We start from the raw sequence: 115,343 nt of genomic DNA on the forward strand, positions 1-115,343 counted from the left end.
GTTGAAGAAATTACCATTCAGTTTACAGATGGGATAAATAAAAAGCAACCCACTTCCGGCTTAATGGATGAAAAAGAAGAACTGTATTCCATTTTATGGAAAGACTATTTCAAAAGCGCTAACATTGTAGCCCGAAAAAACACCAAACTGCACCTACAACATGTACCAAAAAGATATTGGAAATATTTAACCGAAAAGCAATTGAGTTAACATCTCATTAACATAAAAAGCTTTAAATTGCAGCATGAAATTAAGTGTGCTGGTTTTATTTACCGCCCTTGCGGTTGGCCTATCCATCGGGATGGTAAACTTCTATTTCCAACACAGCTGGTACTATCTTGCCATCTCATTCGGAGTATCTTTTTTAAGTAGCTTTTTGGTTTTTTACTACCTGCTCGAAAAGTACATCTACACTAAAATTAAGCTGATATACAAGTTAATACACAACTTGAAATTGGGAAAGGATTTAAAGGATGCACTTGGAGAATATGTAAGTTCAGATCCTATTAATGATGTGGAGCATGAAGTAAAGGAATGGGCAGGTGCAAAGAAAAAGGAAATAGACTTGCTTAAAAAACAAGAACAATTTAGAAGAGAATTTCTGTCTAATGTTTCGCACGAATTTAAGACGCCACTTTTTGCCATTCAAGGCTACATAGAAACGCTGCAAGATTGTATGGTAGATGATCCGGAAATGGCCGTAAAGTTTTTAAAGAAAGCCGAAAGCAACGTAGAGCGTTTAAGTTATTTAATAAACGATTTAGACGCCATAGCCAAACTCGAAACGGGTGAAGCACCCATAAATTATCAAAAGTTTGACTTTGTTTCTTTAGCCAAAGAAGTAATGGATAATTTAGAAGACAGAGCCAAAGCCAAAAACATTAAACTTTTTTTTAAGGATAAGTACACCGCAGTAACCGCAGTAATGGCCGATCGGGAAAAGATTAGGCAGGTACTGATTAATTTGATGGTGAACAGCATTAAGTATGGCATTGATGGTGGCGAAACGGCAATTAAAATTTTCGAGCTTCACGATCAGTTTCTGGTTGAGGTTACCGATAACGGAATTGGCATTGAAGAAAAGCATTTGTTTAGATTATTTGAACGTTTTTACCGTATTGATAACCATCGTGCACGAGAAGTTGGGGGCACGGGTTTGGGCTTAGCCATTGTGAAGCACATTTTAGAGGCCCATGAACAAACCATTTCGGTAAGGAGCACGCCAGGCATCGGAACCACCTTTGCATTTACTTTACAAAAAGGCGGATAGTATTCACGGAGCAAAGAAAACGTCGTTAAAACCAATATTCAGGCTCAAATCTTGGCAATTTCCTAAAACGCTCCTGCCAAGCTGACACTTAAAATTTTATTTTACGCTATAAATGTTTAAAATTTTGACAGTACAGGTGCAAATTTGTCTAGCAAAACTACTTGGCATAAAAAGTGTTAATTGTATGCTTAGTTAAAAAACTCAAATCAAAATAAAAAATAATAAAAGTTATGGCGTTAAACCTAAAACCAATTGCTGGCAGTTCGAACAGAGTAATTGTTGAACCAGCTGCGGCAGAAGAAAAAACTGCATCAGGTTTGTATATCCCTGATACTGCTAAAGAAAAACCATCCAAAGGAACTGTAGTTTCTGTTTCTGAAGAAGATTCTGAAGGTAAAAAAGCTACTGTAAAAGTTGGTGATGTTGTTATTTATGGTAAATACGGTGGTACCGAATTCCCTTATGAAGGTAAAGACTACTTAATTATGCGTGAAACTGATATTTACGCTGTAGTTGGGTAATCAAAAAATGAGTGAAGGATTGATGGGTTTAATGATAGATTAATCCACCATCCAAGTTAAATCATTCTATCATACAATCATTCAAAATTATAAAAACAAATGTCAAAACAAGTAAAATACAATGTAGAAGCACGCGACGCCTTAAAACGCGGTGTTGATATTCTTGCAAATGCAGTTAAAGTAACATTAGGTCCGAAAGGCCGTAACGTAATTATCGATAAAAAATTCGGTTCGCCAGCCATTACTAAAGATGGTGTAACGGTTGCCAAAGAAATCGAATTGAAAGATGCGGTTGAAAACATGGGCGCCCAAATGGTTAAAGAAGTGGCTTCAAAAACAGCAGACATTGCTGGTGATGGAACAACTACTGCTACAGTTTTAGCTCAGGCAATCATTACTACAGGTATTAAAAACGTTGCTGCTGGTGCAAATCCAATGGATTTAAAACGCGGTATCGATAAAGCAGTTTTAGCTGTTGTAGAAAATTTAAAATCTCAGTCGCAAGCGGTTGGTGATGACAACAACAAAATCAAACAAGTTGCTTCTATCTCAGCAAACAATGATGAGGTAATTGGTTCTTTAATTGCTGAGGCCATGAGCAAAGTTGGTAAAGATGGTGTAATTACTGTTGAGGAAGCAAAAGGTACTGAAACTGAAGTTAAAACAGTTGAAGGTATGCAATTTGACAGAGGTTATTTATCTCCATATTTTGTGACCAATGCAGATAAAATGGAAGCTGAATTAGAAAATCCTTACATTTTAATCTACGACAAAAAAATCAGCAACATGAAAGAATTGCTGCCGGTTTTAGAAAAAACTGTTCAAACAGGTAAACCATTGGTAATCATTTCAGAAGATTTAGATGGTGAAGCTTTAGCTACATTAGTAGTGAACAAAATCCGCGGTTCGTTAAAAGTTGTTGCTGTTAAAGCTCCAGGTTTTGGCGATAGAAGAAAAGCAATGTTAGAAGACATCGCAATTTTAACTGGTGGTATTGTAGTTTCAGAAGAAAGAGGTTACAAATTAGAAAATGCTGATTTAACGTACTTAGGCTCTGCTGAGAAAGTTGTTGTTGATAAAGACAATACAACTGTTATTAACGGTGCTGGTAACTCTGATGATATTAAATCTCGCGTTAGCCAAATCAAATCTCAAATCGAAACCACTACTTCTGATTACGATAAAGAAAAATTACAAGAGCGTTTAGCTAAATTGGCTGGCGGTGTTGCAGTTCTTTACGTAGGTGCAGCGAGTGAAGTTGAAATGAAAGAGAAAAAAGACCGTGTTGATGATGCTTTACATGCAACTCGTGCAGCTGTAGAAGAAGGTATTGTTGCAGGTGGTGGTGTTGCTTTCATCCGTGCGGTTGAAGCATTAGCTAACTTGAAAGGTGTTAATGAAGACGAAAATACGGGTATTCAAATTATTCGTCGTGCAATTGAAGAGCCTTTACGTCAAATCTGCGAAAATGCAGGTATCGAAGGTTCTATTGTAGTTCAAAAAGTAAAAGAAGGTACAGCCGATTTCGGTTATAATGCTCGTACTGATGTTTACGAAAACTTAATTGGTGCCGGTGTTATCGATCCAACCAAAGTAAGTCGTGTAGCCTTAGAAAACGCAGCATCTATTGCAGCGATGTTATTAACAACTGAAGTTGTATTGGCAGACGAGCCTGAAGAAGCTGGTGCTGGCGCTCATCCTCCAATGGGTGGCGGTGGTATGGGTGGTATGATGTAATTCACGCCCAACTGTCTCACGCGAAATACTTTCGTGTAATAATATTGCCCTCAAGCTTAAAAGCTTGGGGGTTTTTTTATGCCTAAAAACCTTAATTTTTGGCTTTTTAGACTTTTGACAACGTTTTTTTTATTCTATTCGTGTAAATATTTCACATTGTAAGCAAAAAATTACGTCCTTTGAATTAAATATTTAAAGATCATTTAACTACATCCACCTAATTAAGTGCTCTCTCAGAACGTTACATCGTAACGGCTTCTGATTCTTAAAAAGGTTTAGCCTTTAAATATTTCCCTAGTGTTTAGCTTTATGAAGACCAGTTGTAGAAGGAAGTGGCATTGTGTTGCCCTGCTTGTTGGGGTATTGTTTTTTACCTCATCGTGTTTCGCTCAATTAAACATCACCAATGTTGATGCAGGACCATATACGCCTGGCAGTACGATAGCAGCCTTATTCAACATTGATCCCGCAACCTGCATCAGCCAAGGAAACACCTTTCAGCTTTATTTATCAGACGCAAACGGTAACTTTGCAACAGAAACCCAGATTGGCACTTATACGAGTTTTTATAGCACATACGTTAACGGTACCATTCCAAATGGTACGCCCCCCGGGACGGGCTATCGACTCAGAATAAAATCAACCACCCCTGCAATGGTCAGCTCAACTTCTGTACCATTTGAAATTAAAGCTGGAGCAGCCGTTTCCGCAAACATATCATCATCCCCATTGTTAAAGAGTACCGATCCAGAAACGTTTGGAACCTGTATTCCTGCTGCCAATAAAGATTTCTTTTTCAACGATTTATCTACGGCCGGAAGTACCGTTACCGCCTCCATTATCGACGAAATTAATGGTGGCACAGTAGGAAATTTAAATTTTGCATCTGGAGTGCCTTCGTTCCGAGCGCAATTGGCTCATTACACCATTTTTACTAAAGCCCTTAGGCCAGACGGAACAGTGGGTACAAAGGCCTATTTAATTGTGAACAATCCCGTTGTAACTGCTTTTGCCACAAGTGGAAATAACATTGTTTGTTTACCAGCAGGGTTTTTAGAATTCACCGTTACCACTTCTGGAACAGGTGGCATACAAAATAATTTTCCTGGCGATATTTATAAGATTAATTGGGGCGATAACACAACTTCTACATTTACTTTATGCGACATTCTAACCAATTCGGATAAGGTAAGGCACCTATACACTAAATCATCTTGCGGAATAAACTCTACAGGCAGTAGCGGGACAATTTATAATGTTTTCGATGTGGTGGTAAGTGTAAACAATAGCTTCTGTGGCGACATTGGAACTGCGGTTTCTACAACAGCGAAAGTTGTGGTTAAGCCGGTTAACTCATTTACATTTGGAACACCTGGATGTAAAGCAACTGATATCACTTTTGTAAATACATCTGTTGTTGGGGAAAATCCTAATACAAATACGCCTGGCTGTACGCCAAATAATGTAACCTATAATTGGTTTGTAGATGGCGTAATTGTGAAAGCAAATCAACCGCGTTCTTATAATTTGGTTTATAATTTCCCTACACGTGGCCCACATATTATTCGATTGGAATCCAACAGCAATGGAGCGTGTAATGCAGATCCTGTTGAAATGCCAATCTGTATTCAGGATCCACCTCAACCTGCCTTTACCTTGCCTTCTCATACCGTTTGCGCACCTGGAACCTTAAAAGCAACAGACACGTCGATTATTGATCCAATTTGCAGCGGAACCAACATTTATAATTGGACAGTTAGCCCTGCAGTTACATTCGCGAATGGTACCACAGCAGCAAGCAAAGAACCCGAATTTAATTTTACGGTTCCGGGCGATTATGTAATTACACTAAGCATTTCCTCGGCGTCTTGCGGAAATATTGTATCTGCTCCTCAAACAGTGGTAGTAAACACAAATCCAACAGCTGTACTTTCACCAGATATAGTATTGTGTAACTTAGCCACCTACGATTTCAATCCGACTACAACTGGCCCAACCAAAACAACAATTACAGGAAGTGCACCTGGAGCACTAAACCCCTATTTATGGACAATTACGGGCGGCAGCTTCACCTTTACGGGTGGAACAAGCGCTACTTCGCAATATCCATCCATAAAATTTAACGATTATGTTGAATACACCATAACCGTTACCCATACCAATAATTGCGGCACAGCTACGGCAACGCAAAAACTTAATTTTATTACCGCTCCGGTGGTAAATGCCGGACCAGATCAAACCACTTGTTTTATTGGGGCAAACTTTGCCTTAAATGGGGCAATAACCGGTACCATCATCAGCCAAAGTTGGGTGGGTGGAGCAGGAACATTCAATCCAGATAGAAACGCATTAAATGCAACTTACACTCCAACAGCAGCAGAAAAAGCCGCTGGAAGCGTAAATTTAATTCTTCGAGCCATAACCGGTTTAACCGGTACTTGCGCCCAAGTTGATGATGAAGTTGTATTAACTATCGCACCAAACGTTACCATTAACAGCTCTGCAACAAAAACAATCTGTACAGGAACGTCGGTAAACTATACGCCAACCAGCAATCCAACAGGTGCAACTTATACTTGGACTGCAACCGGTTCTGCTGCCGCAGCTGGTTTCACCGCCTCTGGTTCTGGATCAATAAATGATATTTTAACCAACAGTGATTTATCCGCCGATGCTACTGTAACTTACATAATTACTCCCCGCCTGAATAATTGCGATGGAGTTCCTTTTACATTAGTTGTTACCATAAAAGCACAAAGCGTGGGTGGCACAACCAGTGGCGACGCTGCTGTTTGTAGTGGCGGAAACGGAGGCAACATAAGCTTAAGCGGACAGATTGGGAGCATTGTTAGATGGGAAAGATCTGTTGATAATGGTGTGAGCTGGCTTCCAATTGCTTCTACAGCAAATCCATTTGTTTTCTCAAACTTAACAGTAACTACGCAGTTTAGAGCGGTTGTATCTAACGGAATTTGTGCAGAAGCCAATTCGTCAATTACCACAATTACGGTTAATCCAGGCACAACCACTTCAAATGCAGGAGCAAACCAAAGTTTGTGTAGTGGCAACCAAGTTACCTTGAACGGAAATAACCCTGCGCCCTATACTGGAATTTGGACCCTAGTATCGGGCCAAACCAGCGTTACCATTACCGACCCAACGCTATACAATACTACGGTTACCGGTTTAGTGCCAGGAGAAAATTACACGTTTAGATGGACAATATCTGGTTTTGCAACGTGCCCAAGCACATTTGCTGAAACTACAGTTACCTATTATGCAAGTTTAGTAAACACGGTAACAGCAGCGCTTACAACCGTATGCTCGGGTTCTAACACTGCGATAGTGGGCAATACCCCAACTGGCGGAAACGGAACCTATAATTTTCAATGGCAAAGTAGTCCAGATGGGACATCTTGGACGGATATTAATGGCCAAACAGGGAAAGATTTGAGTGTTACCATCACCACATCAACTTTTTACAGACGCATTGTAAACAGTAGTACCTGCACCTCCAACAGCAATGTTATCCAAATTCAAACGGTAGCTGGCATTGCCAACAATACAGTTTCTGCCAATCAAAGCATTTGTGCTGGAGATTTGGCTAGTCCTTTAACGGGTTTAACTCCCACTGGAGGAAGTGGCACTTACACCTACCAATGGCAATCGAGCTTAGACAACGGTGTAACCTGGCTTGACGTTATCGGTGCAACAGGAATTAACTTTGCTCCTCCCCAACCAACTACAACCATTTTATACCGCCGATTGGTATCTAGTGGTGCTTGTTCAAACAATGTGAGCAATCAGGTAAAAATCACCGTTAATCCGGTGGCTAAAGCAGAAATCACCTTTCTAACAGATAAGGGTTGTACGCCATTTATTTTGACGCCTGCAAATGTTAAGGCAACACCATACCCTGATCGAAACAACACTTATACTTGGTTTGCAGATAATGGTCAAATCGGAACAGGAATCACCTTTCCGGGCTACACCATTGTTGGCGATAATAAAACCGTGGTAATCAAATTGGTTGTAACCAGTAGCTTAGGCTGTATCGGCGCGGAAACCAGCCACGCATTTTCAACACAACAAAGCATCACAGCAAGTTACACACAATCTGCAACACAAGGCTGTGGCCCTTTAAGCGTAAACTTCACCAATACTTCTAACTCATTAACGGGCTCTACATTTAAATGGGATTTTGGTAACGGAACCACCTCAAATTTAGCACAGCCTCCTGCAGTGGTTTATCAGGCAGATCCAACCGGAAAGGACATAACATATACGGTTGTTTTAACCGCTACTACGCCATGTGGGGCTACAACGCAAACCTCAACAGTATTTGTTCAAGGCAAGGCAGTTTCAATTTTCAGTCCGGATAAAACGGCCGGATGCTCCCCGTTATCGGTTAATTTTAGCAATACATCTCCAGTGAGTTCGGGGACAACATATACCTTTGATTTTAATGACGGTTCGCCGCTTCTAACCACTACAGATAGAAGTACTGTGAGCCATACATTTACCACCTTGGTTGTTCGTGATTATGTAATTACCATGACGGCAGAAAATAGCTGTGGGAAAAGCACATCAAGCTATACTCTAAGGGTTTCGCCGAATGATATCACACCAGAAATGGTGGTAAATGCAAATGAGCTGCAAGGCTGTGCACCACTAACTGTGAATTTTTACAACAATACAAAAGGAGCAAGTCGTTTCGTTTACGATTTTGGCGACGGTACAGGTGCACAAGTAACCAACTCAGCTCCAGAAGTGGTTCAACATGTATTTACTAAAGGCGGTGTTTATACCGTAACTTTATACGCTACCAATAATTGTTCGAGCGCACAAACTACCGAAACGATAACTGTACTGGAGCAACCAACCGTAGGTTTTACATCAGATAGAACAATTGGCTGCGACGGAACACTAGTAAAATTTAAGAACACGAGCACCAATGCAATAGGGTATTTATGGGATTTTGGAGATGGCACTACTTCAGCAGAATTTGAACCGCAACATACCTACAATGGTTCTGGTAAAAATTATACGGTTACATTAACATCAACCAACAGTTTAGGTTGTAAAAATAGCGTAACGGTACAAAACTACATCAACATAGTTGCGCCTCCCCAAGCATTTTTTAGCATTAACCCTGGTAATGAAACTTCCATTCCAAATTATACCTTTAACTTTAAAGATACCAGTTTGGGTGCGGTTAGTTGGGAATGGAATTTTGGCGACGGATCGGTTTCTACGCTGCAAAATCCAAACCACACCTACGCAGAAGAAGGTGTTTATAATGTTACACTGAAAATTATCAGTAAAGAGGGTTGTACCGCAAATACCTTCCAATCGGTAAGAATTATTGGGGTTCCTGGATATTTGAATCTTCCTAATTCATTTATGCCCGCAAGTGCAAAAAATGAGCTTCGTACGTTCAAGGCCAAAGGTAGAGGTATGCAGGAATGGCGCATGATGGTTTTTAATAAGTGGGGCGAAATGCTTTGGGAAACAACCAAACTTGATGATGGAGGCCCGCAAGAGGGTTGGGATGGAACATACAACGGCCAACCACAGCCTCAAGGCGTTTATTATTGGAGAATAGAAGTAAAATTTATCAACGGAAGCGACTGGAAAGGAATGACATACGATTCTTCTCCACCGAGAAAAACAGGCTTAATATATTTAATTAGATGATGATGAGGAGGATGAAGCTATTGATGCTTGTGTTGATTATGCCCTTAATTTCTTTAGGGCAAGACCACATATTTTCGCAATTTTACAATGCACCAATTTACTTAAACCCTGCATTAACTGGACAGTTTGAAGGGGATATTCGGTTTAATGCCTTGTACAGAAATCAATGGAGCGGTTTGGCTAGCGACTTTTCATACATGAGTGCTTCTGCCGATTTAAACCTTCATAAAATTAATAGTGGCTTGGGCTTAATTTTTAACCGAAGTAGTGAAGGAACAGCTTATCTAACAAAAAACAATGTTGCTGTAAGTTATTCTTATATCATCGGGGGTGATGATTTCACATTATCCTTTGGTTTGCAAGGCGGCATCACCAACCAAAAACTAGATTGGAGCAAACTCGTGTTTGGCGATCAGATCGACCTCAATCAAGGCTATATTCCAGGGAGTGTTTCCGGTGCTGAAAGACCAAGCGTTGACAGTCGCTTCTATTTTGATGCAAATGCGGGCGCCAACTTGGTTTATGGTAAATTTATGTTAGGTGCAGGAATGCATCACCTTAATCGTCCAGACGAATCATTGAGTGGTTTTCAATCTAAGCTGCCAATCCGAATTTCAGGGAATTTAAGCTACAAGCTTTCTTTAATTCCAGATCAATACGATCGAGATGGCACCTATCTCATCCCTTCTGTTGTGGTTTACAAGCAGCAGAATGTAATGTCGTACAGTTTTGGCACGCAGTTTAAATACGCAGGCATTAATGCTGGAATTTGGTTCCGCAATGATGGAAATTCAAACGGCAACGATGCAGTGGTGTTTTCGGTTATCTTCGATATTTTTAACCGTAGAACCAATGGCGAAAAGTTTAGATTGGGAATAAGCCATGATGCCACGACCTCAAAATTAAATTACACCAATACCAGTGGATCTACCGAAATCGGAATAGGCTATGAGAAATATTTTCCAAATAGTTCAAACGGTGGAAGGGCAAATGGGTTAAGATGTTACGATTTTTATTAATTTGGCATAGTTAAATCCATGTCGAAATGAACCATCTCTTAGAAAGCAGTCATTTTTTAACCCAAAGCGAAGTCAATAAATTTCTCCTAGCCACGCTATTATGTGGCCTAATTGGTGCCGAACGTGAGTATAGAAGTAAATCAGCAGGCCTAAAAACCATGATGATGATTGGTTTGGGATCTACCCTGTTTACCATCCTCTCTATAAAAATAGGTGCAACGAGCCAAGATAGAATTGCCTCAAATATTGTTACAGGAATTGGTTTTTTAGGTGCAGGTGTAATTTTTAAAGAAGAAAACAGAGTAAAGGGTTTAACCACAGCCTGCATCATTTGGATAGTTGCTGCAATCGGAATGGCAATTGGCTCAGGCTTTTATGAACAAGCCATTGGTGTTACCGCGGTGGTGCTTTTGGCCTTGATAATTTTTCCTTTTTTAGAAGAAATAGGAGATCGCCGCTTTACCAAACGCGTTTATAGGATTGTGAAAAAACAACATACACAAGGCGATTTAGAAAGCTATGAAGAAGTTTTTAAAGAAAGTAAACTCAAACCGCAACGCGGCAAGCATCAGCTGGTCAATAACATCATCACCGGAAATTGGGTAGCAACAGGCACCCCAAAAAATCATCAAAAATTTGTGGAGCGGATGTTAAAGGATAAAGAAATTATTGAGTTTGATTTTTAAAAGACCCAAACAAATCAACCCGCTGTTTTTGCAGAGCTAGCTTACGCTCATCCACAACCATTGTGTCAGAAAATCTGTCGTGCAATGGCGTGGATGGAATTCCAAGTGCTACAATAGCATCCAATGGTATCATTCTCAATAGGTTTCTGGTAAATGTTTTTTGAAAACTAAGGTCGCTACCATCAATGTTTACAGCTTTGGTTTTGGTAATTAATTTACCAAAAGATTTGCCGTTTAACATAAATTCGGTAAAGGCCATCATCACGCCATAAAAGAGGATACCAATAACACGGTCTGTAATTCCATCATCAATTGCATCAATGAGTGTTGGATCAATGAGTGCTATTACAAATCCCAAACAAAATATCAAGGCGTAGATATAAATGGTGTCGATAACATGGTTAACAAACCGTAAACTTGCCGATGCGCGGCAATAGCGGTAATCAATCTCTTGGTAGGGTGCAGATGTTAAATTCATTATGGAGCGTTTAATACATAAACTAAGATAAATATATATTTCACATGAAAAAATTAACATATGAAATCCTAAAACAATCTTAGCTTTGTATAACTCACTTACTTCATGATTAAAGAACAGATTTCGGTTTTCGATATTTTTAAAATAGGCATTGGGCCATCAAGTTCACATACGCTTGGCCCGTGGAGAGCCGCTCAACAATTTACCGCATCACTTCAAGAAAAAAATCTTTTAGCTGAGGTAGAGATGGTTAAAATATTGCTCTATGGCTCTCTGGCTAAAACAGGCAAAGGCCATGGAACGGACGTGGCTATTCTTTTAGGCTTAACGGGTGCAGATCCTGTAACCTTTGATGTTGACGCAGTAACCCCAACTTTTGAAGGCATACAAGAGCATAAGAAACTAAATCTTGCTGGGCAATTGATTATAGATTTCGATTACCAAAACGACTTGCTTTTTCTGTTTTCAGAAAGTTTGCCCTTTCACCCAAACGCAGTAACCTTTCAAGCCTTTCTAAAAAGTGGTAAAGCTATCTCAGAAACCTATTACTCCATTGGTGGCGGTTTTGTTGTTAAAGAGGGTGAAGATAACAGCCAGAAAATTCAGGTCGACTTACCATTTCCAGTAGAAAAAGCAAAAGAACTTTTACATTGGTGCCTATCAACCGGGTTAAAAGTGAGTGAAATTGTTTTAGAAAATGAAACAGCTTGGCGACCAGAGTCGGTTACCAAAGCAGGTATTCTTCAACATTTTGCTGTAATGCGAGATTGTATTTATCGTGGCTGCCATACCACGGGTTTTTTACCTGGTGGACTAGATGTTGCAAGAAGAGCGTTTCCACTAAACAAACGTTTGATTGGTAAAAGCGAATATCAGGACTATAACTCTTGGGTCGATGCCATTAGAAATGGCGGAAACGGTTTCAATTATATTTTAGATTGGGTGAGCTGCTTTGCACTTGCGGTTAATGAAGAAAATGCTTCATTCGGACGGGTTGTAACGGCCCCAACAAATGGTGCCGCGGGTGTAATTCCAGCCGTTTTGCAATACTTTATCACTTTTTGCGATGGCTATTCTGACGAGAAGATTATTCAGTTTATTGCCTGTGCATCAGAAGTTGGAAGTATTTTCAAGAAGGGGGCAACCATTTCTGCTGCTATGGGCGGTTGTCAAGCCGAGATTGGGGTTTCATCTGCTATGGCTGCTGCTGCCTTAACCGAGTGTTTAGGTGGCTCTCAGCGTCAGGTTTTAATGGCTGCAGAAATCGCTATGGAACATCACTTGGGCTTAACCTGCGATCCGATTGGTGGCTTAGTGCAAATTCCTTGTATCGAGCGCAATACAATGGGCGCAATTAAGGCCATCACCGCAAGTCAGTTGGCTTTGCAAAGTAATCCCGATAAAGCTAAGGTTAGCTTAGATGCAGTGGTGAATACCATGTGGGAAACCGCTTTAGATATGAATGCGAAATACAAAGAAACTTCTGATGGTGGCTTGGCAACCAACATTCCAATTAGTTTACCCGAGTGTTAATTGAATGTGCGTTCGGTTTAAAGCCCTAAAAGAACAAATTAAAGCCAATCAATTTCCATTAAAATACAGAAATCATTCATCAGGACGAGGTAAATTTTAAAATACTTTTAACTTTCGCTGGCTTGGTTCGTGCATTCAGCAATGCGATTATGACCGCATAAATAAACACAACCGCTATATTTTTTGGAAATTAAAGCAACTAACTTTTGGCAGCCTTCAGCCCTGCTTTACATTTCAAGTCCGCGCTCGTGCCTCGCTTGCGGGCTTTACATTGCAATCAGGTTTACTAACCGAGATTTGTGCAAATAGCTTCGCTGACTTGGTTTGGGCATTCAACAATGCGATTATGACCGCGTAAATGAACACAACTGCTATATTTTTAGGAAACGAAAGCAACTAACTTTTGGCAGCCTTCAGCCCTGCTTTACATTTCAAGTCCGCGCTCGTGCCTCGCTTGCGGGCTTTACATTGCAATCAGGTTTACTAACCGAGATTTGTGCAAGTAGGTACCTTCCCTAACCATTTCCAATAGATGAGGATTACTCAAATTGTAGGGTTTCGAGCTAAAACAATCCAGAATAAGTTAAAAGGAGCCACCATAGGCCAGTGGTAATAAAAGACAGTAAAATACCTATTCCTACCACCAAATTGGAAACTTTTGGATTCAAATTGTATTGGTCTGCAACAACCCCCGCCGTTAGTAGCGTTGGCATAGCCATTTCAAAAATTGATATTTTGGTAATCATCCCATTCATCCCTAAAAGCAAGCCGATTACTAAAATGGAAAGCGGAGCTAAAATGAGTTTATAGAGTAAAGCAATGCTCAAATGCTTAATTTCACTAAACCAGCCCCCAAATTTTAATTGCAAGCCAATAGAAAACAGTGCTAGAGGTCCTACCGTTCCGGCCAACTTATCAAATAGCACATCCAAAGCAGATAAATCAACGTATCGAGGTAAAATTAGCGCTAAAATACATCCAATTAGTGGCGGGAAGGTAAGCACTTTTTTAAGTACAAGTTTCGGACTTAGCTTTTGCTGTTGCGAAGAACGAATTGCAACAACAATCCCGATGGTTGAAAGCAAAGCAAAAGTAATTTGATCGCAAATGATGGCAATAGCCAGCTCTTTTTCGCTGAAATAGGCAATAATTAAGGGGAAACCAATAAATGATGTATTGCTTAATGACGATACCAACTTCAGCCCGCCAGATGTTGCTCGACTAATTTGATTTATTCTCGAATAAATAGTAATAAACAACCAACCCAACAACCAAACCCCTATTGGCGCGAATGCAGGGAAAAGTAAATCTTTTGTCCAAGTAATGTGCGGAAGATATTTAAACGAAACGGCTGGAAGAGCCACGTAAATTATCCAAGCGTTAATGCCTTTGTGCGCATCTTTAGGTAAGGTTTTGCTTTTACGAAATAGAATACCGACAAGGATGCATAAACCAATTAAAACAAAATTTGCCATTAAATGCAACAAAATTAGTGATAAAAAGAAATGCCAATAAGAATAAACCTATTGGCGCTTAAGAAGTTAACTTGTTGGTTTGGGTTTTTTCTTATGCCAAACCTTTTTCTTGCCCTTGTTTTGATGAGGTCTCTTTTCCTCTACGTGCGAAATTTCCATCGCAGCAACATGCTCTGGTAAAGCCATCTTCGGAACTTCCTTTTCAATCAGTTTCTCAATGTTATCGAACTTGCGTTTATCTCTTCCGTTTATCAACGTAATGGCCGTTCCTTTTGTTGATGCTCTGGCCGTTCTTCCTATTCGGTGAACGTAATCTGCAGGGTCTCCTGGAACGTCATAATTAATAACCAAATCTACCCCCTCCACATCAATACCACGAGACAAAACATCAGTCCCGATAATAATGGGTAACCTTTTGTTCTTAAATGCAAGTAAAATATCTTCACGCTCTTTCTGTCCCAAATCAGAATGAAAAGCATCTGCTTTAATGCCTAATCCTTTAAAAGTTTTATACAATGCTTTAACCTTTTCTTTGGTAGAGGCAAAAATGATTGCACTTTTGTAAGTACCATCCTTAAAAATATCTGTTAGTAAAGCCTGTTTTTGCTGATCGTGAATGATATATGCCTGTTGATTGATGCCCTCGGCAGGTTTAGCAATAGATATCGTAATTTGCTGTGGCTCGTTTAAAATTTTACCTGCCATTGCCCTAATTTTAGGCGCCATTGTAGCCGAAAATAATAGTGTTTGACGTTTTTTTGGCAGATAACTAATGATCCGAATAATATCATCATAAAATCCCATGTCAAGCATTCGATCTGCTTCATCTAAAATTAAATGCTGCAAATGCTCAAGCTTTAAAACGCCAGATGATAAATGGGCCATTAAGCGACCAGGTGTGGCAATGATTACATCAACCCCGTCACGCATCGAACGTTTCTGTTGTTCGTAAGCAATACCATCGCCCCCGCCATAAACTGCCAGCGAGCTTATATTGGTAAAATAGGCAAGTGCTTCAACCTGTAAATCAATTTGTTGAGCAAGCTCGCGAGTTGGAGCTAAAATTAATGTATTGTTGTGCCGATCTTTCGCCCTCATAATTTTGTCCATTACAGGCAAAAGGTAGCTGGCTGTTTTTCCGGTTCCAGTTTGCGCACAAGCAATAAGGTCGTGATTATCTAAAATTACCGGAATGGCTTGTTCTTGTATCGGAGTAGCGCTTTTATATCCCATGGCCATTAAGCCTTCGTATAAGTCGGGATTAAAATTAAAGTCGTTAAAATTCAATCTGTTATGTTTATATATTTTAACAAAAGTACCTTAAAATACGGCGAATAGCAAACCGCAATTAAAACTTGCTTGGCTAGGCGCTTGTTAAACCCAACTTCTGTATGGTTTAAAGTAGGTTGTAAGGTGTTTCGTATCTTAGATAAACATGGTATAGGTTAAATCTTCCTGTGTTGTTCATGCTGTATTTCCTTAGCGAAATCTTGACACAAGCTAGAAACCATGATGCTTTTAGATTTATTTCTACTTAAGAAACCTATGAACATCTGAGGCAAAGGGCAATAGAAACTCTAGGCAATCAATCCCTCTTCCGCGTATTCTGTGCTTCTGAGGGCAGAAGCTCAGTATAGCTGCTTTTAATTATTCTTTGCTGCGGTGGCCCCACCCACCACATCTATTCCTAAATTCTTCTTTAAATTTAACACGCTCCTCCTCATTCATACTCTGCCATTTGGTCCTCATCTCCATCGCTCTTTCTCTAAAACGATTTTTTCCTCCACCACCTTTATTAAAATTACCAAAAAGCAATCTGCATAAAACCAAAAGCCCCAGCGCTTGCCAAAAGTTTAATGTACCAGCATGCGTAATATCGGGCAAAATCCAGTTCCACAAATACATTACAATAAAACCTAGTGCCGTAGCTATTAAAGCTACAACAGGTAAAAAGAAAATGAATTTTTTACCTTTACTAAACTTTCTGTTCATCATTTCCTGCTAAATTAATAGTTAATAAATTCTTGATATAAATTTTGTAAACGATTGCGCAAATGTTTCACCGCGTAACCCTTTCTTGATATGAGCGTTTTGATATTTTCGCCTGTTTCATTCGCAATGTCCTGTAAAGTTCTATCTTCCAACTCATTCTGAACAAACACATAGCGCTGATTTTCAGGCAATTCACTTAAAGATAAAAATAACTGATCCCAGAAAAGCTTTTTTAAACTCTCCTCCTCTGGCGAAAAAGATTCGGACAGTAGAATCTCCCTAAAATTAAGTTCACCTTCCTCATCCTGATAACTTAAATCTTCAATAAGTACATCCCTTTGCTTCCGATATTTATCTGTAATCTTGTTTCGTGCCACCCTGTACAGCCATCCACTAATCTGTTCAATGGTACCTGCTTCTGGCTGATTGCTCAATTGAAACCACACATCTTGCAAAATATCTTCCGCATCCTCATCCGTATTCACCCGCCCACGAATGAAACTAAATAATCGTTTACCATAATTGGCAACCGTAGAGATTATATTTTGGGGTTCGTTTGTCGGCACTAATTTTTGCTTGCTAAATCACTAAACGGATGAAACTTAATAATACCTTAAATTTTCTTCATTTTTTAAAATAGATGATTATGCCTCACCAATGGAGTAAACGTTTAGTTTTTTGGAAAAGAAAGCAAGGCATCTGTTGCAGAAAGTAGCAGAGTTGCGGCTAAATCGGATTATGGATTACGCTCGAAGAGCAATAAAATGCGAAGTTATTTCAAAGCTGCTGTTGGATTAGTTCCCTGATCAACCACTAGCTTACTGTTCCCCTTTAAATCAGAAACATATATTTTATTTTGTGTGAATGGCGCTTTTGTACCGCTATAAAAAATCCGATCATCGGCAGTTACAAAAACATAAGGAACATTCATGCCCTCTGGAGAAATCCGTTCAATTTTTTTGCTGGTTAAATCCAATAAATAAACGGCTTCGCTTGGCCCGGTTAAACCGTGCAGTACATCCTTATTTCCCGCAGTAAAAATAATTTTTTGTTGATCTTTTGTGTAAAAGAATCGATTATGGCTTGCAATGGTAAAATCTTTACCCAACAAGCTTAAAATTGGTTTCGTATCAATCAATTTTCCAGCAACATCAAAAGTGTATAAATTAACTAAATCTTGTGCAACAATTTCCTTTTCATTTTTCCATGTTGGGCTGTAAACATGAGTTTTCGAAGCACTATCCAACACCAAATAGCCTGTGTTATCGCTTTTAATTACTGCAATTTTCCAAACGTTTTTGCCGTTAATCACAGTAAAAGCAATCGAACCGCCATTCGGTGACCAAACCGCCTGATCATAATGATCACTATTAACCTTCAATTGCGATTGGCTTTTATTTTCCATATCAGCAACCCAAATGCCTGTGTGTTCGGCCGTATCCTTTACTGTGTAAGCCAGTTTGCTTCCATCTGGCGAAATGGCCGGATTGGTTGCGCCACCAAATGAGATTTGTTTCATGGTATCGATACTGGTCGCCACGATTTTGTTTCCATCCTGATACGCTAAAGCAAAATCTTTATTGCTCAACGAAATGGTATCCAAAATTGCTTTGGAATTTTCTGCGTCAGATTTTTGGTTACCACACCCAGCCATCACTAAAAGGCAAAGAATTGAAATGGAAAGGATTTTAATGCTAATCTTGGTCATACACAATTTTACAAATACTTTTTAAACAAAAAAGATTCAGGTGCTTTACAAACCTGAATCTTTTCTTTTTATGATTTTAATAAGACTTAACTCTTCTTCTTATCTGCATACCCGAATACTTTTTGTAACAAGGTAGAGCTTCTGGAGTTTAAGTTTCCTCTAATTTTCAGTTCCTCCTTAGCTATTTCCAAAAACAAACCATCAATTGCTTTCTGTGTAACATACTCGGTTAGGTTGGTATTTACAGGCTTCACCAAGGGCAAACGATTGTATTGTGAGGTTAAATCGCTGTAGTATTTCGTGGCATTTACCTTATTCAAACTGGTTGTTACTATCGGACTAAATTTCTGCATCAACTGCGAGGTAGTTACCCTTTTAAAATAGCTGGTTGCTGCATCGTTATTGCCTAGGAGAATATTGGTTGCATCCGTTAAAGTCATTTGTTTAATCGCCGATATAAATATGGGTTTAGCCTCAGTTGCAGCATCTTCAGCCGCACGGTTTAAACTTACGATAACATTATCGCAAAGTTTATTTAAGCCAATGCCCCGTAACGTCCTTTCTACTTTTTGAGCTTCGGGCGGAATCAAAATTTTGACGGCTAAATTACCTAAAAAACCATCTTTTGCAGATAAACGATCTGCACCAGCAGACACTCCAATTTGCAGCGCTTCCTTAATGCCCTGGCCTATCTCAAAGGTAGTAGGTGTGCCTGTAGCGTTCGCATTTGCTGACTTTTCGGTCACTTTCTTAAAAATATCGCTAAGCTTTATCTGTGCTTTAACATTTAAGTTTGTAAGTAATATTAATGCTAGGGATGCAGATAGAATATTAATTTTCTTCATTCATTATGAGTTTATCTTTTATGCTTAACAAATCCTTTGCCATTAGTTTGGCCGATTTTACTAAACTTAAAAATTCCGAACGGTAACCTTCTTTATCTTTGCCTTTTGCATTGTCTGCTAAAGCGATTACCTGTTCAAAGGTAGCATTTTGTTTGAATGAAGACTTCCTTAAAAGCATCCCAAATTCGGCAACGGCAGCAGCAAACCTGAAGTTGTCGCTTGTTGCGTTAAAGCCCAAGGCATTATCTTGCACACCTTTAACCAATAACTTACTTTTATTGCCTGTTGGTTCTTTGTAACGAAGCTTAACCGTTAATATTTCTTGGGTTTCTATTGAATTTATTTTGGTGGTTTTCTGATATTTAAGATCATCTACTGAACCAGATAAGTCATCTTTTACGCCAACAGGAATAATCTCGTACAATGCGGTAACGGTATGGCCAGAGCCAATCTCACCAGCATCCTTTTTATCATCGTTAAAATCTTCTTTATTTAATAACCGATTTTCATATCCAATTAACCGGTAAGATTGCACCTTGGCAGGGTTAAACTCAATTTGCAATTTAACGTCTTTAGCTACCGTAAATAAGGTGCCCCCAAACTCATTAACCAATACTTTTCTGGCTTCTGTTAAGTTATCGATATAAGCGTAATTACCATTTCCCTTATCCGCAAGAATTTCCATCTTACTATCTTTATAGTTACCCATACCATAACCCAAAACCGTTAAGAAAATACCGCTTTTTCTTTTGTCTTCAATCAAGGTTTGCATATCTGCATCACTATTTGCTCCAACGTTAAAATCACCGTCTGTTGCCAAAATAACGCGATTGTTTCCCCCTTTAACAAAGTTTTCGCTGGCAATTTTATAGGCAAGCTCAATGCCTTGCCCGCCTGCGGTAGAGCCGCCCGCACTCAGTCTATCCAAGGCATCTTTAATTTTATTTTTTTCATCTCCACTGGTGGCTGGTAAAACAACGCCCGAACTTCCTGCATAAACCACAATGGCAACTTTGTCTTTCGATCTTAATTGATCAGTTAAAAGCTTGAACGAAGAAACCAGCAAAGGCAATTTATTTGGATCGCTCATAGAACCAGAAACATCTATCAAGAAAACTAAATTAGATGCGGGTAAATTAACGGTTGGGATGGTTTTTGCCTGTAAGCCAATTCGAACCAATTGATGTTGATTGTTCCACGGGGCTGGTGCAATTTCAGTAACGATATTTACAGGATCGGCACTGTTGGGTTGCTCGTAATTATAATCAAAGTAATTGATCATTTCTTCAATTCGAACCGCATCTGCTGGTGGCAAGTTACCGCCATTTATAAACCTTCTGATGTTGGTATAAGATGCCGCATCTACATCTATCGAAAAGGTAGAAAGCGGATCGTTAGTGGCCTTGTGAAAGGTGTTTTCGTTGATTTTGGAATAACTTTCATTGTTATTAATGTACGCCCCCGTAGACTCTTTCAATTTCTCTACCGAAACCCCAGGCACCTTTCCCGATAAACCTACAAAATCATAAACTTCCCTAGCTGCTGCCGTTGTTGAAACCTTTTTTTGCGCTTGATAGCCCATCACAACAATCTCAGAAAGCGGTTGTGAAGCTTGTATTAAACGAATAGAGATTTTGTTCGCTTTGCCTATTTTAACCTGTTGATTGATGTAACCGATGTAAGATACGCTTAGTTCAGTGTCTTTATCCGTTACGCTAATGCTAAACTCTCCTTTTGTGTTGGTTGCAACAACACGCTTACTATTATTGGTTGCTATTGCTGCACCGGGCAGCCCTATGTTCCCATCGGTAACAACGCCCGTGATGATTCGGGTTGAAGTTGGTTTGAAACTTACCAATACAATTAATGCAACTAAGGAGAGAAGTAACTTTTTCATAATGTTTAATTTTAAAGGATGATGTACTTACTCTTGCTTTTCCATATCGATACTCGAAAATATTTTTTATACTTGGAAGATATTTGTCTTAGCTACCCCATTTTTTGAAGTTTATAAAAAACACAGCTGGAAATAACCAGAAAGAAGATGCCGAACTTATTGCCGAGTTTAAAAACACCGGCGATTTAGATGCATTGGGTACGCTTTACAACAAATACATGCATTTGGTTTTTGGAGTGTGCCTCAATTATTTTAAAGATGAAGAGCTAAGCAAGGACGCCGTAATGCAGATTTTTGAAGAGCTGGTTACAAAGCTAAGAGTACATGAGGTTCAAAATTTTAAGAGTTGGCTACATGTATTAACCAGAAACCATTGTTTAATGGCTTTAAGAAAATCTGCGAAGCAAAACAACGTTTCTATAGACGATACTTTTGTGGAAAACAGCGAATTTGTGCATCTAGATATAGACAACACAAAGGAAACACAGCTTACCATTATGGAAAAGTGCATGGAAACATTGCCTGAAGAACAGCGGAAAAGTGTAGATTTATTTTATTTACAAGAAAAATGCTACAAAGAAGTGGCCGATATTACCGGTTACGACATGCTTAAAGTTAAAAGCTACATCCAAAATGGTAAGCGAAACCTGAAGATTTGTATAGAGAAAAACAGTAGTGAATAAAGATTGGTTAGATATTGATGTTCTGGAAGATTACCTAGATGGTAAGCTTGATACCAAAGCAATGCACCTTGTTGAGCGCCAGGCTTTGGAAGATCCTTTTGTGGCAGAAGCTTTGGAAGGATTGCGCCAATCGCCTAAAAGAAAACACCACCTTTCCATTCTCCAAAAACAATTGCATCAGCGCATTGCCAGCCAGCCCATCAAAAAGAAGATGTGGGGCATTACCACGCAAAGGCTAAGCATTGCAGCTACCGCTGCGGTTGCTTTTATAGCCGTAAGTATTTTGTTTTTTATGCGGGAAACCAATCGTAAAAATGCAGAAATCGCACAGCGAAAGGCAAAGGGCGTTATCGTAAATTTAGATACCAACACTGCAATTGCATCGGTCAAGCCTGTGTTGGTAGATACCGCTTCCAAAGTAAATGTAAATCCTTCTGCTTTGATTGATCAGGCCGTTACCAAAGCTAAAAATGGAGACTTCGCCAAAAACACAAAAACCATTCCGCATTCAAACCGAGCAGAAATTCAAGGCAGTGCATATGAATTTAATAGATCAGCGGCATCCGAAAGTGTGAAAACTGAGGTTGCAGCTATTGTTATGCAAAAAGTAGAGGCAGCCCCAATAGCTACATTCTCAACTCCAGAAAAAGAAAATAAAATAATTAACGGTAGAGTGGTTTCTGCATTGGATGGACAACCCTTGCCAGGTGCAAGTATTCGCGTTGCGGGATTAAACAAAGCGGTTACTGCCGATAAAGATGGATTTTTTAGCCTTAGCATTGATAGCACGAAAGCAAAAGATGTATCTGTTAGTTACTTAGGCTATGAAAATGCGATTGCATCAATTGATAGTCAGAAAAATTTAAAAATTGCCCTTAAAGAAGATCAAAACGCTTTGAATGAGGTTGTTGTAACCACTACTGCAATTGCTAAAAATAAAGCTGTGGCTTCTGCCCCAAATAATGCATCAAATAAGATTGTGTACAGCGGTAACGTGGTTTCGCAAGATGGGTTACCTGTTAAGGGCGCTATCGTGAAGGTGGATGGAAGTAAAGCCGTAACAACGACGGATGCTAAAGGAGCGTTCTTCCTACCCGTGGATAGCAATTTTAAGAATAAGGATATTTTGGTAAAGGCAAACGGCTACAGTGATGTTGCACTATCGGCAGCTTCAGATCCAAATCGAATTAGAATGGCCTTAACCGGTGATAAATCCATTAATGAAATGGCGGCAATACTTGGCTCAAACGGGCGGAAAAAAGAAAACATAGCCGCACCAAAAATTGTACTCAGGGCCGTGGAAAACCTTGATGGAAAATCTGTTATAGAAGCAACAAAGCCAATTCCGGTATCTACAGTAAATTATGAGCAGTATTTAGAAAATAACAATAAACTCATAAACCCGAAAGGCCCCGCGCGCTATGTTAAAATCAGCTTCAAGGTTAAAAAGAATGGACGGCCAACGGATTTTAAAATTGTAAAAAGCTTAAGTAAAGCCGCTGATGCGGAAGCAAAAAGATTGATCGAAAATGGCCCAGACTGGGTCTTACCAAAAAAAGGAACTGATCGGGTTGAAATGAACGTTAAGTTTTAACAATAGCGTTTAGCCTTTTAGGAATTGAACATTAATTTCCATGTACAAATTACCCAAATTTACGACTGAAAATCAAGATGAGATTCTTGATTTTATGCAAAAAAATCCATTTGTAACCTTGGTTGGCTTTGATGGCGAATTTCCTGTAGCTACACAAGTACCTGTTGAAACCAGACTTTATGGTAATACTATAAAAATTATTGGGCATATTATGACCAATACGGATCATTGTAAAGCTTTTGAGCAAAATCCGAATGCCTTGGTAATATTCACTGGTGCACATGCTTACATCAGTGCATCTGTTTACGAGGAGCCCGCAGCCGCATCAACCTGGAATTATAAAACGGTACAAGCGAAGGGATTGATGAGGTTTTTATCTGCTGAAGAAACGCTTCAAGTTGTGAAAGATTTGACAGACCAATATGAAAACCCACACACCAGCCCTGCAGCCTTTAAAAAAATGGACGATGAGTACATTCAAAAGCATTTGAAGGCTATTAAAGGATTCGAAATTTTGGTTTCTAAATTCGATCATGTATTCAAACTAAGCCAAAACCATTCGATTAAAAACCAGGAAAGCATTATCGCAAATTTAGAGCAAACTGATGATGTGTTGGCACAACAAGTAGCCGAAGAAATGAGGCGCAACTTAAGCAAAGCATCATTTTAAAGACCTGGCTTGCTGTGAACCCAACCTAGCAGCACTGCCCTTGAATACCTAAGCCAGATGGGAGGAGAAGCCGCTATTTTCATAGCGCTTGGAGGTAGCGGGACAGAACCAAACCCAAGAATTATTGCTATTACTTTCCAAACCCTTTAAACGAAAAAAGACTAAAGCAATTTTGCCTTAGTCTTCTGAGTATATTGAACGAATTTTGTTTTTATTTGAAATAGTAAATGGCTGCATAAATGATTGCCGCCAAGGTTGCAGAAACTGGAATGGTTAAAATCCACGCCCAGATTAAGTTAATGGTTACACCCCAACGTACCGCAGATACACTTTTCACCACACCTACACCAACTATTGAACCTGTTATTGTATGCGTAGTTGATACTGGGATACCGAAATGCTCGGTGATGCCTAAAGTTATGGCACCTGCACCTTCAGCTGCTACGCCTTCTAATGCCGTTACTTTGGTGATTTTTGAACCCATTGTTTTTACAATTTTCCAACCACCACTCATGGTACCTAAAGAAATTGCAGAATAACATGATACAGGAACCCACCAAGGCATGGCTTCGAAATTTGGAATTACTTTGGCTGCAATTAATGCGGTTGCAATAATGCCCATTACTTTTTGTGCATCATTACCACCATGAAAGAAACTTAATGCGGCTGATGAGATTAGCTGTAATCTTTTAAACCATTTCTCTGCTGTAGATGGCTTGGCGTTACGACAAATATTGATGATGATTAGGGTTAGCACCACAGAGATGACTAAACCGATTATCGGCGCAAGCACAATAAATGAAATGATTTTAATTACATAGCCCATATTTACAGCGTCTAGCGGACTAGCACCTGTAATTAATGCATAAGTCATTCCGGCGCCTGCAAAACCACCAATTAAGGTATGCGATGAGCTGGAAGGGATTCCATACCACCATGTTAAGAGGTTCCAAATAATTGCGGCAATTAAACCGGCAAGTATAACTTCTAAGGTAATGTAATGCTCTATAACTGTTTTGGCTACCGTGTTAGCCACTTTATGATCGGTAAAATAGAAATAGGCTGCAAAATTAAAAAGAGCAGCCCACAAAACCGCTTGAAAAGGCGTAAGTACTTTTGTAGAAACAACCGTTGCAATCGAATTAGCGGCATCGTGAAAGCCGTTAATGTAATCGAAAGCAATGGCCAGAATTACAACAACAACCAATAAGGTAGTTACCATGTTTGTATTTTATTAAGCGTTTTTAACAAGGATAGTTTCGAGCACATTGGCAACATCTTCACATTTATCTGTTGCTTTTTCTATCGTTTGTAAAACCTCTTTATGTTTAATTAATTCAATAGCATTTGTTTCATATTCGAACAAACGGGCCACCGCTAAAGTGAAAACGTAATCTGCTTGATTTTCGCCACTGTTTATGCGAATACAGGCATCGGCAATTACGCGGATGTTTTTGAAACTGCGCAATTCTTTAATGGCTTTATCGATATCGGTACACATTTCTACTAAAAGCTCGGCAATTTTAACAATTGGCTCGCTGATTTCGTTCATGTTGTACATTTGCATGCGGTTTGCAGTACCATAAATATAATCGGCAACATCATCAACCGCTGTAGCAAGTTGGTGAATGTCTTCCCTATCAAATGGTGTAATAAAATTTCTACTCAACTCAAGAAAAATAGAGTGAGTGATGTCGTCTCCAACATGTTCTAAGCGCTCAATTTCTTTGAAAATAGTTTTTCTGCTCTCTGGATCGCCTGTGCTAACCATTTCTAAAAGGGTTTCAGAGATTTTTAATGCATTGCTACCGGCTTGCTCAAACAGGGGATGAAACTTTTTATCTTGCGGGGTAAAGAACTTAAAAATATTGTTCATGTTAATTTTTAATATGTTGCAAAGCTACAAGCCCAATGTTAAGTTAATGTTAAGTTCTAAATTATATTAAGTGTTTACCGCAGTTTAGCGTATTTCTGCTTCCTTTTTATGTTATTGGTAATGAAGGATTAAGATTGGAGGAATTGGGAAGATCTATTGGAATTCAAAGATGATGATTTGAAATACAATATCAATTAAAATTTACATCATAAAAAAAGCTTTCCCTTTTGAGGAAAGCTTTTAAAATGCTAATGATTATAAACTATTTCTTAGTTGTATCTGTTGCTGCTGGTTTTGCAGGAGCTGCATTATTTAAGCCGCTTCCAATTGGAGATGGAGAAGGTGTTTTATCTAAACGCTCTTGAATAGTTGAGCTACCGCCAACTGCAGTTGCGCCACCGCTAGTTTTAGCAACTGTAGTGATAGACAACGTTAAAACAACAATCGCTGCCAATAAAACCCACGATCCTTTTTCCAAAACATCGCCTGTGCGTTGTACACCAAACATATTACTACCGCCACCGCCAGCGGCTAAACCACCACCTTTAGGGTTTTGTACTAACACAAATAAGCCTAAGGCTACACAAACAACAATTAATAAAATGATTAAAAAGGTTATCATGGTAATATTATATTTTAAAATTTCTTTTCTATAGATTGGATAAGGTCGGCAAAGTAACGGCTTTTTTCTGGATATTTCAAACTTAATTTTTTATAAGTGTCTATCGCTTTGTGGTAAAGCATTTGTTCTATATAAATTTTGGCCAAGGTTTCTGAAACAAGGTCGTAGTGATCTTCGGCGCTCTTTTTAGCCTTGTTCTCAGTATCAATCTGCTCTGGCTTTGGCGGTTTTATTGTCGGATCTTCTTTTAAAAACTTCTCGATAATTTCTGCACCCTTTGCATCTTTAACATCTGTTGATGGATATTCTGCCAAATGATCGGCAACCTCGAAAGGTGTTTGGATGTGAAAAATGTGCTCTACGTACTGTTGCTGAAACTCTGCTCGCTCTTGATTTTGTTTCTGCTGCTGTTTTACTACACCAGGTTTTGGCTGAGCATAGGGTTGAAAAATCTGCTCATGCTCTTTACGGGTTTTGGCCAGCCACCACAAAAATGTGTAGGGTAATTGATCGTCGTCGTATTTAGAAACAAAGTTTACTTCTGGCTCATCAGGGGTTACGGTTTCAATATGTGGCGCTTCAGGCACGACATCTGTACTCAACTTTTGCTCAAAAGCAAAAAAATCGGTGCTTGATACCCGCTCGATAAATGTATCATCATCGGCAGGCAAATCCAATAAATGGCTATCTATGCCTGGTAGGTTATTGGGCGTTTCTATATTTACAGGCTGAGTAATTGAATGTACTGGATGTTCATCAGGCTCACCAATTTCATCAAAGATATCTTGTTCGTCTTGGGTGCTTTCTGCATCAATTTCAGCAAAGCTATCAGATTCGTGTTCCTCAAGTTGTGCTGCTTCAGCATCTTTTTCATCACCAACTTTTACCGCTTGTAAAATCTTTTGCAAAACATTTCCATTACTGTATAAAACGGCTTTGGGCGCAAATGCAGCATCGGCTTTTGCCAGCAGCAAATGAATGGGTTGTGCGTACGGATACCGCTTTAGCATTTCCTGCAACATGGGGATATGTGCCGCCTCAACCTTTCCAGGTTGTGCAAGTAAATCTGCCAAGAGCATGTTGTTATCCATTATTGAGGTTTGCTGCTAAGTTAAAAATGTTTCGGCTCTTTTAAAGGCTCAATTGGTGTTTTAGTTTGTAAAAATTTAGGTCAAAAAAGCGATTTACCACTGCGCAAAAGCACGGTTAAAAACATCTTCAGTTAATTGCTTATTAATGTTTTCTATGGCTCCTGGTAAAAGCGATTGAATTGAGCCTCCGTTTAATGGAAAATCGAAATATCTGGTAAAGCTTTCCTCAAAGCTATTTTTAGCATTTAAGGTATTGGTAAATTTTACCGCCACCGTTATGGTTAATCGGTTGGCGCCTGCTGTTGGCGTAGCGCTCGATTGTAAAGCCACGGGTTTAATATCATAGCCCGTAATGCGGCCTTCAAAAATAGCTTGGCCATCGTTGGGTGTTATGCTCAATCTGGTTTGATTTCGAATTCTCGTTTTTACGGCTTCTGTAAACTGATTGCTTAGCGTTGGGATCACCAATGGAGCATTGTTTTCAAATACCCTTACCGTTACCGTTTTCATTTCTGGAGGGATAGATGCGCCACCAAAAGAATAGGCACAAGAACTCATTATGGCTATAAGTAAATATCCAATTAGTTTCCTCATAAATTTAGCTCTTTAATTTTCCTATACAGTGTACGTTCAGATATCCCCAACTCTTGAGCTGCAAACTTACGCTTGCCTTTATGCTTTTTAAGGGCTTTCTTAATTAAGTCTGATTCCTTATCCACAAGCGACAAAGATTCTTCTACTTCCTCTGCATCGTGCGCAAAATAATCAGCATTGTTGTTGCCGTTAATGTTGTTGGTAGGTGTTGGTTGCTGAATGGTGAAAGCGTGTTCTTGCCCCGATGGCAATTCTACATCTCTATACAGTTGATTGATATACTGTGGATTATCTGCCAAAACAGTTGCGGTATTACCGCCATGTTGAATAATTTCGGCCACCAATTTTTTAAGCTCAACCATATCCTTTTTCATATCGAAAAGAACTTTATACAAAATATCTCTTTCTGTAAAATCTTCTTTAGAATTGGAGCTGATTGTCATCGGTAAATTACTACCGGCTTCATTCGGGATGTAGTTTAAAATTGCTGGCCCAGTAACATTCCGATCTTTTTCTAAAACACAAATCTGCTCTGCAATATTTTTTAACTGCCGCACGTTTCCCGGCCAACTGTAATTGGTTAGAATTTGTACCGCCTCAGGTTCTAAATGCAAAGCAGGGCTTCGGTATTTATCGCTAAAATCTGCCGAAAATTTTCTAAATAAAAGGTAAATATCTTCTTTACGTTCGTGCAGAGCAGGAATACGCAAGGGAACGGTGTTTAATCTGTAATATAAATCTTCTCGAAACTTTCCGTTTTTTACCCGATTGTAAACATCAACGTTAGTTGCAGCAATGATTCTTACATCTGTTTTCTGCACTTTGGAAGAGCCCACACGTAAATATTCTCCACTTTCTAAAATTCTTAATAAGCGGGCCTGGGTACCGAGTGGTAGTTCGGCAACCTCATCTAAAAAAATCGTTCCGCCGTTGGCTACTTCGAAATATCCTTTACGTGCTTCATGCGCACCTGTAAACGAACCCTTTTCGTGACCGAACAATTCTGAATCTATTGTGCCTTCTGGAATTGCCCCACAGTTTACCGCAATAAATGCACCGTGCTTGCGGGCGCTCATTTGATGGATGATTTGAGAAAATACCTCTTTACCGCTTCCGCTTTCGCCAGTAATTAAAACCGACATATCTGTGGGTGCAACTTGGCTGGCAATATCTATGGCACGATTAAGTAAAGGCGAGTTGCCTATAATTCCGAACCGCTGCTTTATATTTTGTGTATCCATTCTTTAGATTTGAGTATTGAAATTTCGGATAGGGGCCTTAACCATTTACCTACAATCCTTAGACTGATTAAACTATTCTTCCAATCAGCGTTGCTGAAGTACATTTCTCGATTAATACATTAGCATAATCACCAGGTTTATAACCTTCAATTGCAGGGAAAATAGCCATTGCTCCACTATCTCCTCTTCCGCAATAATCTTGATCTGATTTTTTTGATGTACCCTCAATTAACACCCTTACTGTTTTTCCAACCCATTCTTGTAAACGCAATAAAGAGTGTGCTTGTTGTTTCGCTAAAATTTCTGCCAGCCTGCGTTTTTTAACGTCTTCAGGAATATCATCAGCCAATTTACGGGCGGCTAAAGTTCCTGGTCTTTCTGAATAGGTGAAATTATAGGCAAAATCATATTCTACATAATCCATCATACTCAACGTATCCTGATGCTCTGCTTCCGTTTCGGTACAAAAGCCAGCAATAATATCGGTAGAGATTGCGCAACCCGGAATAATTTTTTTAATGGCATCAATACGGTTGATGTACCATTCTCTAGTGTATGTTCTGTTCATTAACTCCAAAATCCGAGTATTTCCAGATTGAACAGGTAAGTGTATGTAGTTACAGATGTTATCGTACTTGGCAATGGTGTACAAAACTTCGTCAGTAATGTCTTTTGGATGCGACGTAGAAAAACGCACCCTCAAATCTGGACTTACCAAAGCCGTTTGCTCCAAAAGCTGAGCGAAATTTACGGTTTCCAATCCATCTTCCGATGTCCAAGTGTATGAATCGACGTTTTGACCCAAAAGTGTTACCTCTCTATAACCTGCTTCAAATAAAGCTTTTGCTTCGGCAACAATTGAATGTGCATCTCTGCTTCTCTCGCGGCCACGCGTAAATGGAACCACACAAAACGAACACATATTGTTGCAACCACGTGTAATCGAAATAAATGCGGTAATGCCATTGCTATTTAAACGCACAGGACTAATATCTGCGTAGGTCTCTTCACGAGATAAAAGCACATTCACGGCTTTATGTCCACTTTCTACTTGCTCTATTAAGTTGGGCAAATCTCGGTAAGCATCTGGCCCAACCACCACATCAACCAAGCGTTCTTCTTCTAAAAATTTAGACTTTAATCGTTCTGCCATGCAACCCAAAACACCAACAATTAATTTCGGATTGCGACGTTTTTCTACGCCAAATTGCGATAAGCGATTCCGAACGCGAGTTTCGGCATTCTCGCGAATGGAACAGGTATTGATAAAAATCACATCTGCTTGATGGTAATCGCCAGTGGTTTCAAAACCGGTTTCCGAAAGTATTGATGCCACAATTTCGCTATCCGCAAAATTCATGGCGCAACCATAACTTTCAATATATAATTTACGTGCATCAGCTTTTACGGGTTGGTCTAAAATTAGCGCCTCACCTTGCCTAGCTTCATCGTGCGTCTTATCCTGTACTTGTAAATCAATCATTATTAAAAAAGATTTTGGGATTGCAAAAATACATAAATTAAATTAAAAATGACAATTTGACATGTTTAGTTGTAATGTTTACAAAGTGATTATTTATGCGAAACCAATTGCAACGTGGCAAATTTGCCAAACAGGCACCTTCCAAATTATGGTGGGAAAAACTCCTGTATTTTGTAGTTCTGTTCCGGCGTAGGCCAAGGCAATACTAATTTGCTGAAGCACAGGAAACAATCAATTTGGAAAAGTTCTCCATTGGCAGTTTCAATAAGCAATCAGATTGTAGTTTCATCGAAAACCTTTTGGCTAACAATATGTTCTACTCTGATATACAAAAGTTATGGTTGCTCAAAAAAGTAAGAAAATTTGGATTTGGATTGGAAGCATATTGGGCGTTCTGATTTTGATTTTAGCCTTTGGCGCCATGTTCTTAAGTGCCAGATGGAAACCCCTGCTAACCGAAAAAATTAAAGAAGGTGTGTATAATGGATCTCACCATTTATATAAAATCGATTTCAAAAGCATCAACTTAAACTTAATAACCGGAAGTTTAGCCCTTCGCGATGTAACCCTTATCCCTGATACATCAGTTTTTGATTCTCTTAACAAAATAAAACTCGCTCCTGCACACACCTTCGAAATCAAATTAAAAAAATTACAAGTTAACGGGGTTGGCATATTAACGGCCTATTTTAAAAAGAAAGCAGAGGTAAAGGCCATCATTTTGGACAAGCCTTCCATAAACATGATTTTCAATAAGGTTGCAAAAAAGGTTGATACGGTTAAAGCTGAAAAAACTTTGTATCAGCAGATTTCAAATACCTTTAAATCGTTACACGTTAAATCCATTCAAATTGTTGATGCCGATTTTGATTACATTAACAAAAGCCTCGCTAAAAAAACCAAAAAATCAATTAAACATCTGGATATTAATGTGAAAGACTTTCTTCTGGATTCCTTATCGCAAAACGATACCAGCCGCATTTACTACACCAAAGATGTTTCATTTCAGGTTGCTGGCTACAAGGCCCTAACCGAAGACAAAATGTACACCATGAAGCTGGATACACTTAGTGGTTCATTGGCATCTAAAAAAATAATCGCAAGAGGATTCAAACTCATCCCGATGTATGCTGAATTGGCTTTCGCAAGAAAATACACGGCTCAAAAAGACAGATATAACTTAGCTTTCGATAAAATAGAGTTTAATGGTGTTGATTTTCTGGCATTAAACACCGATGAGAAACTGCATGCTAAATCTTTGGTTATCGGGCCAGCAAGTGTTGAAGTTTTTATGAGCAGGGAATCGCTACCCCCTGCCGGCTTAGACAAAGCTCGAAATTTCCCTCATGTGGCGTTAAAAAGGCTAAACTTTCCAATTCGTATTGATACGGTTAGGATTAAAAATTTAGATTTAAAATACTCAGAGTACAATCCAGCGAGTAAAAAAATTGGGTCTGTTAATTTTAAATCGTTGGGTGGAAGCATTATAAACGTAACCAACGATAGCGCTAGATTAGTCAACAACAGCCATGCGGTAGCGAATTTGAATACGCTGTTGATGGGTTCTGGCAAATTAAGCTTAATCATCGACTTTAACTTAACAGATCAAAATGGCGCTTTTAGCTACAGTGGAAGCATGGGCAATTTTGATTTAAGAAAGCTTAATTCTTTATCTGCTCCACTGGGCCTAATTGAAATAGAAAGCGGAAACATTCAAAAAATAAATTTCAAAGCCACCGGAAATACAAAAACTGCTGCTGGTTCTATGAATATGTTGTACAGCAATTTGAAGGTTAAACTCCTTTCAGACAACATTGATGGACAAGGTACAAAAGAAAAAGGCTTGTTGTCTTTCTTAGCCAACAGCATTTTAGTGAAGGATGAAAATCCATCAAAAGGTGAAGCACCGAGAAGCGCAACCATGACCAATACCCGAATTGCCTCGGCCTCTTTCTTCAATTTAATGTGGAAAACAGTTTTTGTTGGTATTAAAGATATTGTTGGCGTTGGAATAGTTCCAACAAAAGACCCTATTAAACAACAAAAAAAGGTAGCGAAGAAAATCCGTGAGCAAAAAAGAATAGACCGGAAAGCGGCTAGAAAGGCTAGACGAGCGCAAGACTAATTGGAATGAAATTTCCATTCATTTTTTTTGAAATAATTTTATAAATGTATATTGCTGGTTGAAAATAGCCTTATCGTTGATGCCAGAAACAAAAAAACATCGTTACAAATTATTAAAGTGGGTCCTTGGCATAGTTTTATTTGTTTTTATTCTGTTGGCCAGCACGGCCTGGTTCTTGAATGTAAAATCAAGACCAATACTTACAGATAGGATTAAAAGCTTACTTTACAAAAGTACCGATAGCTTATACACCATCAGTTTTACAAAGGTTACCACCAATATTTTAACGGGAAATGCTACCCTACAAAACGTGGTCATTGCGCCAGACACCAATCGTTACAAAGAATTAATTCTTTTAAAAAGGGCACCCAACAACCTGTATTCTGTTTCTTTAAAAAAATTAGTGGTTAAGCATTTTCATCCATTGATTTTGTACAGAGCCCATAAGCTAGAAATTGAAGAGGTTTTATTCGACAAACCAGAGGTGTTGATGGTGAACAAGCAATTTACATTTAATGAAAATCGCCCACCAAGACCAATCAAATCTCCTTACGATATCATTTCAAAAAACCTGGCTTCCTTTAATATTCAATCTATTTTATTCAGGGATGCAAGCTTCAAATACATCAACAAAAATGTGGCAAAGCCCGAAGTTTTTTCCATTGATGATTTGAATATCGGCTTAACCGATTTACTTGTGGATTCCACTTCTGCCGACGACCCAACCCGTTTTTACCTACTCAAAGATGTTGTCATCAACCTAAAAGATTATTCTTACCCAACCCCAGATAAACTTTACCACATCAATTTAAATCAATTGGATTTTAGAGCATCTACAGGGAAACTGCGGGTAAAGAAATTTGCGCTTCAGCCTCTATATGATGAAATGAAATTTGGCCGTGTTGCGGGTTATGCAAAAGACCGTTTTGATATACAAATGAGCGACATTTCGCTAAGTGGAATCGATCTCCCGCTTTACATTAGCAAGCAGGAAGTTTGGGCAAAAGACATGGCCATAGCCAACGGCTACGTTTCCGTTTTTAACAATAACGAACTTCCTCAAAGAGAAAAAGAAAACAAAATTGGCCGATTTCCACATCAGCTTTTACAAGCATTGGGAATTCGTGTTTTAATACAAAAAATCAACCTTAAGGATATTGACATTGTTTATTCGCTTTTTGACAAACAAAGCCAGCAAAGAGGTCGTTTGTCTTTTGAAAACACCTCTGGCACCATCAGCAACGCGACCAATGTTGAGAAAATTAAGGCGATAAATCCATTGATGAACGCCAACTTAACTACCTACCTTATGGGTCAGGGTAAACTTGATTTGAATTTTGATTTCGATTTAACGGCAAAAAATGGTGCATTTTCATACAAGGGTGTGCTTCAAAACTTTAATGCCAGAGTGCTCAATCAAATCACCAAGCCATTAGGCATGGTTAGAATTAACAGAGGAAATGTTGATAAACTTTCATTCGATTTTAAGGCAAATGATTTAGGTGCCAAGGGGAAATTAAACTTTGCTTATTTCGATTTATCGGTTGCATTAATGAAGAACGACCCAGAAAAAGACCATTTGGTGAAACGGGGTTTGCTTTCTTTTTTGGCTAACGCATTGCTCATAAAATCTGAGAATCCAGGCCCTGATGGCAAATTAGTAACCGCTAATGTAAATTATGAGCGACCTGCCAATACATCATTTTTCAGTTTAATCTGGAAGAGCCTTTTTGTGGGCATAAAACACAGCATTGGGATAACAGAAGAGAAGCAAAGCGAGATGCGCAATCATATTGCAAAATTTAAAGCCATGCAGGAAAGTCATCGATTGCGCAAACTTAAAAGATTGGAACGTAGGCACCAAAGGGAAGTGAAGGAAAAAAACGAAAGGCGCTAACATTGGCAACCTTTTGATATATTTATATTTTAAAACCAAAACATAAAAATTATGATTATCGCACTCATTATCGCCGTATTACTGATCATCGGAGTTTTGTACTACAATTCAATAATTGGGAAGAAGAATCAGGTAACCAATGCATTTTCAGCCATTGATGTAATGCTTAAAAAACGCTTTGATTTAATTCCCAACCTTGTTGAAGTAGTAAAACAATATACCAATTACGAATCTGGTACACTATCCAAAATTGTAGAGCTTCGTACGAAATTAGGCGCTGGAAACATTAGTGACGCTGAAAAAGCATCATTGGATAGCCAACTTAGCACAAGTGTTAAGGGGCTTATGGTTAATGTAGAAAATTACCCGGATTTAAAGGCTAATACAAATTTCATTAACCTACAAACCACTTGGACAGAAAGCGAAGAACAAATTGCCGCAGCAAGAAGAACCTATAATGCTGCAGTTACCGATTACAACAACGCCATTATGATGTTTCCCGGAAGCGTTTTTGCCGGAATGTTGGGCTACCAGCAAATTTCAGTTTTGGCAACCGCCGAAGAGGAGCGTAAAAATATAAGTGCGAAAGACCTTTTTAACAGTTAATGAACCCAACGATTGATGGAAATGCTGCCTTGCAAAATGTACTGGCATCATTAGAAATTAAAAGAAAGAAAATCGCCTCCACTCAAAAAAAAGGCTACACTTTTCTGGGGATTGGTATTGCGTTGGGGGTTTTAGGCACATTGATTGGATTTATTGTGCCGTCGATAATTGTGGGCTTAGTGCCGGCAATATTCGGTGGGGTAACACTATACCAAATCAACGATGAATATCGAGCTTATAAAGATGCTTTCAAACAGGATGTAATTGGCACGGCTTTAAGAAATTTAGATGCGAGCTTGAGTATAAACCCTCATGCAGGGATTTACGATGCTGAATTCGTAAGTTCACAGTTGTTTCAAACCGATCCTGATCGCTATGCCACAGAGGACTTAGTAGTAGGTAAGGCAGGTAAAACTGGGTTTTATTTTGCGGAAGTGCACGCGGAATATAAAACAGAAGTATCAACCAAAAATGGAACCCGAACCGAATGGCATGATATCTTTAAGGGAATTATTTTTGTTGCCGATTTTAACAAAAACTTTAATGGAATAACCATCGTAAGACCAAAAAACTTTGGAAGTTCTATAGGTGCTTGGTTTTCTAAAAACTTATTTTCTATTGGTGACAATGATGTTGTACAGCTTGAGAACACAGCCTTTTGCAATGAATTTATAACCTATTCAAACGACCAGGTAGAAGCGCGGTACATCCTCACACCGGCCCTAATGGAGCGGATTTTGGAGCTCAATGGCCAATCGCAGGAAACCATAACCCTGTCGTTTACAGATTCTAAGATGTACATTGCTTTCCCTTTACATCGAGACTATTTTGAAGCGCCTGTTTTTAAAACGCTTTTAAATCCAAACTTATTAAATGATGATATTTCTACAATCAATTTTCTGTATGGAATTATTCAAGAGCTTGATTTGAATACCAGAATTTGGGGCAAAAATTAATTGAGGTATTTTCTTACAATTTCTTCTAAAGCAGCAATATCAAAAGGTTTTGAAAGGTAACTATCTGCTCCGGCTTCATTGGCTAAAGAAGAAATATCATTATTTGCTGAAAAATAAATAACGGGTATGTGTTTTAAATCTGGATGGTTTTTAAGCGCCCTCGTGGCCTGAATGCCGCCCAAATCGGGTAACCAGTTATCCATAAAAATTAAATCTGGCATGTACTCGGCAACTTGCGCTTCAATGTTGTTTGCGCTTTCTGATGTTTTAATTTCGTATCCTGCATCCTCTAAAATAAAGGTGCATAAATCAAGGATGTCCTTATTATCATCAAAAACAAATACTTTCTTTGTAACCATCATAATCTATCTCCAGAAAGGCAATCTTATTGTTTAATTAAATTATTAATAAATTCTGCCATTTCGGTGGCGTGTAAAACGTAATCTGTTTTTACCCTATTAACGGCTTGCTGTGGCATATACGGCATAATTGCAGTTGAAGGATTTTGTATAACCACTTTACCCCCAAAATTGTTTACAAATTTTAGGCCATTTACGCCATCTGCGTTAGAGCCAGACAACAATATGCAAACCAACTGCTCTTTATATACCTCTGCCGCCGATTGAAATGTGACATCAATAGAAGGCCTTGAATAGTTAACTTTTTCCGAATAATCTAGAGAAAAAGTCTTATTGCCTTCAATTAATAAATGATAATCTGCAGGTGCAATGTACACATTACCAGCTTGTAATGCAGCTTTTTCTTCTGCCTCACTTACGGTTAATCCTGTTCTGCTTTGGAGCAAGTCAATTAGTAAGCTTTCGTTATTGGCTTTTCGATGAATAACCAGAACTACAGGGAAATCTATGTTAGCACTTAATGCAGGAAAGATTTCCAACAGAACATCTAAACTGCCAGCGGAGCCACCAATAACCAAGGCGATATCGGCTTTAGGCGTTAAAGTTTCCGCCATATTTTTTCGGTTTTAACTCGTTTGTATTCCTTAGCTTTTGGCCAAAACTCTAAACTTTCTTTACTGCCCAAGGCAATGTAGCCGAGTTTTTCGATGCTGTTATCAAATAGGTTGAAGACTTTATGTTGCAAATCCTTATCAAAATAGATCAGCACGTTTCTGCACAAAATTAACTGGAATTCGTTAAATGAATGGTCAGACACCAAATTGTGTGTAGAAAATATCATTTTCGAATTTAAAGATTCGTCGAATTTTGCAAGGGTATAATTGGCGGTGTAATAACTTGAAAAATCTTTAATGCCTCCAGAATTTACATAATTTTCTGAATACTGTTTTAAGTAGTTAAGCGGAAACATGCCTTTTTTTGCCTTTTCCAGTACGGAAGGGTTAATATCTGTTGCGTAGATTAATGATTTTGTTAATAGATTAAGCTCTTTCAAAACGATGGCTAAAGAGTAAGCTTCCTCTCCGGTAGAGCAACCTGCTACCCAAATTCTGATGAAAGGGTAAGTGCCCAAAACTGGTAAAACATCATTTCTAAGTGCTTTGTAAAAGCTTGGATCGCGAAACATCTCGGTAACGTTTACCGTAATTTCTTCCAGAAAACGCTTGAAATATTGCTTATCGCTTTTTATCGTGTACCTAAACTCAGCAAAACTTACAAAATTATCTATGGCGTACAAGCGTGTAATTCTCCGTTTAATAGATGCGTGCGAATATTCCAGAAAGTCGTATCCGTGAGCTTCTAAAACATCGTTTAACAGAATCTCTACTTGTTCGTTATCAATCGCATCACTTATCACTTCTAATTAGTAAAATTTTCTATTTGTATTAACAATTCATCCACATTTATCGGTTTTGATACATATCCGGATGCGCCCGCTGATAGGCAGCGCTCCTTATCACCCACCATGGCTTGTGCGGTTACCGCCAAAACCGGAATATTTTGCATTCTAGCAGATTTCTTCATTACTGAAATAGCTTGATAGCCATCTAAATCTGGCATCATCATATCCATTAAAACGATAGCAACATGATCGTTTTCTTCCATAATGGAGAAACCCTCCTGTGCGCTCGATGCAGAAACGCAATCAAAACCTTTGGCCTTTAAAACAGCTTTTAAGGCAAAAATGTTTCGGTTGTCATCATCAATTATGAGGATTAATTTTTTAGGCATATTTTTTAAAAAAGAGGTTAAGAATTGTGATGATTTTCGTAAAGCCAAACCCGTAAAAGCGAAATAAGTTGATCCATATCCACAGGCTTGCTAATATAATCTGATGCGCCCGCAGCAATACATTTCTCTCTATCGCCCATCATGGCTTTTGCGGTTACGGCCAAAATTGGCAAATTTCTATATTTAAAGTCCTGACGGATTGCAGTTGTGGTTTCGTAGCCATCAAGCTCTGGCATCATCATATCCATCAAAACCACATCCACATTCGCATTTTCACCCAATAATTTTAAGGCTTCCTTGCCATCAGTTGCAGCTAAAACCTTCATTTGATGTTGCTCCAAAACTTTGGTTAAAGAGAAAATGTTTCGAACATCATCATCTGCCACCAATACCGTTTTGCCTTTTAAAACATCCTGTAACTCAGAAAAGTGCTTTGGCGTTTTATTTTTTTCTTTGCTTTTTTCCTCTACCAGATGAAGAAATAAACCCGCCTCGTCTAATATTCGCTGATAAGAATGCGCTGTTTTTACAACGATAGAATCGGCATACTGCTTAATTCTGTTTTCTTCTCCTTTTGATAAACTCTTACCTGTGAAAATAATAATTGGCAAGTTTTCTAAACCTGGCGTTTTCTTCACCACTTCCAGCGTTTCATAAGCATGCTTATCTGGAATGCCCATATCTAAAATTACGCAGTTGATATCTGGTTTATTGAGTGCCGAAACGCCTTGACTTACCTGATTAACAACTTCGGTTTGGATGTTGAAATTGCTTAAAAAATAACTTAGAGCCTTGGCATGTTGCTCGTTTTCTTCAACAATCAGCACCTTTTTAGGGTGGCGACTTAACGCATGTTCTAGCTTGTGAAATATTTCTTGCATGTGCTCGAAAGCAAAAGGCTTATTGATAAAATCAACCGCTCCTTTTAGCAAACTTTCTTTCTTTACCTGCAACGACGACATGATATGCACAGGAATTGGACGCGTTTCAGGATTGGATTTTAATTCCTCCATTACCTGCCATCCATCTTTTATGGGTAGTTGAATATCAAGCAAAATAGCTACTGGTTTGTAGGCCTTTGCCATCTCAATGCCAACATCACCACGAACAGCAACTAGGCCTTTGTAATTTCTTTTGCGGGTAAAATCGAGCAGGGTTTTGGCAAAAGGGGTATCATCTTCAACAATCAAAATTACTTTATCGTTTTCTTGAATATTGTCGCGGTCATCCTCAATTTCTTGTGGGATATTGGAAACCGTTAAGTTGCTTACTTTTTTAACTGGTGTTTCGGGTACAGCAACCTCCGCAGGTTTTTCCCAAGGAATGGTGCCTTCAAAACCTTTATTTGTATCAATTGGAAGGGTTAAGGTAAATATACTACCCTCTCCTTCTTTACTTTTTAAATCGATGTAACCGCCTAAAAGTTTAGCGAGTTCTCTACTGATGGATAAGCCTAAGCCTGTACCGCCAAATTTACGCCTAGTTGATCCATCTGCCTGCTGGAATGCCTCAAACACCATACCTTGTTTTTCGGGTGCGATACCTACACCGGTATCGGTTACTTTAAAAATGATGGCATTTAACTTTTCATTTTTAACAATATTTAAAACAACAGAACCTTTGCTGGTAAATTTAATTGCGTTAGATAAAAGGTTCTTCAATATCTGCTCTAAGCGCATTTTATCGGTATTGAAAAATTCTGGCACATCGCTGGTTTTGTCGATAACCAATTGCAAGTTCTTATCTTTTGCCAAAGGATTAAACAAGGAGCGCATATTGTTGATGATTTCATCAACCTTGATGTTGGCCTGATCGAGCTCCATTTTGCCTGCCTCAATTTTAGAGAGATCCAAGATTTCGTCGATTAAGCTTAACAAACCTTGGCCAGAGCTCTGAATTACTTGCGCATATTCTTGATGTTCTTTTTCAATCTCCTCGTTTTCTGCCATCAATCTGGATAGTAATAAGATTGAATTTAAAGGTGTTCTCAGCTCGTGAGACATGTTGGCCAGAAATTCTGATTTATATTTCGTGCTCAGTTCTAAGGCTTCGGCCTTTTGCTGAATTTCGGCATTGCGCTCTTCAATGAGCTCATTTTTTTCTTCTAAGAGACTGCTTCTTTCTTCAAGTTCTTGATTACTTTGAAGCAATTCTTCTTGTTGAACGCGCAGTTCTTCTTCTGAGGCTTGAAGCTTTTGAGATTGGGCTTCTAGCTCAGCATTCATCCCTTCCAGTTCATTGTGCTGAACCTGCAATTCTTCTGATTGAGCCTGAGTTTCTTCCAACAGTTGTTGTAACTTTTGTCTGTTTTGAGCACCCAGTAACGCTGTTCCAACATCACTCAAAACCAGGTTTAAAAAATGCAATTGTAGGTCGGAAAAGCGGTTAATAGTACCCAACTCCAAGCCACCGATTGACATTCCGTTCCTTATAATTGGCAACACCAGCAACTGAGCGGGTGTAATGTTTCCTGTAGCGTAACTTACCGTGATCTCGCCTTGCGGAACATCCTCTAATAGAATTGATTTGCCTGACTTTACGGCCTGACCAATTAAGCCTTGCCCCAGCTCAATAACATTAGCAAGCTTTTGTTTATGCAATGCATATTGTCCCTTTAAATGAAGATAGCCGTCATCTTTAAACAAATAAATCGCACCAACTTGGCTTTTTGTATAAGCAACCAAAAATTCGATAATATCATCAGCCAAATGGAAAACATCTTTTTCGCCAACCATCTTTACATTCAAATTGGCAACACCTGTTTGCAACCATTCATTTTCTGCAAGTGTATCGAATGATTTTTTGAGCGAAAACGACATCGTATTTAGCGACTCGGATAGCTCGCCAATATCATCTTTAGATTGTTCATCTAATTTAACGCCGTAATTACCATTAGAAATTTGATAAGCGATTTCTTTAATGGCAGCAATGCGTTTTTCCATCTCCAGCTTCTTATCTTCAATTTCTTTTTGAAGTTTAACACGCTCATCAAAATCGACAGAAACCTTTCTATAAAAAAACAGGGTAATTAAAATCGCCAAAATTGCTGCGATTAAAATGAGCATCGGTGTATAGGAAGTTAACTTATTAAGTTCAATGGTTCTTACGTCCAACAATCTTCTTTCTTCTTTAACCATTCTGTTAACGGTTGCTCTGGCCTGATCCATATAGGTTTTGCCTTGGAACAATACAGTTGGATCTACCCTGCCACCTAAAGATTTTATCTCTATAGTTGACTTTATGATGTCTAATCTCCGGGTAAGAATGTTTCTAAGCTCAGCAATGGCTTTTTGTTGTGCAGGATTATCTTTTGTACTCGCTTCGATATCCGCTATGGCTTTTAAAGCTCTATCCGAAGCGCCATTATAGGGTTCTAAAAAAATTTTATTCCCCGTTAAAAGGTAGCCTCTTTGACCAGTTTCTGCGTCTTTTAGTGTAGAAATAACACCCTCCACATTCAAGATAATCTCATCACTGTGTTTAACAAGTTCAGTACTTTTAATGAGGTTGCTTATGCTTACGTATGAGGCAAGTGAACTGATAAAAAGAATAATTAGCGATAAGCCTAAGCCTAAGCGTAAATTATTTTTAAGAGTTGTTTTCATGTGTTAGGAAGTATTTTGTTGTGAGATGACGGGAAATTTTGATGGGCTAATTTTCGATAGCGATCATGTTTTCTTCTGTAATTGGAATTATGAAATAAAATTCTGAACCTTCGTTAAGTACACTATTTACACCTATTGTGCCCCCGTGTCTTTTAATAATTTCTGAGCAGATATACAAGCCAATACCCAAGCCATTAAAGCGGTTGCTACTTTCTTCTACTCTGTAAAATTTTTCGAATATTTTTTGTTGTTGTTCAGTATCTATTCCAATTCCAAAATCTTTAACGGCTAGGTACAGTTTACCGTCTTTTATGTTGATGGTAACATTTACTTGGTTGGTTCCTGGTGCATATTTTATTGCATTGGTAATAAAATTGATGACCACTTGCTCGAGGCGGATTTCATCTCCAAAAACCATTTCTTCTGTTTTACCGAGTTTGGTGATTTTGAAGTCGGGAAAATTTTGTTGTAGCATTTCTATGGCATTATTAACCATATTATCTGCACAAAAGGATTGCATGTTAAATTTGAGCTTTCCGCTTTCGATTTTGGAGATGTCGAGTAAATCGACAATTAAATCGTTTAATTTTTCAAGCTGGATGCTAGCCTTGTTTAAATGGTTTTGGGCTGTAACCTTATCATCCTTATTAATGCTTCGCTGAAGCAACTGTATGTATCCCTTAACGCTGGTTAGTGGAGTTTTCAATTCGTGGCTCGCAATGCTGATAAATTCATCCTTTTTATGTTCGGCCTGCTTTCGAAACTCAATTTCTTCTAATAACTTTTCTTGAACTTCGTTTAGCTTTCTGCTTTGGTCATAAATGCGATAGAAGGTTTTTATTTTGAGCAAGAGCACATTAATATCAACAGGCTTAGTGATATAATCTAAGCCCCCGCTTAAGTAACCCTTGGTAATAAATTTGAGTTCGGTATTTACCGCCGATAAAAAAATGATGGCGGTATCTTTTGCTTTACTAAATCCGGAAATGGCTTCTGCAACTTCAAAACCGTCCATTTCTGGCATTTGAACATCAAGAATAATCAGTACGTAGTTATTTTTGAGTACCTTTTTTAGCGCTTCTTCACCAGATGATGCGGTATCAACCTCAAAATTATGTGCTTGGAGTACTTTGGATAAAGAGATTAGGTTTTCAGGCCTATCATCAACTATAAGGATCATGTTTGATAAAACAAATAAGGAGCCGGGATAATTATGTTTGGTACGGAGAAAAATTCTCCTTAACTGTGAACAAACAACAGATGGTTAAAAAAGTTTTAATTTTTACAAATTATTTGAATTAAAGGTGTCGCCTTGCTTAATGTCGCCAGTTTCAAAACCCTTTTTAAACCAATACATTCGCTGCTGGGAAGTTCCATGGGTGAAAGAATCTGGCTGAACATCTCCTGTGGCTTGTTTTTGCAACTTATCATCGCCAATGGCATTTGCTGCGGTTAATGCTTCTTCAATATCGCCTTCATCTAATTTAAAATCTTTTAAGTTTTGCGCATTATGCGCCCAAAGTCCGGCAAAAAAATCGGCTTGAAGCTCCAATTTTACCGATAATCGGTTGTATTCTTTCTCGCTAACCTGCCCGCGTGCCTGATCTAATTTTTCTGAAATGCCCAATAGATTTTGTACATGATGACCCACTTCATGAGCGATTACATAGGCTTGAGCAAAATCCCCTGCGGCGCCAAAACGATTTTTTAATTCATCGTAAAACGACAAATCAATATATACCTTTTGATCTCCAGGACAGTAAAAAGGACCCACGTTAGCGCTGGCATTACCGCAAGCCGTTTGGACAGCTTCTCTAAACAATCTAAGTTTAGGGTATTCGTATTGCTTACCCATTGCTTTGAATTCCTGATCCCAAACTTGTTCTGTGGATTCTAAAACGCCTGAAACAAATTGAGCTTGCGGATCGTTTTGCGGTACCCCCTGCTTAACTTCGGTATTATCCGTTGCCGGGATTTGGCCAACCAATCCACTTAAATCTTTACCAAAAAACAAACCTAAAACGATAACAATCAAGCCAATACCACCGCCAAGAACAGTTTTACCACCGCCCCCGCTTCTGCCGTCTTCTACATTATTACTTCCTTTACCAAACCACTGCATGCTTATATATTTTTTTTAATGAATAACCATCGTCATTGAAAATTGTTAGACTAAAGTATAAATTATTTTTCTGTATTATCGTAGTTTTATTCTTTTGGGTTGTAGCCGTTCAAAATCAAAAGCCCCAAGTTTATACTTGAGGCCTTCGCTATGTTTTTGCATTATGCTAAAACTAAATATTAAAAAAGGCAATTGCCTTTGCAATCCTCGCCTTAGTTTCTTCTACTCCTATTAAAATAGCAATATCAAAAACGCCTGGACCAAACTTTCCACCAACCAACATCACTCTAAATGGAAGCATTAATTCCCCAGGTTTAAATCCTTTTTCTTCGGCCAATGCTTTAAAATTTAACTCTGCGGATGCAGCATCTCTTAAATCAAGATTTTCGGCATAGGTTTCAAAAAACGAGGCCTTCTCTGCCGTCCATTTTGGTTTTACAGAGGCTGCGTCATATTCGGTAGGGGCAGCAAAGAAATATCCACTCTGCGCTACAAAATCTGGCAATAACGTGCAACGATCTTTAATTAAATCAATTATGGTATTCAAAAAAGCATCATCTTGCACTTCAATCGCTGCTTTTTTCAATTCCGCTTTAACTGCGGGAGCCAATCGCTCAACCGTTTGCACTTTTAACCACTCGTGGTTATACCATTTGGCCTTTTCGAAATCGAATTTTGCACCTGCCTTGCTGATTCTGTCAATATCGAATTTTGCCTCCAATTCTGCCAAATTAAAAAGTTCTTGGTCGGTACCATCATTCCATCCCAATAAAGCTAACATATTGATGAAGGCTTCGGGCAAAAATCCCATTTCTTTAAAGCCTTTTGTAACATCCCCTGTTTTTGGATCCGTCCAGTTCATGGCATACACGGGGAAACCTAGTCGGTCGCCATCGCGTTTGCTTAATTTTCCATGCCCATCTGGTTTTAAAATGAGTGGCAAATGCGCCCATTGTGGCATATCGGCTTCCCAACCTAAATATTTCCACAGTAGAATATGAATTGGAGCCGACGGCAACCACTCCTCACCTCTAAAGGCATGACTAATTTCCATCGCCTTATCATCAACCACCACCGCTAAATGATAGGTTGGCATCCCGTCTGCCTTTAGCAATACTTTATCATCAACCTGTGCTGTTTCAAAGCTCACATCACCACGAATTAAATCGTCGAAATGGACGATTTCATCTTCAGGAATTTTGATTCGAATTACATGGGGTGTTTTTGCGGCTAAAAGATCCTCAACCTCGCTAATGGTTAGCGTTAACGAATTGCGCATTTGCATGCGGGTTGCTTGCCCATATTGAAAGTTTGGAATCTCTTTTCGTTTCGCATCTAATTCTTCTGGGGTATCAAAAGCATAATAGGCGTAGCCATCGCTAATGAGTTGCTCGGCGAACTTTCTATAACTTGCTTTGCGCTCGCTTTGACGATATGGGCCATAATTGCCTGGCTGTGCTGGGCTTTCATCGGGTGTAATGCCACACCAATTTAAACAATCTACTATATATTCTTCTGCACCTTCAACAAAGCGGTTTTGATCGGTATCTTCAACACGTAAAACGAAAGTTCCATTGTTTTTCTTTGCAAACAAATAATTAAACAACGCGGTACGAACACCGCCCAAATGCAGGCCACCAGTTGGACTTGGGGCAAATCTTACTCTAACTTTTTTATTCATAATTGGGTTGATGGGCGATTGACGTTTGTTTTTTCCGGTCTTAACGTTTTAACCAAGCGTCGATCGCAAAACGGTACAAAGATATAGTTTTCATCTGTTTTATCGTGTTTTGAACCAAGATGTAGGGCTCATACAATTAAAAATATTGATTGTTAGTTTTGCAGAAAAGAATAATGGTTTTGTGTTTTTTTCGTTTTGTTATTGTATTTTGCCTATTCAAAGCATGAATCCGTACGAAAAGAAACGCCGCTGGAAATTTTTCCTCCTCATTTTCGCCATCCTAATTGGCATTGCCTCAGTATTTTACACCGATTCTTTTGTTAAGAAAATGGAGCGAGAGGAAGCCAACCAATTTCAACTTTGGGTTAAAATACAAGAGCGTTCGATGTTCTTAATGGATAACGACAACTTCACAGAAATTGTAGAGAGTGTGCGAAAAAACACCAAAACACCTGTAATTGTGGTAGATTCTTCTGAACACATCACAACTTACTTTGGATTGGATTCTAATAAAACCAATTATGCTACAGATACAAAACTGGTTTACGATAGCCTTTATTTTGTTCATCAACTTGGTAAAATGAAAGCCCAGCACCGGCCTTTGGACATGAATATTTTGGGAACAAACTATAAGGCCTATTACAAAGACTCTTTTATCCTCACCCAATTGCGCTATTTCCCATACATACAAATGATGGTGATTTTTCTTTTCTTGCTTACCGCCTATGCTGCATTTAGCTCATCAAGAAGGGCAGAGCAAGACCATGTTTGGGTGGGCTTGGCAAAAGAAACTGCCCACCAGTTGGGTACACCAATTTCATCGTTAATGGCTTGGACAGAGCTGATGAAATCTAAATTCGATGCCGAGGATGACCCCTTAATTGCGGAGATGGAGAACGACATTAAACGGCTCGAAATTATTACCGATCGTTTCTCTAAAATTGGTTCAAAACCTATCTTAGAAGATCATACAGTTTATATCGTCATCAGCAATTTTGTTGATTATTTTAAAGTAAGAACGTCAGATAAAGTAAAGTTCAGCATCACCGGAGACGATCAGGTAAGGGCCATGCTCAACATCCCTTTGTTTGATTGGGTGATTGAAAATTTATTGAAAAACGCAGCAAATGCCATAGAAAATGAAGGTTCTATCGCCATCAACATTATCGAAAATTTGGCAAAGGAGCAAGTGTTTATCGATGTAACAGATAGCGGCAAGGGCATTCCAAGATCGAAATTTGATGCCGTTTTTCAACCCGGCTACACCACCAGAAAACGTGGATGGGGTTTAGGCTTATCTTTAACCAAAAGGATTGTTGAAAACTACCACAGCGGAGAAATTTTTGTTAAAGACTCTGAACTGGGTAAGGGTACAACCTTCAGAATAATATTAAAAAGTAGTTTAACATATGAACCGACCACAGCCTAACGATTATCCAACTTGGGGCGAAACCTACATCAGTAAAGTTGATGGAGATATTTTGGAGATTTTAGAAGAACAGGTTTTAAGTATTCCTGCATTGTTCCAATCAAACAAACAAAAAGAAAATTTTGCTTATGCAGAAGGCAAATGGACACTAAAGGAAATGCTAGGCCACATCATCGATTGCGAAAGAATTTTTGTGTATCGCATGACTTGCTTTGCCAGAAATGAACAACAACACCTGCCTGGTTTTGAAGAAGATGATTACGTTACCAATGCTCATTTTCATGAACGCAATTATGAAGATATGATTGAAGAGTTTGCCACCCTGCGTAAAGCGAACCTTTACTTTTTCAAAAGCCTAAACGCAGAGGAGTTAGAAAGAAAAGGCGTGGCATCATCAAGAGAAATTACGGTAAAATCAATTTTATACATTGCAGCAGGTCATATCATACACCATGTTGGAGTGCTAAAAGAGCGTTATGAAGTGGTTTAAAAATTTTACTGTAGATGAGCTCAACAATCGGCCAAAAAACCATTTAGGCGCTTTGCTTGATATTAGGTTTACCGAGATTGGTCAGGATTACATCGTCGGAACCATGCCCGTTGATGAAAGAACCCATCAACCCGCTGGAATTTTACATGGCGGCGCATCTGTTGTGCTGGCCGAAACCTTGGGCAGTATAGCCTCTTATATGTGTATCGATCCTGAAAAATATGTTGCGGTAGGTTTAGAAGTTAACGCCAATCATTTACGCCCAGTTAAAAGCGGCTTAGTTAAAGGGGTTTGTAAGCCCTTACATGTAGGCGCAAAAACACAGGTTTGGGAAATTAAAATTTATGATGAACGTGGAAAAATGAATTGCATTAGTAGGCTTACCGTTGCCATAATTAACAACCCTAACCCCATACTCGCTACTTAATATTGCTACTTGACACTAACACCCGCTATTCATAAGCTTATTAGCCTTTGGAGATTATCCAAAGGGGACGTTGTGTGGCCTCAAGTACCACCAAACTAGAGAGCAGATTTGTATTGAACCGCATAAGAAAATACTGTTTCAGCAAAGTAGCAATTTCCATCAAAAAAAGTTAAAAGCCAACATGTGTAGCCTATACCATTAACCTCGCGGGCCAAATTTATTTTGAACCACCGATGTAGCCAGAGACCAGCAAAGCAGGAATGATTAGTCGCTAAAATCTCGTAGAAGTGTGCGTTTCTGCATTTAGCTATTGATATAAATTTCTTGAAATTCTTGCACAAAAGGCCATGGTACGTGTCTCCACGTACCATCAAGCTTAAAATGATTTCGAAAGTTGTTATGCCCTATACTCCGTTGTTATTGCCTTCTTTTCAATTAAGAATGAGGTTATTAAACCTAAACCACCAAAAATTCCGACAAATCCAAAATAAATGGCCACTGCTTGGCTTTCTTCTCCGTGTGTTAAATCGCCACCGAAAACACCTCTAACCGTAAATAATGCCACCAATAAGCCCAAGCCAATACCAACCATCAAGAGCCCGAATTTTAAGCTCAAATATGGCCTCGGTACCGCAGCGCGGTTTAGTCTAGGGTCAATCCCTCTTTCAATCATTGCCATTTTCTCTTTGTTTGATAAGTATCTGATTCCAAATACCATCGCGAATGCTCCTAAGAACATAGATATGGGTACGAATACACCTTCCATAATTATAATTTTTTAATGTTAATTTTTAAATGAACTGTTTTCTGAGTGTTATGACAACATGCTTTTTAATCAGGTTACATCGAACAGAGAAAATAATCAATAAATAATAAGCGGTTTTCAAATCGCCCAAAAAAAACTTCTCTACCTTTGTGTTATGAACTGGATTATATTAATCATAGCAGGCTTTTTTGAAGTTGGCTTTACAACATGCTTAAAACTTTCAAATAATTTTACAAACGTAAAATGGAGCATAGGTTTTTTAATTTCCATTACATTAAGTTTTATTTTACTTAATAAGGCCTCTCAAACTTTACCTATGGGCACCGCTTATGCCGTATGGACGGGTATTGGAGCCGTTGGTACAGTAATCATCGGCATTGTGTACTTCAACGAACCGGCAACCTTTTGGAGAATTTTTTTCATTTGCACTTTAATAGGCTCTATTGCTGGATTAAAGTTTTTTGCCTCGCATTAATAAAACTCTTTTTTTTGGAGCGCAAAACCTGTGTAAGAAACAAAATCGGTTCCCGTGTTTTGCTTTTACGCTTCGGGCATCGTGCCTCTGCCCTGCAGGGTAACGCTTCACCCGGGGCTATAGGGCAGGCTCCGTTTCATTTTTTGAGGCTATGGAACTCAAAACCTTGATCTTAAACCAGATTGCAGTGAAAAGCCCGCAAGCGAGGCACGAGCGCGGGCTTGCAACGGAAAGCGGGGCTGCAGGCCGCCAAAATGGGCTGTCCATTCATTTTCAAAAACGTTGTAGAGCAAAATTAAGCCGTCAGCACTAACAAAACTCTTTTTTTATGGAGCGCAAAACCTGTGTAAGAAACAAAATCGGTTCCCATGTTTTGCTTTTACGCTTCGGGCATCGTGCCTCTGCCCTGCAGGGTAACGCTCCACCCGGGGCTAATTTGCAGGTTCATTTTCCGTGTTTGATGGGTTTGAAATACAAAGCGTTATTATTAAACCGGATTGCAGTGAAAAGCCCGCAACCCGATTTTTTCGGGGCGGACTTGTAACGGAAAGCCGGGCTATAGGCCGCCATATACCACCATTCGTTCGTTTTCAAAAAAAAAATTAGAAGAAAATTCCAAGCCCAATTGCAAATCCTTTTCTTTCTTGTAACCTCGCAGCTGTTATTGTAGTCTTACCTTAAAATGGAGCAAAAATTTACAGATTTAGAGCTGATCCACCGCGTATTGAACGGCGAACCCGGGCAATATGCCTTGTTGGTGAAAAAGCATCAACGGTTTGTATTTACACTGGCTTTACGTTTTGCAAAAAATAGAGAAGATGCCGAAGAAATTGCGCAAGATTGCTTTGTAAAAGCTTACCGCGCTTTAGGCACATTTAAACAAACGGCAAAGTTTAGCACATGGCTTTATACCATTACCTACACCACGGCCATGACGTTTCTTCGGAAAAAACGGATTGATACGGCATCAATAAATGATGAGGAGACCTTAATTCAGCTCGAAAATCATACATCAAGCTTTAATGCAAATGGTTTTGAAAAACAGGATAGTCATACTTTTTTAAACCAAGCCATAACACTTTTGCCCCCAGATGATGCCACCATAATTACCCTATTTTACCAAGGCGAACAGAGTTTAGAGGAAATTGGCAAAGTTTTACATTTGGAACCCAATACAATAAAGGTAAAATTGCATAGGGCAAGGCTAAGGCTTAAAGAGAAATTACAATACTTATTAAAAGATGAAGTAAAGGAACTACTATGAACACAATAGAACAACAACTTTGGGATTATATTGATGGTCAACTAGAGGGAGAATTGAAAAAATCCATTGAAGACAAAATACATTCTGATCCTCAGGTGAAGCTTCAATACGAGGCATTTTTATCGCTTAACCTTACTTTAAGCAAGTTAGACTTAGAGGAGCCATCGATGTCTTTTATTAGAAATGTAACGGAAGAAATTGCATCAGTACCCGCACCTGTTTCAATGAAAACGAAAGTAGATACCCGCATTATTTACGGTATTGGTGGTTTTTTCGTGGCTTGTATTTTCGGCATATTAGGCTTTTTAGCTTACAATACTAATTTTACCATTCCAAGTTTTAATTTTGACCTCACTTTTGATACTCAAAAAATCATAACGCCTACAACCATAAATATTTTCTTGTTTGTAGATTTAATTCTAGGATTGATTTTTATAGATTACTATTTAAGAAAGCGAAAGTCAAAGTTTCTCATTGATGAACCCGCTGCTTAGTCAAGCTGATGTGCTACTTTGGTCGTGCTATTACACTTTTTCCTCCAAAATACGGAATACACGGAAGAAAATGAAAATCTGAACAAGTCCTACACGCCTCGCTCTTAGGTGCCTTAGGTGTCTCAGATGGTGAAAAAATTTGGAACGCTAAATCAATAAGTATTTGCCAAGGAAACAGGGAAGGCAACGAATGTTATCTTTATTGTTGGGTTAGGTTGTTATTAGAGCGCCTTTTAAACTAGAAAGGGTTGCCTTCTTTCGAGAGCAACCCTTTCCATAAATATGATAAATAAATTAAATTACTTTCACATTAACGGCGTTTAAGCCTTTTTTACCGTTAGCAACTTCGTACTGAACTTTGTCGTTTTCACGGATTTCGTCGATAAGACCTGTTGAATGAACAAAAATTTCGCTATCGCCGTTAGCTGGTACGATAAAGCCAAAACCTTTAGTTACATTGAAGAATTTTACTGTGCCTTCTTGCATTGTATTAAATATTAAAATTAAGTGTGCAAGGTAAGTTTTAATTTTTGAAATCAAAATAAATTTTAACATTTTTTTAACGTTAAAATTTTGTAAATATCAGATTACTAAGGCTTTTTAATTGCCCTTCCTACAATGCTCAATGTAATTTCGCTGTTATGCGGGATACCGAGTGTTGTTCCTGGTATTACGTTAAAAAGGTTTCGAAGGTAAATATCTGCCACGCCATGTATAACTTTTTTTCTCGATTCAACATCTTCCGGTAGCACCCCGTAAGCATTCTGAATCCTGATCACTCCATTATAACCAACAACAGCAGAGCACTGGTAGGCAAAATCTTTATAGGCCCGATCGATTACAATTTTGTATTGCGGATACATGTAGTCGTAGGCTTCCGTTCTTTTTGACAGTTTATCTACCGTGCTGATTTTCTCTACAGTTACAATTTTACTTTTCGGGATAAACTGAACTGGCTTTAATGCAGCAAATGCACTATCGCTATTGGCATTAACTTGCTCCGATCTTTTTTGGATGAACAGCGTATCCTGTTTACTTGTTTTCTGCAATTCAGCCGCCGAAACTTTCAATTTGTTCTTGATATAGCTTTGGGCATAAAAAGTCATGTTCACATCTGATCTGATATCGGCTGCGATTACTTTTCCATCAACCTGTACCCGTTGAAACACCAGACTATCTTTACTAATGTGCTTTACTTTAAAAAATTCTTCGGCAAAGTTATATACATTCCCATGGTCGTATTGGAGATAAAACTTTTGCATAATTTGCTTCTGCGGACTCCAAGCCATCATGGTATCTTCTGCTGCCACCTCAATTATCCAAGAAGGTTTTTGCATAAAACCTTCTTTATTAAAGGAAAGTCCGTCGCTAAAACGCCTTTTCACCTCTTCGTATCGAATGCCCTTTACGGGTGCAAAAGTAAAATCTCTTAAAGTAGCATCTGTACTTTTTGTACGGGTACAGGCGGAAAACAGCAACAACAAAAAGAAGAGCTTTATACTATTATTGATCATTTTATAATTCTAACTCTGCGAAAATAATTATTTAAGCTTAGCGCAATAACATTTATTTCGTCCTTTTGATGAGTAACACGTTGGCTACTTTCCGTTGCCCCTCGTGGTCCCATTTCTTATTATCTGTTGGATAGTTGATTACGCCCCCATCTGGAAAACCATTAATCCATAGTGTGGTAGAACCACCGCCATCAAAATTTAACACCGTTGTACAGCCCAACCAGCTCATTAATTTGGTTAACTCGTGTAAACTCATTCCTGCCGAGTTATCATGTCGCCCATCAACGGTTAATAAAACCACTCTCCCATTAGGTTTAATGCCTAAACAAGTTCTTGGGTGCCGTAAATAGGTAAAACTTGTTGTATCCAGAACTTCGTTTACTGCATTGAAGGTTAGTAAAGGTCCGTTTAACAAAATGTTTTGTTCGGGCAATTTGGTTTCCCAATCGGTAGATTCATCCCATTTCTTCACCCCAAGCTTACCACCTTCGATGACAACCGCAGCTTGTTGATGCCTTGCACGAGCGCCATTTTTATCTAACCTATTCGTATTGATCACTTTACCATTCACTTTAACAAAATCGACTGATCCTCCGTTTTTAACATCAAAGAAATTCCCATTAATGGCTGCAATAGCGGTATCTCTCAACCCAAAATCGCTGGTGGTTATCAGTTCTTTTTCTTCGGCATCAAGCGCGAAAACAGCTTTTCTTCCCGTATTCTTAATTTCTAAAAAAGAAATGTTTTCATTGGCCGCGAATAGATTTTTCTGATTGAAATGATGATGATATAACCGCACTTGTTTAGCAACTCGTGTTTTTTGCCACTTTGTTTTAACTACAGTTAGCGAATCGGAATTTTGGGCAAGGCCTGAAAAGCCACAAAGGCACAGCAACGTTAAGTAGGATATTCTTTTAAACATAGGAGGTGATTTTATTCAATAAAATTAAAAAAAACGGAGCAAACCAACTTAATGATTTGCTCCGCTTTTGTAACATTAAGAAAACACTTATTTCTTTGGATCAAGAATGTTTTTAATTCTGATGTTTAAGTCGTCATAATGTGCTTTGGTAACAGCATCCCCAGCAACTGATCTTGCTTTTGTGGTTGCCAATAACGATTTGAGCTCTGCCCTAACCAATGGTCTAATATCAGAAAGACTAATGTTAATTGGGGTTATTCCATAGCTTGCTGCAGCATCAACAGGAAAACCCGCTGGTAGCTCCGTTTCGGTAGTCATTAAATAAGCCAAGCGTTCTACGTAAGCCCTTTGCAGGTTGCGTTTAAAACCATCGGCTCTGCCTGCAACAAATACCGATTTTTTCAAATCTGTAAATAACTCAGGTAAAGTATAAGCTTTTGCCGACCCGTTTTTCGATTCATTATCCATTAAACGCGCAATTCTAGATGCAGAAAGTAAACTCGACAAAGTATTGGTTTGTACCGATTTAATTCTGTTTAATAAAACGCCGTTATCAAACTTGCCCAGTTGCTCATTGCTAATTAACCACAGTGGAGTGGTAAATAATTGCTGATTAAAGAAAGTTATTGCCTCTTTTTGCTTCGCTTTTGATAAATAGGCGTACACCGGACCCGATTGATCGTAGGTTTTGAAGTTTTCGCTCAAACCACCAACATTGGTGGCAACGTGCCCCATGTAACGGTTATACTGGCCAACAATTTCCGTGTAAATTTCTTTTAAATCGCTGTAGTCCTTACCTTTTTGATATGTCCATTTTTCTACATTTGGTAAAATCCTTTTAAGGTTGGCGATGCCATAAGTGCTTGCCTTCATAGCATTATCGCCCAAATCTTCACTTTGCAAGCGGGGATCTAAGCTCGTGCCCTGGCGACCGTAAAAATATAGTGGGTTGCCTGCATTTTTCAATGTCCATTGATCTAATACTTCCTTCTCTTGCTCAGACGATTTATTGCCAGGAAGCCAGCTGTATCCCCATTTAATTGACCATTTATCGTACTCACCAATTTGAGGGTGAAGTTTAGTTACACCATCTCCAGGCTGAGCAATGTAATTGAAACGGGCGTAATCCATAATGGATGGCGCTGTTCCGTGGGCATCTGTAAATGTTTTAGAGCGAAGTGAATCTACCGGATAGGCATAGCTAGAGCCGAAGTTATGCGGCAAGCCTAAGGTATGCCCAATTTCATGCGACGATACAAAGCGAATTAACTCGCCCATTTGCGGGTCTGTAAATTGTGCCTTACGTACTGCTGGGTTAGTGGCTGCCGTTTGCACGAAATACCAATTGCGCAATAAATTCATCACGTTATGGTACCAGCCAATGTGGGTTTCTAAAATTTGTCCAGTTCTCGGATCGCTAACATGCGGACCGTAAGCATTTGCAATGTCTGAAGCAAAATAACGCACAACAGAGTATCTAGAATCTTCTACACTAAATTGAGGGTCTTGTTGTGGGGTTGGGGCTTCTTTACCAATAATTGCATTTTTGAAACCTGCGGCCTCGAATGCCACTTGCCAATCGTTAATTCCTTGGATTAAATAAGGAACCCATTTTTTCGGTGTGGCCGGATCAATATAAATGATAATCGGTTTTACCGGCTCTACCAATTCGCCTCTTTTGTAGGCGTTTGTATCTTTAGGAACCAAATTCCATCTGTGGATATAAGCCGTACGTTCTGCTTTTTGGGCATTTGTTCCATAATCAATTTGAGATTGACCAAAATAACCCACTCTGCTGTCCATAATTCTGGCTTTTACAGGGTTTTTTGGCAACAATAACATTGAAGTATTAAACTCGAAGGTAACTGCAGCATTGCTGTTATCTGTTGGCGATTCTAATGCACGATAGGTTTTTGCTGTTTTTACCTCAATATTAATTGGGAAAGTTTTTATGGTATCAATATAAGATCGGGTTGCATCAAACATCGTAACCTTATACGCTTTACGAATTTGATCTGTAGCACCAATCGCCATAATGTCGCCGTTGTAGAAATCGGTTACATCAATCACAACTCCGCTTGTGTCTTTATTATAAGCCTTAACTTCAAAGCTTGCCAAAATTTGATCAAGGTTTGAGTTCTTTACAGATTCAAACATATCGCTGTTTGGATCGGCTTTAGTTGCATAACTGGGTACGCGAATAAAAACCTGCTTTCCTCTGCGTTCCCATTTCCAAACTTGCTCATTTAGCTCTTCTCCGCCATATTGTTGGTTGCCAACTTTTACACCAGCCGGAGCTTTTGCCAAACGCGTAACCACCAGCATTTCGCGATTAATCATCGAGTCTGGTATTTCAAAATACCATTTGTCATCTACTTTATGGGTTTTGAAAAGGCCTACCGTTGTCCTTGCCTTCGCGGTTATCACTTCCGAAAAAGGTTTAATGCCTTCTTTCTTTGGCGCTGCTGGTGCAGCCGCCGATTGCACTGGAGCCGTAGTTTTTTTAGTATTGTTTTTGTTTGGCCATTTTTGTGCGTATGCCGTATTTATTCCGGCCACACCAAATGCAACGATACCTGCAAAAGCAAGTATGCTAACTTTTTTATTCATGTGTGTTTATTGGTTTTAGGATAATAAGAGGCCGAAGTTAAGGCCTTGTTACGTTGCGTACAGAATGTAACTATAAAATTACCAGCCATGTGCTAAATTCTTTTTTCGAGCTTTACCACCACGTAGAACACCCGATCATCTCTAAAAACTTCTAATATTACATTTCGCGTGTTGGAAGATTTAAATAGCTCTGTTAAATCATTTAATGTGTAGCCATCAACGGGTTTAAAGTTTACACCAATAATCTCATCTCGCACACAAAGTCCGGCCTTTTCTGCCGGAGAGTTTTCGTCTATCTCACCTATTAAAAAGCGCTTAAATTGTTGCTGATCGAGATAAACCACCATTCCAACCATGTCGTGCTCGAAAGGCAATCGGGCGTATTTATTTGGTTTTAAATAGATAAATTTTTGCTGATAGTTAAATTGAATATCAAATTTCCGAAGCAAATCTGCACCCAAATTTCCGTTGCGTTTAGATAAATCCACTTTATCGGCAATGGTTTTATAATCTGGAAATCCAGCCACCACATCCGTAAAAACTTGGTCGCCGATAGAAACTTGATGAACCCTTGCAATAAAGCCATCAATTTGCCCACTTATGCTCATCCCCAAATTGGCCTTAATCCTCTTTTCTGGAATAGGAACTTCCCCTCCATTAATCATTTCCATAGAAACTGCGTGGCTTGCACCCGTATCCATTAAAAACTTGCCTCTAAACAGGCCGCTATCCTGAATTTGAACATCTGCTGTAATAAATGGCTTAAGATTCTCAATTTCAATTGGAACTTTTTTACCTCGATATTTTATTTTAGAATAGGGATAGGAAAAGATAATTCTATTCTCGCTATAGCGTACATCTACCATAAAACTGTTAAAGAAATTAAACCCAATTAAGCCGTAAACCTTTATGCCTAAATGACCTGATAAATTAAAGAGATCTTCCTTTAAAATAGCGGTTGGAATGTGCTCAATTTTAGCCCGCCCAATGCTTGCATTTATATTTTGAGATACGAAGGCTTCAACAGTTTCTACACCTAAACCAGTTACCTTAATTTTGCGAAGCATGCTAAAATCCAGATCGTCAATAATAGATGGATCGGTTACAATCATAGGCCCTACCCCAGTATCCAAAATAAAATCGTAGGGACCCTTTCCGTTAATAAAAATAGGGATCACAATTAGGTTTTTGATGCTTTTAAATGGCATGGATTGCTTAACCTGATTGCCCGAAAAAAAGAATTCCTGACCCTTTATATGCCCGAAAAACAACAATAAAATTCCTAGGCAAAATGACATTTTGCGATGGCACAAAAGTGTTACAGGCCTATACTTGGTTAACATTAAATTAAATTTAATAATTTAGTTGATATTATCATCTACAACCACAAAACATGTTTCGTTCTATAAATACAAAAATATTCCTTTTGTCTTCGGTAATACTCGCTTTTCTGATTTCAGGTTGCTCAACCGATAAAATGATTTCAAAGAAAGTGGCCAAAGAATTTAAAAACTCAGCCATAATTAAAGAATACATGGTGGGTTTTGCGCTTTACAATATGGAGCACAAACAAATGATTTATCAGCAAGATGCCGACAAGTACTTTACTCCAGCATCAAACACCAAGCTATTTACATTTTACACCAGCTTGAAGATGTTGCCAGAAGACATGCCGGCACTTAAATACGTGGAAAAAAATGACTCCCTGATTTTTTGGGGAACTGGCGACCCATCCTTTTTACACAGCACACTAAAAAGTAAAAACACCTACAATTTTTTAGCCTCGAGCAACAAGAAACTGTTTTTTGCCCCAGGCCGTTACGAAGGTAATTTTTATGGCAATGGTTGGGCATGGGATGATTATAACGATTATTACCAACCAGAAATAAACGAGTTACCCATTACGGATAACATGGTTGCCACAAAATATGTCAGTGCAAATAAGATAAGTGTTGAACCTAAACTTTTTGCCCCTCTTTTTAAAACGGATTCTACCAAAACTAAAGGTGATTTTTATGTGGTTAGAGACTTTCTAAGCAATAACTTCACCACGCCACTAACCAGCATAAAACCGACCTATAACCAACAAATTCCTTATAAAACCTCTCCTCAAACCTCCGTTGAGGTATTATCGGACACCTTGCACAAACCCATTGGTTTAATTAAGATGAAAATCCCTGCCGAGGCCAAAACTTTTTATGGCGCAAAACGCGATTCGGTTTTAAAGCACATGATGTTACCAAGTGATAATTTCATCGCCGAACACTTACTGCTGGTATGCTCAAACCAGTTGGGCGATACATTAAGCACAGAAAAGGCCATTAATTACGCAGTTAAAAATTATCTTTCTTTTTTGCCAGACAAGCCAAAATGGGTGGATGGATCGGGCTTATCTAGAAAGAATTTATTTACCCCAAGAGATCTGGTCTTTCTGTTGGATAACATTTATAAACAGGTAAATAATCGCGATAAATTATTTGACATGCTACCCGCAGGAGGTAAAAGTGGCACGCTCAGGAATGCTTACCCCAAAACCGACACACCTTTTGTATATGGCAAAACGGGTTCGTTAAGTGGTGTACACAACCAAAGCGGTTACGTGTTGACAAAAAAAGGCAAAATTTACATCTATTCGTTCATGAATAATAATTTTGTAAGGCCAACTGCCGATATTCGGAATGAGATGGTAAGAATTGTGACGTATATTCACGATAATTTTTAATTGATTTCTACCAATGAAACTTCTTTTAATCGCCTTCGCAATCGCATTTTGCCATTCAGCTACCGCTCAGAAACAGGTTGTTTTTAATTCCAAAAATTTGCCTCAAGCAGATACCGTTTGGGTGTTCACACCCAAAAAGGTAGATAAAAAAGCAAAATTGCCGGCCATTATCCTACTTCACGGATATAGTGGCAATTACAAACAATGGAACAACATTATGGATGCACAAAAATATGCTGATGAATATGGCTACATTTTGATTTGCCCCGATGGCTTGTACAAAAGCTGGTATATGAACAGCCCCGCCAAATCAGATTGGCAATATGAAAGCTTCTTTTTCAATGAGTTATTCCCAAAAATGAAGTCAGATTTTCCGATTGATTCGTCAAAAATTTGTATAACTGGTTTAAGTATGGGCGGACATGGCGCTTTGAGTTTATTTTTAAAACATCCAGAATTATTTTTCAGCGCGGGCAGTACTAGTGGTGGCGTTAATCTTCGGGATGCAATTGGAAAATTTGGCGTGCCAGAATTGCTTGGAAACCCAACCAAAGACAGCGATATTTGGTTAAAATATTCTGTGATTACAGCTATAGAGAAGCTTGCTGGAAATAAAAAACCAATTGTTTTTGATTGTGGTTCTGATGATTTCTTTTACGCATCCAATAATGATTTGAAGAAAAAATGCGACAGTTTAAAAATCAATGCAACCTACGTTTCCCAACCAGGAAACCATAATGCCGCCTATTGGAAAAAATCAATCAAACAACAATTCGACTTTTTCCAAAAACTAATGAACAATTAATGCCTACCGATTTTACTTCACTTGATCAGCCTTTTTCCAATAAAATTAACATTGGTAAGCAAACTTTTTTGTACTTCGGCGGAACAGCATATTTAGGTATTCCACAAAACCGAGAGTTCCTACAATTATACATCACAGGCTTGCAAAAATATGGTTTAAATAACGGAACAAGCCGAAGCAACAACATACAGTTGAGCATTTACAATGATGCTGAAGCCATTGCAGCCGAAAGATTTAAAGCAGAAGCCGCATTGATGACATCGAGCGGCTATTTAGCTGCACAGTTAACCGCTAAAAATTTAAGCCAAAATGGGGCCGTTCTGTTTGCACCAGCCACACACCCGGCATTGTGGTTGCAAAATCAACCGGCAGATAATCGATCATTTACAACATGGGCCCAAGAAACAGTTCAGCACATTAATAACGCCACAGAAAAAAACTGGGTAATTATTAGTAACTCCATGAACAATCTCTTCCCAGAGGTTTACGATTTCAGTTTCTTGAACCAAGTAAATCCAGAAAAGAATATATTTTTAATTGTGGATGATTCTCATGGCATTGGTGTTAATAATTCTGGTGGAAGCGTATATGAATCTTTGCCTCGACAAAAAAATATACACCGCATAGTGGTTGCATCAATGGCAAAGGCTTTGGGGGTAGATGCTGGTCTGGTACTTGCTTCAAATGAAATTATCAAAGCGCTCAAAAACACCAACGAGTTTAACGGCGCCTCTCCATCAGCCGCCGCTGGGGCTTATGCATTTATCCATGCTGAGGGTATATACCAGGCAGAATGGGAAAAACTTCAGCAGAACACATCCTATTTCGCGACTAAGCTAGATTCTAGATGGAAATTCACTGCAAATTTCCCAGCATTTCTAATTGATGATGCTGAAATCGATCAAAAACTTTTAAAGCATAACCTCCTCATTTCCTCTTTCCCATACCCCACTAAAAAGAGTTTGCCCATTAATAGAATTGTGCTGAGCAGTTGGCATGAAAGAGCAGATTTGGATGAGTTAATTTATGCGATAAACCTTGTTGTTTAGCGCAAAGCCTGTTATTGGGCCCGAAACTATTTTAAGCCAATCAATGGGCTTTCATCTCTAAGGCTATTCATAAACTTCAATCTTTAAATGTGAGCATCAATCGAGTTAACAGAATAATCAATCCTTAAACCTTAATTTATCAATAATTTTTTCAACCTTTAAACATGAAAAAGTTTTTCCTATTATTTGCATTTACATTTTTCGTTGCTCAAATTACTTTTGCTCAATCTACAGATGTTTGGATTGTAAGACATGCGGAGAAAGATAAAAGCAACCCCGACGATAAAAATCCAAATTTATCAGAAGAAGGGAGAATAAGGGCTGGCGATTTAGCCATTTATTTAAAAAAGGTAAAGTTTGATGCCGCCTTTGCTACAGCCACTAAAAGAACGCATCAAACCCTCGATTCTTTAATTATCAAAAAAGTAATTGAATATAAAGACATTAAACAGCTGGTAGAAGAGGTTAGAAAAAACTATGTTGGTCAAAGCATCGTCATCGCTGGTCATTCTAATACGGTTTTAGAAATAATAGATGCCTTTGGTGCCAAGCGACCTAAAGAGGAATTAACAGACGATGATTATGATTACATTTTTCACTTAACAGTGAAAGGCGAAAAGGCCAAAGTAAAAATGGATCAATATGGTCGCCCGCACCACTTATAGTTTTTCAAAGGGAATATCCATTAGAGCGTAGTTTTCCCAACCGTTGTAATCGAAGTGCCACCATTCATTATCAAGCACAGTGAAATTGTATTTTTGCATGGAAGCAATTAAGAAATCTCTATTTTTTTTCACTTCTATCGAAACTGGCATGTAATGCGCCGCAGCCGCGTCAGAAAAACTATCGTAAGGGGTTGCCATCACTACATCTTTACCCGTTTTTAAATTGATGATCGTTAAATCTATGGCACAACCCCTATTGTGTTTTGAGCCTTTGGCTGGGTTTGCCACAAAGTTTTTGTCGCTGGCCTTGTTGTGAAAGGCAATGGTAACGGCATAAGGTCGATAACCATCAAATATTTTTAGTCCGTAGCCTTTCTTTTTTAGTTCAGCCTGAATTTTCTTTAACGATTCTACAACAGGTTTCCTCGCAAAAGCACGGGCTTGCTTGTACATCACCTGTTTCATAAAGTTATTTGTGGTGGCATATCGAATATCAAGTTTTATACTTGGAATTGCCTTTTTAATTTCAACCAACTCATTGTTTGGGTTCGTTTTTACCGAAGATAAATATTGGCTGTAACTACTGATAACGACCAGCTTTTTCGAGGGGTGGGCTTTATCTTGAGCAACAGCACAAAAGGCGAACAAGACAAAAAAAATCAAGCAGTTGAGTTTCATAGATGCGGTATTAATTGGGCGATTTTCTGAGTAGCGAGAAAAAATTCAATATAAAAATCACTTACTGATTAGAAACCACCAACAGCTCTAAATCTTTAAAAGGCAGGTTGAACATATCGGCTAAGTCTTTATTAGTCACATTGCCTTGATAAATATAAAGCGCCTCTCTAATGCCCGGATTGTTCCAAACCATATTCATTAAGCCACCAAATTCACCAATATCCAGTAAAATAGGGGCAAAAATATTTGTTAGTGCATAAGATGCCGTTCTTGGAACACGCGAAGCGATATTTGGAACACAATAATGAATCACATCGTACTTTCTAAAAACCGGATTGGTATGGTTAGTTACTTCTGATGTTTCAAAACACCCACCTTGATCTATGCTCACATCAATCACCACCGAATGAGGTTTCATTCTGGCCACAGTTTCTTCCATAACGATACAAGGGCTTCTGCCGTGGCTGGCTCTAATGGCACCAATAACAACATCGCATGTTACAATGGCTTTATTTAAAACAATGGGCTGCATTACCGATGTGAAAACCCTGCTGTTGCCCAAGTTATTTTGCAGTCGGCGTAACCTATAAATTGAACTGTCGAAAACCTTCACTTCCGCACCTAAAGCTAAAGCTGTTCTGGCGGCATATTCACCAACGGTACCAGCACCTAAAATTACGATTTCTGTGGGCGGCACCCCCGTAAAACCACCAAGCATCAAGCCCTTCCCACCGGTAACATTACTCAAATACTCTGCGGCAATTAATATGGATGTAGAGCCTACAATTTCACTCATGGCCCTAACCACACTCAGCACGTTTCCTTCATCCCGCAAATTCTCAAAACACAATGCATTAATTTTTTTTTGCATCAGTGCTTTTAAGTATTCTTGCTTTAAGGTTCCGGTTTGGAGTGATGAAATTAGCGTTTGCCCCTTGTGCATCATTTCAATTTCTTCGAGCATTGGAGGGGCAATCTTCACGAGGATGTCGCAATCAAAAACTTCCTTTTTATCATAGGCAATTTTTGCACCTTGTTCTGCATATTCCGAATCAGAAAAATTTGCCGCAATGCCAGCACCCGTTTCCAAAATCACTCGGTGACCATTATTAACCAACAAGGCAACAGATAAAGGGGTAAGGGCTATTCTATTTTCTTGGAAAGAAATTTCCTTGGGGATTCCAATATTTAAATTGTTTTTTTTATTTCTGGTTTCAAGTGTCGCCTCTTGTGTTTGTAATAAACCCTGACGAGCTATATCGGCCATTCCTTCGCGTATTCCTGTAGCCATGATGCTTAAAAATGTATTTGTTTAAGGTTGTTCAAGGTACGGAAATTCTGTTAAAATATTGATACCTAAATGTTATGCCTTCGAGAAACTGAATATCCGCTGGTTATCATCACCAACAGCAATTTCTACTTTTATGTAGTGATCTGGCAAAAGCTCCTTCACCCGTTCTGGCCACTCAATTAAGCAAAATGCACCTCCATAAAAGTATTCTTCATAACCCAAATCATAGGCTTCTTGAATATCTTTTATCCGGTAAAAATCGAAATGAAAAACTTGTCCGTTTGGGCTTTCATACTCATTAACAATAGAATATGTAGGGCTTGATACAACATCCGAAACCCCCAGCGCTTCACAAAGCTTTTTAATGAAGGTGGTTTTTCCAGCGCCCATATCGCCTTCAAAAACAAATATTTTTTCAGTAGCTGCAAACTCTATTAACTGTTTTGCAACGTTTGTTAAATCTAAAAGGTTATAAACTTCTATCTTCATTTTAAAAGAATAAAGGCAAAAGTAATAGATAATTTTATCGCTTTTGCCTCTAATATTAAGTGTCCAACTAAAACTTGGTGTAGAGCAACTCTAAAACAAGCTTATCTCGGCGAATACGTAATCACTGGGATAATCATTTCTTCCAAAGATATTCCGCCATGCTGGAAAGTTTCATTATAGTAGTTTACAAATTGATTGTAATTGTTCGGATAAACAAAATAACTATCCTCCTTTGCAAAAATATAACTACTGCTGATGTTAATTTTTGGTAACATCGCATCGTGCGGGTTCTTAATTGCAAAAACATCTTTGGCATTAAAATTAAGATTTCTGCCTTGTTTGTATCGAAGATTGGTATTCGTGCTTCTATCGCCAATAACTTTAACCGGTTTTTTAACTCGAATGGTTCCATGATCGGTTGTGATAACCACCTTTACCTTTTTCTGAGCGATTTTTTTAAGCAGCTCCCAAAGTGGCGAATGCTCAAACCACGATAAGGTTAAAGAACGGTAAGCGGCATCATCATTTGCAAGCTCACGTATCATTTGCATATCCGTACGGGCATGGCTTAACATATCCACAAAGTTAAATACAATGGCGTTGAAATCATTTTGCAGCAGGTTATTGGTTTGTTCAACCAAATCTTTCCCTTGCTCAAACGTTAAAATTTTATTGTAGCTAAACTTACAGTCCTTTCTTAGGTTTCGTTTAATGTTATCGGCCAAAAATGCCTCCTCATGCATGTTTTTTCCACCTTCATCATCGTCGTTTTGCCATAACTGCGGAAAACGTCTTTCCATTTCTAAAGGCATTAAACCAGAGAAAATAGCATTACGCGCATATTGCGTTGCAGTAGGCAAAATACTGGTGTACATATCCTCCTCATCAATCCTAAAGTACTCAGAAATCAATGGATTAATAATTTTCCATTGGTCATAACGTAAATTATCAATCAGTATAAAAAATACGGGTGTACTATCTCCCACATGTGGGAAAGCCTTTTTCTTAAGCAGTTCATTAGAGAGTAGTGGAGAATGGTCTTTATCCTTAATCCAGCCCAAATAATGCTCCTCTATAAATTTGGAAAACTGCGTATTGGCTTCTTGCTTTTGCATGGTTAAAATTTCATGCATCTGTGGATCATCTAGTTTCTCCAACTCAAGTTCCCAAAAAACAATTTTTTTATACACATCAATCCACTCATCGTAACTCAAACGGTCGCTCAAGGTCATACCCAAGCGCCTAAAATCTTGTTGATAAGCCATGGAAGTTTTTTCACTAACCAAGCGTTTATTATCAATCAGTTTTTTGATGGTTAAAAGCACCTGCTTTGGGTTAACAGGCTTGATTAAGTAGTCGTCAATTTTGCTCCCAATGGCATCTTCCATTAAGTTTTCTTCCTCACTTTTCGTAATTAGAACAACAGGAACTTCTGGATTTAAATTTTTGATGGCAGAAAGGGTTTCAATACCACTCATGCCGGGCATATTTTCATCCAAAAAAACCAAATCGAAATGAGATTTTCCAAAAGCTTCGAGGGCGTCATTACCATTGGTGAATGTGGTTACATTGTAACCTTTATCGTTTAGTAATAATATATGAGGTTTTAATAGGTCAATTTCGTCATCGGCCCACAATATTTTAGTTTCTTGCATGTTTTTGTAAAATAAATAAGGATTACCATTATATTTTGGAAGGTAAAACAAACTATAAATAAAAATAGCAATTTTTGTACCGTATCTGCGTATTTAACTATTTTTAACGATTGAATAAGAAGAAAATAATAAACGATCCGGTTTACGGATTCATTAGCATTCCATCTGAGTTGGTTTACGATGTCATTTCGCATCCATACTTTCAGCGTTTGCGCTACATCAAGCAACTCGGGATGACGCATTTGGTTTATCCTGGTGCTTTACACACGCGTTTTCACCATGCGCTGGGCGCCATGCACCTAATGAGCTTAGCCATTGGCTTGTTGAAAAGCAAAGGTCATATCATTACAGAAGGAGAAGAGGAAGCTGCAATTCTGGCTATTTTACTGCACGATATTGGGCATGGCCCATTTTCACACGCGCTAGAACACTCATTGGTTACAGGAATTAAGCACGAAGATATTTCAGCAAAGCTGATGCAGGATTTGAATGTACATTTCGAAGGAAAGCTCAGTCATGCCATAGCGATTTTCAACGGCACCTACCCTAAAAAGTTTCTTCATCAACTCATTTCTGGTCAGCTGGATTTAGATCGGATGGACTACCTAAATCGGGATAGCTTTTTTACCGGCGTTAGTGAAGGTGTGATTAGTTTCGACCGAATCATCAAAATGTTTAATGTTTTTGATGATAATTTGGTTATTGAGGAAAAAGGGATTTATTCGATTGAGAAATTCCTAATTGCCCGCAGGTTAATGTATTGGCAGGTTTATTTGCATAAAACGGTAATTGCTGGCGAAATGATTTTGGTAAAACTTTTAGCAAGGGCTAAACAGTTATCAGCCGCAGGTGAAAACCTGTTTGCCTCCCCTTCTCTAAATCATTTTTTACAAAACGACATTACCGAAGTCGACTTTTTTGAAAAAGATACACACTTAAAACATTTCACCAATCTCGATGATCAGGATATTTATGCAGCCCTAAAGGTTTGGGTAGAGCATCCTGATAAAATTCTTTCTACGCTTTGCCAAATGCTAACCTCAAGAAATTTATATAAGGTAGAGATGAGCAATGAACGCGCCGCGACCGATCGGATTGAATTTTTGCAAGATGCAGCAGTGAATTTGCTTGGTATTGCCCCCGAAGAAGCCAGCTACTTTGTTTTTACAGATTCCATTCAAAATCGGGCTTACAATGCTGGGGTCGGAAATATTAAAATATTGATGAAAAATAACGATATTGTTGATATTGCGAAAGCATCTGATTTATCGAATTTAGAGTCCTTACAAAAAACTGTTGAAAAATACATCCTTTGCTACCCTAGAGGGATTTAAGTAATTTTAACAAAATATTTAACTTTTAGTGCCGTTTTAAGTCTTATTATTGTGTATAATATACACTTATTAACCTATGTAGGTTTTTTTGTTCATATCAATTTAACATTTACCTTTGTACGATGCAATTTACTGCCAAGCAGATAAGCGAGTTTTTAAACGGGTCCATTGATGGTAACCCTGATATTGCCGTGACCGAACTCTCTAAAATAGAGGACGGGAAAGAAGGCTCCTTGTCTTTTCTTTCTAACCCCAAGTACGAAAACTTTTTGTATTCCACTCAGGCATCGGTAGTTATTGTTTCAAAAGATTTTAGTCCAACACAAAATTATACCAGCACGCTCATTCGTGTCGATAATCCTTACAGCGCATTTACCATCCTTTTAGATAAGTACAATGAAGCTGTAAATGCACAAACCGCAAAGTCTGGAATTGATAAATTAGCCTTCGTTCATCCATCTGCAAAAATTGGCAAAAATGTATTTATTGATGCTTTTGCTTACGTAAGTGAGAATGTTCAAATTGCTGATGGTTGCAAAATTAATACACAAACTTTTATCGGGGCAGATTCCATCATTGGCGAGCAAAGCACCTTGCATCCGGGCGTAAAAATTTACCATAATTCAATCATTGGTGCGCGTGTAATTATCCATTCCAATACCGTAATCGGAAGCGATGGTTTTGGTTTCGCACCACAAAAAGATGGTACTTATAATAAAATCCCGCAAATTGGGAATGTAATTATAGAAGACGATGTTGAAATTGGTGCAAATACCGCTGTCGATCGAGCCACAATGGGATCAACAATTGTTAAAAAAGGTGCCAAAATTGATAATTTAATTCAAATTGCACACAACGTAGAAATCGGTGAAAATACCGTTTTAGCGGCTCAATCTGGCATATCTGGAAGCACAAAAGTAGGTCCAAATAGTGTAATTGGTGGGCAAGTAGGCATTGCGGGCCACTTAACCTTAGCTAAAGGGACACAAATTGGTGCCCAAGCCGGATTAAATTTTAACATTACCGAAGAAAACAAACAATGGCACGGCAGTCCAGCTCAACCTTTAAGAAACTGGATGCGGGCTTCTGTAATATTTAAACATCTCCCGGATGTTGAAAAGAGAATAAATACGCTCGAAGAAGAAATAAAAAAACTTACGGCTGAGTTGGAAAAGAATACAATACACAATGAACGTTAGACAAAAGACGATTAAAAAAGAAACATCTGTATCTGGAGTTGGCTTACATACCGGCGCAAATGTTACCCTTACTTTTTGCCCTGCACCAGAAAATCATGGTTTTAAATTTCAACGAGTTGATTTAGATGGCCACCCAATAATTGATGCCGATGCAGATAATGTAACCGATACTTCTCGTGGTACCACACTTACTCAAAATGGGGCAAGTGTAAGCACAGTAGAGCACGTTATGGCCTCGCTAATCGGAATGGATTTGGACAATGTTCTCATTCAATTGGACGGTCCTGAAACACCCATTATGGATGGCAGTTCGATTCAATTTATTGATTTGTTGGAAGAAGTTGGCATCATTGAGCAAAACGCAGATCGCGAGTACTTTACCATTCCGCACAACATTACCTACACCGAAGCGGATAGAAAAGTTGAAATTGTGGCTATGCCGCTTGATGACTATCGTTTCACTTGTATGATTGATTACAACTCTCCGGTTTTAGGAAGTCAACATGCGGGCATTAACACCATTGCCGAATTCAAAAAAGAAATTGCTTCTTGCCGTACCTTTTGCTTTTTACATGAATTGGAATATCAGCTTTCGCACAATTTAATTAAAGGTGGAGATTTAAATAATGCCATTGTAATTGTAGATAAAGAAGTAACGAAAGATGAACTCAGCCATCTTGCAAAACTTTTTAACCGTAAAGATATTGATGTAGCTCCGCAAGGTATTTTAAATAATATGGAGTTACGCTACCAAAACGAACCTGCACGCCATAAACTATTGGATATGATTGGCGATTTGGCTTTGGTGGGGATGCATTTAAAAGGACACATTATGGCAGCCCGCCCTGGCCATGCTGCAAATGTTGCTTTCGCTAAAAAAATTAAAGCAGCCATCAAAAAAGAGAAAAATAAAAAAATTCAAAAGGTGTACGATCCAAGCGCAAAACCATTATACGATGTTGTTCAAATTATGGACATTTTGCCTCACCGTCAGCCTTTTCTATTTGTAGATAAAATACTAGAACTTTCTAAAAATCATGTTGTAGGCGTTAAAAACGTAACCATGAACGAAGAGTTCTTCAAAGGTCATTTTCCGGGCGCACCCGTTTTTCCTGGGGTTATTCAAATTGAGGCAATGGCCCAAGTTGGAGGTATTTTAGTGTTAAGCACCGTACCTGATCCAAGAAATTACTTAACTTACTTTTTAAAGATAGATAACGTTCGTTTTAGAGCGCAGGTTTTACCTGGTGATACAATTGTTTTCCGTTGCGATTTACTTGAGCCAATTAGACGAGGCATAGCCCAAATGAAAGGTGTAGGAATGGTTGGGGAGAAAATTGTTGTCGAAGCCGAAATGATGGCACAAATTTCAAAAATTAAACAAGCAGAACCCGCTCAATAATGATACAACCTTTAGCATATATTCATCCTCAGGCAAAAATCGCCGAAAATGTCGTAATCGAACCTTTTGTGGTTATCCATAAAGATGTTGTAATTGGCGAAGGGACGTGGATTGGATCTAACGTAACCATTATGGATGGGGCGCGTATTGGTAAAAACTGCCGTATATTTCCTGGTGCCGTGATTTCTGGCGAACCTCAGGACTTAAAATTTGCTGGCGAAATTACCACCGCAGAAATTGGCGACAACACCACCATTAGAGAGTGTGTAACCATAAACCGCGGCACAAAAGATAAATGGAAAACAACAATTGGAAGCAACTGTTTAATCCAAGCATACTCACACATTGCGCACGATTGCGAAGTTGGCAACAACTGTATCTTCTCAAACAGCACCACATTAGCCGGCCATATTACCATTGGCAACAATGTAGTGTTAGCAGGCTTAGTGGCTATCCATCAATTTGTTAAGGTAGGTTCTTATGCTTTTGTAACAGGTGGATCGTTAGTTCGTAAAGATGTTCCTCCTTATGTTAAAGCCGCTCGCGAACCACTTTCTTACGCCGGAATTAATTCTGTTGGCTTGCGTAGAAGAGGCTTTACCAATGAGCAGATTGATGAAATACAAGAAATTTATCGCGTACTTTTTGTAAAGCACAACAACGTAACCAAAGCTTTAGATATGATTGAAGCTGAATTTAAACCGACTGAAATTCGTGATGAGATTGTAGATTTCATCCGCAACTCAAACCGCGGGGTAATGAAAGGTTTCGGCATGGGAAGCTAGCCAAATACAACAAAATATTACCATGACTGATTTAACGCTACTTCGAACAAATTCAGACCATACTGATTTTAAGGAATTGGTTAAACTGTTAGATCAAGATTTAGCCATTAGAGATGGAGACGATCATGCTTTCTATGCTCAATTTAATAAAATTGATGCGATAAAGGAAGTTGTTGTGGCGTTTAAAAACGGGATATCTGTTGCTTGCGGCGCAATAAAGCCATTTGCAGATCAGACTGCCGAGGTGAAAAGAATGTTTGTTCATCCAGACTTTAGAAATCAGGGCATTGCAGCAAGAATTCTTAACGAATTAGAAAAATGGGCCTTAGAACTTGGCTATCACACTTGCGTGTTAGAAACTGGAATAAAGCAACCTGAAGCCATTGGGTTATATCAAAAAGTTGGCTACCACATTACCCCAAACTACGGCCAATATATTGGAGTAGAAAATAGTGTATGCATGGCAAAAGCACTCGAAAAGTCATGATTTACAACAACTAAATCTGTTACCACAAGAATGAAGATTAGCCTAAACAACGTAGGGAGGAGATTTAACAAGGAATGGATTTTCAAAAATCTAACTGCCGACTTTGTTTCAGGCCAAAGCTATGCTATTCTTGGTCCAAATGGCTCTGGTAAATCTACCCTACTCAGTGTGCTTACCGGAAGTTTAACGCCGTCCGAGGGCGAAATCAGCTATTCAAATCCAAGCGAAATTGAAGTAGAAAGCATTTATAAGTATATGAGCCTAGCCGCTCCTTATCTTGAACTTATTGAAACCTTCACCTTGAGGGAAATTATAGAATTTCACTTCAAGTTTAAAAATTTTGCTACTGGGGTTGATGCTAAGCAGTTGCTCTCCATTCTAGGTTTGGAAAAATCGTCTAATAAACAAATTAGGTATTTTTCTTCGGGGATGAAACAGCGAACCAAACTTGCTTTGGCCTGCTGTGCCGATTCGCCAATATTATTTTTAGATGAACCTACTAGCAATTTAGACGTTCAAGGGATAAATTGGTATCGCGAATTGATTGAAAATTTCTCTAAAGACAAGCTAACCATTATTGGTTCTAACCAAATTCAGGAATATGAGTTTTGTAGCGCTTCTATCCAAATAGCTGATTACAAATAACTTAACAACCATTTGTCGCTTTAACTAACTCCTTCTTTTGTCATCAATTTGTATTATAAAATTTTTTTTATAGAAATATTTTGTAATTGAAAAATAGTTCTTACCTTTGCACCACCAAAAAGAGAAACAATTATTTAATTAATCTCTTTATTAAATGTTACATATATCCGCTTTTACGGATTAAAATATAGCCCGAAAAGGCAAAAAAGATTTTTTCATAGTTTAGTTTGAGGTTTAGGTTGATTATGCCTTTGGAGTGGTTCCCAAAGGCATTTCTTTTATACAACGGTTTTTACTTTCTTGCCCGTCCCTCAAAAACCCGATTATCTAGTACACAGTGCATAAACAGGCTTTTATTGCGTACACAGGTTTAATTTATTTAAACCCGATTGCGCGAAAATACTTTTTGTTAGCTTAACGAAATGGTTTGCAAAGACAGTTGTTGGCCCAATTGCAATGCGATGGAGGAATGAGAGGACAAAAAGATTGGAGTAAAAGCGGGACTACTGCAACCGATTAATTGGAGGTTTTGCTTTCCAAATCAAAAATCCTTTATTTAACTTTGAGGTTCGAAAATTAAAAAGAATAAGTAATGGCTAAGGCATCAGAAGTAAAGAGCGGAAATGTACTTCGTTTTAACGGAGAATTGGTTAGTGTAGAAGAGTATATCCACCGCACCCCAGGCAATTTAAGGGCCTTTTATCAGGCTCGAATGCGAAATGTTAAAACAGGAAAAATTGTTGAATATCGTTTTCGTACCGATGAGGAAGTAACCATTTGCCGTGTGGAAACTAATGATTACCAATATTTATATGAAGATGGCGATTATTTAGTGGTAATGGATAACAATACGTTTGAGCAATACACCATTCCGAAACTGCTTTTTGGCAGCTCCATTAAATTTTTAAAAGAAGGTATGAATGTAACCATTGCTTTTGAAAGCGAAGAGCCGATTGTTGCGCAGTTGCCAAACAGCGTTGAATTGGAAATTACTTACACCGAGCCGGCCGTTAAGGGCGATACTTCTACCAGTGCGCAAAAATACGCCACAGTAGAAACAGGCGCAGAAATTAGGGTGCCGCTATTTATTAACCAAGGCGATAAGGTGAAGGTTGATACTAAAACAGGCGATTACGTAGAGCGCGTAAAGTAAGGTTAAGACACCCGATAATCAAAGCCTTATGCACTAAAGCATTGTAGGTTTTTATTAAAATAATTTTACCTTTGCCGTCACAAAAAACGGAAATATAAATCCAAATAGGATAAAATCATATGGCTAAAGCATCAGAAATTAAAACAGGTAACATCCTGCGTGTAAACGGCGAGTTGGTTACTGTTGACGAATGGAATCACCGTACACCAGGTAAAGGCGGCGCTTTTTACACCGGTAAATTTCGTAACATTAAATCGGGCAGAATTGTAGAAGCTCGTATGAATACAGACGAGGCTGTTGAAATTTGCCGCGTAGAAACCAGTGATTACCAATATTTATATGAAGATGGTGATTACTTGGTGGTAATGGATAACACCAGCTACGAACAGTACAATGTTGAAAAAACGCTATTTGGATCGGCCATTAAATTTTTAAAAGAAGGTATGAGCGTTATCGTTTCTATGGAAAGCGATGAGGCAATTATGGGTCAGCTGCCAAACTTTGCAGAATTTGAAATTACTTATTCAGAGCCCGCAGTTAAAGGTGATACTTCTACAAACGCATTGAAAGCTGCAACACTTGAAAATGGTGTGGAAGTTAAAGTGCCTATGTTTGTAAACCAAGGCGATAAAATTAAAGTAGATACGCGTACGGGAGAATATGTAGAGCGTGTAAAATAATTTTTATTTATTTTTTTAATAGCCCTTGAATTTTTTCGAGGGCTTTTTTGTTTTATAGGTTTGCTTTTTGGCTTGAAAAGATATTTTTGTTCGTCCGAATTGAGGTGATATTTACCTAATTTGAAATTATGTTGAAATTAGAAATTAGAAAACAGGCATTAAAAGATCGATTAGCATTTAGCGAATCGGAGTACGAATCGTTAAACCAAGGTTTATTAAACCAATTTGTAAAATGGGATTTTAAGGATGTAAAAACAATCCACCTATTTTTACCTATTGTAGAAAAGAAAGAACCCAACACTTTTTTATTAATCAAGTGGCTGGCAGAAAAGCACCCTAAAATAAAGATTATTGTACCCAAAGCCGATTTTGAAACGGCTTTGATGACGCATCATGAATACTTGGGCGTGGATGATTTACAGAAAAACTTGTTCAACATTTTGGAACCGCAAAAGGGCGCTTTGCACAACGGCGAGGTAGATTTGGTTTTGATACCGCTTTTGGCTTTTGATAAACAAGGCTATCGGGTGGGTTATGGGAAAGGCTTTTATGATCGTTTTTTACAAAATACGAATGCTCAAAAAATAGGCTTATCTTTGTCGCCTGCAATCGAAAAGATAGATGACGTGAACGAACACGACATCAGATTAAACGTTTGCATTACCCCAACAGAAACCATTAAATTTTAAGCTGAATGATCATGGCACAAGAAATCGTAATTAAAACGGAAAAACAATACGAAGACAACATGATTGCGGTGTTCGAATTGCAGGAAAAGGAAGAGCTTACTGCCGATGATTTAAAGCAAATAGAATTGATGTTAAAGGCGGGTGAAAAATACGAAGCCGAACATTTGTAATTCGGCTATTCAAGGCTTCAATTACTCTAACAATCCCTAAATTTTTAAAAAATAGCTTCATTTAGCCTCTTGCCCAATGTGCTGTTTATCAGTCAATTTCCAATAAAACGGGGCAATGATCTGAATGGATGGCATCTGGCAAAATGCGTACATTCCTCAATCGGCTTTCCATAGGGCGGGTTGTTAAATGGTAATCAATACGCCAACCCAAATTTTTACCTCTAGACCCAGCTCTATAACTCCACCAAGTGTAATGGTGCGGATCTTTATTAAAATGCCTGAAAGCATCTATAAATCCATTATCTAAAAAGAGTTGCATCCACTCTCTTTCCTGTGGTAGAAACCCAGACGAATTTGCATTCGATTTCGGGTTGTGAATATCAATAGATGTATGGCAAATGTTATAATCGCCGCTTACAATAAGGTTTGGTTTCTCTTTGCGCAGGTGGTTGATGTAAACATCGAAAAAAGCCATAAACTCGTACTTTTTAACTTGTCGCTCATCGCCGCTGGAACCTGAGGGCATGTATAAACTCATTAAGGAGAAATCATCAAAATCTGCTCGCAAAATTCTACCCTCTCGATCAATCCATTCTTCACCACAGCCATATTCTACATGGTTGGGCTTTACTCTGGTCAAAATCGCCACCCCGCTATAACCCTTTTTCTCCGCAGGGAACCAAAAATGATGATAGCCTAATTGCTCAATTAGGGCAATAATTTCAGGAATTTGCGATGGCATGGCCTTAACTTCTTGTAAGCAAACCATATCTGCATCGGTTGCCTGTAGCCAGCCGAAAAAATTTTTCGTGCTTGCGGCCCTGATGCCATTAACGTTGTAAGAAATAATTTTCATAGTTTATTGCAAACGATACAATACAATTGCAGTTCTCACCTAAAGAGTACTTTATCCTTGTTCCCCTTTCGCCAGTAGTTTCTCCAACTTTTTGGCTTCTCTTTTTTTCAAAATGGTCACTTCCATTTTTACATCCTGTTTGGGTCGGTTATTTTTGTCGGTGGGCAAAACAGCAATCCGATCTACTACATCTAAACCCTGAACAATTTCGCCATAAACGGTGTAATTGCGATCTAAATGTGGCGTACCGCCCAAAGTTTTATACACTTCCCTTTGCCATTCTGGGATTTTAAATTTTAACCTTTTCTCCTCGAGGCTGTTTAATTGCTCGTCTGTAAACACCTTGCCCTGCACCAAATAAAACTGGCAACTGCTTGATGCTTTTTCTGGATTGTTATCTCTTGCCGCAGCCAAGACGCCTTTTTTATGGAATAAACTATCTCTAAATTCTGCCGGAATGGTATATTTCAATCCACCTGACCCTAAAAGAGAATCTGGTTTAGCATTTTTTGAATCCGGATCGCCACCTTGTATCATAAAATCTTTTATTACCCGATGAAATAGCGTTCCGTTGTAGAAACCCTGCTTGGCTAATTTTAAAAAATTATCGCGGTGTAAAGGTGTTTCGTTATACAGTTTAACAATGCAGGTTCCAAACTCGGTTTTAATGCTAACGTACTGATTCTTCGGTTTTGCCGCGAAGGCGGAGAACATAGAAATTGTGCAAATGATAAAGAGTAATTTTTTCATTATGTGGTGTTTAAAGCGAAAGTAAGTTAAAAAATGAAATTGAATAAATAATTGCCGCTGTTATTCGTTTTTTTTTGCTTTACCTTTGTACACATGAAGTTAAAACAAAAAATAGCACTTTCTTTAGCCGTATTCTACGCGGTTAGTGTTATGGGTTTTGCTTTAAGCTTACATTTTTGCGGGGGTAAACTGGCAAATGTACAGGTGTTTAGCAATGAGGTATCTTGTAAGCTTTGCAAAGATATTCCTGCTGAAAAAAAGAAAGACGATGGTTGTTGTAAAAATACGCAGGTAAACGTCAAAGTTAAAGATAGCCACCAAACTGAGGCACAAACACAAATGCCAAAATTGTTTTCTATTCAACTTTTCTTGCACCCGCCTGTTTTACAATTTCTATCCAACATCACTCCTGCCTTTTTAAGCAAAATTTCCAATAAAGCCCCGCCAATATCCGCCCGGCTTTCTCTGCATGTTTTCAACTGCATTTTTAGGAATTAGAATTAAATAATCTTGGTTTTGCTGAATCTCATTCAGCATCAATGCTGTCATCACGCCTCTAAAAATATTTAGAGAAACTGTGGCAATCGGTTTATTTAATTCAAAAAACAATGAAAACAATAAAATTATTCAGCATTATTATGCTATTCATTGCCGTTAACGTTTCGGCACAAAAAATCACTTCAGCAGATTTACAAGTAACTGGATTAACCTGCTCTATGTGTTCAAACGCTACACAGAAATCATTAGAAACGTTAGATTTCATAAGTTCTGTAAAACCTGATTTAAATAAAAATATCTTCGTTTTAACCTTTAAAAAAGATGCGGATATCAATTTGGACTTGATACGCAAGAAAGTACAAGATGCAGGTTTTTCTCTTGGTGGGTTAATGGCAAATTTCAGTTTTAATCAGGTTAAAATTGATGATAAAGGCCAAGCCATTGTTGATGGAAGTGTTTATCGGTTCGTTAATGCTAAAAACAAAACTCTAAACGGTACAGTAAAGGCAAGCGTGGTCGATAAAAATTTCATCTCGGGTACCGCTTTTAAAAAACAGGCTGCAAGCGCAACTTCTGATGCCTATACCAGCGGAACAGGCTTAATAAACGGCAAGAAAACCCGTATTTATCATTTAAGCATTTCTTAGTGATGAAGAAGCTCTTCTTTTTGGCGCTGATTATTTTTGGCGCCAAATTAAATGCCTTTAGCCAAGAACTTTATGTTTTTACAGAGCCGGCAAGTAACATGCCTACAAAATCAATTGGTGTTAGAATCACCAACGAAGGCATGTTTAATTATCCAGGTTATGTGAGTAGAACCATACCCGAAGTTATGTTTGGCTTTAATAAAAACTTAATGGCACATGCCAAGGCTTTCCTGTCGGATATGGATGGGAAATACCGCCTAGAAGGAGGAAGTTTGTATGCCAAGTATCGGTTTTTATCCATTGATGATACGCATAGCCATTTTAGAGCCTCGGCATTTGGCAGACTAAGTACAAGCATAAGACCCACCTACACACGAGATATAAACTTAGAGGGCGACAATAGTGGCTTACAAGGCGGTGTAATCTTTACACAACTTTTGCATAAACTCGCCCTGTCAGCAACGCTTGGTTATACTCACGCTTTTGATAACCAGCGCAGGCAAGTGGCGGGCATGCCTCGTCCGAACAATATGCTGTCTTACAGTTTATCTTCAGGATATTTGGTTTTACCCATTGCCTATACAAATTATAATCAGCCGAACTTTAATGTGTATTTAGAGTTACTCGGCAAAACAGATCCAAGCAGTGGACAGTCTTATTTAGATGTAGCACCAGCCATACAAGTGATTTTGAACAGTAAAACCCGAATCGATTTGGGATACCGTTTTCAAGCAACAGGGAATCTAGAAGGTAGATACACCAAAAATATGTACCTGCTTAGGGCAGAATTCAATTTTTTTAACATTTTAAAATAACAGCAATGAAAAAGATTTTTTTATTTATAGCAATCATTACCGTAGCATCTACAAAATTCAGTTTAGCGCAAAGCAAAACGGATAAGGCATTAAATCAAGTATTATCCGCTTATTTCGATTTAAAAAATGCCCTGGCTACCGATAAACAAGATTTGGCCGCAGAAAAAGCAAAGACTTTAATGGTTACTGTGGATGCCGTACCGCACAAGGAGTTTCCGTCAGACCAACACAAACTTTGGATGGAACAAGCTGCATTGATTAAAGCTAAAGCGACAGAATTGGCTACTGCAAAAGACATTAAAGTGCAGAGAAAAGCCTTTGAGGGAATTTCTTATCCAATGATTAAAACGTTAAGGAGCATCAAGTTTAATACAAGCACGGTTTATGTTCAACACTGCCCAATGGCAAAGGCAAGCTGGTTAAATGAAAAAGAAAGCATCGAAAACCCATACTACGGTAGCATGATGTTTGAATGTGGAGATGTTGCTGAAACGATAAAAGCTAAGTAATTAGTTGGCATAACGAAAAATAGCTAACATATTGCCCTTAGAAAGCCTCATGAGATAGCAAGCCATACAGTGTATCGTCTTTGTTACAATAAAATTTTCTATAATTTTTTATTTTTGTTCTAACAGTACCCGTTTTGCATACCATAAGAACTGCAAGCGGGTCATTTTTTTTATTGAAATGGCTAATAAACCGGCATTAACTGTTGAAGAGCAAATTGATCTTTTAAAACAGCGAAACATGCAATTTCGCGATGAAGTAACAGCCCCACATTATCTTAAAAATATAAGTTACTATCGTTTGAAAGGATATTGGTGGGATCTTCAGGTTGATGATGGCCATAACCTAAGGGATGGTACTTTCTTTGAAGACATTCTCAATCGGTATAATTTTGACAGACACCTAAAACTTATTCTGTTTGATGCTATTGAAAGAATCGAAATTGCCTTGAGAACCAAAATGATATACCACATGTCGTGTTCGCGTGGTGGATTGTGGTACACCAATTTTGATTTATTCAATGACATTGAAATTCAAAAAAATCTTTTATCACTACTTCGTGCTGAATTTGACAGGAGTCAGGAAATATTCATAAAGGACCACAAAAGACGTCTGAATAATGAGCAACCAGATTCATGGAAAATTTTGGAAGTAGCATCTATGGGCACACTTTCTAAAATCTATAAAAATATTCGTCATCAGCTACCTGAAAAGGCCATAATAGCATCAGAAATGGGTCTTAATTTGCATAAGGAGCTTTCTAGTTGGCTTGAAGCTATTACCTATTGTAGAAATATTATAGCACATCATTCAAGATTGTGGAGCCGAAGCATGGTTAAAAAGCCAACGGAAAAAATTATTAATCCTAGTTCGGATTGGTTGAACGTTGAATTATTGCCAGCACAGACAAAAAAACCTTTCTTGATTATTTCCACAATGCTTTACTTATGCAACCATGTTACACCAGGTCATCAGATTAAAAATAAGATACTGGAACTATTCGATAATAATCCCGAAATCCCAATCTACAAATTAGGCTTTTTTAATGAATGGGATTACCAACCAATATGGCGCCGGGACAGCTAGATTCCAATCATTCTGATGGGTTTATAAAAAATTTTAGGCATTTGCAATACATCCAAAAGATTATCCCTTTCTCAAAGAAAAATTCTTTTGCCTTCATTTCGCATTCGTGCTCGAAGTTATTTACAACCAGGATACTAGAAGAAATGAAATAATTCCGTTTCTTACCATACGTTAATGTTCAAATACCAAAAGCACCTTATTTTTGTTATTTGAAATTCATAATTATCCATCAAAGAAAACCCCACAAGTATTTTCTAATCCATGTCAACGCTAACCCAATTCAGAAACTTTACCCAAGGTTTGGCTCAAACTGAGCTGATGCCTACACTTTTTATCGGTCATGGTTCGCCAATGAATGGAATTGAAAATAATGAGTTCAGCCAAAGTTGGATAGACTTGGCCAAGCACATTCCCATTCCAAAAGCTGTATTGGTAGTTTCTGCCCATTGGTACACGCACGGAACTTTTGTTACCGCAATGGATTTTCCAAGCACCATACACGATTTTGGTGGATTTCCGCAAGCACTTTTTGATGTTCAGTATCCAGCGCCTGGCGATGCTAAGCTGGCAAACGAAATACCCAGCCTTGTGCATTCCACAAACATTGAATTAGATCACGATTGGGGATTAGATCACGGCACCTGGACAGTGGTAAAACACATGTATCCTGATGCCAATATTCCTGTTTTACAATTAAGCATTGATTATACAAAATCGCCAGCACAGCATTATGAGATTGCAAAAGAACTATATGCACTGCGTAAAAAAGGCGTACTTATTTTAGGAAGTGGAAATATGGTGCATAACCTGCGTATGATAAGTTGGGAAATGATTAACGGCGGTGGTTATGATTGGGCAAATGAAATGAACAATACCTTCAAAAATTTAATTGCAAATGGCGATCATAAGCCTTTGATCAACTATCGCAATTTGGGTAACGATGCCATGTTGGCAATTCCAACACCAGAACATTATTTACCTTTAATTTATACCTTGGGCCTAACCAACGATAAAGAAGAAATTTCGTTTTTCAATGATAAGGCTGTTGGTGGTTCATTAACAATGACTTCTGTTTTGGTGGGTTAATTCAGTTTCAAAAGTTCTATCGCATTTTATGATTATTCTGTAACGCTATTCGAGCTTGGATGTGGTAAATTTGTAGAAAGATTGAATCATGACACATACCTATCAGCTTACCGGAATGACTTGCGGTGGTTGCGAAAATAAAGTAAAGAGCAATTTACTGGCTCTGCCCAATGTAACCGCTGTTGAGGTTTCTAAGGAGACAAATTCTGCTACAATTAACATGGATCAGCACATTGGTTTAAACCAATTGCAACAAGCCTTAGGCGGTGCAGAGAGCAAATACCAAATTTCTGCAATGAGCCATATTGAAGTAGTTGAGCAAACAAGATCTTGGCTAGAAACGTATAAACCAATCTTGCTGATTTTTGGTTACGTAACCGCCATTTCTTTAATTTCTTCATGGCAAAACGATGCAGTAAATCTGATGGTTTTTATGCGGGTTTTTATGGCTGGCTTTTTCTTAACCTTCTCCTTCTTTAAGCTTTTAAATTTGAAAGGTTTTGCAGAAAGTTATGCCATGTACGATATTGTGGCCAAGAAATTTGGTGGCTGGGGCTACATTTATGCTTTTATTGAACTTGGATTAGGATTGAGTTTTGCCCTTAATTTATCGCCGCAAATTGTAAACTGGGTTACCCTAATCGTTATGTTGGTTAGCATTATCGGCGTTTTGGAAAGTGTATTGAATAAGAAAAAAATTCAATGTGCCTGCCTTGGCGCAGTGTTTAACTTACCTATGAGCACCGTTACGATTGTGGAAGATTCGATTATGATTGCAATGAGCGCCGCGATGTTAATTTTCATGTAAACCAACACATCAAGGAAGCATCATTTTATTGAATTGGTAATGTGCGCCAAATGATGTTTTCCGTGCCAAGCATAGGTGCCCAACATATTGGCCAGCGTAAGCGCTCTTCCTAGTGCAGGGTGGATATATTCTCGTTGGTAATCTGCTGAATTTAGTGTTTTAAGGAATGCGACCCATCGTTGATGAATGCTTACGAGCAATTCCAACGACATTTTTATTTCTCCGTTTTTGGCCTCTTCTGTTTCTGCCCACCGTTCTTCGTAGTACGGTCTAATAACGGGGATGTCCTCAGTTATTGCCTGCTTAAAACGAATGTAGGCATTCATGTGGCTATCGGGTAGATGATGAATTACTTGTCTCAGTGTCCATCCGCCAGGTCGATAGGGTTGATTCAATTGGTGATCAGTTAAATTTTCGGTTGCTGCAATAATTTGGCTTGGTAGGGTTTCTATTTCTGCAATCCAAAGGTTTGCCTGCGTTTCGTGAAAAACTTCAGGCATGATAAATTGTCCTATCGGATATTTGAGTTGTTCTAAATCCATAAAGCAAAATAGTAAATTTTAAAGTTATAAGCTTTGGCTTGTTTGAAACAGCCTAAAAATTTGGTATAATAACCTATCCCATCGTTAAAATTAAGTTAAAATACACTCATTTTATTAAATATTCATTGATTTAAAGCATATTGCATCAAAATTTAAATTCCACAAATGAAAAGGTTGTTTTTTGTTTTCGCATTATTAGTTCCGCTAATTATTCATGCTCAAACCATTAAAACAGATGTGTTGGTGATTGGAAATGGCGATGCCGCGTTGGCTGCCGGAATGCAGTCCTATAAATCGGGAGTTAAAACGGTAATTTTGAGTCAAAGTTCGGGCTTTATAAGTCAGAAATCATTGGCTCAAAAATCAGCAGAAATTCAAAAACTATATCAAATTTTGAGCACTTGGGAGGTTAAAAAATCTGCTCAAATGGCCACTCCACCAGATGACAAAAAGAATAAAAACCTCAAAAAAACCATAGATAGCTCCACCTTTTTAAATGTAATTCATAATGTATTGTACACGGAAATTAGTCGTGCAGGGAACGGATGGGATTTAAAACTGGCAAACGGACAAAGTTTAAAAGCGAAGATTCTTGTTTTGGTTGATAACCCTGCGAAAGTGTTAGGCACATTAAAAATTAAAGACCTTGCCTTGGCTAAAACGGAAGTTTTAAGCTACAGCAATAACCTGTACAGAACAACAATTGCAGCCGTATCTGCCTCAGAGCCACGACAACTCTCCCTGTATAACTTACTGATTACCAATCAAGAAAACTTATTGCATATCCCGCCAGGAAACATCGAAATTGGACAAGCTACTGGCGCTACCGCAGCATATGCAGCATTTTTTGAAACCAAAACAAGCCTATCGAACTTAAAACGAATTCAAGGAGAACTTTTAAGCTATAAACTTGCCCTAATGCCTTTTGATGATGTAAAAGCAACAGACTCGAATTGGCTGGCCATCCAAAAAATCGGTGTTACAGGGATTTTGAAGGCCGAACTCAAAAATGGCAAAGCTTATTTTAACCCAGAAGCATTGGTAACTTACGATGAGATTAAACAGCCCGTAAAAGACTACTACTACAAAGCGCAAATTTGGTTTGACGACCATAAAAATGTACCCATAAATTTAGAAAACACCGTTTCCTTAGTTGCCTACACCGGTAATAAATCTGTAGAGGCCACAAAAACAGAATTGCAAAAAAAGTGGAACAAAAATTATAAGTTCGCATCCAAATATGATTTGAAAAAAAATCTCTCCCGTAGAGAATTTTCAGTCATCATAAACGAATATTTAAAGCCCTTTGACGATGTAAATGTCGATAAAACTGGGCGGGTAATTCGATAACTTAACAATGCGCTTCTTTTATTGGCGGTAATTTCAATCCCCGATTTGTTGAATAAGATATAATCCCTTAAACAAGGGTTGTAACATTTCCATTTCCTAGTGAATTTCGGCAACCTAATATTTAAATTGCGGTACCCAAACTAAAATTCATGAAGAAATATTTACTTTTCCTTTCGATTTTTGCCGTCGAATATTCTTTTGCCCAACAAATTGCTCCACTAACGGTAGAAAAAATTATGCGAGACCCAAAATGGATGGGAATTGCACCTACAAATTACCGTTGGACAGCAGATAGCAAAACGGTTTATTTTAATTGGAATCCAGAGAACAAGCCAAAGGAAGAATTATTTAAAGTTTCAACTTCATCCAATAAGCCAGTAAAAGCTGTAGAAAAGGAAGATGAAAAATTATTAGGTGCGAACTACATTTACAACAACGACAATTCTTTAGGCCTAATTGAAAAAATTGGCGATATCTACCTGCAAAATTTCAAAACCAATAAAGAAATGCGCTTAACCAATACCATGGAAAGAGAAAGCAACCCTGTTTTCTTAACCAATGGAAATGTGGTGTACCAACTGGGCGACAACCTTTATGAAGTCAATTTAAAATCAGCCGAAACCAAACAGTTAACCAATTTTGTAAAGGGAAAGAAACCCAATAGAATAGAAGCAAAACCAGCTACAGATCAAGATAAGTGGTTAAGGGCCGAACAAACCGAATTATTTGACATCATCAAGAAAAGAAATTCTGAGGGGCGTGGTACAAGAGGCGCTGGTGGACCAAGAGGTCGCTTTGGTGGCGCAACAGCCGATACCAAATCGCTCAGAGAAATATATGCAAATGATAAATTTTTAAATGCCGTAACCATCAGTCCTAATGGGCGTTACATTACCTACAAACTCACAAACCCAGCTTTAAACAACCACAACACCATAGTACCCAATTACGTAACCGCTTCTGGTTACACTGAGGATATTTCAGGTCGGACAAAAGTTGGCGAAAACGAAAATATTTCAGAAGGTTATATTTATGACACCCAGCGAGATTCGGTTTATTCGATCCAGCTCTCTACCATTCCCGGGATTAAGGATGTGCCAGAATTTTACAAAGAATACCCAAAACAACTTGAAGCATTAAAAAAGAAAAACGAAGATAGACCTGTAAATTTCTTCGGCCCTTTATGGAATGGAAATGGAACAACGGCGATAGTAGTAGCCACTTCAATCGATAATAAAGATCGATGGATTTTAAAACTCGATGCTTCTACAGGGAGCCTGTCTTTGTTTGATCGTCAACATGATGAGGCTTGGATTGGAGGACCTGGCATTAGTGGCTTCTTTCAGGGCACTACAGGTTGGATAGATAACAATCGCTTTTACTACCAAAGTGAAGCCACTGGATACTCGCATGTTTATGTTGCTAATATCGTAACAGGGGAGAAAAAACAACTTACCTCAGGGAAGTGGGAAGTACAAACTTTAAAGCTTTCTAAAGATAAAAGCACATTCTATTTTACGGCCAACAAAGAGCATCCCGGAATTACGAATTTCTTTAAAATTGGCGTAAATGGTGGCGAACCCGTTCAAATAAGCACAATGAAAGGCTTAAATGACATTAGCCTTTCTCCTGATGAAAAATGGCTTGCCATTAATTATTCGTTTATGGATAAGCCAGCAGAGCTCTACCTACAAGCCAATAAACCCGGTGCGAAAGCGGTAAAAATTACACAATCTACTTCGGCTGAATTTAATTCATACAAGTGGCGCCAGCCTGATATGGTTACCTTCAAAAACCGTTATGGAACAGATGTTTATGCACGGGTTTATAAATCCGATCAGCCGCACCCAAATCATCCGGCAGTGGTATTTGTACACGGAGCGGGCTATTTGCAGAATGTACATTTCGGTTGGAGCACGTATTTCAGGGAGTTTATGTTTAATAACTTACTCGCCGATAACGGTTACACGGTTATAGATATTGATTACACTGGAAGTTCTGGCTATGGCAGGGATTTTAGAACAGGCATTTATCGCCACATGGGCGGAAAAGATTTAACCGATCAGGTAGATGGCGTTAAGTTTTTAGTTGAAAAATACGGTGTTAATCCAAAGCATGTGGGTTTATATGGTGGTTCTTATGGTGGCTTTATCACTTTGATGGCTATGTTTAACGAAGCAGAAGTGTTTTCGAGCGGTGCGGCATTGCGCTCTGTAACCGATTGGGCACATTATAACCACGGTTATACATCAAATATTTTAAACGAGCCTTTTAATGACCCGATTGCCTATAAACAAAGCTCGCCAATTTACTTTGCAGATAAGCTTAAAGGAAACTTATTAATGGCCCATGGTATGGTTGATGTAAATGTTCATTTTCAAGATATTATTCGACTAACACAGCGCTTTATTGAGCTGGGCAAAAACAATTGGGAGTTGGCTGTATATCCTGTTGAAGATCATGGCTTTGTAGAGCCCAGCAGTTGGACAGATGAATACAAGAGGATTTTTAAATTGTATGAAAACACCTTGAAAAAATAAGATTTAGGTGATCATTTGATGATTCGATAATGTGATGATTAAATCGCAAAGGTTAAAAATGATATAAAGCCATAGATATTTGCTTTTCAGTAATTCCACCCACCATGGTACGTTACCCGACGTACCCTCTATGATGGATTGATTTACTCTTTGTTCATTCAATTAGATACTATGCAACCGCCATGGTAGGTGCCCTCACGTACCATTAATGATGGATATTATTTGCTATTTGTTCATTTAAATTAAATACTATTCCGAACGTATATTGATGAAATCTCAATCCTTTTAACCTTCCATCAAAAAAATAGCAAGAATTTATACATAAGTTTATAGTTATAGATTTTAACTATATCATCATCAATAAATACAATTAACTATTAATAAATCTGGGTTGATTAAGAAGTGATTTCACCGTACCTTTGCGGCATAAAATTAATTAATAAAAATTATGGCAATAGTAGGTAAAAAATTCCCGAGTGTTAGTATAGATGCAATGTCAGATATGGGTGATGATTTGAAAATCAACGTATTTGAAGAAGCTGTAAATAAAAACAGCAAAGTTTTATTATTCTGGTATCCAAAAGATTTTACATTCGTTTGTCCTACAGAATTACATGCTTTTCAAGCTGCTTTACCTGAGTTCGAACAAAGAAATACAATAGTAATTGGCGCATCATGCGATACCAACGAAGTTCACTTTGCTTGGTTAAATACTCCAAAAGATAACGGCGGAATTGAAGGTGTAACGTATCCAATTTTAGCAGATACACACAGACAATTATCTGGCCTTTTAGATATTTTAGATCAAGAAGTTCATTACGATGAAGAAGGAAATGAATCTTTCTCTGGCTCAAATGTTTCTTTCAGAGCTACTTACCTAATTGACGAGACTGGCAAAGTTTTCCACGAGAGTGTTAACGATATGCCATTAGGTAGAAATGTTAAAGAATATTTACGTTTGATTGATGCTTATACCCACGTTCAAAAACATGGCGAAGTTTGTCCTGCAAACTGGGAAGAAGGAAAAGAAGCGATGAACGCAAACAGAACTGGCGTTGCTGAATATTTAGCCGCTAACTAATTAAACAAAACATTATGTTTTTAGAATTAACAGAAGATAATCTTCAACAGTATTTGGCCGATAACTCTAAAGTTATGGTTCAGTATGCTGCATCTTGGTGTGGTAACTGCAGAATCATGAAACCAAAGTTTAAAAAACTGGCTTCAGAAAATGAAGATGTAGCTTTCTTGATTGTTGATGCAGAGAAACTTCCAAATTCGCGCAAATTTGCAAACGTTGATAATTTACCAACATTTGCGGCTTTTGAAGGTGGTAATTTGGTAGATCAGGTGCAAACGAACAAAGCAGAAGGTTTAATTGAGCTATTTAACAAGATAAAGTAATGAAGATTCCAGTTATAAGACAATTGTTTCAAAATACCACCCCTGCTCAGTTAGAAACTACATTAGAAGTTTTAGAAGCCTTTTGCGAATTTAGAGGCGTTAGTGAGCATGAAGTGGACGTTGCAGGCGAAATGATTACCAATATTTGCGGTGCGCTAGAGGTACATCAAATGGTAAGTGAAGGCGCAGTTGAAAAAGATGCTTTAAATGCTTTTGGCCAAAAAGTAATGGGTTCAATTGATCGATAATTTCTTTCAGGTACCTTTAAAATAAGAAACCCTTTGCGAAAATCGCAAAGGGTTTTTTTTGTTAGGCAGGTTGATTGACAACTGGCTTAAATTAGTATCGCATCGCCTACATGGAAAGTGGTTTACTGAGCTCTGGATAACAAAAGCATCTTTTAAAAAAAGCTAAACCCTTGATATACATTCAGGGTGCTCATTTAAAACAATTAAGCCAAATTTCTTCCGGCATTTACAATGCCGAAAACCGTTCTAACCGCTAACTTTTCTAAAGCGTGCTGATCGGTTTCATTCTGGTTGTGCTGAAGTTTTTCTAAGGCAAAATGTTGGATGAGCACCAAAGGCAAAATAATTCTTTCACGGGTGGCAATAGATTTTTTGTCGACAGGATAGTTTGCCATTAAAACAGGCTGCCCAGATAGCTTTAACAACATCTGCTTGGTTAACTCAAACTCATCATGCAACTGCTTCCAAAAAGCACCAAACTCTTTATCATTGGCTAAATGGGCTGTAATTACAAAGTCTGATTTGCTCATACTCATCATACAATTATCTACGATTGTTTTTAAGTAATCAGAATCCTCGTAAACCTTAACCACTTTAGCCCAGTTGCCTGCTTGTTCTTGGGTTTTTAAAGCCGTTCCCATTCCATAAAAGCCTGGTACATTTTGTTTTAACATGCTCCAAGCCGTTACAAAACTAATGGCCCTTAAATCTTCTAACTTCATTTCGCCGCCACCATTTCGTTTTACCGGACGACTGCTGATGTTGGCTTGTGACAATAGTTTAAGTGGAGATAATTTTTCCAAATAGCTCACAAAAAGTGGGTGCTCACGCAAATCAACAAAAGCTTTGTAGCTTTCTTCCGCCATTTCATCAAGCAAAGCTTTATTATCTGCATCTAAAAGAATATTATGTTTTTCTTTTAACCCAGAAGTTAAACCAGCATTAATTAGCTGCTCTATGTTAAATTCGGCACTTTCTACCGATCCGTATTGCGAACTGATGGTTTGCCCTTGCACGGTTAACTGCATGTTTTTATTGGCAATTTCTTTACCCATAGATGCATAAAAACGATGCGTTTTACCTCCGCCACGTGCTGGTGGTCCGCCGCGCCCGTCAAAAAAGGCCAATTGGATATTGTGTTTTGCAGATACTGCTGATAGCGATGTTTTGCCATTAAAAATAGACCAGTTTGCCATTAAATAACCGCCATCCTTTGTACTGTCTGAATAGCCAAGCATAATATCTTGCTTATTGCCTCGGCTGGCTAAATGCGCCTTGTAAAACGGATTGCTGTAAAGCGTATCCATAATCGCCGCAGCGCCTTTTAAATCGTTTACCGTTTCAAAGAGGGGCACAAAATCAATGGTTAGCGAATCTTTACTCCAGCCGTTCCAAAGGAAGAGCTCAATTAGCTGCAAAATATCGCTGGCTTGCTGGCAATTGCTGATAATAAAACGGTGACAGGCTTTTTCGCCATTTCGTTTTTGAATACCCTTAATTTCCTGAATTACATCAATGGTATCTTTTATCAAAGCGTCTGCTTCAGTGGCATACACAATGGTGGCCTCTTTAAACGAAATCAATTTCAGTTTCTCTGCTTCAGAGAGTTGATCATAATTTGCTGGATATAAAGATGATATGGGTTTGTTTTGTCTGCAATAATCATGTACACTTCTTAAAACTCTACTGTCTTGGCGAATATCTAATGAAGCAAAATAATTACCGTATAAATCAATCTTACGGATCAAATCATTAACCAAATCAACAAATAAGCCATCATGTTCGATTAATAAGGTTTCTTTAATTTTATTTAGGTTTGCTCGGAGTTCATCCGAAATATCATGCAGTTCGCAAGTTTGGTCAAAGGCATTTTTATACAGCACATCATGTAGATGGGCAATGTTCTCTTCCACCCCTCTAAAGGTTATACGGCGTTTAATTACTCTAAAATCGCGATAATAACAACGGAATAAAATCTGGCGAAGCATTTTAGATACTTCCAAAGTGGTATCTGCATGTATATTTGGGTTACCATCTCGGTCACCTCCTGGCCAGAAACCCAATTCCAAGATTTTTTTGGTCTCCAGGTTATATTCATCCAGATTTTGATCAATTTCTTCTTGGATATTTGCCGCCGCAAAGTAAAAGGTGTTTTCTAAAAACCAAGCTAAGTTTAGGGCTTCATCAACAGGTGTAGGCGACTTTTTATTAAAGAATGGTGTTTTACCCAATTGCTGTAAAAGAGAATTCATCGAGGTGATGTCATTGTCTCTAATGGCTTTAGTTAAATCGGTAATAATCGCCAGCACACTGCCTGGGTAAAATTGGGTTGGGTGTGCCGTTAAAACCAAGCGCAAAGAAAGTTCGTCAATTAGCCTTTCAATTTTTGCCAACATAGGTTTGTTATCGGCATTCTTTTTTAAGATAAAAGCGAGCGTACTTTGCTCATCTGTAGTGTTTAACTTGGTAAATGATGCATCTTCCACGGCATCAAAAAGCACAACTTGACGCTCTATATATTGGATGAAACGAAACAGTAAATCTATAATATCCTTGCGATCTTTATAGCTGGTGTACTTGGCAAAAAACTCTTCTATGATTTGAGCTGGTTTTTGCCCATTTGCAATTCCCTCTTCACAACTTTTAAAGAATAGTGGCAATAGCGTGCCTGTATCCTTAATTTTATAGAATGGAAGGGTTAGAAATAAGCTATTAAAGAGTTCGAATTTTGAGATGACCTCATTATTAAAAATAGATTCGCGCTGAGTTGTTAAACGTAGTTTAGGCATGGGCTTAAGCAATAGTTTTATATAGGGTAATACTACAAAAAATGCGTAAACTATTAAAATTCTAAGCCTTACAATTTGGAAAATTGACGAATATAATTTAATTTTAAAATCTTATTTGGGTGTTTGATACTTGGATAAGAACATTTGCAATGTTTAAGGGCATTGCATTGATTGTTAATTTTTTGGGTTAAAACAGCCGATGTAATAAAATACACCGGCTGTTTTTATTTAAGCCCTTTAAGTCGAGCTCAAAACAGGAAAATTTAGTGCGCATCTGTTACGATATTTGCATTTTTCTTAAATTTCTGGAGATACAATAATGGGATTGAAAACAACATAATTAATCCTGCAACCCAATATGCATCATTGTAAGTAAGCAACATGGTTTGTTTAATTACAGAACCTTCGATCGCTTTCATGGCCATCAATCGGGCATCAATAAAAGAGGATCCTTTAGCCATAAAATTGTGTATCAATCCGTTTAACTTACCGGTGAAAGCCGGATTGTACTCATTAATATTGCTTAAAAGATTGCTTCGGTGGAAACCTGCCCTAACGTGTATGAGTGTGGTTAAGGCCGCGATGCCAAAAGATCCGCCCAATTGTCTGCTCATGTTATTCAAACCAGATCCTTGTCCGATTTCTGGTCCAGATAAATCTTGCATAGCCAAGGTGGTTAACGGCACAAACAGTAGCGCCATACCAAATCCCCTAATTACCAAAGGCCAAAAGAAATCTCCTGTACCAGAGGCAAGGGTAGATTTGCTCAGCATCCAACAGAAAACGAAGAATAGGAACATCCCTCCTGTGGCCATAAATTGCGCAGGAACACCCTTTTTAAGCATAATACCAATAAAAGGCATCATCGAAATGGTACAGATACCTCCGGCGATAAAAAGTTTTCCTGTTTGCAATGGGGTAAAGCCCAAAAGGTTTTGTGCGAAAACGGGAAAAACAAATACCGAACCATATAAACCAAATCCTAAAATAAAAGAGGTAAACATCCCGATAGAGAAGCTTCTCTTCTTCATAATTTTTAGATTAACGATGGGATGATCGGTACTGGTTTCTCGCCAAATAAATAAAAGTAATCCAAAAACTGATGCAACTGCCAATGCCGTAATGTATGGTGTTGAGAACCAATCTTCACTCTCGCCTTTCTCTAGTAGAGTTTGTAAACTGCCCACCGCAATGGCCAATAATCCAATTCCCCACCAATCAACCGGCTTACCCTGCCCATCCTTGGGCGTCTCTCGAATAAAAGTGATGGTACAGTAAGCGGCGAGGATTCCGACGGGGATGTTTACGTAAAAGATCCAAGGCCAATCGGCTATTTCTAAAATATAACCACCGATGGTTGGACCAACAGTGGGGCCAACAACGGCACCTAAACCAAATAATGCCGTAGCAATACCCACATCCTCACGAGGCCAAGTTTCAATTAAAATGGCTTGAGCTGTTGATATTAATCCACCACCAGCAAGCCCTTGAATAATCCTAAATAAAATCAGCTCATTTAATGATGTAGCGTTTCCGCATAAAAATGAAACCAGAGTAAAGACGATGATGGAGGTTAAGAAATAATTTTTACGCCCGAAACGACTGCCCAACCAACCCGACATGGGCAGGATGATTACATTCGCTACGGCATAACCTGTGGATAACCAGGCAACATCCTCTAAGGTTGCGCCAAGGTTTCCCTGTATTTGTGGAATGGCTACGTTTACGATTGTAGTATCAATCAACTCCAACAAAGAAGCTGTGATAACCGTAAACGTAATAATCCATTTTTTAAAACCTACTTCGGCCATTTTAAATATTAGTTAGTAGAAACGGATGCTTTAACGCTCATACCTGGACGTAGTTTAGCTGCCATTTCTTTTGATGGATGAATTTTAATTTTAACTGGGATACGTTGTACAACTTTAACGAAGTTACCAGTTGCATTATCTGGAGGCAATAAAGATCCTTTAGCACCTGTGATTGGGGAGAAATTATACACTTCACCTTGAATTTTCTCTTCAGGATAAGCATCAACTTCAATCTCAACTTTTGATCCCGATTTAATTTTCTCCAATTGGGTTTCTTTAAAGTTTGCAGTTACGTATATGCTTCCGTCGTTAACGATAGAGAATAAGGACTGCCCTGCTTGAACCAATTGGCCTTTTTGAACATTTTTCTTTGAAACAATACCGGTTGCTGGTGCCTTAATATCGGTGTAAGACAATTGTAGTTTAGCGAAATCGATATCGCTTTGGCGTTGGCTGATTGCGTTACTGCTTACCGCCAATTGTGATTGCGTTGTACCAACTTGTTTAACCGCGGCAGTATATTGATCTTGTGCTGCCTGGAATGCAGCTTGAGCCGATTCTAAAGTTGCTTTAGCTTGATCAAAAGCTTGTTGTGTGATCGACCCGTCTTTAACCAAATTTGCATAACGAGCATAATCTTTATTAGCCAAGTTTAATTTAACTCTTGCCGCTGCTACATTTGCTTTTGCTGTGCTTGTATTGGCTTGTGTAGCGATGATTTGAGATTGTGCAACACCAACACCAGCACTGGCGCCTTTTTGGCCTGATTGTGCTTGTTCTAACTTTACTTTATAATCGTTATCATCCAGCTTTACCAAAACCTGTCCTTCGGTAACGCGGGTGTTTTCTTCAAAACTAATATCCTTTACATAACCGCCAACACGAGCAACAACAGGACTGATATCGCCATCAATCTGAGCGTCATCTGTATCTACGTGTTTGCTATAATAATTCCATTCGATAACTCCGAAGATTATCCCTATTACTAGTAAAACACCTAAAATGATGGGTACTACTATGTTCTTTTTTTTCTTTTCAGTTGTCATTGCTGTATTTATTGCGTTATTTTTCCTGTTGATTTAAGTAATGTATAGTAAGCCAAACCAGCATCGGCCTTGGCAATTTCTAAGTTAATTTTTGCTTGGTATAAAAGGGTTTCTGCATCAATTCGGTCGGTAACAGAAGCCACGTTGTTTTTGTATTTTGATGCCAATAATTTATCATTTTCAGTAGCTTGGGCAATTGAGGTTTCTAAAACCTGAATCTTGTTTACGGCAACTTGATAGTTTTGATAGTTTTTATTGATATCCGTTTTAACCTGGTCAGATAGAATATCTTTCCGAATGGTGATTTCGCTCTGCTGAATTTTTGCTTCGCTAACTTTATTTCTGTTTGACCAAAGACTGGCAATATTCCATGAAACCGTAGCGCCTACTGTAACGGGCATCAAATATTGGTTGGTTGGTGGAATAAAGTTTCCGCTTGGGTTAATGTAGTATAAGTTTGCTCCAACACCCACAGTAGGTAAAGTATTGGCTTTAATGGTTTTAATGTTATAATCGGCAACTTTGTTTTGCACATCAAGTTGTTTTAATTCCTGTCGATTTGCCATCGCCAAGCCAATATAATCGTTTAGGGCTCCTGGGGTTTTTAAGCCGCCGCTTGGATCTGTAATTTTAACCTCAGTATCTTCTGGTAAACCCAATAAAATATCTAGGTTGTAGTTGATGATTTTTCGATTGTTCTCAATATCCATCTGCGTCAGCGTAACATTTGCCTGTTGCAATTGGAAACGGAGTACATCATTTTTGGTTACAATACCTTGCTCAAAAAAGCGCTGTGCCTGTTTAATCTGTGCGGCAATCGATTCTAAATTCTGATCAACAACTTTTCTACTTTGTGCCACTTTGTATAAAGCGTAATAGGTATTAATTACCGCGTAAGTAATTTCTTCCTTGCTTCTATCTGCATCTAAACGGGCAACATCTGCCAATAATTTAGTCGATTCTTTTGCGTATTTTAATTTACCACCCCCATAAACAAGTTCTTGTACAGCAGCTGTTCCTACAAAAGCATCGGCTCGTTTAGGCAGTTGTAAGGATGAGCCTCCTCCGGGTAGCGTAAAAGTAGTGGTTGGTATTTCAGCATGGTTGTACAAAAAACTGGCATTTGCGGTTGGCAAAACGTTGTCTTTTACAATTTCGAGCTGGGCAACGGCCTGGTCTATCTTGTTTTGGGATAATTTTAAGTTTTTACTATTGGCTATGCCAAGTTCAATTGCTTGGTTTATGTTTAATTCCTTTATACTTTGTGCAAATAAAGTTGCTGGAATTAATGATGCCGCAAGCATTAATCTAATTGATTTGGGGATCATTTTTTTGTTGTTAAATAAACGGTTGTTAGATCTTTTAAGTGAGCGATTGCTCTTTCCTTAATTATTTTTTTGTCTTTAGGATTGTTTAAATCGAAGTTTGAGCAAGGCATCACTTTATTTGGTGCAATTACGATATTGGTAATGGTGCCCATAATGGTGGCAATTACCATTCTCACATCAACTTGGTTAAAACTACCATCATCAATCCCATCTGTAATTATGCGATCGATCAGCAACATATTGTGGCTCATGGCATCCTTAATTTTATCGTACATTTCGGGCCTTTGCGTTAAAGAAAGTTCACGATGCATCATTTTATGGAAGGCCGGGTTGGAGAGAATTCGGTTTACATAACCTTCAATTACTCGGTGGAGTTTTTCTAATGAGGAGATTTTATCTTCGTTAATGATTTTTAGTTGAGAGGCGAATCCTGCGATCCGCTCATTCATAATCTCTACAAAAACCCCTTCTTTAGATCCGAAATAGTAGTTTATCATTGCCATATTCGCTCCAGATTCTTTTGCAATCTGCCGAGTAGAGGTACCTTCATACCCTGTCTCACAAAACAGCTTTTCAGCTGCTTCGATTATGGCTTGTCTTTTATCTATCTTTTCTGTTTTCATTTCTTTTTAGTGGCACAAAATTAATCAATCGTTTGATTAAATTCCAAATGTTTGTACACATCTTTTACATTTTCTTGATAAATGGGTTATTTCTGACAGATATTGGTCTTTTTCGAAAGCAATAATATCAGATTGGAATGATACTGCTTATGCGTGCTTATAAATGGAATCTAATAACAGATACGATTAAATGATTAAAAACAGTTGGAATTAACAAATTATTAGAATAATGAGGCTGGATCACAAATTAAAATTTAAAATAAATATTAACTTTGCCTCAAATATTTGAAAACATGGGCTTACAACAAAATAGCAACAATAACTTTAACTGGCTTTATTACGCATTGGGTTTATTATTTGGGATTATTACAGCTGTCGTAATTACTCAAAGCTATCTTTATGCAATTCTAGGTGGAATCTTTGGTTTATTAACCGCAGGTTTATTCCTAAACGCCTTGGTAAAAGGTAGAAAATACTAATCTACAATTAGATTTTCTGATTGAGGGGGTTAACCTCTTCCTATTTGATAATTAATTTTCCCTAAATGAAGAATATATTTATTCTTGTTTTTGCGCTTTTGTGCCTGGGCGTAAAAGCGCAGGAAGCCGTTTCTGACGTTAAATTCCCTAGTGCAGACCCTAGCCCTGCAGACATTGTTTACTATCCGCTTAATGCACCAAAAGCAAAGACCGAAGATGCAGTAAAGCCAATTATCAAAATTATTTATTCTCGTCCGCAGAAAAAGGGACGGGAAATTTTTGGAGTTTTAGAACAGTATGGCAAAGTTTGGCGTTTTGGAGCAAATGAAAGTACCGAAGTTAGATTCTTTCAGAAGGTAATTATAGGCGGAAAGAAAATTAAGGCCGGCACCTATAGTTTGTTTGCAATTCCGGAAAAAGACAAGTGGACCATAATTTTAAATAGCCAAACCGACAAATGGGGCGCATTTACATACGATCAATCTAAGGATCTGGCTCGAGTAGAAGTTCCCGTTAAAACATTGGCTAAGGCTGTAGAATATTTCTCGCTTACCTTTACCCCAAAAGAAAATGGCGCAAACTTAATTATTGGATGGGATAAAACCCAGGTCGAATTGCCTATCTCTTTTTAATTAATTTCTAGAAACCTGCGCAGATATTCATTTTTGCCCAAGCTTTTAAATGATATTTCCCATGAAAGGATCGGTTGTGGTCATTTCTCCCGTTTCTATTTTGCCAGCAAAACGATGATTGAAGATTTTGTTTCCAACCTGAGTGATGCTGATGTCGTACCAATTGCCGCTATTTTTGGTGCTTATGGCTACCATCGTCTTTGCATTGGCCTTTAAGTTTACTCGTTTAATGCCAGATTTATATGCAGGATCAGCAATCTGGAGTGAAAGTTCAGACGAAGATTTATTCTGAATTTCAACGAGCAAATTTCCACTTAGTTTTTTAGCGACTAAACCTTTCTGTTCTGGATAAACCTTAATAAGCAAATTTGGATTCGATTTGCTTCCTTTAAAATGACGAAAAAACCCATTTGGCCCGGTAATGGCTAAATCATAAACGCCACCATCAAAATCATCAAGTGCAATTGTATCATTTAGTTTATCGCCTGCCTTTATAGCATAAGCCCAAATTTTACCAGGTACACCCTTATATTTTAATGGTGTACTCATCGTAAAAGGTGCACCTACGGTTTCGGTTTCGCTTCCAAAAAGGGTTTTAACGGATTGAAGCGTCAATTCCAATTCATCGTTTATCCATTCAGAATCTACTATCAGATGATAGGGTAATGCACATGCTGGTTTTACCCCTTTTTCCTGTTGCGGCATATGCACCGATGTTTCGAATGAAAAAGATTGGTGCTGATTTATTTTCGAGACTTCTGCTTTATTTAATGCAGTTGGGCCAACTTGCGCAGGCTTATTTTTGGCGTTTGCGATACTGGTAACCACACTTTCTTTGCTAAGTGGTGTTGGCGATTTAATTGCTTCGCCGTTGTAAGGTCTAAATACAGAGGTCAAATCTCCAGAAACAGCACGTCTCCAATCGCTTATGTTATTGCTTCTTATATTTTTCCCTGTTTTTTTATGGAGCCATTTCTCCATAAACATCAATGAAGAAGTATGGTCGAACACCTGTCCGTTTACAAAGCCGCCTTTACTCCAAGGCGAAGCGATAATCAATGGTACTCGATAACCCATTCCAATTGGGCTGCCTTTTTTCGCTTCAAAATCAGTTGCATAATTAATTCCTGATGAAACTTTTCCGCTAAATGGATCTTCGGGATTTGGCACCACAAATGGTGGCTGATGATCAAAATAACCATCATTCTCATCATAAGTTAAAACGAATATGGTCTTTTTCCAAACCTCTGGATTTTTCGTCAAAATATCCAATGCTTCAGATACATACCATGTTCCATAAAGCGGAGAACTGGTGTGATCAGAAAATCTTTGTGGCGCTACCAACCAAGAAACCGTTGGAAGTTTTCCTTCGTCCACATCCTTTCTAAATTGATAAAAAATATCTCCCTTTGGGATATTTATGGTTTCTGATTTTCCTTCATCGTTGGTAAACGTAAATGGAGCAAGATCGAGGTAATCTTTTTGACTTATATTGGTTTGAAAGGCTTTATCAATCAAATTTTTCTCCTTTTGCGAAAGCTGGTCGTATTTCGCTTGAACCTCTTTTGCACTCAAAGCTGGCTTAACCGTTTTATCTCCATTTTTTCTGAAATAAGCAGATAGTTTGACGTTATGCCTCGAAATATATTCAATGGGATTATCTCCGTAATTGCCCAGCCAATCATCAATTTCACCTTCTGGAAGTTTGGATGTCCATAGTTCATTTTGATAGATGCGCCAATCTATCCCATGGTCTTCCAACGTTTCTTGAAATGTAGGCCAATCGACAAATACATTGTTTTGTGATTCCGCCTGCTCATTATTAACCACAGCCATTTGGTTTGCGCTTCGCTCCCCTCTAACCGTTCCCGTAAAAAAAAATAATCGGTTGGGTGTGGTTCCTGTTAAGGAAGAACAAAAATGCTGATCGCAAATGGTGAAGGCATCGGCTAAAGCATAATAAAAAGGGATGTCGTTGCGCTTATAATGCGCCAATGTCATTGGAGATTTGGCAGGAATCCACTGATCGTATTTACCTCCATTTCTGGCAGCCAATTGATCGTTCCATGAATGCGGAAGCCCGCCCTGCCAAGTTATTTTAGTCTTGTTAATATCTACGTGGAAAGGGGCATAAGTATATCCTTCACCATCTTTTTGGAGCCAAACTTTATTTCCATCTGGTTGAATATGGGGATGCGGGTCATTAAAGCCTCTTACACCTTTCATATTGCCAAACATGTGATCAAAAGACCTATTCTCTTGCATCAAAAATACTATGTGTTCAGCATCGTAAAATGTGCTGCCCAGTTCGGCGTTGATAGACATTGCCTTGAGTACTGAGTTTGGTAAAGCACTCGCCACACCAGCTGAACTGGCAAATAAAGCCGCCTTTTTTAAAAATTCTCTCCGTGAATCCATAATTATCCCAAATAGCTTAGATACCGCAATTTATACAACGCAGGGTAAATAAGAAAAATTCATCCCGGTTGATGCTTGCTGAAAGTTTTTTTGATGCATGAGGTTAAGCCCAATTATTAAGGCGTTTTACTTCTGATAAACTCTTACATAATCTATCTTCATGGTTGCCGGGAAAATAGAATCGTCCACGCCTTTTTTTCCACCCCAGCCACCGCCAACAGCAATGTTAAAAATTAAGTGGAAATTTTGGTCAAATGGCCACTCTTGACTACCTTTCTTGGTGTTTTTAAAAGATAGATATTTCTGATCGTCAACAAAAAAATCTATGCGGTCTTCAAACCATTCGATGGCATAAACATGGTATGCATTGTAAGGATTTATTCTTACTCCCTTACCAACTTGAGTATGTATTACGTGATTAAACTTCTCGGTATGAACGGTTCCATAAACACTATCTGGTTCATAACCAACGTGCTCCATGATGTCAATTTCGCCACTTTTTGGCCAATCACCATATTTCCAATCGGTTGGTAAGGCCCAAATTGCAGGCCATAAACCTCTTCCTTTTGGTAACATGGCACTTACCTCTACCCTTCCGTATTTAAAGTCGAATTTATTTTTACTCACCAAGCGGGCAGAGGTGTACTGGTTCTTATCCTTATCGGCTTTTAGTACCGTAATATTTAAATTGCCTTTTTTAACGTGCGCATTTGCAGAATCGGCATCGGTATAATATTGAAGTTCGTTATTACCCCACCCATTTCCGCCAACATCGTACGACCAATTTTTAGCCAATGGCAGGCCAGCATCATTAAATTCATCTGCCCATTTCAGTTTCCATCCCTTTGCTACGGGTGTTTTTTTCAGTTCTTCAAAAGTTAATTCAGGTTCGTTTGTTGTAATGAAATCGACATTATGCGCCAAAAGCCATTGTATTTCTGGCACGGTATTAACCGTCCAAGCGTTTACAGTTAAACCTAGCTTATGGGCATTTTCAATCCAGCCATCCTTTTGGTAAACGCTGTAATGATAATCTACACCAGTTAATTGATCTGCCTTCATTTGCTCCGCGCTGATTTCACCTTTTAAGTATGCAACTTTTGCTTTTGGCATTAATGCCAGTATGCGTTTGCAATAGTCGTAATCGAAGCTGATGTATTCTACCCAATCTACAACTTTAAGTTTTCGCACCATCTCAATGCACTTGTTGGTCACTTCTATACCCCTCTCTTTACCAATCAAAGATGGCTTGATCTCTAAAATAAGCTTAGTGGTTTTCTGTTTTTTACCTTCCAACAAGTAAGCTTCGAGCGTTGGAATCTTTTCGCCATTGCTCATGGTCTTGGTCAGAAGCTCCTCATACTTAACTTTTTCAATCGTAAGGCCCTGGAATTCAGGATCGTGATTAATCACTAAGATATTATCGGCGGTCATCCAAACATCAAATTCAGAGCCATAACAGCCTAGTTTTACGGCTTCCTTTAACGATGCGATAGAATTTTGAGGAAAACTATTTTTCTTCCAAGCGCCCCGATGGGCAATAACCTGGTTCTTGTTCCAGTTAAATTTTTGAGCAAATGAAGCAGAAAAAATTAAAATCATTAAGCCAGAAATAAGTATTTGTTTCATATTTGGTATCAATTATACAAAGCATCAAAAGTATATTTTTATGAGAATACAACTTTAAAATCTATGTAACCTTTGTATTAAGTTACAACAAGGTAAATAATTTTAAATTAATGTATCAAATTCCTACCATTCCAACAATCAGTACCATACTCAATATGAACTAAGGGCGTTACCAATATTACATATACTTTTCAATTGATTTTATATATTTACGCTTAAGAGTATGGCTGGCAATAACTATATCGATTTAATTAAGAAGATAGATGAATTTATTCGTAAGTTTTATCTGAACAAGATTTTACGGGGCAGCATTTACGTTGCCGCAATTTTATTGGGTTTGTATCTTCTTGTATTCCTGAGCCTTTACTATCTCAATCCGAGCGCAACCTTTAAAACTTTTGTGTTCTTCACTTATGTTTTGTTGGCAACCATCCTTATTGGTCTGTTAATCATTAGGCCACTATTGGCCATGCTCAAACTCGGCAAACATCTTTCTTTTGATGAGGCATCGGTTATTATTGGAAATCATTTTGCCGATATTAAAGACAAACTACTCAATACGCTTCAACTCCAACAACTTTCTGAAAATTTGCCTGAGAAAAATCAGCTCATCTTAGCCAGCATCGATCAGAAAATATTAGAACTTAAGCCTGTACCTTTTTACACCGCAGTTAGAATTAACGACAACAAGAAATATTTAAAATATCTCATCGTACCCCTGTCCATCATTTTATTAATTGGATTAATTGCGCCAACAATATTAAGGGAAGGAACCAATAGCTTCTTCAAATATGATGAGTACATTGCGCCACAAGCACCTTTCAACTTTAATGTTTTAAATAAAAATTTAAACATTATGCAGGGCGATGATTTAGTGCTGAATTTAAAATTAACCGGCGACCAAATCCCGTCAGACGTTTATGTAGAAGATGGAAAAAACACTTATAAGCTTGAAAGGGAGAATGTTACCAAATTCAATTACAAAATAAAAAACATTCAGGAAGACAAAAAATTGATTTTTAGAGGCGGTGGCTTTAGTTCGCCTACCTATACTGTTAGCGTAAAACCACGCCCAGAATTATTGAGCGCAACCGCAACCCTCATCTTTCCTTCCTATTTAGGCAAAAAGAGTGAAGAAATTACCAACGTGGGCGATATCCTAGTTCCAGAAGGGACTAAAGTGCGCTGGAATTTTAAAACTGATAAAAGCAATGCCCTGCTTTTTATTTTAAATAATCAACAACATGTTTTAAAAGTATCTGAAAATGAGTCTGCGTTTGATGCTACCATTAGGAGCAATGCGAAGTACAGTATTACCCCTAAAAATGAATTTGTTACCCTGTCCGATTCTCTTTCACACCAAATCAGCATAATCAAAGATCAATCTCCATCCATTTCAGTTGAAGAAAAGCCCGATTCTACCAGCAGCAAGTCCTTATATTTTATGGGTGAAATTGGCGATGACTATGGGTTTTCTCGCTTGAGTTTTAAATATAACATCAAGGAAAACAATAAAACAGTTCGCACAGTTGCTAAAAATATAGCGGTTAAAACCAATATAACCAATCAACCCTTTTTCTTTTTCTGGGATTTAAAATCTTTGCAACTAAAACCTGGGCAAGAGATTGAATACTTCTTTGAAGTGGCTGATAATGATGGTGTTAATGGCGCAAAAACAACCAAATCTGAGCTTAAAACATTTAAACAGCCCACTAAAAAAGAAACTGCTGACCAAGTTAACGCAAGCAACCAAGCGTTAAAACAGAAAATGCAATCGGCCATAAGGTTGGCAAATACCATAGAGAAAGAGAGTAAAAAAATTGCGGAGCGCTTAGTTGATAAAAAGCAGATTTCATTTGAGGATAAAAAACAGATTGAAGCCCTATTGGAAAAACAAAAACAACTTGATGAAGCTGTAAAAGAAATTAAAGAACAGAACGATAAAAACATTCAAAACCAACAAGATCAAGGCCAGAATGAAGACCTCTTAGAAAAGCAAAAGCAGATTAAAGATCTTTTCGATAACGTGCTTGATGATAAAACGAAAGAGCTGCTTCAAAAGCTTCAGAATTTAATGAATGAGCGGAATAAAGATCAAACGCAAAACGAACTTTCTAAAATGCAGTTGGATAACAAAACCCTCAAAAATGAATTGGATCGAATTTTAGAATTGTATAAACAATTGGAATTTGAGCAAAACCTGCAAAATGATATCAATCGTTTAAATGATTTGGCAAAGCAACAAAAAGAACTTGCCGAACAAACAAAAAATAAAAAAGAGGATAACCAAACGCTTAAAGAAAAGCAAGATGCCTTAAACAAGGAAATGAATGATCTGAAAAATGATCTGAAAAAATTAGAAGAAAAAAATCAATCGTTAGAAAAACCAAATCCATTCGATAATCCTGAAAAAGAAGTACAGGAAATTCAGCAAGACCAGCAGGATAGTAAAGATGCTTTAGATAAAAAAGACCAGAAAGGCGCTAGTCAAAAACAGCAAAAAGCTGGAGAAGCAATGGAAAAACTTTCCAAAAAGATGAACGACATGCAGCAGCAGGGAGAGGAAATGGAAAACAACTTGAATGCCAAAGAGTTACGTCGACTGTTAGAAAACTTGCTGAACACCTCTTTTGAGCAAGAAAAAGTAATGCTCGCCCTTAAAAAGATGACGAATGCCGATCCTTCTTACGTAAGCAATGTGCAGAAGCAGCGCAGCATTAAAGATAATTTAAAAACCATTGCCGATAGTTTGTTCGCGTTGAGCAAAAGGGTTCCGCAGATAGAATCTACCGTAAATGAGGAGATGAATAAAATTAATTTCAACCTAGATAAAAGTTTAGAAAACCTTGGAGATAGACGAACGCCCGAAGCAAATCGATATCAGCAATTTACGATGACTTCCATAAACAATTTAACATTGATGCTGAGCGAAGCCCTAAACCAGTTGCAGAATATGTCTAAAAACTCAAAAGGAGGAAAAGGCAAACAAAAACAAGGCATGAAACAGCTTTCACAAATGCAGGAGCAGCTAAATAAGAGCATGCAAAAAGCACGAGAACAAATGCAAAAGTCTGGTAATCAGGGTACTGTTGGTAAAGGCGAAATGAGTAAAGAATTTGGAAAAATGGCTCAACAACAGCAAATGATTCGCCAGGCTTTAGAAAAAATTAACCGGGAAGACAATAAGGATGGTTCTGGCAAGATGGGCAATTTAAACCAAGTGATTAAGGATATGAAGCAAACCGAAAGCGACTTGGTAAATAAACGTTTACAGCAAGAAACCTTGCAACGCCAAAAAGATTTGTTAACCAAACTGTTAGATGCCGAGAAAGCAGAGCGAGATCAAGAAGAAGATTCGAAAAGAGAAAGTAAAGCAGCTAAACAATTTCCACCATCGTACCAAAAAATGCTTGACGATTATAAAAAGCAACAGATTAATGGAAGCGACATGTTACAGAAGTTACCGCCAACTTTAAACTATTACTACAAAAACAAAATTGCAGCCTATTTAAAATCTTTGAGTTTGACTCAATAGTTTAATTAAATTTGCAGCATCAAAACAATCACATATGCCTGCAATTTCTTTTTTTACAGAATCTGTATCGTACAAGCTCCCTCAAAAACTAAAAATTAAGAAATGGATTAAGGCTACTATAGAAAAAGAAGGTTATAAACTGAGCGAACTTAATTTTATTTTCTGTAGCGACGATTATTTGCTCAGCATTAATCAGCAATATCTAAATCACGATACCTATACTGATATTATAACTTTTGATAACGCTGAGGTAGATAAACAGATTGTGGGTGATATCTTCATTAGTATCGATCGAGTAACAGAGAATGCACAAACGTTTAAAACAACCCCTTTTGATGAGGTTTGCCGAATCATGATTCATGGAACCCTGCACTTGTTGGGTTATAAGGATAAAGGTAAAGTTGCCAAAACACTTATGACTCAAAAGGAAGATGAATATTTGGCTTATCGAAGTGAAATGGCCCTGATTTAGATCTGTTAATCCAAGCCCATAGTTGGTGGCATACTAAATATACACACAACCGATTATAGTTACAAAAGCCTACTTGCCACGAAACCAAAAATATTTTCTGCTTTCTTTGGGGCAAAAAGCAGGACTGTCATTTCCTATTCGTACTGCAATTGCTTTCCAAGTCAATTTCTCAGATTCCTGTTCGTCTAATAGTTATAGGCGTTGGTCGATTATTTACCTATGCTGGTATATTAAGCCTAAACGCGTTGCAACTTTTCTATCTATTCGCAGTCTTATGTTCGTAACCCACATCAAAAAAATAGATATCAAGATTTAAAGTCGGTTTATTAGAATCTATAGTCTAAAAATCGAATAAAGAGTTAGTTTAGTTTTAGTTAATGATTGAAGCAGCGGGGGAGCGAGTCCTACCGCTGTTTTGTTTATTTGGCATGATCAATTAAAATAACAATCAATATTCTGCCATTTTTAATTGATCCTTAGTGCCTTTGATACATCTTTATACCCTACCAAATATTTTATACTTACTTTTGCACTAATTTTCCTTTATAAATCCGAAATACAAAAAAATTGAGCACACTAATTGCGGCAGAAGGCTTAGGTCATGGTTATCATGATGAATGGCTATTTAAGAATTTAACTTTGGGTATTAACTCCGGACAGCGAGTAGCGTTGGTTGGAATTAATGGCGCAGGTAAGAGTACCCTTTTGAAATTATTGGCAGAAAGGTTTCCTCCGCTAGAAGGTAAAATTGTAAAAAATAAAGCGGTTAAAATTGGTTTTCTAGATCAAGAGCCTCAGTTTAATGAAGGTTATTCCATTAGCGACCACATTTTTTCATTAGAGAATAAGCAACAACAACTAATTAAGGAATACGAGGAACTCATCGAAAACCCCAACCCTGATGAAAAAACACTTAATCGTTTATACGAAGAATTAAGTGAACATAACGCCTGGGAATATGAACACGAGATTAAGACCATTTTGAATAGAATGGGCATAACTCATCTTCAACAAAAAATAGATACCCTTTCTGGTGGACAGAAAAAACGTTTAGCACTAGCCAAACTGTTAATTGAAGATCCAGAGATCTTGGTTTTGGATGAGCCAACCAACCATTTGGATATTGATACCATAGAATGGTTGGAAAAATTATTAACTACCGGACAAAAAACTATTCTTTTAGTAACGCACGATAGATATTTTCTAGACAACGTATGTAATACAATCGTAGAACTCGATAGAGGTAAAATTTTCAATTACAATGGAAATTATGCTTACTACCTAGAAAAGAAATCAGAAAGGGAAGCTTTAGATGCAACGGTTTTGCACAAGAACCAACAGCTATTAAAGAAGGAATTAGAGTGGATGAGGCGCATGCCGCAGGCCCGAGGAACGAAATCTAATGCTCGTATCAATGCTTTTTACGAATTAGAGGAGAAATCGAAGAAAAAGTCTGATAATCAGAGCGTTACACTCCAAATGAAGATGTCTCGCCAAGGTGGAAAGATTATCGAGGTAGATCATATTGCGAAATCATTTGATGGCCGCGCAATTATCAACGATTTCAGTTATACTTTTAAAAAGGGAGATCGAATTGGTTTAGCAGGCAAAAACGGTACGGGTAAATCAACTTTGCTTAACATCATCACCAGTCAGCTCAAGCCTGATGCTGGAACGGTTGATACCGGGGAAACAACAGTGTTTGGTTACTACAAACAAGGTGGCTTAACATTCGATCCTAAAGAAAGAGTGATTGATATTGTAAAGTCGGATGCCGAATATATTAAAATGGCGGATGGTTCTGTAATAACGGCCTCTGCCCTATTAACCCTTTTCCTGTTCCCGCCAAAGAAACAACATGGCATGGTGGAGAAGTTAAGCGGTGGAGAAAAGAAGCGATTAAACTTAATGAAAGTTTTGATGCAAAATCCAAACTTTCTGATTTTGGATGAGCCAACAAACGATTTGGATATTGATACCTTGAACGTATTGGAAGAATTCTTGGAGAATTTCCCTGGCATCTTGATGTTGGTTTCTCACGATAGGTATTTGTTAGACAAGATGAGCGATCAGCTTTTCATCATGGAAGGCGAAGGTGTTGTCAAAATTTATAATGGCAACTACTCTGAATATCGTTTATGTTTAGATCAACCAAAAGCAAAGGTTGAAACTAAAAAACCACCAATACAACCAGTTGAGGTTACGCCCATCAAAGCCGCAAAGAAGCTAAGTTTTAAGGAACAAAAAGAGCTTGATGAAAGTGAAAAAGGAATGGCAGATACGGAAAATGAAATTGCGAAGCTGACGGAAAGCCTTTTAAAAATTGACTCAACGGACTACATCAAGATTCAAGAGGTTTCTGAAGAAATTGAAAAGCTAAAAGTTAAACTTGATGATTTTACAATGCGTTGGTTAGAATTATCCGAATAATAAGAATTCAATTTTTCGATTTAGGAAGTTATGTTCCACGTGAAACATCTATATAAATTTTGCAATCGAAGAATGAGTTCTAATTGAAAATAAGTAATTGTTTCACGTGGAACAATTAAAAAACAAAAATAAAATGTTTGCTAAATACGATTTGATTGTTGTTGGTGCTGGACATGCAGGCTGCGAGGCTGCTGCTGCCGCTGCTAATCTTGGATCAACTGTTTTGTTAATTACAATGAACATGGGCACCATTGCCCAGATGAGTTGTAACCCAGCTATGGGGGGCGTGGCTAAAGGACAGATTGTTCGTGAAGTAGACGCCATGGGCGGTTATTCAGGTATAATTTCGGATAAATCTACCATCCAATTTAGGATGCTAAATTTATCAAAAGGCCCAGCAATGTGGAGTCCGAGAGCACAAATAGATAGAATGCGTTTCGCAGAAGAATGGAGATTGGCACTGGAAAGAACACCCAATTTAGATATTTGGCAGGATAGCGTTGTCGGCTTGTTAATCAAAGACAATACTGTGTATGGGGTTAGAACGTCATTAGGTATTGAGATTGAAAGTAGTGCCGTTGTTTTGACGAATGGAACTTTCTTAAATGGAGTAATGCACATTGGCGAAAAGAAATTTGGTGGCGGTCGCACAGCAGAGAGAGCATCAACTGGTATAACCGAACAACTTGTAGAATTGGGAATGGAAGCGGGAAGAATGAAAACCGGTACACCCCCTCGCGTGGATGGAAGAAGTTTAGATTATACCAAAATGGAAGAACAATGGGGAGATGAAGACCCAGGAAAGTTCTCTTACACAGATACGGAAATTTCTAAAGATCAACGTTGCTGTTGGATCACTTACACCAATGAAGCAGTACATGAAACTTTAAAAGAAGGTTTCGAAAAATCACCAATGTTTACGGGTAGAATCAAAGGTCTAGGTCCAAGATATTGCCCATCTATCGAAGACAAGATTAATCGTTTTGCAGAACGAGATCGCCACCAAATATTTGTTGAACCAGAAGGCTGGAATACCTGCGAAATTTACGTAAACGGTTTTTCAACCTCACTTCCAGAAGATGTGCAATTTAAAGCATTGCGATTAATACCAGGTTTTGAAAATGCCAAAATGTTCAGACCTGGCTATGCCATTGAATACGACTTTTTCCCTCCTACCCAATTGTCACTAACGCTAGAAACCAAGTCCATCAATAATTTATTTTTAGCCGGACAAATTAATGGAACGACAGGATATGAAGAAGCCGCCTGCCAAGGCTTCATGGCGGGTATCAATGCACACCAAAAAATAAACGATCAACACGAGCTGATTATGAAAAGATCGGAAAGTTATATCGGTGTATTGATAGATGACTTGGTTACCAAAGGTACGGAAGAACCTTACCGAATGTTTACATCGAGAGCAGAACATCGTTTATTGCTGAGACAAGATAATGCAGACATCCGTCTCTCTCCGCTCGGACATCAGTTGGGTTTAATCAGCGATGAACGTTTGGAAAAAGTAAATCAAAAGATTGCAAAGGCTGATGAGTTAGTTAAGTTTACAAAAGCTCAGGGCATTGATATGATTATCGCTAATCCAATGCTAGAAAGTTTAGGGTCGAGCACTTTGAATCAAAATGTTAAAATACACAGTTTAGTCGGCCGTCCACATGTTGGTTTAAAAGATTTGATAAAGGTAAGTGAGCCATTACAAAACGCCACGCAGAACTTAGATCAAGAAACGATTGAACAGGCAGAGATAAAAATCAAGTATGAAAGCTATTTCGAAAAAGAAAACGAAATTGTAGCCAAGATGCTTAAAATGGAAGACAAAGAAATTAACCCAGATTTTGATTACAATAAAATCATTTCGATATCAAAAGAGGCAAGAGAAAAATTATTTAAGATAAAACCGAGAACTCTGGGTCAGGCATCCAGAATTTCGGGGGTCTCTCCTTCAGATATTTCAGTTTTGATGGTACATATAACTAAATAACTGATAATCAGATAATTATACAAAATATAAATGACTTTAAATAAAGCCGTATAATCGAAAAAAAAATATTTTTAATATTAGGTTTCCAAAAACACTAAAAACTCGTTAGAACGTTTAAAATATGCCAAATTTAAAAGCTCAGTATTCTAACCTTAAAAATTTAATAGTTGTAACTGCCTTACTCCTATTTTTTGGTTGTGCGAGTATCCAAACCCCTCAAGGTGGACCAAAAGATACTAAACCTCCAAAGGTTTTGAGTATGCTGCCAAAAAATCTGACGCGGAATTTTAATGCCAAGAAAATTACCATAGAATTTGACGAGTACTTTAACATTAATGATGATTTTAAAGAATTCTCTATATCTCCTGAACAGGAGAAACCACCAATTTTAAAGAAGCGCCAAAAAAGATTAGAAATTACCTTGCAAGATACTTTAGAAAAGAATACAACCTACACGTTAAACTTTGGAAAAGCAATTGCAGATGTTAACGAAAGCAACGTCGTTAAAAATTTATCATACGTGTTTTCTACCGGTCCAGAAATCGATTCACTTTCATTAAGCGGAAACGTATCGAGTGCAGTTACTGGAGAACCAGAAAAAGACGTGGTTGTGTTCATTTTTCCTATCGAACGCGATACACTTTTTGGTAAAAGAAAACCATCCATTTATACCCTAACCGATAGCGCAGGAACCTATAGGTTAAATAATTTAAGAAAGGGTTCTTACAAGCTTTATGCTTTAAAAGAAACAGGTAGCGATAAAATTTACCAACAGAGCTCAGATGAAATTGGATTTTTAAAAGATCCGATAGTAATTGATAAAAATCTAGACAACATCAATCTAAAGGTTTTTAAAGAATTGGCGCCCGAATTTAGGGTTGTAGATCGAAAGCTGAACAACGATGGAAGTATTTCGCTAAGCTTTAATCAGAAACTCAAAAACCCTAAACTTACCGTGGCGGACCCACCTGCGGCTGATGTCGGAAAGCGGGTTTATTTTAATAAAACGAATGATACTGCAAAGGTTTGGGTAAATGATTTAAGTTTTGACTCTTTAAAACTTGCTATTCAAGATCAAGGAAAAGTATTACAGACGGTAAATTTTACAAGATCTAAAAAGGATACCTATACCAGAGATTTAACCATTGCAGATAATTTATCCAGTAATAAGTTGAATCCGTATCAAAGCCTCACACTTACATTTCCTTTTCCTATTACTGCTGCCGATGCAGCTAAGGTAACCCTGCTGGAGGATTCGGTACAAAGAACCAACTTTGAGTTGGTGAAAGATAGTATTGATTTTCTAAAATACTATGTTAAATATCCTTGGAAACAAAAGAGAACCTACGATGTAAAATTCGGTGCAGGAACCTTTACGGCCATATTTAACGCCAAAAATAAAGAAGTTAATAAAACGTTTAAATTGGAAACCAGCGATAGTTATGGTACCCTGACGTTGAAAGTTGTAGTACCTGACACTTCAAAAAGTTATGTTGTCGAATTTATTAACGAGAAAAAATTACCCATTAAGTCATCTGTAGTGAGAAAAAACACGCCAATAGTTTTTGCGAATTATCCTGCAGGCAAGTATTTTATAAGAGTCATTTATGATGAAAATAAAAATGGCTTTTGGGACACAGGTAATGTAAAAATGGGCACACAACCCGAAAAAATTTGGTACGCAACTAAAGAAATGTCGCTACGCGCCAACTGGGAAAGGGAAGAACAACTCGAAATTCCATTAACACCCCCATCAATACAAACAAGTCCGGTTGTGCCAACCCAGCCCACACCACCAAATAGTGAAATTACACCAGGGTTAAGAGAAGCACCTAAGCCAGTAAAGAGAAATTAAGCCTTTTTAATCAGGAGATTTAAACCATTCACTATACATGATATAGTTATCAGGCAATTTATTTAACAAAGCCCTTTGCTCGTCGGTAATGGGCTTTATTTTTTTGGCGGGGGTACCTGCATACAGATATCCAGTTTCGCAGATTGTATTTTCTAAAACAACTGATCCAGCAGCGATGATACAATATTCTTCAATAATGGCGTGATCCATCACAATTGCGCCCATCCCAATGAGTACATGATCTTGAACAGTACAACCATGCACAATTGCATTATGACCTACCGAAACTCTATTGCCGATGTGTGTAGAAGCTTTTAAGTAGGTAGCGTGAATGAGTGCCCCATCTTGTATATTGGATTCATTTCCGATGGTAATTGCGTTTACATCTCCTCTAATCACTGCATTAAACCAAACTGAACAACGATCACCGATAATAACATCGCCAACTATGGTTGCATTTTCGGCAATGAAGTTGTCTTTTCCGATTTCTGGAAACTTATCTTTAACAGGCAAAATTAAGGGCATAATGAAAGAAATAAAAATGAAAATTTTTTGTAAATCAACCAGTTTAGCTTGATGTGTGTATAGGTATTAAAATACAGTATCAATCAACTCGTTGGCATGGTTAGGATAATCAGTCGTAAAGTGCAGTCCCCTACTTTCTTTTCTCTGCATAGCAGATTTGATAACCAAATAAGCTGTTTGAATGACGTTTCTCAACTCGCAGAGTTTAACCGATACCTTATTCTTTTTATAAAATTCCTCAGTTTCCTGATGGATTAAAAATAATCTTCTGTGCGCCCGTTCTAGTCTGAAATCTGAGCGTACAATACCAACATAGTCACCCATAACCTTCTGCAATTCTCTTAAGTTATGCGTTACCAAAACATCCTCATTACTTTGTGTAACCCCATTTGAATTCCATTCAGGGATATTTTCTGGAATAACATTTTGCTTAAAGTTTTCTACGGCATCCTGAAAAATTCGATGTGCAAATACAGTAGCTTCTAATAAAGAATTGGAGGCCAATCTGTTAGCTCCATGCAAACCTGTTGATGATACTTCACCACAAGCATAAAGATTTTTGATCGATGAACGACCATACTCATCAACCATGATTCCACCACACATATAATGAGATGCAGGTGTTACAGGTATGAAATCCTTCGTCATATCTATTCCTATAGACAAACATTTGGCGTAAATATTGGGAAAATGTTTCAAAATATCTTCTTTGCTTCGCATCGTAATGTCCAGATAAACAAAGTCATCACCAGATTTCTTCATCTCATTATCCACAGCTCTGGCCACAATATCACGAGGCGCTAAAGATTTTCTTTCATCATATTCTTGCATAAATTCCTCGCCATTTTTTCGGCGAAGTATGCCACCAAAACCCCTAACGGCTTCGGAAATTAGAAAGGATGGATACTCTCCAGGATGATATAAAGCGGTTGGATGGAACTGAATAAATTCCATATTTCGAACTTTTCCTTTTGCACGATAAACCATTGCCATACCATCGCCAGTAGCAATAACCGGATTAGTTGTGGCCGAATACACATGACCAGCACCTCCAGAAGCCATCACTGTAACACTTGCCAAGATCTTTTCCACATCGTTAAGCTCTGTGTTAAAGGCGTATATGCCGTAACAGTTAATATCTTCGGTACGTTTATCAACAAATTCACCAAGGTGGTGCTGGGTAATTAACTCAAGCGCGAAGTAATGTGTTAATATCTCTATGTTTGGATTCTTGTGTATTTCCTTTAAAAGCACACGTTCAATTTCGTAACCGGTAATGTCTTTATAGTGCAAAACACGATGCTCTGAATGACCACCCTCTTTGGCTAAATCATAGAAACCAGCGTTATCTTTATCGAAATTAATACCGTAGTCGATAATCTCTTGAATACGTTTAGGACCCTCTTTTACAACAATTTCCACAATCTTTTCATCGCACAACCCATCGCCAGCAATGAGCGTATCTTCTATGTGTTTTTCGAAAGAATCTCCCTTATCAACAACAACTGCAACGCCACCCTGAGCATACTTTGTATTGGATTCATCTTCATTTGATTTGGTAACGATTAATACCTTGCCAAACTTGGCTGCTTTTAATGCAAAACTTAAACCCGCTATGCCTGAACCTATTACCAGAAAATCTACTTTTCTCATCAATTAAAACCTTTAATTACTAACGATGTTAACAACTGTGTGATAAGTGTTAACTCTATGTCTAAATTATACTAACAAATAAATTTGAATGTTTAAAGCTACTCTAAAAAGACAATTTGCCACAATCTTTTACCCAATTTTTAAGCACCTTTGCATAAGTAATTAACTTTTTACCCACTTACAAACAATTAACATTCCAATATTGATAAAATTTAAGTCGTTTTTGTATTGTGCTGTAAATGAATCTTATCATATTACAAAAATGTAATCTAAATGTTAGTAAACGATTAACAACTTACATAAAAGAACTTTTTTTGGAAACTTGCCAACATTACCAACACACTAATAAACAAACAAGATTTATTTAAATTAAAATACTTATTAATTATTGAGACGTGGAAAGCTTTATCTTTGGTCACCGTCAAAATTCAAAAAAGGAAAATTAGTAATGAACATCGATGTCTTAGAAGAAATAAATAAAAAGGGATTTGTAGAAGAGGAAATAGATCCAACCCTTGACCTTTTTGTTGAGATTGAGAAATTAAAGAAAGAAAAGAATGCAATCATTCTGGCTCATTATTACCAAGAGCCTGATATACAAGATATTGCTGATTACATTGGTGATAGTTTAGGGTTATCTCAAGAAGCAGCAAAAACAGATGCTGATGTGATTGTGTTTGCTGGGGTGCATTTTATGGCAGAAACAGCAAAGATTTTATCGCCATCCAAAAAGGTTCTATTGCCCGATGTTAAGGCGGGTTGTTCACTTGCTGATAGTTGTCCGCCACACTTATTTAAAAAATTTAAAGAGAAATATCCCGATCATTTGGTGATTACTTATGTGAATTGTACAGCTGAACTGAAAGCTTTAAGCGATATTGTTTGTACTTCCACAAACGCGGTTCAAATTGTTGAAAGTTTACCAAAAGATCAAAAAATTATCTTTGGCCCCGACCGGAATTTAGGTGCTTACGTAGCTAAAAAAACAGGACGAGATTTAGTGCTTTGGAATGGTGCCTGTATGGTACATGAAATTTTTTCGCAGGAAAAGATTACCAGATTAAAAGAACGTCATCCCCAGGCAAAATTTATTGCACATCCAGAATGTGAGGAGGTAGTTTTAAAAATGGCCGACTATATTGGATCGACCACTGGATTGTTAAAATACACGATCACCAATCCAGCTACCGAATTTATCGTAGCTACAGAAAGTGGCATTATCCATCAAATGGAAAAGGCAAATCCTACAAAAACTTTCATCCCAGCACCTCCAAATAACAGTTGTGCTTGTAACGATTGCCCGTACATGAAAAGAAATACGTTAGAAAAACTATATTTATGTATTAAAAATGGTTTACCAGAAGTAACTGTACCAGCAAATATTATAGAACAAGCACGTAAACCGATTCAAAGGATGTTGGATATTTCAGCAGAATTGGGCTTGTAGAAAGGAATATAGTTTAAGGCGGCAGTCTTGATGAATTTAACTCAGCATTTTTCAACGTAGCCGCTTTGCTTAAAAACGCTACAAGAGGTTACGGCTGACTATAGCTACTTTGAGGTAGAAAACAATACTGGATTAACTAAAACAATGGAAAAAAACAACGTCCTAAAAAATTATTCTGGCCTATTATGGCTTCTGGCAGGAATTGCTGTTGGAAGTATTGTTGGTTTAATTTTTGGGAAAAGGGTTGAAAGTATAAAGCCACTTGGCGATATATTTTTGAATCTGTTGTTTACAGCAGTAATTCCACTGGTATTTTTTGCGGTGTCATCAGCCATCGCGAATATAGATAGAAGTAAAAAGTTAGGAAAACTGCTTACTGTAATGGTATTGGTTTTTCTATCAACAATCATAATTTCTGCAGTTTTAACACTAGTGGCCACCTGGTTATTTCCAATTCATCAAGCTTTAGGGAATAATCCTTTACCTACAGAAGAAACAAAAATCCAATCGTTTGGAGAACAAATGACTCAACTGTTAACTGTTGGAGAATTTTTCGAAATTGGAAGTCGGAAAAACATGCTGGCCCTGATTATTTTCTCAGTTTTAGTGGGCTTTTCTACTTTATATTCTGGTAAGGATGGTGATGGTTTTAAAAGCTTTTTGGTTTCTGGCAATGAGGTGATGAAGAAACTCATCATCTTAATTATGAAACTAGGACCAATCGGCTTGGGTGCCTATTTTGCTTACCAAGTTGGTGTTTTCGGACCACAACTATTCGGTACTTATGGTAAAGCTTTAGGTTTGTATTATGGTGTAGGGGCATTCTATTTTATTTTCTTCTTTACGCTATATGCTTTTGTTGCAGGCGGTTTTAAAGCCATTAAAGTTTTTTGGAAAAACAATATTGTGCCTTCTTTAACCTCTATTGGAACGTGTAGCAGTATAGCAACTATACCTGCAAATTTAGATGGCACTTCTAAAATGGGTGTTCCGGCTTATATCACAAATGTAACCATCCCACTGGGTGCAACTTTGCATAAAGATGGATCAAGTATCAGTTCCATTGTTAAAATCGCGGTTGTATTTGCCATTTTTGGAAAAGATTTGGTGCATGTAGATACGATAATTTTAGCCTTAGGTATTACGGTTTTGGTTAGTATCGTAGAGGGTGGAATCCCTAATGGTGGTTATATTGGCGAATTACTGATGATTTCGGCTTACCAGCTACCACCAGAAGCATTGCCTCCGGCAATGATTATTGGTACCTTGGTTGATCCAATGGCAACTTTGTTAAATGCTACGGGGGATAACGTTGCAGCGATGTTAATAGCCAGATTTACTGAAGGAAAAAATTGGATGCAAAGCCATGATACATAAGGCTGGAACATCAGATGA

102 protein-coding genes (1 of these 102 only partly in view) are annotated in these 115,343 nt (G+C 38.1%); 57 read left to right on the forward strand and 45 right to left on the reverse strand.

Going from position 1 to position 115,343, the window contains the following annotated elements; all coding sequences use genetic code 11:
- The 7 genes from DHW03_RS09560 to DHW03_RS09590 all read left to right on the forward strand — a co-directional run.
- Positions 1 to 210, forward strand: partial view of a TIGR03915 family putative DNA repair protein gene (locus tag DHW03_RS09560; protein ID WP_109925516.1) — the final stretch only. Its footprint begins 555 nt before the window's first position; 210 of the gene's 765 nt are visible here — the last part of the coding sequence; its start codon lies beyond the left edge, outside the window; the stop codon is at positions 208 to 210.
- Between the two features lie 34 nt (positions 211 to 244).
- The gene (locus tag DHW03_RS09565; protein WP_109925517.1) at positions 245 to 1,270 is read left to right on the forward strand and encodes a sensor histidine kinase; all 1,026 of its coding nucleotides are present in this window, start codon (positions 245 to 247) and stop codon (positions 1,268 to 1,270) included.
- Positions 1,271 to 1,500: 230 nt separating this feature from the next.
- Positions 1,501 to 1,791 (forward strand): co-chaperone GroES, encoded by a 291-nt coding sequence (locus DHW03_RS09570; RefSeq protein WP_056086646.1) that lies wholly within the window; start codon positions 1,501 to 1,503, stop codon positions 1,789 to 1,791.
- Positions 1,792 to 1,890: 99 nt separating this feature from the next.
- Entirely contained in the window at positions 1,891 to 3,528 is a 1,638-nt protein-coding gene (gene groL, locus DHW03_RS09575; protein WP_109925518.1) for a chaperonin GroEL, read from the forward strand.
- Positions 3,529 to 3,837: 309 nt separating this feature from the next.
- A complete protein-coding gene (locus DHW03_RS09580; RefSeq protein WP_109925519.1) occupies positions 3,838 to 9,225 on the forward strand; it encodes a PKD domain-containing protein in 5,388 nt (1,795 codons plus the stop codon).
- Positions 9,226 to 9,227: 2 nt separating this feature from the next.
- Entirely contained in the window at positions 9,228 to 10,244 is a 1,017-nt protein-coding gene (locus DHW03_RS09585; RefSeq protein ID WP_240618508.1) for a PorP/SprF family type IX secretion system membrane protein, read from the forward strand.
- A gap of 26 nt (positions 10,245 to 10,270) precedes the next feature.
- Entirely contained in the window at positions 10,271 to 10,930 is a 660-nt protein-coding gene (locus tag DHW03_RS09590; protein WP_109925521.1) for an MgtC/SapB family protein, read from the forward strand.
- On the opposite strand, the gene DHW03_RS09595 is transcribed toward DHW03_RS09590, so the two are convergent.
- Positions 10,911 to 11,408 (reverse strand): RDD family protein, encoded by a 498-nt coding sequence (locus tag DHW03_RS09595; RefSeq protein WP_165825400.1) that lies wholly within the window; start codon positions 11,406 to 11,408, stop codon positions 10,911 to 10,913. The genes DHW03_RS09590 and DHW03_RS09595 overlap by 20 nt on opposite strands.
- A 105-nt stretch (positions 11,409 to 11,513) precedes the next feature.
- Here DHW03_RS09595 and DHW03_RS09600 point away from each other — a divergent pair, with 105 nt between their 5' ends.
- A complete protein-coding gene (locus DHW03_RS09600; RefSeq protein ID WP_109925523.1) occupies positions 11,514 to 12,941 on the forward strand; it encodes an L-serine ammonia-lyase in 1,428 nt (475 codons plus the stop codon).
- Between the two features lie 563 nt (positions 12,942 to 13,504).
- Here the strand turns inward: DHW03_RS09600 and DHW03_RS09605 are convergent.
- From DHW03_RS09605 to DHW03_RS09635, 7 genes are all read right to left on the reverse strand, one after another.
- Complete coding sequence (locus DHW03_RS09605; protein WP_109925524.1) at positions 13,505 to 14,416, reverse strand: AEC family transporter; 912 nt, start codon at positions 14,414 to 14,416, stop codon at positions 13,505 to 13,507.
- Between the two features lie 66 nt (positions 14,417 to 14,482).
- On the reverse strand, positions 14,483 to 15,703 hold the full coding sequence (locus DHW03_RS09610) for a DEAD/DEAH box helicase (RefSeq protein WP_109925525.1): 1,221 nt from the start codon (positions 15,701 to 15,703) through the stop codon (positions 14,483 to 14,485).
- Positions 15,704 to 16,063: 360 nt separating this feature from the next.
- Positions 16,064 to 16,411: a hypothetical protein gene (locus tag DHW03_RS09615; RefSeq protein WP_109925526.1), complete on the reverse strand. Its 348-nt coding sequence runs from the start codon at positions 16,409 to 16,411 to the stop codon at positions 16,064 to 16,066.
- A gap of 11 nt (positions 16,412 to 16,422) precedes the next feature.
- Complete coding sequence (locus DHW03_RS09620; RefSeq protein WP_109925527.1) at positions 16,423 to 16,974, reverse strand: RNA polymerase sigma factor; 552 nt, start codon at positions 16,972 to 16,974, stop codon at positions 16,423 to 16,425.
- A gap of 206 nt (positions 16,975 to 17,180) precedes the next feature.
- A complete protein-coding gene (locus DHW03_RS09625) occupies positions 17,181 to 18,116 on the reverse strand; it encodes a TolB family protein (RefSeq protein ID WP_109925528.1) in 936 nt (311 codons plus the stop codon).
- Positions 18,117 to 18,202: 86 nt separating this feature from the next.
- Positions 18,203 to 18,961 (reverse strand): DUF4197 domain-containing protein, encoded by a 759-nt coding sequence (locus DHW03_RS09630; protein WP_109925529.1) that lies wholly within the window; start codon positions 18,959 to 18,961, stop codon positions 18,203 to 18,205.
- Entirely contained in the window at positions 18,948 to 20,858 is a 1,911-nt protein-coding gene (locus tag DHW03_RS09635) for a vWA domain-containing protein (RefSeq protein ID WP_109925530.1), read from the reverse strand. The genes DHW03_RS09630 and DHW03_RS09635 overlap by 14 nt, the downstream gene beginning before the upstream one ends.
- Before the next feature lie 104 nt (positions 20,859 to 20,962).
- Here DHW03_RS09635 and DHW03_RS09640 point away from each other — a divergent pair, with 104 nt between their 5' ends.
- From DHW03_RS09640 to DHW03_RS09650, 3 genes are read left to right on the forward strand one after another with little or no spacing between them, the layout of a single operon-like run.
- Positions 20,963 to 21,541 (forward strand): RNA polymerase sigma factor, encoded by a 579-nt coding sequence (locus DHW03_RS09640; protein WP_109925531.1) that lies wholly within the window; start codon positions 20,963 to 20,965, stop codon positions 21,539 to 21,541.
- The gene (locus DHW03_RS09645) at positions 21,534 to 23,135 is read left to right on the forward strand and encodes a carboxypeptidase-like regulatory domain-containing protein (protein WP_109925532.1); all 1,602 of its coding nucleotides are present in this window, start codon (positions 21,534 to 21,536) and stop codon (positions 23,133 to 23,135) included. The genes DHW03_RS09640 and DHW03_RS09645 overlap by 8 nt, the downstream gene beginning before the upstream one ends.
- Positions 23,136 to 23,175: 40 nt before the next feature.
- The gene (locus DHW03_RS09650) at positions 23,176 to 23,805 is read left to right on the forward strand and encodes an FMN-binding negative transcriptional regulator (protein WP_109925533.1); all 630 of its coding nucleotides are present in this window, start codon (positions 23,176 to 23,178) and stop codon (positions 23,803 to 23,805) included.
- Between the two features lie 211 nt (positions 23,806 to 24,016).
- On the opposite strand, the gene DHW03_RS09655 is transcribed toward DHW03_RS09650, so the two are convergent.
- The 7 genes from DHW03_RS09655 to miaB all read right to left on the reverse strand — a co-directional run bounded on the left by DHW03_RS09655 (position 24,017) and on the right by miaB (position 30,712).
- Entirely contained in the window at positions 24,017 to 25,027 is a 1,011-nt protein-coding gene (locus tag DHW03_RS09655) for an inorganic phosphate transporter (RefSeq protein WP_109925534.1), read from the reverse strand.
- Positions 25,028 to 25,039: 12 nt separating this feature from the next.
- Positions 25,040 to 25,681: a DUF47 domain-containing protein gene (locus DHW03_RS09660; RefSeq protein WP_205940988.1), complete on the reverse strand. Its 642-nt coding sequence runs from the start codon at positions 25,679 to 25,681 to the stop codon at positions 25,040 to 25,042.
- A 262-nt stretch (positions 25,682 to 25,943) separates the two neighbouring features.
- Positions 25,944 to 26,303: a preprotein translocase subunit SecG gene (gene secG / locus DHW03_RS09665; protein WP_109925536.1), complete on the reverse strand. Its 360-nt coding sequence runs from the start codon at positions 26,301 to 26,303 to the stop codon at positions 25,944 to 25,946.
- A 14-nt stretch (positions 26,304 to 26,317) separates the two neighbouring features.
- On the reverse strand, positions 26,318 to 27,394 hold the full coding sequence (locus DHW03_RS09670; protein WP_109925537.1) for a hypothetical protein: 1,077 nt from the start codon (positions 27,392 to 27,394) through the stop codon (positions 26,318 to 26,320).
- Positions 27,395 to 27,487: 93 nt separating this feature from the next.
- The gene (locus tag DHW03_RS09675; protein WP_109925538.1) at positions 27,488 to 27,988 is read right to left on the reverse strand and encodes an LptE family protein; all 501 of its coding nucleotides are present in this window, start codon (positions 27,986 to 27,988) and stop codon (positions 27,488 to 27,490) included.
- Entirely contained in the window at positions 27,985 to 29,229 is a 1,245-nt protein-coding gene (locus tag DHW03_RS09680) for a sigma-54 interaction domain-containing protein (RefSeq protein ID WP_109925539.1), read from the reverse strand. Before DHW03_RS09680 ends, DHW03_RS09675 begins: the two co-directional genes overlap by 4 nt.
- A 67-nt stretch (positions 29,230 to 29,296) precedes the next feature.
- Entirely contained in the window at positions 29,297 to 30,712 is a 1,416-nt protein-coding gene (gene miaB, locus DHW03_RS09685; protein ID WP_109925540.1) for a tRNA (N6-isopentenyl adenosine(37)-C2)-methylthiotransferase MiaB, read from the reverse strand.
- A gap of 337 nt (positions 30,713 to 31,049) precedes the next feature.
- Here miaB and DHW03_RS09690 point away from each other — a divergent pair, with 337 nt between their 5' ends.
- The 4 genes from DHW03_RS09690 to DHW03_RS09705 all read left to right on the forward strand — a co-directional run bounded on the left by DHW03_RS09690 (position 31,050) and on the right by DHW03_RS09705 (position 36,296).
- Positions 31,050 to 32,837: an AsmA family protein gene (locus DHW03_RS09690; RefSeq protein WP_109925541.1), complete on the forward strand. Its 1,788-nt coding sequence runs from the start codon at positions 31,050 to 31,052 to the stop codon at positions 32,835 to 32,837.
- Positions 32,838 to 32,916: 79 nt separating this feature from the next.
- On the forward strand, positions 32,917 to 34,734 hold the full coding sequence (locus tag DHW03_RS09695; protein WP_109925542.1) for a hypothetical protein: 1,818 nt from the start codon (positions 32,917 to 32,919) through the stop codon (positions 34,732 to 34,734).
- A 51-nt stretch (positions 34,735 to 34,785) separates the two neighbouring features.
- A complete protein-coding gene (locus DHW03_RS09700) occupies positions 34,786 to 35,340 on the forward strand; it encodes a LemA family protein (RefSeq protein WP_109925543.1) in 555 nt (184 codons plus the stop codon).
- Positions 35,340 to 36,296, forward strand: coding sequence for a DUF3137 domain-containing protein (locus DHW03_RS09705; protein ID WP_109925544.1), 957 nt, complete (start codon positions 35,340 to 35,342; stop codon positions 36,294 to 36,296). Before DHW03_RS09700 ends, DHW03_RS09705 begins: the two co-directional genes overlap by 1 nt.
- Here DHW03_RS09705 and DHW03_RS09710 read toward each other — a convergent pair.
- The 8 genes from DHW03_RS09710 to gltX form a co-directional block, all read right to left on the reverse strand.
- Entirely contained in the window at positions 36,293 to 36,658 is a 366-nt protein-coding gene (locus DHW03_RS09710) for a response regulator (RefSeq protein WP_205940989.1), read from the reverse strand. The two genes, DHW03_RS09705 and DHW03_RS09710, sit on opposite strands and share 4 nt — an antisense overlap.
- 23 nt (positions 36,659 to 36,681) lie before the next feature.
- Positions 36,682 to 37,269: a chemotaxis protein CheB gene (locus tag DHW03_RS09715; RefSeq protein WP_109925545.1), complete on the reverse strand. Its 588-nt coding sequence runs from the start codon at positions 37,267 to 37,269 to the stop codon at positions 36,682 to 36,684.
- On the reverse strand, positions 37,254 to 38,072 hold the full coding sequence (locus DHW03_RS09720) for a CheR family methyltransferase (RefSeq protein WP_109925546.1): 819 nt from the start codon (positions 38,070 to 38,072) through the stop codon (positions 37,254 to 37,256). Before DHW03_RS09720 ends, DHW03_RS09715 begins: the two co-directional genes overlap by 16 nt.
- 2 nt (positions 38,073 to 38,074) lie before the next feature.
- The gene (locus DHW03_RS09725) at positions 38,075 to 38,446 is read right to left on the reverse strand and encodes a response regulator (RefSeq protein ID WP_109926011.1); all 372 of its coding nucleotides are present in this window, start codon (positions 38,444 to 38,446) and stop codon (positions 38,075 to 38,077) included.
- A 17-nt stretch (positions 38,447 to 38,463) separates the two neighbouring features.
- Positions 38,464 to 42,051: a response regulator gene (locus tag DHW03_RS09730; protein WP_109925547.1), complete on the reverse strand. Its 3,588-nt coding sequence runs from the start codon at positions 42,049 to 42,051 to the stop codon at positions 38,464 to 38,466.
- 46 nt (positions 42,052 to 42,097) lie between these two features.
- A complete protein-coding gene (locus DHW03_RS09735; protein WP_109925548.1) occupies positions 42,098 to 43,231 on the reverse strand; it encodes a sensor histidine kinase in 1,134 nt (377 codons plus the stop codon).
- 102 nt (positions 43,232 to 43,333) lie between these two features.
- Entirely contained in the window at positions 43,334 to 44,173 is an 840-nt protein-coding gene (gene ypfJ / locus DHW03_RS09740; protein WP_109925549.1) for a KPN_02809 family neutral zinc metallopeptidase, read from the reverse strand.
- Between the two features lie 172 nt (positions 44,174 to 44,345).
- Positions 44,346 to 45,854 carry a glutamate--tRNA ligase gene (gene gltX, locus DHW03_RS09745; protein ID WP_109925550.1) on the reverse strand — a complete coding sequence of 503 codons (1,509 nt, stop codon included), beginning with the start codon at positions 45,852 to 45,854 and terminating at the stop codon, positions 44,346 to 44,348.
- A gap of 223 nt (positions 45,855 to 46,077) precedes the next feature.
- On the opposite strand from gltX, the gene DHW03_RS09750 reads away from it, so the two are divergent.
- Genes DHW03_RS09750 through DHW03_RS09760 form a run of 3 tightly spaced genes read left to right on the forward strand, consistent with a single transcriptional unit; the run spans position 46,078 to position 48,200 of the window.
- On the forward strand, positions 46,078 to 47,283 hold the full coding sequence (locus DHW03_RS09750; RefSeq protein ID WP_109926012.1) for a sensor histidine kinase: 1,206 nt from the start codon (positions 46,078 to 46,080) through the stop codon (positions 47,281 to 47,283).
- Positions 47,264 to 47,773 carry a DinB family protein gene (locus tag DHW03_RS09755; RefSeq protein ID WP_109925551.1) on the forward strand — a complete coding sequence of 170 codons (510 nt, stop codon included), beginning with the start codon at positions 47,264 to 47,266 and terminating at the stop codon, positions 47,771 to 47,773. Before DHW03_RS09750 ends, DHW03_RS09755 begins: the two co-directional genes overlap by 20 nt.
- On the forward strand, positions 47,760 to 48,200 hold the full coding sequence (locus DHW03_RS09760) for a hotdog fold thioesterase (RefSeq protein ID WP_109925552.1): 441 nt from the start codon (positions 47,760 to 47,762) through the stop codon (positions 48,198 to 48,200). Before DHW03_RS09755 ends, DHW03_RS09760 begins: the two co-directional genes overlap by 14 nt.
- Before the next feature lie 397 nt (positions 48,201 to 48,597).
- On the opposite strand, the gene DHW03_RS09765 is transcribed toward DHW03_RS09760, so the two are convergent.
- Positions 48,598 to 48,966, reverse strand: coding sequence for a DUF6249 domain-containing protein (locus tag DHW03_RS09765; protein ID WP_109925553.1), 369 nt, complete (start codon positions 48,964 to 48,966; stop codon positions 48,598 to 48,600).
- Positions 48,967 to 49,120: 154 nt separating this feature from the next.
- Between DHW03_RS09765 and DHW03_RS09770 the strand changes: the two genes are divergently transcribed.
- From DHW03_RS09770 to DHW03_RS09785, 4 genes are all read left to right on the forward strand, one after another.
- Positions 49,121 to 49,441: a DMT family transporter gene (locus DHW03_RS09770; RefSeq protein ID WP_109925554.1), complete on the forward strand. Its 321-nt coding sequence runs from the start codon at positions 49,121 to 49,123 to the stop codon at positions 49,439 to 49,441.
- A gap of 328 nt (positions 49,442 to 49,769) precedes the next feature.
- A complete protein-coding gene (locus DHW03_RS19325; protein WP_109925555.1) occupies positions 49,770 to 49,985 on the forward strand; it encodes a hypothetical protein in 216 nt (71 codons plus the stop codon).
- Between the two features lie 138 nt (positions 49,986 to 50,123).
- Entirely contained in the window at positions 50,124 to 50,705 is a 582-nt protein-coding gene (locus DHW03_RS09780) for an RNA polymerase sigma factor (protein WP_109925556.1), read from the forward strand.
- A complete protein-coding gene (locus DHW03_RS09785; protein ID WP_109925557.1) occupies positions 50,702 to 51,199 on the forward strand; it encodes an anti-sigma factor in 498 nt (165 codons plus the stop codon). Before DHW03_RS09780 ends, DHW03_RS09785 begins: the two co-directional genes overlap by 4 nt.
- A gap of 294 nt (positions 51,200 to 51,493) precedes the next feature.
- Here the strand turns inward: DHW03_RS09785 and DHW03_RS09790 are convergent, their stop codons facing one another.
- The 5 genes from DHW03_RS09790 to DHW03_RS09810 form a co-directional block, all read right to left on the reverse strand.
- On the reverse strand, positions 51,494 to 51,685 hold the full coding sequence (locus DHW03_RS09790; RefSeq protein WP_025141747.1) for a cold-shock protein: 192 nt from the start codon (positions 51,683 to 51,685) through the stop codon (positions 51,494 to 51,496).
- Positions 51,686 to 51,789: 104 nt separating this feature from the next.
- Complete coding sequence (locus tag DHW03_RS09795; protein WP_109925558.1) at positions 51,790 to 52,713, reverse strand: hypothetical protein; 924 nt, start codon at positions 52,711 to 52,713, stop codon at positions 51,790 to 51,792.
- 52 nt (positions 52,714 to 52,765) lie between these two features.
- Entirely contained in the window at positions 52,766 to 53,635 is an 870-nt protein-coding gene (locus tag DHW03_RS09800; protein ID WP_109925559.1) for a phosphodiester glycosidase family protein, read from the reverse strand.
- 87 nt (positions 53,636 to 53,722) lie between these two features.
- A complete protein-coding gene (locus tag DHW03_RS09805; RefSeq protein WP_109925560.1) occupies positions 53,723 to 56,245 on the reverse strand; it encodes a zinc-dependent metalloprotease in 2,523 nt (840 codons plus the stop codon).
- Between the two features lie 92 nt (positions 56,246 to 56,337).
- On the reverse strand, positions 56,338 to 57,543 hold the full coding sequence (locus DHW03_RS09810) for an aspartyl protease family protein (protein ID WP_165825401.1): 1,206 nt from the start codon (positions 57,541 to 57,543) through the stop codon (positions 56,338 to 56,340).
- A 179-nt stretch (positions 57,544 to 57,722) separates the two neighbouring features.
- Between DHW03_RS09810 and DHW03_RS09815 the strand changes: the two genes are divergently transcribed.
- The 4 genes from DHW03_RS09815 (at position 57,723) to DHW03_RS09830 (ending at position 61,486) form a co-directional block, all read left to right on the forward strand.
- On the forward strand, positions 57,723 to 58,967 hold the full coding sequence (locus DHW03_RS09815; RefSeq protein ID WP_240618509.1) for a D-alanyl-D-alanine carboxypeptidase/D-alanyl-D-alanine-endopeptidase: 1,245 nt from the start codon (positions 57,723 to 57,725) through the stop codon (positions 58,965 to 58,967).
- A gap of 13 nt (positions 58,968 to 58,980) precedes the next feature.
- On the forward strand, positions 58,981 to 59,772 hold the full coding sequence (locus DHW03_RS09820; RefSeq protein WP_109925563.1) for an alpha/beta hydrolase: 792 nt from the start codon (positions 58,981 to 58,983) through the stop codon (positions 59,770 to 59,772).
- Positions 59,772 to 60,821: an aminotransferase class I/II-fold pyridoxal phosphate-dependent enzyme gene (locus DHW03_RS09825; protein ID WP_109925564.1), complete on the forward strand. Its 1,050-nt coding sequence runs from the start codon at positions 59,772 to 59,774 to the stop codon at positions 60,819 to 60,821. The genes DHW03_RS09820 and DHW03_RS09825 overlap by 1 nt, the downstream gene beginning before the upstream one ends.
- A gap of 164 nt (positions 60,822 to 60,985) precedes the next feature.
- A complete protein-coding gene (locus tag DHW03_RS09830) occupies positions 60,986 to 61,486 on the forward strand; it encodes a phosphoglycerate mutase family protein (protein WP_109925565.1) in 501 nt (166 codons plus the stop codon).
- Here DHW03_RS09830 and DHW03_RS09835 read toward each other — a convergent pair.
- The 4 genes from DHW03_RS09835 to porX all read right to left on the reverse strand — a co-directional run bounded on the left by DHW03_RS09835 (position 61,481) and on the right by porX (position 65,599).
- A complete protein-coding gene (locus DHW03_RS09835; RefSeq protein ID WP_109925566.1) occupies positions 61,481 to 62,164 on the reverse strand; it encodes a M15 family metallopeptidase in 684 nt (227 codons plus the stop codon). The genes DHW03_RS09830 and DHW03_RS09835 overlap by 6 nt on opposite strands.
- 61 nt (positions 62,165 to 62,225) lie before the next feature.
- Positions 62,226 to 63,455: an alanine dehydrogenase gene (locus DHW03_RS09840; RefSeq protein WP_109925567.1), complete on the reverse strand. Its 1,230-nt coding sequence runs from the start codon at positions 63,453 to 63,455 to the stop codon at positions 62,226 to 62,228.
- A 72-nt stretch (positions 63,456 to 63,527) separates the two neighbouring features.
- Positions 63,528 to 63,944, reverse strand: a complete 417-nt coding sequence (tsaE, locus tag DHW03_RS09845) for a tRNA (adenosine(37)-N6)-threonylcarbamoyltransferase complex ATPase subunit type 1 TsaE (RefSeq protein ID WP_165825402.1) — start codon at positions 63,942 to 63,944, stop codon at positions 63,528 to 63,530.
- A gap of 101 nt (positions 63,945 to 64,045) precedes the next feature.
- On the reverse strand, positions 64,046 to 65,599 hold the full coding sequence (gene porX / locus DHW03_RS09850) for a T9SS response regulator signal transducer PorX (protein WP_109926013.1): 1,554 nt from the start codon (positions 65,597 to 65,599) through the stop codon (positions 64,046 to 64,048).
- Between the two features lie 110 nt (positions 65,600 to 65,709).
- Here porX and DHW03_RS09855 point away from each other — a divergent pair, with 110 nt between their 5' ends.
- The 10 genes from DHW03_RS09855 to DHW03_RS19330 all read left to right on the forward strand — a co-directional run bounded on the left by DHW03_RS09855 (position 65,710) and on the right by DHW03_RS19330 (position 74,143).
- The gene (locus tag DHW03_RS09855; RefSeq protein ID WP_109925569.1) at positions 65,710 to 66,933 is read left to right on the forward strand and encodes an HD domain-containing protein; all 1,224 of its coding nucleotides are present in this window, start codon (positions 65,710 to 65,712) and stop codon (positions 66,931 to 66,933) included.
- A 122-nt stretch (positions 66,934 to 67,055) separates the two neighbouring features.
- Entirely contained in the window at positions 67,056 to 68,132 is a 1,077-nt protein-coding gene (gene lpxD / locus DHW03_RS09860; RefSeq protein WP_109925570.1) for a UDP-3-O-(3-hydroxymyristoyl)glucosamine N-acyltransferase, read from the forward strand.
- On the forward strand, positions 68,122 to 69,534 hold the full coding sequence (locus tag DHW03_RS09865; RefSeq protein ID WP_109925571.1) for a bifunctional UDP-3-O-[3-hydroxymyristoyl] N-acetylglucosamine deacetylase/3-hydroxyacyl-ACP dehydratase: 1,413 nt from the start codon (positions 68,122 to 68,124) through the stop codon (positions 69,532 to 69,534). The genes lpxD and DHW03_RS09865 overlap by 11 nt, the downstream gene beginning before the upstream one ends.
- Positions 69,534 to 70,319 (forward strand): acyl-ACP--UDP-N-acetylglucosamine O-acyltransferase, encoded by a 786-nt coding sequence (gene lpxA / locus DHW03_RS09870; RefSeq protein WP_025141731.1) that lies wholly within the window; start codon positions 69,534 to 69,536, stop codon positions 70,317 to 70,319. Before DHW03_RS09865 ends, lpxA begins: the two co-directional genes overlap by 1 nt.
- Before the next feature lie 22 nt (positions 70,320 to 70,341).
- A complete protein-coding gene (locus tag DHW03_RS09875) occupies positions 70,342 to 70,806 on the forward strand; it encodes a GNAT family N-acetyltransferase (RefSeq protein ID WP_109925572.1) in 465 nt (154 codons plus the stop codon).
- A 30-nt stretch (positions 70,807 to 70,836) separates the two neighbouring features.
- Complete coding sequence (locus DHW03_RS09880; protein WP_109925573.1) at positions 70,837 to 71,451, forward strand: ABC transporter ATP-binding protein; 615 nt, start codon at positions 70,837 to 70,839, stop codon at positions 71,449 to 71,451.
- Positions 71,452 to 72,043: 592 nt separating this feature from the next.
- Positions 72,044 to 72,604: an elongation factor P gene (gene efp / locus DHW03_RS09885; RefSeq protein WP_109925574.1), complete on the forward strand. Its 561-nt coding sequence runs from the start codon at positions 72,044 to 72,046 to the stop codon at positions 72,602 to 72,604.
- A gap of 119 nt (positions 72,605 to 72,723) precedes the next feature.
- The gene (efp, locus tag DHW03_RS09890; protein ID WP_109925575.1) at positions 72,724 to 73,284 is read left to right on the forward strand and encodes an elongation factor P; all 561 of its coding nucleotides are present in this window, start codon (positions 72,724 to 72,726) and stop codon (positions 73,282 to 73,284) included.
- Between the two features lie 128 nt (positions 73,285 to 73,412).
- The gene (locus tag DHW03_RS09895) at positions 73,413 to 73,973 is read left to right on the forward strand and encodes a 5-formyltetrahydrofolate cyclo-ligase (protein WP_109925576.1); all 561 of its coding nucleotides are present in this window, start codon (positions 73,413 to 73,415) and stop codon (positions 73,971 to 73,973) included.
- An 11-nt stretch (positions 73,974 to 73,984) separates the two neighbouring features.
- Complete coding sequence (locus tag DHW03_RS19330; RefSeq protein WP_156131537.1) at positions 73,985 to 74,143, forward strand: hypothetical protein; 159 nt, start codon at positions 73,985 to 73,987, stop codon at positions 74,141 to 74,143.
- An 88-nt stretch (positions 74,144 to 74,231) separates the two neighbouring features.
- Here DHW03_RS19330 and DHW03_RS09900 read toward each other — a convergent pair whose 3' ends face one another.
- Both DHW03_RS09900 and DHW03_RS09905 read right to left on the reverse strand, forming a co-directional pair.
- Positions 74,232 to 74,999, reverse strand: coding sequence for an exodeoxyribonuclease III (locus tag DHW03_RS09900; RefSeq protein ID WP_109925577.1), 768 nt, complete (start codon positions 74,997 to 74,999; stop codon positions 74,232 to 74,234).
- 51 nt (positions 75,000 to 75,050) lie between these two features.
- The gene (locus DHW03_RS09905; protein WP_205940990.1) at positions 75,051 to 75,749 is read right to left on the reverse strand and encodes a peptidylprolyl isomerase; all 699 of its coding nucleotides are present in this window, start codon (positions 75,747 to 75,749) and stop codon (positions 75,051 to 75,053) included.
- A 93-nt stretch (positions 75,750 to 75,842) separates the two neighbouring features.
- Between DHW03_RS09905 and DHW03_RS09910 the strand changes: the two genes are divergently transcribed.
- The 7 genes from DHW03_RS09910 to DHW03_RS09940 all read left to right on the forward strand — a co-directional run bounded on the left by DHW03_RS09910 (position 75,843) and on the right by DHW03_RS09940 (position 81,196).
- Positions 75,843 to 76,247 (forward strand): HYC_CC_PP family protein, encoded by a 405-nt coding sequence (locus DHW03_RS09910; protein WP_109925579.1) that lies wholly within the window; start codon positions 75,843 to 75,845, stop codon positions 76,245 to 76,247.
- Between the two features lie 110 nt (positions 76,248 to 76,357).
- Positions 76,358 to 76,894 carry a heavy-metal-associated domain-containing protein gene (locus DHW03_RS09915; protein ID WP_109925580.1) on the forward strand — a complete coding sequence of 179 codons (537 nt, stop codon included), beginning with the start codon at positions 76,358 to 76,360 and terminating at the stop codon, positions 76,892 to 76,894.
- Positions 76,894 to 77,709: a hypothetical protein gene (locus tag DHW03_RS09920; protein ID WP_165825403.1), complete on the forward strand. Its 816-nt coding sequence runs from the start codon at positions 76,894 to 76,896 to the stop codon at positions 77,707 to 77,709. Before DHW03_RS09915 ends, DHW03_RS09920 begins: the two co-directional genes overlap by 1 nt.
- A gap of 5 nt (positions 77,710 to 77,714) precedes the next feature.
- Positions 77,715 to 78,218, forward strand: a complete 504-nt coding sequence (locus DHW03_RS09925) for a DUF3347 domain-containing protein (RefSeq protein ID WP_109925582.1) — start codon at positions 77,715 to 77,717, stop codon at positions 78,216 to 78,218.
- Between the two features lie 178 nt (positions 78,219 to 78,396).
- Entirely contained in the window at positions 78,397 to 79,302 is a 906-nt protein-coding gene (locus DHW03_RS09930) for an Abi family protein (RefSeq protein ID WP_109925583.1), read from the forward strand.
- 261 nt (positions 79,303 to 79,563) lie between these two features.
- The gene (gene ygiD / locus DHW03_RS09935; protein WP_109925584.1) at positions 79,564 to 80,388 is read left to right on the forward strand and encodes a 4,5-DOPA-extradiol-dioxygenase; all 825 of its coding nucleotides are present in this window, start codon (positions 79,564 to 79,566) and stop codon (positions 80,386 to 80,388) included.
- A gap of 88 nt (positions 80,389 to 80,476) precedes the next feature.
- Positions 80,477 to 81,196: a heavy-metal-associated domain-containing protein gene (locus DHW03_RS09940; RefSeq protein WP_109925585.1), complete on the forward strand. Its 720-nt coding sequence runs from the start codon at positions 80,477 to 80,479 to the stop codon at positions 81,194 to 81,196.
- A 20-nt stretch (positions 81,197 to 81,216) separates the two neighbouring features.
- Here the strand turns inward: DHW03_RS09940 and DHW03_RS09945 are convergent, their stop codons facing one another.
- Positions 81,217 to 81,738 carry a YfiT family bacillithiol transferase gene (locus tag DHW03_RS09945; RefSeq protein WP_109925586.1) on the reverse strand — a complete coding sequence of 174 codons (522 nt, stop codon included), beginning with the start codon at positions 81,736 to 81,738 and terminating at the stop codon, positions 81,217 to 81,219.
- Between the two features lie 165 nt (positions 81,739 to 81,903).
- Here DHW03_RS09945 and DHW03_RS09950 point away from each other — a divergent pair, with 165 nt between their 5' ends.
- The 5 genes from DHW03_RS09950 (at position 81,904) to DHW03_RS09970 (ending at position 87,280) form a co-directional block, all read left to right on the forward strand.
- A complete protein-coding gene (locus tag DHW03_RS09950; RefSeq protein ID WP_109925587.1) occupies positions 81,904 to 83,088 on the forward strand; it encodes a hypothetical protein in 1,185 nt (394 codons plus the stop codon).
- Positions 83,089 to 83,237: 149 nt separating this feature from the next.
- Complete coding sequence (locus tag DHW03_RS09955) at positions 83,238 to 85,628, forward strand: S9 family peptidase (protein WP_165825404.1); 2,391 nt, start codon at positions 83,238 to 83,240, stop codon at positions 85,626 to 85,628.
- 448 nt (positions 85,629 to 86,076) lie between these two features.
- The gene (locus DHW03_RS09960) at positions 86,077 to 86,709 is read left to right on the forward strand and encodes a peroxiredoxin (RefSeq protein ID WP_109925588.1); all 633 of its coding nucleotides are present in this window, start codon (positions 86,077 to 86,079) and stop codon (positions 86,707 to 86,709) included.
- Positions 86,710 to 86,723: 14 nt separating this feature from the next.
- Complete coding sequence (locus DHW03_RS09965) at positions 86,724 to 87,032, forward strand: thioredoxin family protein (RefSeq protein ID WP_109925589.1); 309 nt, start codon at positions 86,724 to 86,726, stop codon at positions 87,030 to 87,032.
- The gene (locus tag DHW03_RS09970; RefSeq protein ID WP_109925590.1) at positions 87,032 to 87,280 is read left to right on the forward strand and encodes a DUF6952 family protein; all 249 of its coding nucleotides are present in this window, start codon (positions 87,032 to 87,034) and stop codon (positions 87,278 to 87,280) included. The genes DHW03_RS09965 and DHW03_RS09970 overlap by 1 nt, the downstream gene beginning before the upstream one ends.
- Positions 87,281 to 87,483: 203 nt before the next feature.
- Here DHW03_RS09970 and DHW03_RS09975 read toward each other — a convergent pair whose 3' ends face one another.
- From DHW03_RS09975 to DHW03_RS09995, 5 genes are all read right to left on the reverse strand, one after another.
- Entirely contained in the window at positions 87,484 to 90,069 is a 2,586-nt protein-coding gene (locus tag DHW03_RS09975) for a phosphoenolpyruvate carboxylase (protein WP_109925591.1), read from the reverse strand.
- 263 nt (positions 90,070 to 90,332) lie between these two features.
- Entirely contained in the window at positions 90,333 to 91,880 is a 1,548-nt protein-coding gene (locus DHW03_RS09980; RefSeq protein ID WP_109925592.1) for a DHA2 family efflux MFS transporter permease subunit, read from the reverse strand.
- Between the two features lie 8 nt (positions 91,881 to 91,888).
- Positions 91,889 to 92,926 (reverse strand): HlyD family secretion protein, encoded by a 1,038-nt coding sequence (locus DHW03_RS09985; protein ID WP_109925593.1) that lies wholly within the window; start codon positions 92,924 to 92,926, stop codon positions 91,889 to 91,891.
- 8 nt (positions 92,927 to 92,934) lie between these two features.
- Positions 92,935 to 94,254, reverse strand: a complete 1,320-nt coding sequence (locus DHW03_RS09990; protein WP_109925594.1) for a TolC family protein — start codon at positions 94,252 to 94,254, stop codon at positions 92,935 to 92,937.
- Positions 94,251 to 94,877, reverse strand: coding sequence for a TetR/AcrR family transcriptional regulator (locus DHW03_RS09995; RefSeq protein ID WP_109925595.1), 627 nt, complete (start codon positions 94,875 to 94,877; stop codon positions 94,251 to 94,253). The genes DHW03_RS09990 and DHW03_RS09995 overlap by 4 nt, the downstream gene beginning before the upstream one ends.
- A gap of 272 nt (positions 94,878 to 95,149) precedes the next feature.
- Here DHW03_RS09995 and DHW03_RS10000 point away from each other — a divergent pair, with 272 nt between their 5' ends.
- Together DHW03_RS10000 and DHW03_RS10005 are read left to right on the forward strand one after the other, a co-directional pair.
- On the forward strand, positions 95,150 to 95,356 hold the full coding sequence (locus DHW03_RS10000; protein ID WP_240618510.1) for a hypothetical protein: 207 nt from the start codon (positions 95,150 to 95,152) through the stop codon (positions 95,354 to 95,356).
- Positions 95,357 to 95,421: 65 nt separating this feature from the next.
- The gene (locus DHW03_RS10005; protein ID WP_109925597.1) at positions 95,422 to 95,988 is read left to right on the forward strand and encodes a DUF2911 domain-containing protein; all 567 of its coding nucleotides are present in this window, start codon (positions 95,422 to 95,424) and stop codon (positions 95,986 to 95,988) included.
- 45 nt (positions 95,989 to 96,033) lie between these two features.
- Here the strand turns inward: DHW03_RS10005 and DHW03_RS10010 are convergent, their stop codons facing one another.
- Complete coding sequence (locus tag DHW03_RS10010) at positions 96,034 to 98,406, reverse strand: phosphocholine-specific phospholipase C (RefSeq protein WP_109925598.1); 2,373 nt, start codon at positions 98,404 to 98,406, stop codon at positions 96,034 to 96,036.
- A gap of 126 nt (positions 98,407 to 98,532) precedes the next feature.
- The gene (locus tag DHW03_RS10015; RefSeq protein ID WP_109925599.1) at positions 98,533 to 100,035 is read right to left on the reverse strand and encodes a glycerophosphodiester phosphodiesterase family protein; all 1,503 of its coding nucleotides are present in this window, start codon (positions 100,033 to 100,035) and stop codon (positions 98,533 to 98,535) included.
- Between the two features lie 223 nt (positions 100,036 to 100,258).
- Here DHW03_RS10015 and DHW03_RS10020 point away from each other — a divergent pair, with 223 nt between their 5' ends.
- The 5 genes from DHW03_RS10020 to DHW03_RS10040 all read left to right on the forward strand — a co-directional run bounded on the left by DHW03_RS10020 (position 100,259) and on the right by DHW03_RS10040 (position 110,323).
- Positions 100,259 to 103,570 carry a DUF4175 family protein gene (locus DHW03_RS10020; RefSeq protein ID WP_109925600.1) on the forward strand — a complete coding sequence of 1,104 codons (3,312 nt, stop codon included), beginning with the start codon at positions 100,259 to 100,261 and terminating at the stop codon, positions 103,568 to 103,570.
- Between the two features lie 34 nt (positions 103,571 to 103,604).
- Positions 103,605 to 104,042: an rRNA maturation RNase YbeY gene (ybeY, locus tag DHW03_RS10025; RefSeq protein ID WP_109925601.1), complete on the forward strand. Its 438-nt coding sequence runs from the start codon at positions 103,605 to 103,607 to the stop codon at positions 104,040 to 104,042.
- Between the two features lie 567 nt (positions 104,043 to 104,609).
- Entirely contained in the window at positions 104,610 to 106,472 is a 1,863-nt protein-coding gene (locus DHW03_RS10030) for an ABC-F family ATP-binding cassette domain-containing protein (RefSeq protein ID WP_109925602.1), read from the forward strand.
- A gap of 133 nt (positions 106,473 to 106,605) precedes the next feature.
- The gene (gene mnmG, locus DHW03_RS10035; protein WP_109926015.1) at positions 106,606 to 108,468 is read left to right on the forward strand and encodes a tRNA uridine-5-carboxymethylaminomethyl(34) synthesis enzyme MnmG; all 1,863 of its coding nucleotides are present in this window, start codon (positions 106,606 to 106,608) and stop codon (positions 108,466 to 108,468) included.
- Positions 108,469 to 108,589: 121 nt separating this feature from the next.
- Entirely contained in the window at positions 108,590 to 110,323 is a 1,734-nt protein-coding gene (locus DHW03_RS10040) for an Ig-like domain-containing protein (protein WP_109925604.1), read from the forward strand.
- A 6-nt stretch (positions 110,324 to 110,329) separates the two neighbouring features.
- Here DHW03_RS10040 and DHW03_RS10045 read toward each other — a convergent pair whose 3' ends face one another.
- Both DHW03_RS10045 and nadB read right to left on the reverse strand, forming a co-directional pair.
- Positions 110,330 to 110,848, reverse strand: a complete 519-nt coding sequence (locus tag DHW03_RS10045) for a gamma carbonic anhydrase family protein (RefSeq protein WP_109925606.1) — start codon at positions 110,846 to 110,848, stop codon at positions 110,330 to 110,332.
- 66 nt (positions 110,849 to 110,914) lie between these two features.
- Positions 110,915 to 112,501, reverse strand: coding sequence for an L-aspartate oxidase (gene nadB / locus DHW03_RS10050; protein WP_109925608.1), 1,587 nt, complete (start codon positions 112,499 to 112,501; stop codon positions 110,915 to 110,917).
- Positions 112,502 to 112,949: 448 nt separating this feature from the next.
- On the opposite strand from nadB, the gene nadA reads away from it, so the two are divergent.
- A complete protein-coding gene (gene nadA / locus DHW03_RS10055; protein ID WP_109925610.1) occupies positions 112,950 to 113,948 on the forward strand; it encodes a quinolinate synthase NadA in 999 nt (332 codons plus the stop codon).
- A 144-nt stretch (positions 113,949 to 114,092) separates the two neighbouring features.
- A complete protein-coding gene (locus DHW03_RS10060; protein WP_109925611.1) occupies positions 114,093 to 115,325 on the forward strand; it encodes a dicarboxylate/amino acid:cation symporter in 1,233 nt (410 codons plus the stop codon).
- The last annotated feature ends 18 nt before the right edge of the window (positions 115,326 to 115,343 follow it).

The organism is Pedobacter yonginensis, assembly GCF_003173595.1.
Taxonomy (GTDB): domain Bacteria; phylum Bacteroidota; class Bacteroidia; order Sphingobacteriales; family Sphingobacteriaceae; genus Pedobacter; species Pedobacter yonginense.

What these genes read in the sequence shown, in the direction of transcription:
- DHW03_RS09565 (WP_109925517.1), top strand. Translation starts at nt 245, where the DNA reads ATGAAATTAAGTGTGCTGGTTTTATTTACCGCCCTTGCGGTTGGCCTA.
- DHW03_RS09570 (WP_056086646.1), top strand. Translation starts at nt 1,501, where the DNA reads ATGGCGTTAAACCTAAAACCAATTGCTGGCAGTTCGAACAGAGTAATT.
- groL (WP_109925518.1), top strand. Translation starts at nt 1,891, where the DNA reads ATGTCAAAACAAGTAAAATACAATGTAGAAGCACGCGACGCCTTAAAA.
- DHW03_RS09580 (WP_109925519.1), top strand. Translation starts at nt 3,838, where the DNA reads ATGAAGACCAGTTGTAGAAGGAAGTGGCATTGTGTTGCCCTGCTTGTT.
- DHW03_RS09585 (WP_240618508.1), top strand. Translation starts at nt 9,228, where the DNA reads ATGAGGAGGATGAAGCTATTGATGCTTGTGTTGATTATGCCCTTAATT.
- DHW03_RS09590 (WP_109925521.1), top strand. Translation starts at nt 10,271, where the DNA reads ATGAACCATCTCTTAGAAAGCAGTCATTTTTTAACCCAAAGCGAAGTC.
- DHW03_RS09595 (WP_165825400.1), bottom strand. Translation starts at nt 11,408, where the DNA reads ATGAATTTAACATCTGCACCCTACCAAGAGATTGATTACCGCTATTGC.
- DHW03_RS09600 (WP_109925523.1), top strand. Translation starts at nt 11,514, where the DNA reads ATGATTAAAGAACAGATTTCGGTTTTCGATATTTTTAAAATAGGCATT.
- DHW03_RS09605 (WP_109925524.1), bottom strand. Translation starts at nt 14,416, where the DNA reads ATGGCAAATTTTGTTTTAATTGGTTTATGCATCCTTGTCGGTATTCTA.
- DHW03_RS09615 (WP_109925526.1), bottom strand. Translation starts at nt 16,411, where the DNA reads ATGATGAACAGAAAGTTTAGTAAAGGTAAAAAATTCATTTTCTTTTTA.
- DHW03_RS09625 (WP_109925528.1), bottom strand. Translation starts at nt 18,116, where the DNA reads ATGACCAAGATTAGCATTAAAATCCTTTCCATTTCAATTCTTTGCCTT.
- DHW03_RS09630 (WP_109925529.1), bottom strand. Translation starts at nt 18,961, where the DNA reads ATGAAGAAAATTAATATTCTATCTGCATCCCTAGCATTAATATTACTT.
- DHW03_RS09635 (WP_109925530.1), bottom strand. Translation starts at nt 20,858, where the DNA reads ATGAAAAAGTTACTTCTCTCCTTAGTTGCATTAATTGTATTGGTAAGT.
- DHW03_RS09650 (WP_109925533.1), top strand. Translation starts at nt 23,176, where the DNA reads ATGTACAAATTACCCAAATTTACGACTGAAAATCAAGATGAGATTCTT.
- DHW03_RS09655 (WP_109925534.1), bottom strand. Translation starts at nt 25,027, where the DNA reads ATGGTAACTACCTTATTGGTTGTTGTTGTAATTCTGGCCATTGCTTTC.
- DHW03_RS09660 (WP_205940988.1), bottom strand. Translation starts at nt 25,681, where the DNA reads ATGAACAATATTTTTAAGTTCTTTACCCCGCAAGATAAAAAGTTTCAT.
- secG (WP_109925536.1), bottom strand. Translation starts at nt 26,303, where the DNA reads ATGATAACCTTTTTAATCATTTTATTAATTGTTGTTTGTGTAGCCTTA.
- DHW03_RS09670 (WP_109925537.1), bottom strand. Translation starts at nt 27,394, where the DNA reads ATGGATAACAACATGCTCTTGGCAGATTTACTTGCACAACCTGGAAAG.
- DHW03_RS09675 (WP_109925538.1), bottom strand. Translation starts at nt 27,988, where the DNA reads ATGAGGAAACTAATTGGATATTTACTTATAGCCATAATGAGTTCTTGT.
- DHW03_RS09680 (WP_109925539.1), bottom strand. Translation starts at nt 29,229, where the DNA reads ATGGATACACAAAATATAAAGCAGCGGTTCGGAATTATAGGCAACTCG.
- miaB (WP_109925540.1), bottom strand. Translation starts at nt 30,712, where the DNA reads ATGATTGATTTACAAGTACAGGATAAGACGCACGATGAAGCTAGGCAA.
- DHW03_RS09690 (WP_109925541.1), top strand. Translation starts at nt 31,050, where the DNA reads ATGGTTGCTCAAAAAAGTAAGAAAATTTGGATTTGGATTGGAAGCATA.
- DHW03_RS09695 (WP_109925542.1), top strand. Translation starts at nt 32,917, where the DNA reads ATGCCAGAAACAAAAAAACATCGTTACAAATTATTAAAGTGGGTCCTT.
- DHW03_RS09700 (WP_109925543.1), top strand. Translation starts at nt 34,786, where the DNA reads ATGATTATCGCACTCATTATCGCCGTATTACTGATCATCGGAGTTTTG.
- DHW03_RS09705 (WP_109925544.1), top strand. Translation starts at nt 35,340, where the DNA reads ATGAACCCAACGATTGATGGAAATGCTGCCTTGCAAAATGTACTGGCA.
- DHW03_RS09710 (WP_205940989.1), bottom strand. Translation starts at nt 36,658, where the DNA reads ATGATGGTTACAAAGAAAGTATTTGTTTTTGATGATAATAAGGACATC.
- DHW03_RS09715 (WP_109925545.1), bottom strand. Translation starts at nt 37,269, where the DNA reads ATGGCGGAAACTTTAACGCCTAAAGCCGATATCGCCTTGGTTATTGGT.
- DHW03_RS09725 (WP_109926011.1), bottom strand. Translation starts at nt 38,446, where the DNA reads ATGCCTAAAAAATTAATCCTCATAATTGATGATGACAACCGAAACATT.
- DHW03_RS09730 (WP_109925547.1), bottom strand. Translation starts at nt 42,051, where the DNA reads ATGAAAACAACTCTTAAAAATAATTTACGCTTAGGCTTAGGCTTATCG.
- DHW03_RS09735 (WP_109925548.1), bottom strand. Translation starts at nt 43,231, where the DNA reads ATGATCCTTATAGTTGATGATAGGCCTGAAAACCTAATCTCTTTATCC.
- ypfJ (WP_109925549.1), bottom strand. Translation starts at nt 44,173, where the DNA reads ATGCAGTGGTTTGGTAAAGGAAGTAATAATGTAGAAGACGGCAGAAGC.
- gltX (WP_109925550.1), bottom strand. Translation starts at nt 45,854, where the DNA reads ATGAATAAAAAAGTTAGAGTAAGATTTGCCCCAAGTCCAACTGGTGGC.
- DHW03_RS09750 (WP_109926012.1), top strand. Translation starts at nt 46,078, where the DNA reads ATGAATCCGTACGAAAAGAAACGCCGCTGGAAATTTTTCCTCCTCATT.
- DHW03_RS09755 (WP_109925551.1), top strand. Translation starts at nt 47,264, where the DNA reads ATGAACCGACCACAGCCTAACGATTATCCAACTTGGGGCGAAACCTAC.
- DHW03_RS09760 (WP_109925552.1), top strand. Translation starts at nt 47,760, where the DNA reads ATGAAGTGGTTTAAAAATTTTACTGTAGATGAGCTCAACAATCGGCCA.
- DHW03_RS09765 (WP_109925553.1), bottom strand. Translation starts at nt 48,966, where the DNA reads ATGGAAGGTGTATTCGTACCCATATCTATGTTCTTAGGAGCATTCGCG.
- DHW03_RS09770 (WP_109925554.1), top strand. Translation starts at nt 49,121, where the DNA reads ATGAACTGGATTATATTAATCATAGCAGGCTTTTTTGAAGTTGGCTTT.
- DHW03_RS19325 (WP_109925555.1), top strand. Translation starts at nt 49,770, where the DNA reads ATGGAGCGCAAAACCTGTGTAAGAAACAAAATCGGTTCCCATGTTTTG.
- DHW03_RS09780 (WP_109925556.1), top strand. Translation starts at nt 50,124, where the DNA reads ATGGAGCAAAAATTTACAGATTTAGAGCTGATCCACCGCGTATTGAAC.
- DHW03_RS09785 (WP_109925557.1), top strand. Translation starts at nt 50,702, where the DNA reads ATGAACACAATAGAACAACAACTTTGGGATTATATTGATGGTCAACTA.
- DHW03_RS09790 (WP_025141747.1), bottom strand. Translation starts at nt 51,685, where the DNA reads ATGCAAGAAGGCACAGTAAAATTCTTCAATGTAACTAAAGGTTTTGGC.
- DHW03_RS09795 (WP_109925558.1), bottom strand. Translation starts at nt 52,713, where the DNA reads ATGATCAATAATAGTATAAAGCTCTTCTTTTTGTTGTTGCTGTTTTCC.
- DHW03_RS09800 (WP_109925559.1), bottom strand. Translation starts at nt 53,635, where the DNA reads ATGTTTAAAAGAATATCCTACTTAACGTTGCTGTGCCTTTGTGGCTTT.
- DHW03_RS09805 (WP_109925560.1), bottom strand. Translation starts at nt 56,245, where the DNA reads ATGAATAAAAAAGTTAGCATACTTGCTTTTGCAGGTATCGTTGCATTT.
- DHW03_RS09810 (WP_165825401.1), bottom strand. Translation starts at nt 57,543, where the DNA reads ATGTCATTTTGCCTAGGAATTTTATTGTTGTTTTTCGGGCATATAAAG.
- DHW03_RS09815 (WP_240618509.1), top strand. Translation starts at nt 57,723, where the DNA reads ATGATTTCAAAGAAAGTGGCCAAAGAATTTAAAAACTCAGCCATAATT.
- DHW03_RS09820 (WP_109925563.1), top strand. Translation starts at nt 58,981, where the DNA reads ATGAAACTTCTTTTAATCGCCTTCGCAATCGCATTTTGCCATTCAGCT.
- DHW03_RS09825 (WP_109925564.1), top strand. Translation starts at nt 59,772, where the DNA reads ATGCCTACCGATTTTACTTCACTTGATCAGCCTTTTTCCAATAAAATT.
- DHW03_RS09830 (WP_109925565.1), top strand. Translation starts at nt 60,986, where the DNA reads ATGAAAAAGTTTTTCCTATTATTTGCATTTACATTTTTCGTTGCTCAA.
- DHW03_RS09835 (WP_109925566.1), bottom strand. Translation starts at nt 62,164, where the DNA reads ATGAAACTCAACTGCTTGATTTTTTTTGTCTTGTTCGCCTTTTGTGCT.
- DHW03_RS09840 (WP_109925567.1), bottom strand. Translation starts at nt 63,455, where the DNA reads ATGGCTACAGGAATACGCGAAGGAATGGCCGATATAGCTCGTCAGGGT.
- tsaE (WP_165825402.1), bottom strand. Translation starts at nt 63,944, where the DNA reads ATGAAGATAGAAGTTTATAACCTTTTAGATTTAACAAACGTTGCAAAA.
- porX (WP_109926013.1), bottom strand. Translation starts at nt 65,599, where the DNA reads ATGCAAGAAACTAAAATATTGTGGGCCGATGACGAAATTGACCTATTA.
- lpxD (WP_109925570.1), top strand. Translation starts at nt 67,056, where the DNA reads ATGCAATTTACTGCCAAGCAGATAAGCGAGTTTTTAAACGGGTCCATT.
- DHW03_RS09865 (WP_109925571.1), top strand. Translation starts at nt 68,122, where the DNA reads ATGAACGTTAGACAAAAGACGATTAAAAAAGAAACATCTGTATCTGGA.
- lpxA (WP_025141731.1), top strand. Translation starts at nt 69,534, where the DNA reads ATGATACAACCTTTAGCATATATTCATCCTCAGGCAAAAATCGCCGAA.
- DHW03_RS09875 (WP_109925572.1), top strand. Translation starts at nt 70,342, where the DNA reads ATGACTGATTTAACGCTACTTCGAACAAATTCAGACCATACTGATTTT.
- DHW03_RS09880 (WP_109925573.1), top strand. Translation starts at nt 70,837, where the DNA reads ATGAAGATTAGCCTAAACAACGTAGGGAGGAGATTTAACAAGGAATGG.
- efp (WP_109925574.1), top strand. Translation starts at nt 72,044, where the DNA reads ATGGCTAAGGCATCAGAAGTAAAGAGCGGAAATGTACTTCGTTTTAAC.
- efp (WP_109925575.1), top strand. Translation starts at nt 72,724, where the DNA reads ATGGCTAAAGCATCAGAAATTAAAACAGGTAACATCCTGCGTGTAAAC.
- DHW03_RS09895 (WP_109925576.1), top strand. Translation starts at nt 73,413, where the DNA reads ATGTTGAAATTAGAAATTAGAAAACAGGCATTAAAAGATCGATTAGCA.
- DHW03_RS19330 (WP_156131537.1), top strand. Translation starts at nt 73,985, where the DNA reads ATGGCACAAGAAATCGTAATTAAAACGGAAAAACAATACGAAGACAAC.
- DHW03_RS09900 (WP_109925577.1), bottom strand. Translation starts at nt 74,999, where the DNA reads ATGAAAATTATTTCTTACAACGTTAATGGCATCAGGGCCGCAAGCACG.
- DHW03_RS09905 (WP_205940990.1), bottom strand. Translation starts at nt 75,749, where the DNA reads ATGAAAAAATTACTCTTTATCATTTGCACAATTTCTATGTTCTCCGCC.
- DHW03_RS09910 (WP_109925579.1), top strand. Translation starts at nt 75,843, where the DNA reads ATGAAGTTAAAACAAAAAATAGCACTTTCTTTAGCCGTATTCTACGCG.
- DHW03_RS09915 (WP_109925580.1), top strand. Translation starts at nt 76,358, where the DNA reads ATGAAAACAATAAAATTATTCAGCATTATTATGCTATTCATTGCCGTT.
- DHW03_RS09925 (WP_109925582.1), top strand. Translation starts at nt 77,715, where the DNA reads ATGAAAAAGATTTTTTTATTTATAGCAATCATTACCGTAGCATCTACA.
- DHW03_RS09930 (WP_109925583.1), top strand. Translation starts at nt 78,397, where the DNA reads ATGGCTAATAAACCGGCATTAACTGTTGAAGAGCAAATTGATCTTTTA.
- ygiD (WP_109925584.1), top strand. Translation starts at nt 79,564, where the DNA reads ATGTCAACGCTAACCCAATTCAGAAACTTTACCCAAGGTTTGGCTCAA.
- DHW03_RS09940 (WP_109925585.1), top strand. Translation starts at nt 80,477, where the DNA reads ATGACACATACCTATCAGCTTACCGGAATGACTTGCGGTGGTTGCGAA.
- DHW03_RS09945 (WP_109925586.1), bottom strand. Translation starts at nt 81,738, where the DNA reads ATGGATTTAGAACAACTCAAATATCCGATAGGACAATTTATCATGCCT.
- DHW03_RS09950 (WP_109925587.1), top strand. Translation starts at nt 81,904, where the DNA reads ATGAAAAGGTTGTTTTTTGTTTTCGCATTATTAGTTCCGCTAATTATT.
- DHW03_RS09955 (WP_165825404.1), top strand. Translation starts at nt 83,238, where the DNA reads ATGAAGAAATATTTACTTTTCCTTTCGATTTTTGCCGTCGAATATTCT.
- DHW03_RS09960 (WP_109925588.1), top strand. Translation starts at nt 86,077, where the DNA reads ATGGCAATAGTAGGTAAAAAATTCCCGAGTGTTAGTATAGATGCAATG.
- DHW03_RS09965 (WP_109925589.1), top strand. Translation starts at nt 86,724, where the DNA reads ATGTTTTTAGAATTAACAGAAGATAATCTTCAACAGTATTTGGCCGAT.
- DHW03_RS09970 (WP_109925590.1), top strand. Translation starts at nt 87,032, where the DNA reads ATGAAGATTCCAGTTATAAGACAATTGTTTCAAAATACCACCCCTGCT.
- DHW03_RS09975 (WP_109925591.1), bottom strand. Translation starts at nt 90,069, where the DNA reads ATGCCTAAACTACGTTTAACAACTCAGCGCGAATCTATTTTTAATAAT.
- DHW03_RS09980 (WP_109925592.1), bottom strand. Translation starts at nt 91,880, where the DNA reads ATGGCCGAAGTAGGTTTTAAAAAATGGATTATTACGTTTACGGTTATC.
- DHW03_RS09985 (WP_109925593.1), bottom strand. Translation starts at nt 92,926, where the DNA reads ATGACAACTGAAAAGAAAAAAAAGAACATAGTAGTACCCATCATTTTA.
- DHW03_RS09990 (WP_109925594.1), bottom strand. Translation starts at nt 94,254, where the DNA reads ATGATCCCCAAATCAATTAGATTAATGCTTGCGGCATCATTAATTCCA.
- DHW03_RS09995 (WP_109925595.1), bottom strand. Translation starts at nt 94,877, where the DNA reads ATGAAAACAGAAAAGATAGATAAAAGACAAGCCATAATCGAAGCAGCT.
- DHW03_RS10005 (WP_109925597.1), top strand. Translation starts at nt 95,422, where the DNA reads ATGAAGAATATATTTATTCTTGTTTTTGCGCTTTTGTGCCTGGGCGTA.
- DHW03_RS10010 (WP_109925598.1), bottom strand. Translation starts at nt 98,406, where the DNA reads ATGGATTCACGGAGAGAATTTTTAAAAAAGGCGGCTTTATTTGCCAGT.
- DHW03_RS10015 (WP_109925599.1), bottom strand. Translation starts at nt 100,035, where the DNA reads ATGAAACAAATACTTATTTCTGGCTTAATGATTTTAATTTTTTCTGCT.
- DHW03_RS10020 (WP_109925600.1), top strand. Translation starts at nt 100,259, where the DNA reads ATGGCTGGCAATAACTATATCGATTTAATTAAGAAGATAGATGAATTT.
- ybeY (WP_109925601.1), top strand. Translation starts at nt 103,605, where the DNA reads ATGCCTGCAATTTCTTTTTTTACAGAATCTGTATCGTACAAGCTCCCT.
- mnmG (WP_109926015.1), top strand. Translation starts at nt 106,606, where the DNA reads ATGTTTGCTAAATACGATTTGATTGTTGTTGGTGCTGGACATGCAGGC.
- DHW03_RS10040 (WP_109925604.1), top strand. Translation starts at nt 108,590, where the DNA reads ATGCCAAATTTAAAAGCTCAGTATTCTAACCTTAAAAATTTAATAGTT.
- DHW03_RS10045 (WP_109925606.1), bottom strand. Translation starts at nt 110,848, where the DNA reads ATGCCCTTAATTTTGCCTGTTAAAGATAAGTTTCCAGAAATCGGAAAA.
- nadB (WP_109925608.1), bottom strand. Translation starts at nt 112,501, where the DNA reads ATGAGAAAAGTAGATTTTCTGGTAATAGGTTCAGGCATAGCGGGTTTA.
- nadA (WP_109925610.1), top strand. Translation starts at nt 112,950, where the DNA reads ATGAACATCGATGTCTTAGAAGAAATAAATAAAAAGGGATTTGTAGAA.
- DHW03_RS10060 (WP_109925611.1), top strand. Translation starts at nt 114,093, where the DNA reads ATGGAAAAAAACAACGTCCTAAAAAATTATTCTGGCCTATTATGGCTT.